The organism is Sporosarcina sp. ZBG7A, assembly GCF_000813425.1.
GTDB lineage: Bacteria > Bacillota > Bacilli > Bacillales_A > Planococcaceae > Sporosarcina.
The window spans coordinates 1-115,343 of record NZ_JWIB01000037.1 but is presented as its reverse complement, the minus strand read 5'-3'; the positions used below and the strand labels follow the sequence as shown (position 1 = coordinate 115,343).

At 41.7% G+C, this 115,343-nt stretch carries 105 protein-coding genes and 3 other annotated features (1 of these 108 running past the window's edge); of the genes, 23 read left to right on the top strand and 82 right to left on the bottom strand.

Going from position 1 to position 115,343, the window contains the following annotated elements:
• Both cydB and RL70_RS13865 read right to left on the bottom strand, forming a co-directional pair.
• Positions 1–739, bottom strand: the 5' portion of a protein-coding gene (gene cydB, locus RL70_RS13870) for a cytochrome d ubiquinol oxidase subunit II (RefSeq protein ID WP_039043990.1). It extends 278 nt beyond the left edge of the window; the window shows 739 of its 1,017 coding nt (coding positions 1–739); its start codon is at positions 737–739; the stop codon falls past the left edge of the window.
• Positions 726–2,129 (bottom strand): cytochrome ubiquinol oxidase subunit I, encoded by a 1,404-nt coding sequence (locus RL70_RS13865; protein ID WP_039043989.1) that lies wholly within the window; start codon positions 2,127–2,129, stop codon positions 726–728. The genes cydB and RL70_RS13865 overlap by 14 nt, the downstream gene beginning before the upstream one ends.
• A 316-nt stretch (positions 2,130–2,445) precedes the next feature.
• Here RL70_RS13865 and RL70_RS13860 point away from each other — a divergent pair, with 316 nt between their 5' ends.
• Positions 2,446–3,924: a catalase gene (locus RL70_RS13860; protein WP_039043988.1), complete on the top strand. Its 1,479-nt coding sequence runs from the start codon at positions 2,446–2,448 to the stop codon at positions 3,922–3,924.
• A 70-nt stretch (positions 3,925–3,994) separates the two neighbouring features.
• On the opposite strand, the gene RL70_RS13855 is transcribed toward RL70_RS13860, so the two are convergent.
• Positions 3,995–5,518 (bottom strand): polysaccharide deacetylase family protein, encoded by a 1,524-nt coding sequence (locus RL70_RS13855; protein WP_039043987.1) that lies wholly within the window; start codon positions 5,516–5,518, stop codon positions 3,995–3,997.
• 302 nt (positions 5,519–5,820) lie between these two features.
• Here RL70_RS13855 and RL70_RS13850 point away from each other — a divergent pair, with 302 nt between their 5' ends.
• A complete protein-coding gene (locus RL70_RS13850; RefSeq protein WP_039043986.1) occupies positions 5,821–6,795 on the top strand; it encodes a rhodanese-related sulfurtransferase in 975 nt (324 codons plus the stop codon).
• Between the two features lie 141 nt (positions 6,796–6,936).
• Entirely contained in the window at positions 6,937–7,761 is an 825-nt protein-coding gene (locus RL70_RS13845; protein WP_039043985.1) for an undecaprenyl phosphate translocase family protein, read from the top strand.
• 44 nt (positions 7,762–7,805) lie between these two features.
• Here the strand turns inward: RL70_RS13845 and RL70_RS13840 are convergent, their stop codons facing one another.
• The gene (locus RL70_RS13840) at positions 7,806–8,789 is read right to left on the bottom strand and encodes an NAD(P)/FAD-dependent oxidoreductase (RefSeq protein WP_039043984.1); all 984 of its coding nucleotides are present in this window, start codon (positions 8,787–8,789) and stop codon (positions 7,806–7,808) included.
• Positions 8,790–8,928: 139 nt separating this feature from the next.
• Complete coding sequence (locus tag RL70_RS13835) at positions 8,929–9,237, bottom strand: DUF6509 family protein (protein ID WP_039043983.1); 309 nt, start codon at positions 9,235–9,237, stop codon at positions 8,929–8,931.
• Positions 9,238–9,439: 202 nt separating this feature from the next.
• On the opposite strand from RL70_RS13835, the gene RL70_RS13830 reads away from it, so the two are divergent.
• A complete protein-coding gene (locus tag RL70_RS13830; protein ID WP_039043982.1) occupies positions 9,440–11,137 on the top strand; it encodes a M3 family oligoendopeptidase in 1,698 nt (565 codons plus the stop codon).
• A 94-nt stretch (positions 11,138–11,231) separates the two neighbouring features.
• On the opposite strand, the gene RL70_RS13825 is transcribed toward RL70_RS13830, so the two are convergent.
• The 21 genes from RL70_RS13825 to citZ all read right to left on the bottom strand — a co-directional run bounded on the left by RL70_RS13825 (position 11,232) and on the right by citZ (position 32,829).
• Positions 11,232–12,209 (bottom strand): zinc-binding dehydrogenase, encoded by a 978-nt coding sequence (locus RL70_RS13825; RefSeq protein WP_039043981.1) that lies wholly within the window; start codon positions 12,207–12,209, stop codon positions 11,232–11,234.
• A gap of 125 nt (positions 12,210–12,334) precedes the next feature.
• Positions 12,335–12,847 (bottom strand): helix-turn-helix domain-containing protein, encoded by a 513-nt coding sequence (locus tag RL70_RS17385; RefSeq protein WP_052245980.1) that lies wholly within the window; start codon positions 12,845–12,847, stop codon positions 12,335–12,337.
• A gap of 121 nt (positions 12,848–12,968) precedes the next feature.
• Complete coding sequence (locus tag RL70_RS13815; RefSeq protein ID WP_369795239.1) at positions 12,969–13,451, bottom strand: dUTP diphosphatase; 483 nt, start codon at positions 13,449–13,451, stop codon at positions 12,969–12,971.
• 41 nt (positions 13,452–13,492) lie between these two features.
• Entirely contained in the window at positions 13,493–13,786 is a 294-nt protein-coding gene (locus RL70_RS13810) for a DUF1294 domain-containing protein (RefSeq protein ID WP_039043979.1), read from the bottom strand.
• Between the two features lie 128 nt (positions 13,787–13,914).
• A complete protein-coding gene (gene rplT / locus RL70_RS13805) occupies positions 13,915–14,274 on the bottom strand; it encodes a 50S ribosomal protein L20 (RefSeq protein ID WP_025783744.1) in 360 nt (119 codons plus the stop codon).
• Between the two features lie 94 nt (positions 14,275–14,368).
• A complete protein-coding gene (rpmI, locus tag RL70_RS13800; RefSeq protein ID WP_039043978.1) occupies positions 14,369–14,569 on the bottom strand; it encodes a 50S ribosomal protein L35 in 201 nt (66 codons plus the stop codon).
• A 30-nt stretch (positions 14,570–14,599) separates the two neighbouring features.
• Positions 14,600–15,106 carry a translation initiation factor IF-3 gene (gene infC / locus RL70_RS13795; protein ID WP_039044004.1) on the bottom strand — a complete coding sequence of 169 codons (507 nt, stop codon included), beginning with the start codon at positions 15,104–15,106 and terminating at the stop codon, positions 14,600–14,602.
• Positions 15,107–15,641: 535 nt separating this feature from the next.
• A complete protein-coding gene (gene thrS / locus RL70_RS13790) occupies positions 15,642–17,573 on the bottom strand; it encodes a threonine--tRNA ligase (protein WP_039043977.1) in 1,932 nt (643 codons plus the stop codon).
• A gap of 50 nt (positions 17,574–17,623) precedes the next feature.
• Positions 17,624–17,866 (bottom strand) — a binding site (T-box leader).
• 63 nt (positions 17,867–17,929) lie between these two features.
• Complete coding sequence (gene dnaI / locus RL70_RS13785; RefSeq protein WP_039043976.1) at positions 17,930–18,883, bottom strand: primosomal protein DnaI; 954 nt, start codon at positions 18,881–18,883, stop codon at positions 17,930–17,932.
• Positions 18,884–20,254 (bottom strand): replication initiation and membrane attachment family protein, encoded by a 1,371-nt coding sequence (locus RL70_RS13780; RefSeq protein ID WP_052245979.1) that lies wholly within the window; start codon positions 20,252–20,254, stop codon positions 18,884–18,886.
• A gap of 15 nt (positions 20,255–20,269) precedes the next feature.
• Positions 20,270–20,764: a transcriptional regulator NrdR gene (gene nrdR, locus RL70_RS13775; RefSeq protein WP_039043974.1), complete on the bottom strand. Its 495-nt coding sequence runs from the start codon at positions 20,762–20,764 to the stop codon at positions 20,270–20,272.
• A 166-nt stretch (positions 20,765–20,930) separates the two neighbouring features.
• Positions 20,931–21,953 (bottom strand): glyceraldehyde-3-phosphate dehydrogenase, encoded by a 1,023-nt coding sequence (locus RL70_RS13770; protein WP_039043973.1) that lies wholly within the window; start codon positions 21,951–21,953, stop codon positions 20,931–20,933.
• Positions 21,954–22,079: 126 nt separating this feature from the next.
• Complete coding sequence (coaE, locus tag RL70_RS13765) at positions 22,080–22,670, bottom strand: dephospho-CoA kinase (RefSeq protein WP_039043972.1); 591 nt, start codon at positions 22,668–22,670, stop codon at positions 22,080–22,082.
• Between the two features lie 14 nt (positions 22,671–22,684).
• Positions 22,685–23,557: a bifunctional DNA-formamidopyrimidine glycosylase/DNA-(apurinic or apyrimidinic site) lyase gene (gene mutM / locus RL70_RS13760; protein WP_039044003.1), complete on the bottom strand. Its 873-nt coding sequence runs from the start codon at positions 23,555–23,557 to the stop codon at positions 22,685–22,687.
• Positions 23,558–23,567: 10 nt separating this feature from the next.
• Entirely contained in the window at positions 23,568–26,195 is a 2,628-nt protein-coding gene (gene polA / locus RL70_RS13755) for a DNA polymerase I (protein WP_039044002.1), read from the bottom strand.
• A gap of 97 nt (positions 26,196–26,292) precedes the next feature.
• Complete coding sequence (gene pnpS, locus RL70_RS13750; RefSeq protein ID WP_039043971.1) at positions 26,293–27,717, bottom strand: two-component system histidine kinase PnpS; 1,425 nt, start codon at positions 27,715–27,717, stop codon at positions 26,293–26,295.
• Positions 27,714–28,424, bottom strand: a complete 711-nt coding sequence (locus RL70_RS13745) for a response regulator transcription factor (RefSeq protein ID WP_039043970.1) — start codon at positions 28,422–28,424, stop codon at positions 27,714–27,716. The genes pnpS and RL70_RS13745 overlap by 4 nt, the downstream gene beginning before the upstream one ends.
• 13 nt (positions 28,425–28,437) lie before the next feature.
• On the bottom strand, positions 28,438–28,917 hold the full coding sequence (locus RL70_RS13740; RefSeq protein WP_039043969.1) for a MaoC/PaaZ C-terminal domain-containing protein: 480 nt from the start codon (positions 28,915–28,917) through the stop codon (positions 28,438–28,440).
• Between the two features lie 103 nt (positions 28,918–29,020).
• Positions 29,021–29,959 carry a malate dehydrogenase gene (mdh, locus tag RL70_RS13735; RefSeq protein WP_039043968.1) on the bottom strand — a complete coding sequence of 313 codons (939 nt, stop codon included), beginning with the start codon at positions 29,957–29,959 and terminating at the stop codon, positions 29,021–29,023.
• A 416-nt stretch (positions 29,960–30,375) separates the two neighbouring features.
• Positions 30,376–31,644, bottom strand: a complete 1,269-nt coding sequence (gene icd / locus RL70_RS13730) for an NADP-dependent isocitrate dehydrogenase (RefSeq protein ID WP_039043967.1) — start codon at positions 31,642–31,644, stop codon at positions 30,376–30,378.
• A 69-nt stretch (positions 31,645–31,713) separates the two neighbouring features.
• The gene (gene citZ, locus RL70_RS13725) at positions 31,714–32,829 is read right to left on the bottom strand and encodes a citrate synthase (RefSeq protein ID WP_039043966.1); all 1,116 of its coding nucleotides are present in this window, start codon (positions 32,827–32,829) and stop codon (positions 31,714–31,716) included.
• A gap of 189 nt (positions 32,830–33,018) precedes the next feature.
• Between citZ and RL70_RS13720 the strand changes: the two genes are divergently transcribed.
• On the top strand, positions 33,019–33,996 hold the full coding sequence (locus RL70_RS13720; RefSeq protein WP_082003422.1) for an AI-2E family transporter: 978 nt from the start codon (positions 33,019–33,021) through the stop codon (positions 33,994–33,996).
• On the opposite strand, the gene RL70_RS13715 is transcribed toward RL70_RS13720, so the two are convergent.
• The 8 genes from RL70_RS13715 to RL70_RS13680 all read right to left on the bottom strand — a co-directional run bounded on the left by RL70_RS13715 (position 33,986) and on the right by RL70_RS13680 (position 43,895).
• On the bottom strand, positions 33,986–34,369 hold the full coding sequence (locus RL70_RS13715) for an FxsA family protein (RefSeq protein WP_039043965.1): 384 nt from the start codon (positions 34,367–34,369) through the stop codon (positions 33,986–33,988). The two genes, RL70_RS13720 and RL70_RS13715, sit on opposite strands and share 11 nt — an antisense overlap.
• A gap of 58 nt (positions 34,370–34,427) precedes the next feature.
• Positions 34,428–36,188 (bottom strand): pyruvate kinase, encoded by a 1,761-nt coding sequence (gene pyk, locus RL70_RS13710; protein ID WP_039043964.1) that lies wholly within the window; start codon positions 36,186–36,188, stop codon positions 34,428–34,430.
• Positions 36,189–36,221: 33 nt separating this feature from the next.
• Entirely contained in the window at positions 36,222–37,181 is a 960-nt protein-coding gene (pfkA, locus tag RL70_RS13705) for a 6-phosphofructokinase (RefSeq protein ID WP_039043963.1), read from the bottom strand.
• 38 nt (positions 37,182–37,219) lie between these two features.
• Positions 37,220–38,173, bottom strand: a complete 954-nt coding sequence (locus tag RL70_RS13700; RefSeq protein ID WP_039043962.1) for an acetyl-CoA carboxylase carboxyltransferase subunit alpha — start codon at positions 38,171–38,173, stop codon at positions 37,220–37,222.
• Entirely contained in the window at positions 38,170–39,033 is an 864-nt protein-coding gene (accD, locus tag RL70_RS13695; protein WP_039043961.1) for an acetyl-CoA carboxylase, carboxyltransferase subunit beta, read from the bottom strand. Before accD ends, RL70_RS13700 begins: the two co-directional genes overlap by 4 nt.
• Positions 39,027–39,689, bottom strand: coding sequence for a FadR/GntR family transcriptional regulator (locus tag RL70_RS13690; RefSeq protein WP_039043960.1), 663 nt, complete (start codon positions 39,687–39,689; stop codon positions 39,027–39,029). The genes accD and RL70_RS13690 overlap by 7 nt, the downstream gene beginning before the upstream one ends.
• A gap of 165 nt (positions 39,690–39,854) precedes the next feature.
• Positions 39,855–42,935, bottom strand: coding sequence for a DNA polymerase III subunit alpha (locus RL70_RS13685; RefSeq protein ID WP_039043959.1), 3,081 nt, complete (start codon positions 42,933–42,935; stop codon positions 39,855–39,857).
• 18 nt (positions 42,936–42,953) lie between these two features.
• On the bottom strand, positions 42,954–43,895 hold the full coding sequence (locus tag RL70_RS13680) for a bifunctional oligoribonuclease/PAP phosphatase NrnA (protein ID WP_039043958.1): 942 nt from the start codon (positions 43,893–43,895) through the stop codon (positions 42,954–42,956).
• A 97-nt stretch (positions 43,896–43,992) separates the two neighbouring features.
• Between RL70_RS13680 and RL70_RS13675 the strand changes: the two genes are divergently transcribed.
• Positions 43,993–44,313, top strand: coding sequence for a YtpI family protein (locus RL70_RS13675; protein WP_039043957.1), 321 nt, complete (start codon positions 43,993–43,995; stop codon positions 44,311–44,313).
• A 22-nt stretch (positions 44,314–44,335) separates the two neighbouring features.
• Here RL70_RS13675 and RL70_RS13670 read toward each other — a convergent pair whose 3' ends face one another.
• Together RL70_RS13670 and RL70_RS13665 are read right to left on the bottom strand one after the other, a co-directional pair.
• Positions 44,336–45,643: a DRTGG domain-containing protein gene (locus RL70_RS13670; protein ID WP_039043956.1), complete on the bottom strand. Its 1,308-nt coding sequence runs from the start codon at positions 45,641–45,643 to the stop codon at positions 44,336–44,338.
• A gap of 99 nt (positions 45,644–45,742) precedes the next feature.
• A complete protein-coding gene (locus tag RL70_RS13665; protein WP_039043955.1) occupies positions 45,743–46,423 on the bottom strand; it encodes a metal-dependent hydrolase in 681 nt (226 codons plus the stop codon).
• Positions 46,424–46,532: 109 nt separating this feature from the next.
• Here RL70_RS13665 and RL70_RS13660 point away from each other — a divergent pair, with 109 nt between their 5' ends.
• Positions 46,533–47,627, top strand: coding sequence for a Xaa-Pro peptidase family protein (locus tag RL70_RS13660; protein WP_039043954.1), 1,095 nt, complete (start codon positions 46,533–46,535; stop codon positions 47,625–47,627).
• A 711-nt stretch (positions 47,628–48,338) separates the two neighbouring features.
• Here RL70_RS13660 and ald read toward each other — a convergent pair.
• Positions 48,339–49,457: an alanine dehydrogenase gene (gene ald / locus RL70_RS13655; RefSeq protein WP_039043953.1), complete on the bottom strand. Its 1,119-nt coding sequence runs from the start codon at positions 49,455–49,457 to the stop codon at positions 48,339–48,341.
• A 220-nt stretch (positions 49,458–49,677) separates the two neighbouring features.
• Here ald and RL70_RS13650 point away from each other — a divergent pair, with 220 nt between their 5' ends.
• Positions 49,678–50,127 carry a universal stress protein gene (locus RL70_RS13650; protein ID WP_039043952.1) on the top strand — a complete coding sequence of 150 codons (450 nt, stop codon included), beginning with the start codon at positions 49,678–49,680 and terminating at the stop codon, positions 50,125–50,127.
• Positions 50,128–50,173: 46 nt separating this feature from the next.
• On the opposite strand, the gene RL70_RS13645 is transcribed toward RL70_RS13650, so the two are convergent.
• From RL70_RS13645 to ezrA, 10 genes are all read right to left on the bottom strand, one after another.
• Positions 50,174–51,094, bottom strand: a complete 921-nt coding sequence (locus RL70_RS13645; protein WP_039043951.1) for a class I SAM-dependent methyltransferase — start codon at positions 51,092–51,094, stop codon at positions 50,174–50,176.
• Positions 51,095–51,204: 110 nt separating this feature from the next.
• A complete protein-coding gene (gene tpx / locus RL70_RS13640) occupies positions 51,205–51,711 on the bottom strand; it encodes a thiol peroxidase (RefSeq protein WP_039043950.1) in 507 nt (168 codons plus the stop codon).
• Positions 51,712–51,743: 32 nt separating this feature from the next.
• Positions 51,744–52,340 carry an RDD family protein gene (locus tag RL70_RS13635; protein ID WP_231567279.1) on the bottom strand — a complete coding sequence of 199 codons (597 nt, stop codon included), beginning with the start codon at positions 52,338–52,340 and terminating at the stop codon, positions 51,744–51,746.
• 17 nt (positions 52,341–52,357) lie between these two features.
• Positions 52,358–53,368, bottom strand: a complete 1,011-nt coding sequence (gene sppA, locus RL70_RS13630) for a signal peptide peptidase SppA (protein ID WP_039043949.1) — start codon at positions 53,366–53,368, stop codon at positions 52,358–52,360.
• A 63-nt stretch (positions 53,369–53,431) separates the two neighbouring features.
• Positions 53,432–54,370, bottom strand: a complete 939-nt coding sequence (gene rarD / locus RL70_RS13625) for an EamA family transporter RarD (RefSeq protein ID WP_231567278.1) — start codon at positions 54,368–54,370, stop codon at positions 53,432–53,434.
• Positions 54,371–54,496: 126 nt separating this feature from the next.
• Positions 54,497–56,068: an acyl-CoA synthetase MbcS gene (gene mbcS / locus RL70_RS13620; RefSeq protein WP_039043947.1), complete on the bottom strand. Its 1,572-nt coding sequence runs from the start codon at positions 56,066–56,068 to the stop codon at positions 54,497–54,499.
• Between the two features lie 141 nt (positions 56,069–56,209).
• Positions 56,210–56,419, bottom strand: coding sequence for an alpha/beta-type small acid-soluble spore protein (locus RL70_RS13615; protein ID WP_039043946.1), 210 nt, complete (start codon positions 56,417–56,419; stop codon positions 56,210–56,212).
• Between the two features lie 254 nt (positions 56,420–56,673).
• The gene (gene thiI, locus RL70_RS13610; RefSeq protein ID WP_039043945.1) at positions 56,674–57,876 is read right to left on the bottom strand and encodes a tRNA uracil 4-sulfurtransferase ThiI; all 1,203 of its coding nucleotides are present in this window, start codon (positions 57,874–57,876) and stop codon (positions 56,674–56,676) included.
• Complete coding sequence (locus RL70_RS13605; RefSeq protein WP_369795235.1) at positions 57,863–59,011, bottom strand: cysteine desulfurase family protein; 1,149 nt, start codon at positions 59,009–59,011, stop codon at positions 57,863–57,865. Before RL70_RS13605 ends, thiI begins: the two co-directional genes overlap by 14 nt.
• Positions 59,012–59,084: 73 nt before the next feature.
• A complete protein-coding gene (gene ezrA, locus RL70_RS13600) occupies positions 59,085–60,782 on the bottom strand; it encodes a septation ring formation regulator EzrA (RefSeq protein WP_039043943.1) in 1,698 nt (565 codons plus the stop codon).
• A 200-nt stretch (positions 60,783–60,982) separates the two neighbouring features.
• On the opposite strand from ezrA, the gene RL70_RS13595 reads away from it, so the two are divergent.
• A complete protein-coding gene (locus tag RL70_RS13595) occupies positions 60,983–61,462 on the top strand; it encodes a GAF domain-containing protein (protein ID WP_039043942.1) in 480 nt (159 codons plus the stop codon).
• A 69-nt stretch (positions 61,463–61,531) separates the two neighbouring features.
• Here RL70_RS13595 and megL read toward each other — a convergent pair whose 3' ends face one another.
• The gene (gene megL, locus RL70_RS13590; RefSeq protein ID WP_039043941.1) at positions 61,532–62,743 is read right to left on the bottom strand and encodes a methionine gamma-lyase; all 1,212 of its coding nucleotides are present in this window, start codon (positions 62,741–62,743) and stop codon (positions 61,532–61,534) included.
• Between the two features lie 93 nt (positions 62,744–62,836).
• Entirely contained in the window at positions 62,837–64,693 is a 1,857-nt protein-coding gene (locus RL70_RS13585; protein WP_039043940.1) for a sensor domain-containing diguanylate cyclase, read from the bottom strand.
• A 362-nt stretch (positions 64,694–65,055) separates the two neighbouring features.
• Here RL70_RS13585 and rpsD point away from each other — a divergent pair, with 362 nt between their 5' ends.
• Positions 65,056–65,658, top strand: a complete 603-nt coding sequence (gene rpsD, locus RL70_RS13580; RefSeq protein ID WP_039043939.1) for a 30S ribosomal protein S4 — start codon at positions 65,056–65,058, stop codon at positions 65,656–65,658.
• On the opposite strand, the gene RL70_RS13575 is transcribed toward rpsD, so the two are convergent.
• Positions 65,650–66,207 carry a hypothetical protein gene (locus tag RL70_RS13575; RefSeq protein WP_156137982.1) on the bottom strand — a complete coding sequence of 186 codons (558 nt, stop codon included), beginning with the start codon at positions 66,205–66,207 and terminating at the stop codon, positions 65,650–65,652. The two genes, rpsD and RL70_RS13575, sit on opposite strands and share 9 nt — an antisense overlap.
• Before the next feature lie 282 nt (positions 66,208–66,489).
• Positions 66,490–67,755: a tyrosine--tRNA ligase gene (gene tyrS, locus RL70_RS13570; protein ID WP_039043937.1), complete on the bottom strand. Its 1,266-nt coding sequence runs from the start codon at positions 67,753–67,755 to the stop codon at positions 66,490–66,492.
• A gap of 64 nt (positions 67,756–67,819) precedes the next feature.
• Positions 67,820–68,018: a binding site (T-box leader), on the bottom strand.
• Positions 68,019–68,121: 103 nt separating this feature from the next.
• Between tyrS and RL70_RS18340 the strand changes: the two genes are divergently transcribed.
• On the top strand, positions 68,122–71,127 hold the full coding sequence (locus RL70_RS18340) for a transglycosylase domain-containing protein (RefSeq protein ID WP_039043936.1): 3,006 nt from the start codon (positions 68,122–68,124) through the stop codon (positions 71,125–71,127).
• A gap of 93 nt (positions 71,128–71,220) precedes the next feature.
• Here RL70_RS18340 and acsA read toward each other — a convergent pair whose 3' ends face one another.
• Entirely contained in the window at positions 71,221–72,939 is a 1,719-nt protein-coding gene (gene acsA / locus RL70_RS13560) for an acetate--CoA ligase (RefSeq protein WP_039043935.1), read from the bottom strand.
• A 177-nt stretch (positions 72,940–73,116) separates the two neighbouring features.
• Here acsA and RL70_RS13555 point away from each other — a divergent pair, with 177 nt between their 5' ends.
• The 3 genes from RL70_RS13555 to RL70_RS13545 are packed head-to-tail and all read left to right on the top strand — an operon-like array spanning position 73,117 to position 75,578.
• Positions 73,117–73,749 (top strand): GNAT family N-acetyltransferase, encoded by a 633-nt coding sequence (locus tag RL70_RS13555; RefSeq protein ID WP_039043934.1) that lies wholly within the window; start codon positions 73,117–73,119, stop codon positions 73,747–73,749.
• 15 nt (positions 73,750–73,764) lie between these two features.
• Positions 73,765–74,415, top strand: coding sequence for an acetoin utilization AcuB family protein (locus tag RL70_RS13550; protein WP_039043933.1), 651 nt, complete (start codon positions 73,765–73,767; stop codon positions 74,413–74,415).
• Positions 74,412–75,578 carry an acetoin utilization protein AcuC gene (locus tag RL70_RS13545; RefSeq protein ID WP_039043932.1) on the top strand — a complete coding sequence of 389 codons (1,167 nt, stop codon included), beginning with the start codon at positions 74,412–74,414 and terminating at the stop codon, positions 75,576–75,578. Before RL70_RS13550 ends, RL70_RS13545 begins: the two co-directional genes overlap by 4 nt.
• A gap of 90 nt (positions 75,579–75,668) precedes the next feature.
• Here the strand turns inward: RL70_RS13545 and ccpA are convergent, their stop codons facing one another.
• Both ccpA and RL70_RS13535 read right to left on the bottom strand, forming a co-directional pair.
• Positions 75,669–76,673, bottom strand: a complete 1,005-nt coding sequence (ccpA, locus tag RL70_RS13540) for a catabolite control protein A (protein WP_039043931.1) — start codon at positions 76,671–76,673, stop codon at positions 75,669–75,671.
• Positions 76,674–76,755: 82 nt separating this feature from the next.
• On the bottom strand, positions 76,756–77,838 hold the full coding sequence (locus RL70_RS13535; RefSeq protein ID WP_039043930.1) for a bifunctional 3-deoxy-7-phosphoheptulonate synthase/chorismate mutase: 1,083 nt from the start codon (positions 77,836–77,838) through the stop codon (positions 76,756–76,758).
• A gap of 161 nt (positions 77,839–77,999) precedes the next feature.
• On the opposite strand from RL70_RS13535, the gene RL70_RS13530 reads away from it, so the two are divergent.
• Positions 78,000–80,132, top strand: coding sequence for a cell division protein FtsA (locus tag RL70_RS13530; RefSeq protein ID WP_039043929.1), 2,133 nt, complete (start codon positions 78,000–78,002; stop codon positions 80,130–80,132).
• Between the two features lie 39 nt (positions 80,133–80,171).
• Here the strand turns inward: RL70_RS13530 and RL70_RS17380 are convergent, their stop codons facing one another.
• The 7 genes from RL70_RS17380 to RL70_RS13495 form a co-directional block, all read right to left on the bottom strand.
• Positions 80,172–80,873 carry a YtxH domain-containing protein gene (locus tag RL70_RS17380; RefSeq protein WP_052245977.1) on the bottom strand — a complete coding sequence of 234 codons (702 nt, stop codon included), beginning with the start codon at positions 80,871–80,873 and terminating at the stop codon, positions 80,172–80,174.
• Between the two features lie 291 nt (positions 80,874–81,164).
• On the bottom strand, positions 81,165–82,478 hold the full coding sequence (gene murC / locus RL70_RS13520; RefSeq protein WP_039043928.1) for a UDP-N-acetylmuramate--L-alanine ligase: 1,314 nt from the start codon (positions 82,476–82,478) through the stop codon (positions 81,165–81,167).
• A 77-nt stretch (positions 82,479–82,555) separates the two neighbouring features.
• Positions 82,556–85,339 carry a DNA translocase FtsK gene (locus RL70_RS13515; RefSeq protein WP_052245976.1) on the bottom strand — a complete coding sequence of 928 codons (2,784 nt, stop codon included), beginning with the start codon at positions 85,337–85,339 and terminating at the stop codon, positions 82,556–82,558.
• A 203-nt stretch (positions 85,340–85,542) separates the two neighbouring features.
• Entirely contained in the window at positions 85,543–86,148 is a 606-nt protein-coding gene (gene ytpR, locus RL70_RS13510) for a YtpR family tRNA-binding protein (RefSeq protein ID WP_039043927.1), read from the bottom strand.
• The gene (locus RL70_RS13505) at positions 86,145–86,963 is read right to left on the bottom strand and encodes a DUF1444 domain-containing protein (protein ID WP_039043926.1); all 819 of its coding nucleotides are present in this window, start codon (positions 86,961–86,963) and stop codon (positions 86,145–86,147) included. Before RL70_RS13505 ends, ytpR begins: the two co-directional genes overlap by 4 nt.
• Before the next feature lie 30 nt (positions 86,964–86,993).
• On the bottom strand, positions 86,994–87,512 hold the full coding sequence (locus RL70_RS13500; protein ID WP_039043925.1) for a hypothetical protein: 519 nt from the start codon (positions 87,510–87,512) through the stop codon (positions 86,994–86,996).
• A 162-nt stretch (positions 87,513–87,674) separates the two neighbouring features.
• On the bottom strand, positions 87,675–88,748 hold the full coding sequence (locus RL70_RS13495; RefSeq protein ID WP_039043924.1) for a M42 family metallopeptidase: 1,074 nt from the start codon (positions 88,746–88,748) through the stop codon (positions 87,675–87,677).
• Positions 88,749–88,921: 173 nt separating this feature from the next.
• Between RL70_RS13495 and RL70_RS13490 the strand changes: the two genes are divergently transcribed.
• Positions 88,922–89,236, top strand: a complete 315-nt coding sequence (locus RL70_RS13490) for a PepSY domain-containing protein (protein ID WP_039043923.1) — start codon at positions 88,922–88,924, stop codon at positions 89,234–89,236.
• A gap of 304 nt (positions 89,237–89,540) precedes the next feature.
• Here the strand turns inward: RL70_RS13490 and RL70_RS13485 are convergent, their stop codons facing one another.
• Genes RL70_RS13485 through dat form a run of 4 tightly spaced genes read right to left on the bottom strand, consistent with a single transcriptional unit; the run spans position 89,541 to position 92,981 of the window.
• The gene (locus RL70_RS13485; protein ID WP_039043922.1) at positions 89,541–90,386 is read right to left on the bottom strand and encodes an MBL fold metallo-hydrolase; all 846 of its coding nucleotides are present in this window, start codon (positions 90,384–90,386) and stop codon (positions 89,541–89,543) included.
• Positions 90,387–90,409: 23 nt separating this feature from the next.
• Positions 90,410–91,060, bottom strand: coding sequence for a tRNA (guanosine(46)-N7)-methyltransferase TrmB (gene trmB, locus RL70_RS13480; protein WP_039043921.1), 651 nt, complete (start codon positions 91,058–91,060; stop codon positions 90,410–90,412).
• A gap of 32 nt (positions 91,061–91,092) precedes the next feature.
• Positions 91,093–92,097, bottom strand: coding sequence for a hypothetical protein (locus RL70_RS13475; RefSeq protein ID WP_039043920.1), 1,005 nt, complete (start codon positions 92,095–92,097; stop codon positions 91,093–91,095).
• A 26-nt stretch (positions 92,098–92,123) separates the two neighbouring features.
• Complete coding sequence (dat, locus tag RL70_RS13470) at positions 92,124–92,981, bottom strand: D-amino-acid transaminase (protein WP_039043919.1); 858 nt, start codon at positions 92,979–92,981, stop codon at positions 92,124–92,126.
• A 351-nt stretch (positions 92,982–93,332) separates the two neighbouring features.
• On the opposite strand from dat, the gene RL70_RS13465 reads away from it, so the two are divergent.
• On the top strand, positions 93,333–93,554 hold the full coding sequence (locus tag RL70_RS13465; RefSeq protein WP_039043918.1) for a DeoR family transcriptional regulator: 222 nt from the start codon (positions 93,333–93,335) through the stop codon (positions 93,552–93,554).
• Positions 93,555–93,608: 54 nt separating this feature from the next.
• Here RL70_RS13465 and RL70_RS13460 read toward each other — a convergent pair whose 3' ends face one another.
• Complete coding sequence (locus RL70_RS13460) at positions 93,609–94,328, bottom strand: pseudouridine synthase (RefSeq protein WP_039043917.1); 720 nt, start codon at positions 94,326–94,328, stop codon at positions 93,609–93,611.
• Complete coding sequence (locus tag RL70_RS13455) at positions 94,329–95,948, bottom strand: polysaccharide biosynthesis protein (protein ID WP_039043997.1); 1,620 nt, start codon at positions 95,946–95,948, stop codon at positions 94,329–94,331. It lies immediately after the preceding gene.
• A 195-nt stretch (positions 95,949–96,143) separates the two neighbouring features.
• Here RL70_RS13455 and RL70_RS13450 point away from each other — a divergent pair, with 195 nt between their 5' ends.
• Positions 96,144–97,418, top strand: a complete 1,275-nt coding sequence (locus RL70_RS13450; RefSeq protein WP_039043916.1) for an NAD(P)/FAD-dependent oxidoreductase — start codon at positions 96,144–96,146, stop codon at positions 97,416–97,418.
• Positions 97,419–97,931: 513 nt separating this feature from the next.
• Here RL70_RS13450 and leuS read toward each other — a convergent pair.
• The 4 genes from leuS to RL70_RS13430 form a co-directional block, all read right to left on the bottom strand.
• Positions 97,932–100,349 (bottom strand): leucine--tRNA ligase, encoded by a 2,418-nt coding sequence (gene leuS / locus RL70_RS13445; protein WP_039043915.1) that lies wholly within the window; start codon positions 100,347–100,349, stop codon positions 97,932–97,934.
• A 46-nt stretch (positions 100,350–100,395) separates the two neighbouring features.
• Positions 100,396–100,608, bottom strand: a binding site (T-box leader).
• Between the two features lie 59 nt (positions 100,609–100,667).
• Entirely contained in the window at positions 100,668–101,315 is a 648-nt protein-coding gene (locus tag RL70_RS13440; protein WP_039043914.1) for a 3-oxoacid CoA-transferase subunit B, read from the bottom strand.
• Positions 101,316–101,334: 19 nt separating this feature from the next.
• On the bottom strand, positions 101,335–102,021 hold the full coding sequence (locus RL70_RS13435; RefSeq protein WP_039043913.1) for a CoA transferase subunit A: 687 nt from the start codon (positions 102,019–102,021) through the stop codon (positions 101,335–101,337).
• Positions 102,022–102,127: 106 nt separating this feature from the next.
• Complete coding sequence (locus RL70_RS13430) at positions 102,128–103,312, bottom strand: MFS transporter (RefSeq protein WP_039043912.1); 1,185 nt, start codon at positions 103,310–103,312, stop codon at positions 102,128–102,130.
• Positions 103,313–103,456: 144 nt separating this feature from the next.
• Here RL70_RS13430 and RL70_RS13425 point away from each other — a divergent pair, with 144 nt between their 5' ends.
• Together RL70_RS13425 and RL70_RS13420 are read left to right on the top strand one after the other, a co-directional pair.
• Positions 103,457–104,416: a TIGR01212 family radical SAM protein gene (locus RL70_RS13425; protein WP_025786128.1), complete on the top strand. Its 960-nt coding sequence runs from the start codon at positions 103,457–103,459 to the stop codon at positions 104,414–104,416.
• A 17-nt stretch (positions 104,417–104,433) separates the two neighbouring features.
• Positions 104,434–104,997 (top strand): class I SAM-dependent methyltransferase, encoded by a 564-nt coding sequence (locus RL70_RS13420; RefSeq protein WP_039043996.1) that lies wholly within the window; start codon positions 104,434–104,436, stop codon positions 104,995–104,997.
• A gap of 201 nt (positions 104,998–105,198) precedes the next feature.
• Here the strand turns inward: RL70_RS13420 and RL70_RS13415 are convergent, their stop codons facing one another.
• From RL70_RS13415 to RL70_RS13405, 3 genes are all read right to left on the bottom strand, one after another.
• Positions 105,199–105,546 carry a hypothetical protein gene (locus RL70_RS13415; protein ID WP_052245974.1) on the bottom strand — a complete coding sequence of 116 codons (348 nt, stop codon included), beginning with the start codon at positions 105,544–105,546 and terminating at the stop codon, positions 105,199–105,201.
• A 199-nt stretch (positions 105,547–105,745) separates the two neighbouring features.
• Positions 105,746–105,904 carry a hypothetical protein gene (locus RL70_RS18060; protein ID WP_039043911.1) on the bottom strand — a complete coding sequence of 53 codons (159 nt, stop codon included), beginning with the start codon at positions 105,902–105,904 and terminating at the stop codon, positions 105,746–105,748.
• A 623-nt stretch (positions 105,905–106,527) separates the two neighbouring features.
• Entirely contained in the window at positions 106,528–107,124 is a 597-nt protein-coding gene (locus RL70_RS13405; RefSeq protein WP_039043910.1) for a hypothetical protein, read from the bottom strand.
• 486 nt (positions 107,125–107,610) lie between these two features.
• On the opposite strand from RL70_RS13405, the gene RL70_RS13400 reads away from it, so the two are divergent.
• Positions 107,611–108,039, top strand: a complete 429-nt coding sequence (locus RL70_RS13400; protein WP_039043909.1) for a HEAT repeat domain-containing protein — start codon at positions 107,611–107,613, stop codon at positions 108,037–108,039.
• A gap of 352 nt (positions 108,040–108,391) precedes the next feature.
• On the opposite strand, the gene RL70_RS13395 is transcribed toward RL70_RS13400, so the two are convergent.
• Together RL70_RS13395 and RL70_RS13390 are read right to left on the bottom strand one after the other, a co-directional pair.
• Positions 108,392–109,090: a polysaccharide deacetylase family protein gene (locus RL70_RS13395; protein ID WP_039043908.1), complete on the bottom strand. Its 699-nt coding sequence runs from the start codon at positions 109,088–109,090 to the stop codon at positions 108,392–108,394.
• A gap of 379 nt (positions 109,091–109,469) precedes the next feature.
• The gene (locus RL70_RS13390) at positions 109,470–109,829 is read right to left on the bottom strand and encodes a MerR family transcriptional regulator (protein WP_039043907.1); all 360 of its coding nucleotides are present in this window, start codon (positions 109,827–109,829) and stop codon (positions 109,470–109,472) included.
• A gap of 183 nt (positions 109,830–110,012) precedes the next feature.
• On the opposite strand from RL70_RS13390, the gene RL70_RS13385 reads away from it, so the two are divergent.
• Positions 110,013–110,804 carry an SDR family NAD(P)-dependent oxidoreductase gene (locus RL70_RS13385; RefSeq protein WP_082003420.1) on the top strand — a complete coding sequence of 264 codons (792 nt, stop codon included), beginning with the start codon at positions 110,013–110,015 and terminating at the stop codon, positions 110,802–110,804.
• A gap of 403 nt (positions 110,805–111,207) precedes the next feature.
• Here the strand turns inward: RL70_RS13385 and RL70_RS18055 are convergent, their stop codons facing one another.
• The 6 genes from RL70_RS18055 to RL70_RS13365 all read right to left on the bottom strand — a co-directional run bounded on the left by RL70_RS18055 (position 111,208) and on the right by RL70_RS13365 (position 114,258).
• Complete coding sequence (locus RL70_RS18055; RefSeq protein ID WP_197054127.1) at positions 111,208–111,372, bottom strand: DUF6440 family protein; 165 nt, start codon at positions 111,370–111,372, stop codon at positions 111,208–111,210.
• 209 nt (positions 111,373–111,581) lie between these two features.
• Positions 111,582–112,034, bottom strand: a complete 453-nt coding sequence (locus RL70_RS13380; RefSeq protein ID WP_039043906.1) for an NUDIX hydrolase — start codon at positions 112,032–112,034, stop codon at positions 111,582–111,584.
• A 120-nt stretch (positions 112,035–112,154) separates the two neighbouring features.
• On the bottom strand, positions 112,155–112,442 hold the full coding sequence (locus RL70_RS18415) for a lysostaphin resistance A-like protein (protein WP_369795238.1): 288 nt from the start codon (positions 112,440–112,442) through the stop codon (positions 112,155–112,157).
• A 487-nt stretch (positions 112,443–112,929) separates the two neighbouring features.
• Positions 112,930–113,346: a hypothetical protein gene (locus tag RL70_RS13370; protein ID WP_039043905.1), complete on the bottom strand. Its 417-nt coding sequence runs from the start codon at positions 113,344–113,346 to the stop codon at positions 112,930–112,932.
• 342 nt (positions 113,347–113,688) lie between these two features.
• The gene (locus RL70_RS17610) at positions 113,689–113,919 is read right to left on the bottom strand and encodes a DUF4190 domain-containing protein (RefSeq protein ID WP_369795237.1); all 231 of its coding nucleotides are present in this window, start codon (positions 113,917–113,919) and stop codon (positions 113,689–113,691) included.
• A gap of 114 nt (positions 113,920–114,033) precedes the next feature.
• On the bottom strand, positions 114,034–114,258 hold the full coding sequence (locus tag RL70_RS13365) for a DUF3953 domain-containing protein (RefSeq protein WP_039043904.1): 225 nt from the start codon (positions 114,256–114,258) through the stop codon (positions 114,034–114,036).
• A 278-nt stretch (positions 114,259–114,536) separates the two neighbouring features.
• On the opposite strand from RL70_RS13365, the gene RL70_RS13360 reads away from it, so the two are divergent.
• Positions 114,537–115,196, top strand: coding sequence for a hypothetical protein (locus RL70_RS13360; RefSeq protein WP_039043903.1), 660 nt, complete (start codon positions 114,537–114,539; stop codon positions 115,194–115,196).
• Positions 115,197–115,343 lie beyond the last annotated feature (147 nt).

Sequence of the window (115,343 nt, the reverse complement as noted above, 5' to 3'; positions counted from 1 at the left end):
CAATTAAACGATGAAGGAACGCATATAATACGAAGACTACTGCAAACAGTGGAATCAGGATCGGTCCTCTGTCCGCGAATGCTTCCGTGTATACAGCTGTTAACGCAACAAACGCAATCATCACGACGCCTGTTGCCCAATAAATCGTAAGTGCAGCTTCTTTTGCACGTGTACGAAGGGATCCTTCTGTTTTCAATGTCACAAATATCAATCCGTGTAAATAAGAGAGAAGCACAAATGCAACTCCGCCTATCACAGTGTAGACATTGACGAAATCAGTGAAACTTGCGTAGATGTTCATATCTGCATCTACAGGCATACCTTTCAGCATGCTTGAGAATAAGACACCTAATAGGAAAGGTGGTAGAATACTACCCGCAAAGATTGCCCAATCCCACGTTTTCACCCATTTGTCCGATTCGATTTTCTCTCTGAATTCAAACGCAACGCCACGGGCGATCAGTGCCATTAGCAACACGACAAACGGTAAGTAATACCCGCTGAAAACCGTTGCATACCAATGAGGAAACGCCGCAAACATTGCTCCACCCGCAGTGATCAGCCAAACTTCGTTAGCATCCCAGACAGGCCCAATCGTATGAATTAACATTTTTTTATCCGTTTCATTTTTAGCAAGGAACTTTATACTCATTCCCACACCGAAGTCAAATCCTTCTAGAAATATAAACCCTATGAACAATACAGCGATCAGCACAAACCATAACTCACTTAGAGCCATTAGACACGCCTCCTACATTAAACGGATCTGTAACGGATACGTCTTTTTGCTTACGCTCTTCAGGTCCGCGTTGAATGACCTTTACAAATAATATAACCATAATGATCCCGAGAATCGCATAGATTGTTGAGAATGAAATCAGTGAGAACAAAATCTGTCCCGCTGAAACGTTAGGTGACACTCCATCTGCAGTCTTCATGAGACCATTGACGACCCATGGTTGACGGCCGATTTCTGACATGATCCAACCGAACGAATTCCCGATGAACGGTAGGAAAATGACTGGAATCATCACTTTCAAATACCAAGTTGTTGAAGCGATTTTTTTGCGGAACAATAGGAACAAACCAAGAATACTCGTAACAACGAGTGCTCCACCTGTTCCCGCCATGATGCGGAAACTCCAGAATGTTGTTTTCACTGGAGGAATGTAATCTCCCTCACCATACTTCTCAATCATCTGCTTTTCTAGACTTTCCATACCTAATACTTTACCTGAGAACTCATTATAAGTGAGATAGCTTAGTAAATAAGGTATTTCGATTCGCCCAGTCGTTACACGATTTTCTGTATCGATATTACCGATAAGTGTCCAAGCTGCAGGATCTGCACTGTCTTGCCAAAGTCCTTCAGCAGCAGCCATTTTCATAGGCTGGGCATGCATCAAATACTGAGCCTGAGAGTGACCAGTGAACGCAAGACCTAATCCACCTACAAGACCAACGAGCAAACCGATTCCGATAGACTTCTTAAAGAAATCTACTTGACGCTTCTTAACAAGATAGAATGCGCTAACTCCGACAACGAAGAATGCACCCGTTGCAATACTTCCGAAAATCGTATGCGGGAATGCTACCCAAAGTTTTTCGTTTGTAAGAAGTGCGACAATGTCGTTCATTTCTGCACGGCCGTTCTGTAATACGTAGCCTACAGGATTTTGCATGAACGAGTTCGCTGCAAGAATCCAGAATGCAGACATAATTGTTCCAATAGAAACAAGCCATATAGAAGCTAGGTGAAGTTTCTTAGACAGCTTTTGAGCTCCAAAGATCCAAATCCCTATAAATGTAGACTCCAAGAAAAATGCTAGTAAAGCTTCAACAGCCAATGGAGCTCCAAAAATATCTCCTACGAATCTGGAATATGTCGACCAGTTCATCCCGAATTGGAATTCCTGGAAAATTCCTGTTACGACTCCAATTGCAAAGTTTATGAGGAAGAACACACTCCAAAACTTTGTCATTTTCATATAAATCTCTTTCTTTTTAACAACGTAGAGCGTTTGCATGATCGCTATGATCAGCGCCAATCCGATAGACAACGGGACAAATATAAAGTGAAATAATGTTGTCGATGCGAACTGGATTCGTGAAAGTAAAACCTCTTCCATCTCTACCTCTCCCCTCAATCTCAATCTGTCTCCATTATAAATTAAACGCCAAAATAGTTTGTGAGCAATTAGCGTATGATCTGTTACAAAGCTCAAAACTTCAGGGGGTTTTCAGGGTCTAATGTTGAAATGTTGTCACAAGGTACTGTTTTCGTAGAAATCATCACCCAAAAATAGAATTCTTGTAACTCTAACTATCTGTTAACAATAACTTTTACTTAACGATAATGATTCTAAACAAAATGCTAGCTATCTAAGAAACCCTCTGCTATAGTTAACTTACAGTTTCACACACCCTTACATAGGAGGAATACACATGAACAATAATGAGAATGGATCTAGAAATAAGTTAACAACTGCTGCAGGTGCTCCTGTAGTTGATAATCAGAATTCAATATCTGCAGGTCCAAGAGGTCCTCTACTGCTTCAAGATGTATGGCTCATTGAAAAGCTTGCTCACTTCGATCGGGAAGTCATTCCTGAACGCCGCATGCACGCAAAAGGATCAGGTGCATATGGTACCTTTACAGTGACGAATGACATTACGAAGTACACAAAAGCAAAAATCTTCTCCGAAGTGGGGAAGAAAACCGAAATGTTTGCACGTTTCTCAACGGTTGCAGGTGAACGTGGTGCAGCGGACGCAGAACGTGACATCCGCGGATTTTCATTGAAGTTCTACACAGAAGAAGGAAACTGGGATATGGTCGGAAATAACACGCCTGTCTTCTTCTTTAGAGATCCACTTCAATTTCCAGATTTGAATCACGCGGTTAAGCGGGATCCACGCACTAACTTAAGAAGCGCGACAAACAATTGGGATTTCTGGACATCACTACCGGAAGCACTTCATCAAATCACGATTTTGATGAGTGAACGTGGAATCCCACGCACATATCGTCATATGCACGGTTTTGGAAGCCATACCTATAGCTTCATTAGCCCAGACAACGAGCGTTACTATGTGAAATTCCATTTCCGCTCACAGCAAGGAATTGAAAGCCTAACAGATGAGGAAGCTAGCAAAACAATCGCAACAGATCGTGAAAGCCATCAGCGCGATTTACTTCTCAGTATCGACAATGGCGATTTCCCGAAATGGAAAATGTACGTTCAAGTGATGACTGAAGAAGAAGCAGCAAATATGCCTTACAATCCGTTTGACTTAACAAAAGTTTGGTACAAAGGCGACTTCCCTCTTATTGAAGTAGGTGAGTTTGAACTAAACAGAAATCCAGAGAACTACTTTGCAGAAGTCGAACAAGCAGCCTTCACTCCAGCTGCAGTCGTTCCAGGAATCAGCTTTTCACCAGACAAAATGTTGCAAGCGCGTCTTTTCTCTTATGGCGATGCACAGCGTTACCGTCTAGGTGTCAATCATCACCAAATTCCAGTGAATGCTCCAAAATGTCCGTTCCACAGTTTCCATCGTGACGGCCAAATGCGTGTAGACGGCAATCATGGTAGCAGAACTTCATACGAGCCGAACAGTGTAGGTGAGTGGCAAGAACAACCTGATTTCAGAGAACCTCCATTGAAATTGCACGGTGCTGCAGATCACTGGAATTTCCGTGAAGATGATGATGATTACTTCACACAACCAGGAAAACTCTTCAATCTTATGGATGATGAACAAAAACAACTGCTATTCAGTAATACAGCGGACAATATGGGCGATGCACCAAAAGAAATTAAAATCAGACACATCAAACACTGTCATTACGCGGATCCAGCTTATGGTGAAGGTGTTGCGAAAGCACTTGATATCTCTATGGAAGATGTGCTCGTCAACTAAGCGTTTGACTAAAATCATCATATAAAAAAAGAACGTACAGGGATTTAGAATTCCTCTGTACGTTCTTTTTTCATTTGTGTAATTCAGAAACAGGGACAAATTTATATCCCTGGCTTTGTAAATAAGCCATGACACTATCCAATCCGTCCGCTGTTGACTGATGGATGTCGTGCATTAAAACGGTGCTACCATCATTAGTCGTCTTTTTCACTTCTTCTAGCAGCTTATTAGCATCTCGATACTTCCAATCTAGCGTGTCCACATTCCATAATGTGATAGGTGGGATGGTTTGCTTGGTCAACTGCTCCGTATAAGCACCATATGGAGGTCGGAAAACAGTCGGCTTCTCCCCAGTCACTTTTTGGATGATGGCAGTGGTACGATTAATCTCCTCTAATGCCTTTGGTAATGGCATTTTACTTAAATCGGGGTGATTCCAAGAATGATTTCCGATTTCATGACCTGCTGCTTTCACAGCTTTAGCCGTCTCAGGATAATATTCTACGCGACTTCCCAGCATGAAAAACGTTGCTTTCGCATCATACTTTTTTAACGTATCCAGTATTTGAATTGTAGTTTTAGGATCTGGACCATCATCGAATGTAAGTGCGATTCTCTTTTCATGCGGTGCTTCTGATTGAGGTGGCGCAGTTTCTCCCCCTGCTTGCTGATCATCTTTCGTTCCATCATTTTTAGAGCTATTTTCCTTATCTTTTACATTCTCAGGATTCTCTTTACTAGAAGAACCAGGTTTGTCCACTTTATCGCTTCCAGTTTGTGGTGCTGCAGCTACTTGAAATTCCGGTTTTAACAAGTCATTCATTTCGTCGATGGGAATTTTTACAATCTGAGGTCCAGCCTTCCCATTTTTCAATGAGCCACGTTCGAAATAGAATACCATGGACTTTTCAGTAATCGCATAATTTTCATAGTTTTTCCATTCTGGTTCCGTACGGACTTGCATTTTGTCGCTAATCAATCCATCGTTTAATTTGTCTGTTTGCTGGATAGTATTTCTGACTCGCTCTGTCATTTTTTGCAACGTACTTGGGTCTTCCTTGAAAACAGTTTGTATATTAAGCTGCTCGCCTGTTTTTGAATTTAAGTGGAATGACTCAATTTCTGAAAGACGTTTACTTCCTTGAAGAGACTGGTTATTCATCAATACAAAGGAATAGTTCCCTTTCTTATCAACATGCGTTTCATAAGAAATGTTAAGTTCGCTTTTTCTTTTGTTATCTTCTATTTTCACATTACGGATCGCTTCGAAATAGCTTTTCTTCGCTTGTTTGATATACGTTAGCACATTATCATTAAAGTCTTCATTTTTACTTTGTGGATATTGAACTGCATATTTTCCTAATGGGTCATTTGAGGTTTCAGTAACGATTTTAATACCATCGTATTTGGAGTCTGACTTGTCCACAACAACCGCATCTTTGTCAGATGATGGACTTTGGGCAGATTTTAATTGATTGTCAGAACTTCCTTTTGAAAAAACTAGCAGAATGGCTGTCATTGCTAAAAATACTATAATTGTTGTCAGCAATACATCGATTAATTTAAATCTTCCGTTTCCGAACGTTTTCTTCATAACTGTAAAACCCCTTCATACGTATACTTCCAAATAATCTACGTCATCAAAATCAGCAGAATTTCATTTCCATGGAAAAATCTAGTTTCTATATCTATACTAAATACTAGTACAAAAGTTGATAGATTACAATTGTTTCTAGTCGAATTTTGTTCACTTTTTCAGATTCAGTTTTTGTGATATACTGTCATTGTCCCGGATCTTGCAAATGCGGGTTGCTTTTATGTGTAAAAAACTGTAATTGCACCGGGCCGACTGTTTTACCCTATTGCAAAGTGAAAAAACAGAAGGTGGTTAGGACCATGGAAAAAGAAAATTATCGAGTATTGTTGTTTTACAAGTACGTTCAAATTGAAGATCCCGAAACGTTTGCTGCGGAGCATCTGCAATTTTGTAAGGAAACCGGCTTAAAAGGCAGGATTTTAGTAGGTGAAGAAGGCATTAACGGAACATGTTCAGGTACCATCGCACAAACAGATGCGTATATGGACCATATGAAGAGTGATCCGCGTTTTGAAGACCTTTGGTTTAAAATAGATGATTCAGAAGGACACGCATTCAAAAAAATGCACGTGCGCCCACGTAAAGAAATCGTCAATTTAAGCTTGGAAGATGATGTGAATCCTTTAGAAACTACAGGAACTTATCTTTCTCCTGACGAATTTTTAGAACAAATGCAAGATGAAAACACAGTCGTCATTGACGCGCGTAATGACTACGAATACGATATAGGTCATTTCCGCGGTGCCATCCGACCAGACATCGAAAACTTCCGTGATTTACCTGATTGGGTTCGGGAAAACAAAGAACAGCTTGAAGGTAAGAAAGTTCTTGCCTATTGCACAGGTGGAATCCGCTGTGAAAAATTCACAGGGTGGTTGAAGCGTGAAGGATATGAGGACGTGGGACAATTACACGGCGGAATCGTCACGTACGGTAAAGACCCAGTTGCGAAAGGTCAATTATGGGACGGACAATGTTATGTATTTGATGAGCGGATTGCAGTGCCTGTAAACCAAGTCGAGCACGTAATTGTCGGCCGTGATCACTTTGACAGTTCACCTTGTGAGCGCTATGTAAACTGTGCGAATCCTGAATGTAATGCTAAAATCCTTTGCTCAGAAGAAAACGAACATATGTACATGCGTAGTTGTTCAGACGAATGCCGTACACATCCACGTAACCGGTATTTTGTTGAACACGACCTAACTAAAGAAGAGTTCAATAATCGGTTGGCAAAGATTGAAGCTCACCGTGCAGAAACACACGTATCATAATGAATGAAAATGGCGCATAGACGGCACCATCCGACTATGCGTTTTTCTATGCCTGAATCTCCCCTTATTTGTAGGTAGAATAGGAACATTTCCTTTCTAAGTTACGTCATAGATTCAAGCACTAAATTGGAGGATGTACAAATGGAATGGAGAAATATTTATAGAGGGTTCTTAATGGGTATAAGTGATTTAATACCCGGAGTAAGCGGAGGAACTATTGCTTTTATGTTAGGGATTTATGACCGTTTACTCACTTCAATCAGTGGCATTTTCAGTAAAGATTGGCGAAAACATATCGGCTTCCTATTACCACTTGCGATAGGAATGGGTATGACGTTATTACTGTTTAGCCGAGTAATCAAATTCTTATTAGCAAATTACAATGCTCCAACTCAGTTCTTTTTCATGGGGTTAATTATCGGAATTCTACCTTTCATGGCAAAGCAAGCAAAAATAAAATCAACGTTTAAAGCATGGCATTATGTTGTCTTACTGGTAGTTGGTGTTTTGTTAGCGATGACTGCATTTATAGCGCCGGCTGATACAACTATCATTACATCCTTGACACCTGCCACTACAGTCGTATTGTTTTTATCAGGCTGGGCTGCGAGCACAGCGATGCTATTGCCAGGTATTAGTGGTTCCTTTGTACTTCTATTGCTCGGTATGTATTCAACAGCAATTGGAGCATTATCTGACTTCAATATCCCTATCATCATTGTAATTGGATTAGGTGTTGTTTTAGGTTTTGTCATTAGCAGTAAAATCATCCATTACCTACTCAACCAACACGCAACATTGACCTTTGCAATTATTATTGGTCTCATCATCGGTTCTATTTTCGTCATTTACCCGGGTATTCCTGAAAGTGGTACTCCGTTTGTTATGAGCGCGGTTGCACTAATTATGGGACTACTTGTCTCAAATTTGTTTAGCCCACCTGAGGCAGATTCTAAAACGAAGTAAACAAAAGCCCCGAAGACATGTCTTCGGGGCTTTTGTTTGTTCAATTATGAAAATACGCTTGTACTATGCAATGGTTGTACTCGAGCTTTTGGATCAAGGTAAGCTTTCGCATTATTTACAGCGATCGGTGCTTCACCAAGTCCAACAGCAATCAGTTTCACTTTACCATCGTAATTGGTCACATCTCCTGCTGCGTAAATTCCTTCAATATTTGTTTCCATACGTGTATTTACAACGATAGAATTCTTCTCCATCTCAAGACCCCATTCTTTAATAGGTCCAAGAGATGAAATATTTCCATAGTTGACGATGACGTGGTCCATTGGAAGAATTTCTTCAGTACCATCTTTGTGAACGATTTGTACTTCATTCACCTTACCATCTTCCCCACGCAATGATTTAACCGAACGAGATGTCATGACATTCACTTTCGACTCCATTAATTGGTTAACACTTGTTTCGTGTGCCGTGAATCGTTCACGTCGATGTACGAGTGTTACGCTTTCTGCAATATCTTCAAGCATTAGTGCCCAGTCAACTGCCGAGTCACCGCCACCACATACGAGGACATTATGGTCTTTGAACATCGCTAAATCCTTGATGCCATAGTGCAGACTTGTATTTTCAAAATGGACTTCCTCTTCAATTCCGATTTTACGTGGTTGGAAAGCACCGATTCCAGCAGTCAACAAAATAGTTCTTGTTAAATGCTCCCCTTTGTCTGTCTTCAAAACAAAATGATCTCCATCGCGTGTCGCTGAAAGTGCTGCTTCACCTAGAAGAATTTCCGGTTTTGAATGATGTGCCTGCGTGACCAAGTTAGCAACAAGATCTTTCGCAAGGATTTTCGGAAATCCTCCGACATCATAAATGTATTTATCGGGATATAGCTCGATTAGTTGTCCTCCTAATTGAGGTAAGCTATCGATAATTTTCACTGACATTTCCCGCATACCGGCATAGAAAGAGGCAAAAAGACCTGTTGGCCCTCCGCCAATGATTGTAATATCGACGATTTCTCGATCCATTGTAAACACTCCATTACTGAAAAATTTTGTAGAAACTCCGGACGTTGTTGTTAACAAGACGTCCTACCATTCGGTTCTACGTTTATTATCCTCTATTTCAAATAGAATTTCACGTTATTTGAACGTATTAAATACTTTTTTACTGATTATTTGACGTTTCTTCTACTTTTTCTGCATTCTCTCTGCAAAATGCAAGGACTTCTTGGATTTCTTCCTCTTCTAACTCAAAATCCAATGCTTGCTCTGTACCTTTTTTAAAGAAGTAACTGGCCATAATCTTATCAACTTCACCATCAACGACATAGATTGTTCGGATCCCCGCTGCATCTTCTTCTAATAATTCGTCTTCTTCTTCAAACTCCAAAAATAAATGGAATTCATATCGCTTACCCGTGAGGATGCCTGTCGGGTCTCTCAATTCTGAAACTGTATACTGTGTAATATTCATAAGTAATTTGTATTCCCCTCTTCAATCAATTTAAGATTCGTTCATACGTACATGCTCTCATCATACCACGAGAACTCTGTCCGGGATACATTTACACTTCATCCGATAAAATTGCTCATTGGAGAGGTTACTTTTTGCATTTCCCAAGATTTTCAGGAACAATAGGGTAGAAGAAATATTACTACTAGAGTGGGGGAAAATTATGATTACGTTTGACGAATACCAGTACGCTCGTCCTGATATGGAAGAAATCAAAAATGAATTCACTGAACTTTTAAATGAATTCCACAAATCCGATTCCTATGAAACCCAAAACGCCGTGATTGAGAAAATCAATGCAATCGGAAATGACTATTCGACTCAATCGAATCTTGCCTACATCCGATCTTCCATCGACACAAATGATGAATACTACCAACAGGAGCGCGATTATTTTGACGAAGTCAGTCCTGAATTCCAAGGGCTCTCTACGGAATTTTACAAAGCGCTGATTACTTCTAAGTTCCGGGCTGAGCTAGAAGAAAAATGGGGCTCTCAGCTATTTGCTCTAGCAGAAAATTCCATAAAGGAGTTTTCACCTGAAGTGATGCCGCTGCTTCAGCAAGAAAACAAGCTGACATCAGAGTATGCAAAACTTGTAGCTTCTGCGCAAATCGAATTTGATGGGAAAGAGTTGACTCTCGCTCAACTAGGTCCCTATATGGAGTCTACTGATCGCTCTGTTCGTAAAGAAGCGATGAACGCTCAGTATTCGTTCTATGAGAAAAACGCTGAAAAGTTTGACGAAATTTATGATCGTCTCGTTAAACTCCGAGATGAGATTGCCAAGAAACTAGGATTTGATACGTTTACTGAACTAGGCTATGTACGAATGTCCCGTGTTGGATATGATGCTGAGATGGTAAAGAATTTCCGCGACCAAGTTCGTGACTACATCGTGCCAGTTGCAAACAAGTTATATGATCGTCAAGCTGCACGAATCGGTGTCGATAGTCTCAAGTTCTACGATCAGTCACTCGATTTCCTAACGGGTAATGCAGTTCCACAAGGATCTCCAGATTGGATTATTGAACAAGGTAAGGAAATGTATAAAGAACTGTCACATGAAACAGATGAGTTCTTTACGTATATGACTGAAAAGAATTTGCTCGATCTTGTTGCAAAAAAAGGCAAAGAAGCAGGTGGCTATTGTACGTTCATCGATAATTATGATTCTCCGTTCATCTTCTCGAACTTTAACGGAACGTCTGGCGATATCGATGTACTCACTCACGAAGCTGGACATGCATTCCAAGTCTATTCAAGTCGTAACATCGGCATTCCTGAATATGTGTGGCCAACGAGCGAAGGTGCGGAAGTTCACTCGATGAGTATGGAATTCTTTACATGGCCTTGGATGGAGCTGTTCTTCAATGAGCAAACTGATAAATATAAGTTCTCTCATTTAAGCAGTGGGCTCCTATTCTTACCTTATGGTGTGGCTGTAGATGAATTCCAACACGAAGTGTATAACAATCCTCAGATGACTCCAGCTGAGCGTAAAGCGGCTTGGAAGCGGATAGAGGGTATTTACTTACCGAAACGTGATTATGATGGCAACGAGTATTTAGAAAGCGGTGGCTTTTGGCAGCGCCAAGCTCACATTTACGAAATACCATTTTACTACATCGATTATACGTTAGCACAAATATGCGCATTCCAATTCTGGAAAAAAGACCGTGAAGATCATGAATCTGCATGGAATGATTACGTTCATCTATGTAAGCTTGGTGGTTCTAAGTCATTCACGGAATTGGTCAAAGAAGCGAACTTGATCTCTCCTTTTGAGGATGGTTGCGTTGAATCGGTTGTCGGCACTATCGAAGCGTGGTTGGATTCTGTGGATGATAAAGCTCTTTAAGAATAAATTAGAACCAAACTGATTTGCTCATTAACATTCCTAACTATACAAAACAGCTCGTTATCTCCTTATGGATGATAACGAGCTGTTTAGATTATACTGTGAACACAATTTTACCGAAATGAGTACTGTCTTCAAGCATACTGAATCCCTCTAGTGCATCTTCTAGAGGCATAGTGCGATCAATCACAGGTCGAATGTTATGCTCTTTTGAGAAAGCAAGCATTTCTCTCAACTCATCACGACTTCCCATCATCGAGCCGACAATTTCTTGTTGCTTATTGAAAAGTTCACGTAAATCCAAATCGATTACGTCTTCAGTTGTTGCACCAAACACGACTAATCGTCCACCCTTTTTCAAACATTTAAGAGAACGATTAAATGTGGCTTTTCCTACACTCTCAATGACAAGGTCTATTGTTTCGTCCTTCAACACTTCGTTCCAATCTGCATGTGTATCGATTGCGCGATCTGCTCCAAGTTTCAAAGCATGCTCTCTCTTTTCTTCACTTCTTGAAGTGACAATGACGCGGGCACCGATTGCTTTAGCAAATTGGATGATGAATGTAACAACACCACTACCCGCGCCTGGAACGAATACAGTGTCACCTTTCTTTACTTTTCCACGTGTCACAAGCGCACGAAATCCTGTCAGACCTGCTAATGCGATACTTGCTGATTCTTCCCATGACAAGTAGGCCGGCCGGGGTTCTAGTTGCTCCTGTGAGAGGACAATTTTTTCTGAAAAGGTTCCGTCATCTGGCATTCCCAGTGGACCAAACCCTTCAGGAGAACCATCACTTTTTTCAAACCAGTTAAGAGACGGGTTGACCAAAACTTCATCTCCTACTGACCACTTTGTAACCCCCTCTCCAACTGACTCGACCACCCCTGCCCCATCAGATCCTAGTATTAGATCATGTCCTTTGTTTTCTCTTCTAGCTGGTATGTATAAGTCTCTTCTATTTAGTCCGGCAGTTTTGATAGCCACCACGACTTCCCCGCTTTTCGCAATAGGTGTGGGCATTTCTCCTAATCTAAGTCCGTTGTCTCCATGAATAATCGCTTTCACTGTCAACATCCTCTCTACGATATAATTGTTTGAATCTTCCGGTTACCACCCCATCATATCGCACTTCAGAGAAAAGCCAAAATAAAAAACACAATAGCCATGAAGGTCTATTGTGTTTCGTTCCCTTATTTTGCTTCAGTTGTTTTTTGAAGACGGCACTTCAATTTTGCGAGTTCAAGTAATTCAAGTACGTCTTTTTTAGGTAGATCAGTTAGTAAATTAAGTAATTCACGTTCAGCAAGACGGCGTCCTTTACCGCTACGGTAGCGATTTTTGTTACTTGCGTCTAATTGAGTATAAAGGTTATCTGTTTCTTCGTCCTGTTCATCTGCAAACCCATCAACAGTGATTGTTTCGCGCAACCGTTCATATAATGACTCTGCACTTGCAGTATTCGCTTGTTTGAAAGCAGAAGACTTTTTTGAGTCACCAAGAATAAGCTCGTCCGTTGATATATTAAATCGCTCAGAGATTTTAGCAACCCATGCTGCTGATGGTGCATTTTTTCCTTTTTCCCAATCTTTAATACGGCTTGCCGATGTCCCGATAGCAGCACCGAAAGCCATCATGGATAAACCTCTTTGCTCTCTTAGTTCCTTTAACCTAATACCGAATCCTTCTTTACTCCAGTCGTTCACAAAAAATCCTCCTCTAATGTCTATTATTACTATTATTTTTCATTTCTAGGTATTTGTCAATCTTTTATTTATTAATAAAAAGGTAGTATCTTATAAGGCTTTCCCTAGGGAAACATCTATTTCAATAACCTGTTTTTTGTCTTTCATAATTTTTCTCATTCTTTTCAATGTACGCATCGTAGATTTCTTGCAACGAAAATCCAAGCTTTTCAGCAAGCGTTCCATACTGATTCCAAAGACCCGTATATGTAGCCATATCTGGATGTTGGCCGAATTCAAGTACTGCTTGATTGGTTTTAAGGAATGTTGTTGTTAGAGAATCGGATGAAGTGTCAAAACGCCACTCATTGAAATTCGTCAAATCCTTAACAATCCCTAACGATAAGAGAAAATGAATGGAATCTACATATTCTTCTAGCACAACAGAACGGGCAGAGGAACCCTTTAAGCTCCAAAACTTAAAGCATCTCGTTTCGTTTGCCAACTCAGAAAGTTCGACAAGCAATGCGAGGACTTTGTCTTCAAAAAGATTTCTCCCAGAAAGATCGTGTTGCGCCTGTATGTATGAATCGAGCTCTTGTTGCATGTGAAATAATTTGTTCATATCCAATGTGATTGCCCCTTATCGTATTATTTTGACCTTTGTTAAAAGAGTTTTGTTATAACCGGCATTTGAAGTCCCGCGAGATAGAGGATGATTACTACATCAATCAAGGCCAGCATTAGAAATCCTACCCGGAAATTAGTATGAAGCGTTTTATGACGAAATACTTGCATCCCAAAGTAAGCGCCTATTCCTCCACCGAATATCGCAAGTAGCCACAAATTCTTTTCAGATACACGACTTTTTTTCCGCTTAGCTTGTCGTTTGTCATAACCCATCGTAATAAATGCCCATATGGACAAAAATACGATCCACTCGAGTCCTAGTGTCTCCATAAAAAAACTCTCCTCACTCTTACTTGTCGGCTATATTCCAAAAACCTTTACAACAATTCTCGAAAGATTTCTAACAAAAAAACGTCACAATCCCATTCAAATCGGGACCGTGACGTTCAGGAAATCAATTATTTAGAAAGTGATTTCTTAGCTGTCTCAGCAAATTGAGCAAAAGCAGCTGCATCTGTTACTGCAAGATCAGCAAGCATTTTACGGTTAACGTCAATACCAGCAACTTTAAGACCGTGCATAAGTGTGCTGTAAGACATACCATTTACACGAGCTGCCGCGTTGATACGTGTGATCCAAAGTCTACGGAAGTCCCGCTTCTTCTGGCGACGGTCACGATAAGCATAGTTCAATGATTTCATGACTTGTTGGTTTGCTACTCGGTAGAGACGGTGTTTAGAACCAAAATACCCTTTTGCTAATTTCAATACTCGATTACGACGCTTGCGCGTCACTGTTCCACCTTTTACGCGTGGCATAGTTCATTACCTCCTGCTATTCCTGTAAGAATAATTTAGATTTGAATTCAATGGGTTTGCTATCAATAGTGATCAGCTAACCGGGCTGAAGCTATTACTTCATGTAAGTAAGCATCTGACGAATACGCTTGAAATCGCCAGAAGAAACTAGTGAAGATTTGCGCAAGTGACGTTTTGCTTTAGTCGACTTGTTAGCAAAAAGGTGGCTTGTTTTAGCGCGTCCGCGCTTCAACTTACCGCTTCCTGTTTTTTTGAAACGCTTCGCGGAACCGCGGTGTGTTTTCATTTTTGGCATGATCTGTTCCTCCTAAATCGTTTGTTCAGCTTACTTTTTCTCTGCTATTGGTGCAAGCATCAAGAACATGCTGCGTCCATCCATCTTAGGGCGGACCTCAACTGTTCCAACTTCTTTACAAGCTTCTGCAAACTTGTCAAGAACGCGCTGTCCAATTTCTTTGTGAGTAATCGCACGTCCGCGGAAACGGATGGATGCTTTTACTTTGTCGCCAGCTTCAAGGAATTTAATTCCGTTACGAAGCTTTGTTTGAAAATCGTGCTCATCGATTGTCGGGCTAAGCCGAACTTCTTTGACCTGGATAATCTTTTGGTTCTTTCGGACTTCCCGCTCTTTTTTCTGCTGCTCGAACTTAAACTTTCCATAGTCCATAACGCGGGCTACAGGCGGTTTAGCTGTTGGTGCTACGAGGACGACGTCCAAGTTGGCACGTGCAGCAATTTCAAGTGCTTCGTTGCGGGACTTAATGCCGAGCTGATCACCATTGTGGTCGATAAGTCGTAATTCACGGGCACGAATTCCTTCGTTCACATACATATCTTTGCTAATCGTAATCCACCTCCGAATAATATCTCGCGAATACACTGTTTGAGCAGTCTGCACCGTTCTGGCACAGCTTGCAAAACCATTCAGCATTCTGAGCCTTCAGGTAATGAGGCAATAAAAAAAGCAGACAAATGGATGATTTGTCTACCCGCAATCGCACACGTATTTACACACGTGGCTTCACTACTGTGCTAACCTCAACAACTACCAATTTGGCGTCGATCAGGTGAGAAGCGGGCAGCTCCTTCTTGTATCACAAACTGTATTCTTTAACCTTATCTACTTTATCATCCTTTAGAGAAAGTGTCAAGGGTTTTTCGTTGAAACAAAAATAAATTAGCCCGATTGATTTACGCTTCAGATGGACGCTTTCCGAGGGGCTTGGTTTCAGCCTCCTCGGTTCGCTTCGCTCCCTGCGGGGTCTTCAACCTGCGCTTATCCCTCCGGAGTCGCCATCTTCCGCTACAATCAATGGTGTCGTTTAAGTATTAGCAGGTCCTTAAAACCAATTGAAAACAAAATTAGCTTAGTGAGCTACGTCACTTTTCAAGAGTTCTAGGAATGCTTCAAAGCTCATGGATTCGGAGTTTTGTTCTCCGTATTTTCGGACGTTGACGTTGCCTGATTCGATTTCTTTGTCTCCTAGTACGAGCATGTATGGTACTTTTTGAACTTGGGCTTCACGGATTTTGTAGCCGATTTTTTCTTCGCGGCTGTCGAGGTCTACTCGGTATCCGGCAGCGACGAGTTGTTCGCGCACTTTGTCTGCGTAGTCGAAGTGTGCTTCAGGTGAGACTGGGATGACTTCGACTTGAATTGGTGCGAGCCAAGTTGGGAATGCTCCTTTGTATTCCTCGATTAAGAAGGCTACGAAGCGTTCCATTGTGGATACGACACCTCTGTGGATGACTACTGGACGGTGTTGTTTTCCGTCTTCGCCTACGTAAGTAAGGTCGAAGCGTTCTGGTAGCAAGAAGTCCAATTGAACAGTGGAGAGTGTTTCTTCCATGCCTATTGCCGTTTTCACTTGAACGTCGAGTTTCGGACCATAGAATGCCGCTTCGCCGTCTGCTTCAGTGTAGTCAAGACCCATGTCGTCCATCGCGTCTTTCAACATGTGTTGTGCGCGTTCCCACATTGCGTCGTCATCGAAATACTTCTCAGTGTCTGCAGGGTCACGGTATGAAAGACGGAACGAGTAGTCTGTAATGTTAAAGTCTTTATATACATCAATGATCAGCTGAACTGTACGCTGGAACTCGTCTTTAATTTGGTCTGGACGAACGAAGATGTGTGCATCGTTCAGAGTCATCCCACGAACCCGTTGAAGACCTGAAAGTGCTCCTGACATTTCGTAGCGGTGCATTGTACCAAGTTCCGCGATACGAATTGGTAGGTTCCGGTATGAATGGATGCCGTTTTTGTAGATCATCATGTGGTGCGGGCAGTTCATCGGACGGAGGACTAGGTCTTCGTTGTCCATGCTCATCACAGGGAACATTCCGTCTTGATAGTGATCCCAGTGACCAGATGTTTTGTACAACTCGACGCTACCTAGAACTGGTGTATACACATGGTCATAGCCAAGACGCTCTTCTTTGTCTACGATGTAGCGTTCGATTACTCGACGAATTGTTGCACCTTTTGGAAGCCAAAGCGGAAGTCCTTGACCCACCTTTTGAGAGTTCATGAACAAATCCAGTTCTTTACCGATTTTACGGTGATCGCGTTCTTTTGCTTCTTCAAGCATCTTCAAGTGCGCCTGAAGTTCTTCTTTTTTGAAGAAAGCTGTTCCGTAAATACGCTGTAGCATTTTGTTATCAGAATTACCGCGCCAGTATGCACCAGCGATACTTAGCAATTTGAATTCTTTGAGCTTTCCTGTATATGGCACGTGGACGCCACGGCATAAATCGAAAAACTCGCCTTGTTCATAGATCGAAACCTGCTCGTCTGCAGGAATAGCTTGGAGCAATTCTAATTTGTACTCGTCATCGATTTCTTTAAAGCGACGCTCCGCTTCTGAGCGTGAAACATCGTGTCGAACCACTTCCAAGTTCTCTCCGATAATGCGTTTCATTTCTTTTTCAAGTTCTGGTAAGTCATCTGCAGTAATTGGTGTTGGAGAATCGATATCATAGTAGAAACCATTATCGATTGTTGGACCTATTCCAAGTTTTGCATCCGGGAATTTGCGTTTTACTGCTTGAGCTAGTAAGTGGGCTGTACTGTGACGTAAGATTTCAAGTGCTTCCGGAGATTGTTGAGTAACGATCGCAATATCTCCATCGTGTTGGATTGGTGTTTTCAAGTCGATGAGCTGTTCACCGAGCTTACCTGCAAGTGCACTTTTACGAAGTCCTGGGCTGATCGATGCTGCTACATCTTCTGTTGTTGTGCCAGCAGGAAACTCCTTAACCGCGCCATCCGGAAATTTTAAATGAATTGAATTTGACATGTCAATGCACTCCTTTTATCTATTTTTGAACACAAAAAAGCCCCATCCCATAAAGGGACGAGACTTGTACTCGCGGTTCCACCCTTCTTCCTCCAATCCGGAACAAACCGGAAAGATGAAGCTTAAAGCGGCTAACGGGCCGGGGCCGTCAACAGGTATTAAAGAGCGTACTCAATGGTTCCCTGTTGCTGCTCAAAGGCGGTAGATTGGTGTCGTTTCCTGCAAGGTTCTCAGCAAACCCCTTGCTCTCTGTAGGTCGTTTCAACAATCGTTGTCCTTGTCAAAGCATTTTATCATTGTGTTGTGATTAGTATAGTGAATGTTATCAGGAATTGCAAGAGGATTACTGAAAACAATCAGTCTTTTCCAGGATTTCTACGGTTTTTCCCTGATAATAACATCGGATCACTCATTATTTTAATCCGTTCCATTATGCGTGCGGCTTTGATAGGTTCTTTCTCGCCACGCTGTGAAAAGGTGAGATGATGCTCTAGTTCAGACAACGTAAAGTTTGATGTAAAAAATGTAGGAAGCTGATCTGCCATGCGATACTGCAATATGGTTCCTAACACTTCATCGCGTGCCCAAGCCGTCATCGATTCTGCACCGATGTCGTCAATCATGAGAACAGTAGCCTTTTTAACAAACTCAATTTTTTCGTTCAGAGAATTATCCTGAATCGACTGTTTTATTTCACGTAAAAATTCAGGTAAGTAAACCACTACAGTACGTATTTTCCGATTAGCCAGTTCGTTAGCAAGAGCGCCTAAAATAAAGGACTTTCCAGTACCAAATTTGCCGTGGATATACAACCCTTTTTCAGGAAGAACACCGGTTTCTACGTATTGTGTAATAAATTCACTTGCCTTATCCACAATATCCAGACGGCTTGAATCGTAATACGTGTCAACGTCAATGAGCTGTGCTTTCATGACATCTTTGGGCATGTACAGGCTATTCAGCATCTTATTAACAGCCCGCTTCTCATCATCCCGTTCTTTCTGAGGACAACGAATATACGTCACATCGATTAGCCCCTGATTCAAGGTAAGCTTTGGTTCGAACCCCTTCATGACATTAATACATCCCTCGAGGTTTGGACACTTGTCGCATTGATGAGACGCAGTTATGAATTCGTAAAGCTTATTTAAACTCTTCTCCACAACTTGTTTGTCAATCTCATTTGCATGATCTTCTATGAATTGTTGGACTTCCTCATTTGCAAGAACTTCGTTTCTTAACTCGTCATACCGCGCAGCTAGTGTTGGCGCGTTAATCACTCTTTTCATAGCCTCTCCTATACGCTCCATTTAATTCACCCCGTTTCGCATTGATTCTAATTTGGCAAGTAATTCTTTCCGTTTCCTGTCATTCTCCAGTTCTTTCTCGGGATTGACTTCCTTTTGGGCAGCTGGCTCCTCGTCTTTGTTGAGGAACCATTCGGGCAATTTCTCTTCGCGTGTCGGCTTTTTACGTTGGCTATTCGTTTTGCCGCCTTCTTTCATCCATTGTGTATATTCGTCATGCTCTTTACGCGAATAGTCGATTGCCTTTTCGACAGTATCTACTTTGTTCATCGCCCATCGTGAAGCGATCCGTTCTGCAAATCCATTTGTAATTTTCCCATCATTGTGAAGCACAATATAATGCAAAAGAACATTGATAACCCCAAATGATAATTTGTGAACATTCATAAGTCGTTCTGCTATTTTCACATCTACAGAAAAAGGCTCAGCACCAATCAAATCAAACAAAAATTCTTTAGGTGAGGTGCTTTCAAAGTATGCGATAAGCTCTTGTTGCTTGGATTGTGGCTTTTGGGATTCAGAATTACCTTGTCCCGTATCAGGCACATAAAACTTGTTTAACTTCGGCGCAGCTTTTGAGATGTTCATTTTATAAAAGTCAGTAGCAGCTCTACGAAGTCGTTCTTCAGGAACTTCAAGATTCTCATCCAGTGCCATCATAATCACTTTTTGCATATCTATTGGCGAAAGTGAATACAAAAACGCTAATTTCCCAACTAATTCCCTAGAAACACCTGCAATTGCACGTCTAGGAACCATCTGTTCTGAAAGACCACTCATCATTAGGTCAAAGTCGAAAAAGCTATGATCGAACGGGATACCATTAGATTCATTTCGATCACTCAGCTGCTGTTCGTTAAGTAGCTCATGGGCATTTCCATTAACCGGTGTATAAACATCTAAAAAATTTCTTGAAACTTCTTTAAAGTTTTCCATATCCAATTGTTCTGTAACGAATCGAGAACGTAAATCCCTATAAGCTTGTTCTCCGATTTTGCTGAATAAGAATGTCGCAAGTAATGGATCGTGAAAGAAACTTTCCGCATCTAACGGTGGGAGCAACTCATAGACAAATGTCCTGTTTTCCTCATCTGAGTTCATATAAGAACGCAGTAAGCCAATAGCCTCCAATGAAATTCTAGCTTGAAAAACAGTTTTAAGGGGCATGCTTAAGTTATTCATGAGATGGTAATGGCTGAACTGACGTTTATCATCTGTCTCACCGTCTGCCCACATAGTTAAAAACAAACTTATCGGCTCAGGACCTATTAATGGTTGATAAAAGAGGGAGAGAAGCTGTCTGTCATAATCGGAAAATGGAGTAGAAAACTTTAACATATACGTATCAACAGGTTGCAGTTCTTGGTAAAGCATACTCATTTCCCCTCCTTACACTTCGGAAGGTCCCTCTGAACCGTTCTTTTCACGAAGGGGACCTTTTTGTAAATTCTTCAATTCTTCAATGAACATCGTGATGTTCTGGTAGTCACGATAGACCGATGAAAAGCGAACGTAAGCCACTTCATCGACATCTGCAAGGCGCTCCATGACCATCTCTCCGACATCGTGAGAAGCAATTTCAGAAACCCCACTGCTTTTTAGTTCTTTTTCGATGGATGCCACGATATTTTGTAAATCTTCCAAAGGGACGGGCCGTTTTTCACACGCTCTCACTAATCCCCTTAACAATTTTTCGCCCAAGAACTCTTCACGGGTTCCTTCTTTTTTCACAATAATGAGTGGAGCTTCTTCTACTTTTTCAAAAGTTGTAAACCGGTAGTTGCATTGCTCACATTCTCTGCGTCTGCGGATAGAGCTATTCTCTTCAGCTGGTCTCGAGTCGACAACACGCGTTCCGTTATATCGGCAAGCTGGACATTTCATAATTCGTTCCTCCGGTTTTCTGTAGTTCATCTAGTATAACAGAGAGAGCGTTTTCACAACACCCGTGATTACTTGAGTGGCGTTTAAGGTTGTTTTCCACCACAAAAAAGACTGCCGATTCTTTCGCTCTTTCAAGCAGCAAGAAGGACAGCCTTTCAATTGGGTATTACGCTTTTACGCTAGCGCGAAGTTCTTTCGCAACTTTTTTAGTTAAGTCAACCACGCGTGCTGAATAGCCCCATTCGTTGTCATACCAAGCTAAAACTTTCACTTTACGATCTCCGATGACCATTGTCGACAACCCGTCAATGATTGCTGAATCGGATGTGTTGTTGAAATCGATCGAAACGAGTGGTTCCATTGTTAAGCTTAGGACGCCTTTCATAGAACCTTCCATCGCTTTCTTGAACACTTCGTTTACTTGCTCTGCGGTAACATCTTTCTTCACGTCTACCACAAGATCCACTAGAGAAACGTTCGGAGTTGGAACACGAAGCGCCATTCCGTGAATTTTGCCTTCAAGTTCAGGAAGCACAAGCGATAGTGCTTTTGCTGCTCCAGTTGAAGTTGGGATGATGGATTGACCGCATGAACGCGCACGACGAAGGTCTTTGTGTGGATTGTCCAAGTTCTTTTGGTCATTTGTATACGCATGTACAGTCGTCATCAACCCATTTTCAATGCCGAATTCGTCATTAAGGATTTTAGCGACTGGTGCGAGACAATTCGTTGTACAACTTGCATTCGAAATGACGTCGTGCTTTTCAATGTCTAATTTTTCATCGTTGACACCCATGACAATCGTGATGTCTTCATTTTTACCTGGCGCTGACAAGATTACTTTCTTTGCACCCGCTTCTAAATGAAGGGCTGCTTTGTCACGCGCATTGAACACACCCGTTGCTTCAATGACGATATCTACGCCAAGCTGTTTCCAAGGGAGTTTGGATGGATCCCGTTCTGCGACAAGTTCTACACGCTTGCCATTGACAAGCAATGCATTCTCTTCAATTACTACATCGCCATCGAACGTTCCGTGGGTTGTGTCATACTTAATCAAGTGTGCTAATGTTTCTGGTGGGTAAAGGGCGTTAATCGCAATAGCAGTAACCTCATCCTCTACTATCAACTGCCGGAATACCATGCGGCCGATTCGACCAAAACCATTAATCGCTACTGATGTTGTCATGAAAAGTCCTCCCAATATGTATGATGTTATACTGTTTACTCAAATATCGTAATTAGTATAACACATTTTTACCACTTGGAAAGAGTTTGTGCAACATTGAACAATGTTTGATTTTTCAGAACTAGTTCAAACTTGCCATTTCCTCAAGACGTCTTCTACTTGTCTTTCGGTTTCAGCTAATGTTCCATTGTTATCAATCACAGCATCAGCGCCCTGTTCTTTGATCTCGATGGGTAGTTGCGAGGCAATTCTTGAATCTGCCTCTTGTTCAGAAAACTGATTACGACTCATCAGGCGTTCTTTTTGAACTTCAGGGGTGACAGAGACTACAAGGATTTTTTCTACATAATCATGTAGCTTGTTTTCAAAAAGTAACGGAATATCCAAAATAACGGTTTTCTCTCCTGCTGCCAGATGTGCTTCTTTTTGAGCAATGAGTTCTTTCCGAATCGCTGGGTGAATGATATTGTTCAGTTGCTCACGCTTCTTGTCATCGCCAAAAATCAGTTGCCCCATTACCGCACGATTCATAGAACCATCTTCTCGTATGACTTCATGTCCAAATACTATTTCAATTTCCTTTAACACAGGACTTCCAGGCTCCACAACTAACCGGGCAATCTGATCCGCATCGACTATCGGGTAACCTCGATCTTTCAAAAGGTTAGCGACTGTGCTTTTACCGCTCGCAATACTTCCTGTTAGACCAATAATCATACGTGTGCTCCTTTTTAATGCTGACATTTTTTACAGTAAGTTGATGTTCGATTTGCTATTTGAATCGAAGCAGTCTCGGCACCGCATTTAGGACATACTCTACGTCCATACATTTGCAGACGATTCTGCATGGAACCCGCGTCACCATTAATATTCCGATAGTCGGAAATCGAACTTCCTCCCGCTTGGATACTTTCATCCAATACAGTTACGATCTCACTGAATAACTGTTGTTTTCTGTGGCGACTAATCCTGCCAGCTGCTCGATTCGGATGAATCCCCATCCTGAAGAGCGCTTCTGTTGCGTAAATATTACCGCAGCCTGAAATAATTTGACCGTCCATAATCACTTCTTTAATCGGCTTTTTTGCGTATTTATCTTGATTCGTTTTTTCCATGAAAAACTCTTCTGCATCCGCCGCAAAAGGTTCTGGAGCCATTAACGTTAATGGTAAATGATCCTGCTCACACGTCAGTAAGCGGAGTTCTCCAAAACGCCTTATATCCGAATAGACGAGGAGCCCCCCATCTTCAAGCTGAAAAATTGTGTGAATGTGATTGCGAAACTTCTGCTCCCGGATTTCCTCGATAGCATTTACGACGAACCAGGCCCCCGTCATTCCTAAGTGGCTGACAAGGAGTCGGCATGTATCGTCTTTGACGAGATGAAAATAGATATATTTACTACGTCTCGTTACGGCTTCGATTTTGTATCCAGCAAGTTCTGCAGAAAATTGATCGACTGAATGACCTTTTATGATGGCTTCCTTCCCTGCAGCTTTCGAAGCAGATACCGTTTCAGAAACTTCCACAACGCATATTGTACGTCCACTCGCAACAGGAGCTAGCGAACGAACAACTCCTTCTACTTCAGGTAATTCCGGCATCGGGCTTCCCTCACTTCGTGTCGTACCAACTTGCACCATAAGCAGAATCCACTTTAAGGGGAACATCCAGTTCCAACGCAGACTCCATCACTTCAGGTACGATTTTCTTCAATTGTTCTAATTCTTCTTCAGGTGCTTCAAATATCAGTTCATCATGTACTTGCAACAGCATACGAGCTTGTAATCCTTCTGTTTCCAGACGTTTGTCCATATCGATCATCGCTTTTTTAATAATATCCGCGGCAGTCCCTTGAATTGGTGTATTCATCGCAGTACGCTCTGCAAAGCCGCGCAAGTTAAAGTTCGAACTTGTTATATCAGGAAGATAACGGCGACGGTTCAACATCGTAGAAACAAATCCACGTTGCTTCGCATCGACGATAATATCATCCATATACTGCTTTACTCCTGGGAAGCTCGCTAAATACGTGTCGATAAATTCAGCAGCTTCCTTACGAGGAATATCCAAACTCTGTGATAAACCATAATCACTAATCCCGTATACAATTCCAAAGTTTACAGCTTTAGCTGCCCGTCGCATGTTCGATGTTACTTCTTCTTTAGATACTCCGAATACGTCCATCGCAGTTTTCGTGTGGATGTCTTCCCCTGCACGGAATGCTTGGATCAGTTTTTCATCCTGTGAAATGTGTGCAAGCACACGCAGCTCGATTTGTGAATAATCCGCCGCAAACATGATCCAATTAGGTTCTGAAGGGACAAATGCAGCACGAATCTTCCGTCCTTCTTCCAAACGGATAGGTATGTTTTGTAAGTTCGGATTGATTGAGCTCAAACGACCTGTTTGCGTCAACGCTTGCTGGAAACGTGTATGAATTTTACCGTCTTCGTGGATTTCTTTCGACAATCCATCGATATACGTCGATTTCAACTTTCCAAGCTGACGATACAACAGAATATGTTCAATAATTTCATGCTCAGGTGCTAACTTTTCCAGCACATCCGCAGCCGTGGAATAGCCTGTTTTCGTTTTCTTAATTGGCGTTAAGCCAATCTTTTCGAAAAGAATCACTCCAAGCTGTTTTGGGGAGTTAATGTTAAACGGCTGTCCCGCCAACTCGTAAATTGTAGTTTCCAAATGTCCAAGTCGGCTCGTCAATTCCGTACCGATTGTTTGGAGTGTGTCCAAATCTGTTTTCACACCGGTGGATTCCATTTTCCCTAAAATTTTTGCTAGCGGCAATTCCAGATTATGATACAGCTCGTATTGCTCGTTTTGACGAAGTTTTTCAGAAACGGTCTCATACAAATTCCAAACTGCAACGGCTTTGGTGCCCGCATGCTGAGCGATTTCCTCAGTTGCTGGAACTGCTTTTTTAGCACCTTTTCCATATACCTTTTCGTCTTTCTGTATTCCATTCCAGCCGACTGATGCAGCCGCTTCTGATACATCGTCAAAAGACAAGGATGGATTCACAATATAGGCAGCGAGTGTTAAGTCGAAATCGATTCCTGAAACAGGAATGTCAATTGCCGCCAAAGCTGCAAAAAGGGCTTTCGCATCCGTCGTGAATTTCTTTGTCTCAGAATCAGCGAGCCACTTTTTCAACACTACATCCTGTTTCAAATCATTCATCGGCACATAAAAAACGTTTTCACCGTTTGTCATTGCAAGTCCAAATAGTTCCGATGTTAAATAGTTATCGTCCATCATTTCCAAGTGGACTGCCATCTGTTCGGAGAGATCCGCTTCTGTTAGTTTGTGTTTAGTTTCTACTTCAATAGCTTCGACAGGCTCTGTTTCAGCGCTTTCTACACCCATTTTTTCAAGGAGCGTTGTGAATTTAAGTTCTTTATACAAAGTTGTAAGTTGTTCTTCGTCCGGTCCACTATAGGATAAATCCTGAAGGCCAATTGTAATTGGAGCATTCACTTCAATCGTTGCCAGCTGCTTACTCATATACGCCTGTTCTTCGTTATTCGTTAAGTTCTCTTTCAACTTTTTACCACTTATCCCGTCAAGAGACTCGTATACGTGTTCCACAGATCCGTATTCTTTCAACAGTTTCAGCGCAGTCTTTTCACCAACACCTGGTACACCAGGAATGTTATCCGATGCATCTCCCATCAAGCCCTTCATATCGATGATTTGAAGAGGTTCGATCCCATACTTTTCTTCAATATGTGCAGGCGTATAGAGTTCCATATCGGTGATCCCTTTACGTGTGATGCATACAGTTGTTGAAGCCGTCGCAAGTTGCGTCAAGTCCTTGTCTCCAGAAATGACAACAGTTTTTGCCCCCTCTTCACTAGCAGTACGGCTTAGAGTTCCAATGATATCGTCTGCTTCAAAGTTCTCCAATTCATATTGTGGGATATTGAAAGCAGTCAATAATTTACGCAAGTATGGAAATTGTTCAGATAGCTCAGGTGGAGTTTTTTGTCTCCCTCCCTTGTATTCACTGAACGTACTATGCCGGAATGTGGTCTTCCCCGCATCCCAAGCAACGAGCACATGGGTCGGCTGCTCTTCCTTTAAAATATTTTGCAACATCATCGTGAATCCATAAACTGCATTTGTATGGATACCACTGTCATTTGTTAATAATGGCAATGCAAAAAATGCACGGTAAGCCAAGCTGTTTCCGTCAAGTAATACAATTTTTTTAGTCGTCACGTAGCTCGTCCACTCCTTCATAAAAAAACGTCGTCTCCCTCCATCTTACCACGTGGGTAGGATGAAATGAAAACGACGAGGTCCTTCTCTATTCCCCTTAATGCGGGTGCTGATGGATGGGTAATTTTATGAAAAACTCAGATCCTTCCCCAAGCTCACTCTCAACCCAAATACTTCCATGATGCGCTTCAAGTAAGTGCTTCACGATCGCGAGTCCAAGTCCTGTACCGCCTGAATCTCGACTTCTCGCTAAATCAGCACGGTAAAATCGTTCAAACACTCTTTGTAGCTTTTCCTTTTCAATACCAATGCCTTCGTCAGCAATTGAAATCAAAACAGAATTATGATCTTTCTTTCCAGATATACGAATCGTTGTCCCTGGCTTGGAATACGAGATTGCATTGCTCAACAAGTTAACAAGTATTTGCATAAGGCGGCCGCTATCCGCCTCCATCACTAAGTCACCCATCTCTTCAATCTCGATCGTCATTTGTTTTTCTGCAAGTTTGCCAGAGACTAGCTGAATAGCCTCCTGAATTGTAGTTGCAGCATTGACTTCCGATAAGTTTAGAGTGAACCCATGCTGCTCAATTCCTGACAATTCCAGTAGATCAGACACAAGAGAATGCAGACGCCCGCTCTCTTTTTCGATAATGGTGATGAAGTCCCGTGAAATTTCAGGGTCCGAAAGCGCTCCATCCAGCAGCGTCTCTGCAAATCCTTTTATCGACGTAACGGGTGTTCGTAATTCATGGGAAACGTTCGCGACGAAATCTTTTCGGACTTCTTCAAGTTTAATGATCTTGGAAATATCGTGGAATACCACAATAATTCCCAACCAATTCCCATGTCGCCCAATAACGGGAGCACCATAAACCGTCAAGTCGAGAGGGCCATATTCTTGCTGAATTCGAATTTGTTGCTCATGAACTTGTTCCGACAAAAAAACATCTTCGATTAATTTCTCAGCAGCTAACGGCAGACCAATCTCTTTATAGGATTTTCCGATTGCATCAGAAGAGGACGCGTGAAATGTCTGCGCAAAAACCCCGTTCATCAAATTAACGGTTCCTCCTCTGCCGAGCATCAGCAAACTGCTACCGATACTTTCAATAAGAGTTTTGAGCCGCTCTTTTTCCATCGACCTGACAATTTGAGTCTCCTGACCATTCCGTGCAATCTGGTTAATGGAAACAGCTAAATTCCCAAGATCCTTGAATTCACTCACGCTCGCACGGGTTTTGTAATCGCCACCCGCGAGTTTCCTTGCCACCAGTGTTAGTTCGTCAACTGGTTTTGTAAAATGATAGATAACTCGCGATACGGTAAACAAACTTAAGACTAAAAACAGAACAATAACCGCAGTTAAATAGAGTAAAAACTTTTTCTCCAACGATGAATCTACGTTAGTGTCCACTATATTGAAAAATTGACTAATGACAATCCACAAAACAATTGAAAAGACAACTAGTGTAGCACTAGTTGTTAGTAGAATCCTTGAGGAGTGACCTTCTTTTTTCATGAATATTCCTCGAATTTATAACCGATTCCCCGCACCGTTTTAATAGAACGTGGTTTTTTCGTATCTTCTTCAATTTTATCGCGAAGATGACTAATGTGAACATCGACAATTCGAGTATCTCCACTAAAGTCATAGTTCCATACTGCGGATAACAGCTGATCTCTTGATAAGACACGATTTTTGTGTTTCATAAGGTGCACTAGTAGCTCAAATTCCTTTGGTGTGAATTCTAGTAGTTCACCATTCAGTTCAGTCTGATAGCGCTCAAGATAAACCGTCAATCCGTTGATACTAATACTATCACTTGGCTGCTTCGGACCATTAGCACGCCGCAAAACCGCTTTTACACGCGCTGTCAGCTCACGCGGACTAAATGGCTTGGTCATGTAATCGTCAGCACCAATCTCCAATCCTAATACTTTGTCGGTCTCATCGCCTCGTGCTGTCAACATGATAATAGGAGTTTCCACATTACGTTGCCGTAAGTTCCGACAGACATCGATACCATCCATCCCTGGGAGCATGATATCCAACACAATTAGGTCAGGCTTATTCTTCGTAGCTGTTTCCAAGGCTTCTACACCGTTATTAACTACTATTGTACGATAACCATTCTGTTTAAGATTGTAGTCAAGAAGTGTACAAATCGACGGGTCGTCTTCTACGATTAATATCGTTTTCGTTGAAATCGCTTCTATAGTTTCCATATTTGTCTCCATATCAAAAATTATCCAGTGATTGTGAAGTTAATTGTTTTTCTTTCATTTCAGGTGCCGCAACGCTAACAGATCCGGTAATTATCTGATTCCCAGATTCATTTAAGGCACTGACAAAAATTTCAATTCTATTCTCAACGGTATGAACTTCCTGAACTTCCAATGTGATCGCTACAGTTTCATAATGATACACGGGGACGGGAAACTCCAAATGTTGAGCAAGAATATAGGAACCTGGACCTGGTAAGTATTTAGAAACTGCTGAAGTGATAATACCGGTCAGCATGAGTGTCGGTACAATCGGTTTTTTGACGTCAGTCTGTGAAGCGAAATCATGTTGAATATAGATGGGATTCGGATCGTTCGTTAACCCGAGATAAAGCAGGAGATCTCTATCTTCGATCTTTTCAGTCAATTTAAGTTTCTCTCCAACCTTAATATCGTTAATCCCTCTTCCGACTCGTCTCTTTTTACCAAGTATCAAAAAAAGTCCCCCTTATTAGGTACTATCCTTCTTCTTTAAAGTCTATCATAAAACAAAAATAAATCGAGTAGTGTCTACTGACACTACTCGATTTATTAGACTATCAGGCGAGCACTTGCATGACTGCTTTCACGGAGTCTGCGGATTTACTCAATGCCTGTTTTTCTTCATCTGTTAGCTCAAGCTCAATAATCTTTTCGATGCCATCTTTACCGAGAACTGTTGGAACCCCCAGGTAAATCCCGTCCATTCCAAATTCGCCTTCCAGATAAGCAATCGCAGGAATAATACGTTTCTGATCTTTAAGAATTGCTTCTGCCATTTCAACAAGTGATGCAGCTGGCGCATAATAAGCTGAGCCGTTGCCAAGCAAGTTGACAATCTCTGCCCCACCTTTACGTGTACGTTTTACGATTTCTTCAATTCGTTCTTCTGAAAGCAATGAAGCGATAGGAACACCACCAGCTGATGAATAACGGACGAGTGGTACCATGTCATCACCGTGACCACCTAGTACAAATCCAGATACATCCTTCACTGAAACGTTTAGTTCTTGTGAAACGAACGTGCGGAAGCGTGCTGTATCCAGAACCCCTGACTGTCCGATAACCCGCTCTTTCGGTAATCCTGATTCTTTGTAGACCGTATACGTCATCGCATCGACTGGGTTTGTTAAGACTAAAATGGTTGTATTAGGTGAGTACTTCACAATTTCAGCTGTCACAGCCTTCATGACCTTCTGATTTGTCTGCACAAGATCATCCCGACTCATTCCTGGTTTACGCGCAATGCCCGCTGTAATGATAACAATGTCCGAATACTTCGTGTCTGCATAGTCAGCTGTCCCCGTGATGGACGCATCGAACCCTTGCACCGGACTTGCCTCCTGCATATCCAGTGCCTTCCCCTTCGTCGAACTCTCCATATTCGGGATATCCACCAACACCACGTCACACAATTCTTTCTGAGCAAGCAAAAACGCAGTCGTAGCCCCCGTAAATCCAGAACCAATAACAGAAACCTTTTTACGAATCATAGACACACTAAAACTCCCTTTCAGAAATGAAATTTGTGAATCACTAAATTCAATGAGGTAACTTCCACCTAAAAACCCCGTTGATTGAAGCGGCAGGCGGCGACTCCTGCGGAATAAGCGAAGATCGAAGACCCCGCAGAAAAAGCTGTAACGAAGAACAGCTTTTGCGAGTAAAAGCGAAGCGTTAGGAGCACCTGTTAGGCTGCCTTAATTTCTGTAAAGTGCACAGAAATACGGCAAATCGAACTCTTCGTGGTTCGATTGGCTGAGATCGAGCCCGCGGAAAGCGTCCGCCTAGAGCGTAAATCAACACCGTCTAATTTCCGAATCTATTTTTATATAAACAAAAAGCAGAGGCTACAATTAAAGCTCTGCTTTTTGTCTCTTACTTATTGTGTACCTGTCGATTACGTATCGTAAACTTATAGGTTTTTGATTAACTCGTCAGCGAACTCAGAAGTCTTCACTTCAGTTGCGCCGTCCATCAAACGTGCGAAGTCATAAGTAACCACTTTAGAAGCGATTGTCTTTTCGATTGACTTCGTGATCATGTCTGCAGCTTCGTTCCAGCCAAGGTGCTCAAGCATCATAACGCCAGAAAGAATAACAGATGATGGGTTTACTTTGTCAAGACCTGCATACTTCGGTGCAGTACCGTGAGTTGCTTCGAAGATTGCGTGTCCTGTTAGGTAGTTAATGTTAGCGCCTGGTGCGATACCGATTCCGCCGACTTGCGCAGCAAGAGCGTCAGAAACGTAGTCACCATTCAGGTTCATCGTAGCAACAACGTCGAATTCTTTGGGACGTGTCAAGATCTGCTGAAGGAAGATATCAGCGATAGAATCTTTAACGATGATTTTGCCTGCAGCTTCAGCGTCAGATTGAGCTTTGTTTGCAGCGTCTGTACCTTTTTCGTCTTTAATGCGGTCGTATTCGTTCCATGTGAATACTTTGTCGCCGAATTCTTCTTCAGCCACTTCATATCCCCAGTTTTTGAATGCGCCTTCTGTGAATTTCATGATGTTTCCTTTGTGTACTAGTGTCAATGATTTACGGCCTTCTTTGATTGCATAGTTCAAAGCACCGCGAACTAGACGTTTTGTACCTTCTTCAGAAATCGGCTTAATGCCAAGTCCAGAAGTTTCAGGGAAACGAATATTTTTAACGTTAAACTCATCTTGTAGAAACTTGATAAGTTTTTTAACTTCGTCAGAACCTTCTTTGTACTCGATTCCTGCGTAAATATCTTCTGTGTTCTCACGGAAGATGACCATGTCACAGTCTTCAGGACGTTTTACTGGTGAAGGAACACCTTCGAAGTAACGTACTGGACGTAAGCATGTATAAAGATCAAGTTCTTGACGAAGAGCAACGTTCAATGAACGGAATCCGCCGCCAATCGGAGTAGTCAAAGGGCCTTTAATCGCAATTAGGTATTCTTCAATCGTATCGAGTGTAGCTTGTGGAAGCCATTCTCCAGTTTCGTTGAATGCTTTCTCTCCTGCCAACACTTCTTTCCAAACAAGTTTACGCTTACCGTTGTACGCTTTATCTACTGCACCTTCAAGTACGCGAGAAGCAGCATGCCAGATATCTGGACCTGTTCCATCACCAATGATGAATGGAACTGTTGCGTGATCGGGAACGTTTAATACACCGTTTGTTACTGTGATTTTACCTTCGTTAGCCATTATAATTCCTCCCAAAGTCATAAGTATAGGGCCGGTATGATGATATACCGCCCCAAAGATTTTTGCTAATTAGCGCTGATCGATTGGCACATATTTTTGCATATCAGGTCCGATGTACTCGGCACGAGGTCGGATCAGACGGTTGTTATCATACTGCTCTAGAATGTGCGCAATCCATCCAGAAATGCGGGAAACCGCAAAAATCGGAGTGAATAGATCATGATCAATCCCAAGTGAATGATAAACCGAAGCTGAATAAAAATCAACGTTTGGCGGTAATTTTTTCTCGCCTGTAACGATTTTCTCAATATGCTCGGACATACGGAAATATTTACCTTCTCCGCGAAGTTCAGTTAGCTTTTCAGACATTTCGCGAAGGTGCTTGGCACGTGGATCTCCTTTACGGTAGACACGGTGGCCGAAGCCCATGATCTTTTCTTTGTTCGCAAGCTTGTTGTGGATGTACTCGTCCACTTTGTCTTCGTCGCCAATTTCCATTAGCATTTTCATAACTTGTTCGTTAGCGCCACCGTGCAATGGACCTTTAAGTGCTCCAATTGCAGCTGTTACGCCAGAATACATATCAGAGAGAGTTGCAACACAAACACGTGCAGTAAATGTGGATGCGTTTAACTCATGGTCTGCATGCAAAACAAGTGCTTTGTCAAATGCTTCAATTTCAATTGCTGCTGGTTTTTTTCCATTCAGCATGTAAAGGAAGTTTGCAGCATATCCAAGTGTTGTATCAGGAGCTACTGGCTCTTGGCCTTTACGAATACGCGCAAATGCAGTTACAACTGTTGCAATTTTCGCTTGGAGTTTAATCGCCTTCAGATAGTTTTCTTCTTTGGACATATCTTCAGCTTTCGCGTCATATAACCCTAATAAGGAGATTGCTGTGCGCAATGCTGCCATCGGGTGGACGTCTTTGATTGGATACGTTTTGAAATGAGCGAGCACTTCTTCTGGTACGGACATGTTGTCTGCCAATTGCTGCTTCAATTCAGCTAGCTCATCTTCTTTCGGTAGACGCTGGTGCCAGAGAAGATAGACGACTTCCTCGAAACTTGCATTATTTGCAAGATCGTCAATGTCGTACCCGACGTATGTAAGGGTATCATCGATGATTGAGCTGATCGCGGATTGTGTCGCTACAATCCCTTCTAAACCTTTAGTAGATGTCATGAAACTCTCTCCTTCAGTCAGCAGCCTTCTAACCACCCGTTGGTTTTTTGTCTACCGGTTGGGGCAGTCGGCTGATCTGCTAATATTGTTTCCGCCTAAAAACGCTTACAAGACTCATTATAATCAACTTTGTCTGTTTTGTGAATGAAAATGCATGCGATTTCCAGGAAATCTATTAAATCGGAGTGAATTTCTATCAAAAAGTGGAATAATACAACCTTTTTTAAACAGTACATTGTCCCGTTCCTACCTGGAGTAATCGGTGGAATCTTTATATTTCTAGTTCCCCCAGCTGGTATCGCAATCATTCTAGCCTATTTCGCAGCTCCTGTTGTGAACTTCACCAATCAAGTCCTGCGTTTACCTAGGACACTTTCTACTTTGGTCGCCATGTCCGTTATCATCAGTTTGGTAGTAGGGATTTCAACCATGGCTATCCAAGGGTTAATCGACACATTACCGATTGCTGAGCGTCATTTGGAACCCTATACCGGAAATCAGGACTGGTCAGGTGTTGCAATTACATTTTTAAAAGAAAATGTACTTACAGCAGGTCACACTCTTGTTGAACACACATTCACATTTACAGGAGTTCTCTTTCAACAAGTGTTTACTCTCTTTATCTTTCTGGTCGCCTTTTTCTTTGCACTACGAGAAACAGGAAAAGACCGATTCTGGTTCCTGGTCTACTTCCCAGCATCGATGCGGCGTCAGGCACATCGATTATTTAAGAAGTCAGGAGAACTCATCGGTCATTTCATTTCCATTGAAGCTCGTTTAGTATGTCTAACATTTCTACTGTTGTGTATCGGTTTCTTTTTCCTATCGTTTTCATCACCTATCGGAACTGCCTTTGTAATATCCCTTGCCGACAGTCTGCCCTTCTTGGGAATCGGGTTGTTTCTCCTACCGATGATGCTTTTTTATTTTTATACAGGAAACTATGTATTCGGCTCAGCACTGCTTTTGCTCTACATCCTTACGCTTGTGACTCGCCAAATCGCAGAGTCCTATTTGTGGGCATCCACTTTCCGAGTAAAACCCGTCCATGCGTTCCTCATCACTGCCAGTTCGTTTTATTTGTTCGGATTGCCAGGAATTTTACTGACACCCTTCCTCTTGTTCACAGCGATGAAAATCAGACATCACCCGAAGTTTATCGAATGATGAGTGTCCCTTTTTTCATCTTCTTGTAAATTAGTTGAATGATAAAGGGACGAATCATTTTTCTCGGCCAACTGAAAAGTAATAGCAGACCAATCACATCTGTGATGAAACCTGGGACTAGCAACAGCAGACCTCCTGCAAAAATACACAACCCATCTATAATTGGCGGTCCAGGAGGATCTCCTGCAGCCATTCGTTCCCTAAATTCTACAATCGCTCTAAAACCTTGTCGCTTCGCCAAATAGGCGCCGCCAATTCCAGTAATGACAATTAAGGTGAGCGTCGGTATAACACCGAGATGGTTTCCAGCTACAAGTAGTAATGTGAGTTCACTTGCAGGGACGACTAAAAATAGAAGCAGTAACCATTTCATTTTCATGTCTCCTCTTTGAGAAAAACCGCTATCCTAAAATTAGGTAGCGGTTTTTTGTTTATAGAACTTTAGCATGGCCTTTATAAACAACGCCAGTTTCAGCGTCCATGGTGATTTCTTTGTCATGCTTGATAATTTCGGTTGCGTTTTTCACGCCGACAATTACCGGAATTCCTAAATTCAATCCGACGATTGCTCCGTGACTTGTAAGTCCGCCCTCTTCTGTAATGAGGCCAGCACATTTTTCAAGTACTGGTAGCATATCACGGTCTGTTGAATTCGTCACGAGGATTGCACCTTCTGCATCGAACGCTTCCGCTTCTGCTGCGGTACGCGCAACGATTGCTCGGCCATACGCTACAGATTTACCGATACCTTGTCCTTTTGCTAGCAGATCTCCGATAACATGGATCTTCATCAGATTCGTTGTACCTGCTTCGCCAACTGGTACTCCTGCCGTGATAATAACGACATCACCATGTGTGACATACTTATGTTTGACACTTTCTTCAACAGATTCTTCAAGAATCGAGTCAATCGAACTGACACGTCTTCCTGCAATTGGATACGCTCCCCAAACGAGTGTAAGACGACGTGCGACTTGTTCAGACGATGTTACAGCAATAATCGGGCATCCAGGACGATATTTAGAAATCATCCGAGCAGTCGTTCCGCTTTCAGTAGGAGCAATCACTGCATTCACATTTAAGTTAATCGCTGTGTAGGCAGCAGCTTGTCCAATAGCATCCGTCAAATTACCGTGCTTTTCTTTGCGACGTGTAGAGATGAAGGAACGATAATCGAAAGACTCTTCTATCTTGTTCGCAATCCGCACCATTGTTTCCACTGATTCTACAGGATACAAACCAGCCGCAGTTTCACCTGACAGCATAATTGCATCGGTTCCATCAAAGATTGCGTTCGCAACATCACTCGCTTCTGCACGAGTTGGGCGAGGATTCCGTTGCATGGAATCAAGCATCTGAGTTGCTGTGATAACAGGCTTACCTGCTTGATTACATTTTTTAATAAGTTGCTTTTGAATGACTGGAACCTCTTCTGGGGGAATTTCCACACCAAGATCTCCACGTGCAACCATTAGACCATCCGATACTTCGATGATGGCATCAATATTATCGACACCCTCTTGGTTTTCGATTTTAGGAATGATATGGATATTTGATCCACTGTTCTTTTCTAACAGTTCGCGTATTTCCAATACATCTTCCGCACGGCGGACAAATGATGCAGCGACAAAATCGACTTCTTGTTCAATCCCGAATAGGATATCTTCTTTGTCTTTTTCTGTGATTCCCGGAAGTTGAACTGAAACACCAGGAACGTTGACACCTTTTTTATTCTTCAGCTCTCCGGAGTTCATCACTTCAGTGTGGATCAGTCCTTCAGCTTTACTCTTACCTAGTACTTTCAACATGACAAGACCATCATCCAGAAGAATCGTATCGTCTTTATCCACATCGTCAATCAGTTGGTCATACGTAATTGAGAATCGCTCTTTCGTCCCAACTACTTCTTGCATAGATACGTCAATCTTTTGACCAGCTGTCAATTCGATTAGGCCGTTTTCCATCGAATGCGTTCGAATTTCCGGTCCTTTAGTATCTAGTAAAATTCCGACAGTCTTCTGTTTAGCAGCTGCTACTTTGCGAATAGCTTTTATGCGAAGAAGATGTTCGTCATGATCTCCGTGGGAGAAATTTAATCGTGCCACATTCATCCCCGCATCGATTAGCTGCTCAAGACGTTCTGGTGATTCACTTGCCGGACCGATTGTACAAACGATTTTAGTTTTTCTCATTGGTTCTGGCCACTTCCTTTTCACTGATTTCCATCAAATAGATAATTCTTTAGATAACGTATACATATCTTTCTCAAATTCAGAATCCCCATCAAATACACGTGTTAAATCATATTCGAGGACCTGATGATTTTTCATGCCAATCGCGACTGTTTTGCCACCGTTCTTCAGTGCTTCCACAGCGCGTGCACCAAATTGACTAGCAATAACTCGATCCCTAGCAGATGGAGAGCCACCGCGTTGAATATGGCCTAATACGGAAACGCGAGTATCAATGCCTTCTTCTGTACTTAATTTCTCAGCAAGCAAGGATGCAGACATTACACCTTCTGCGACAATTATGATACTGTGCTTTTTGCCACGATGCGTTCCCCGTCTCAGACGTTCAAGGATATCCGGTAAATCATACTTTTCTTCAGGGATGAGAATGGTCTCTGCTCCACCTGCAAGACCTGCCCAAAGAGCCAAGTCACCTGCGTTACGTCCCATCACTTCTACAATGAAGGTCCGCTCATGAGATGTTGCTGTATCTCGTATTTTGTCGATTGCATCAATGACTGTGTTCAATGCTGTGTCGAAACCGATTGTGAAGTCAGTTCCGTTAATATCATTATCAATAGTAGCTGGAACACACGCACAAGGTATACCGAGTTTCGATAGTTCTAATGCACCTCTAAACGAGCCGTCTCCTCCAATTACTACAATGCCTTCAATTCCATTCAATTTGCACTGTTTGAGCGCTTTTTCACGCCCTTCGATTGTAGTGAATTCCGGACAACGCGCTGATCGAAGCATTGTGCCCCCGCGTTGGATAATGTCACCTACGGATCCAAGTTGTAAAAGTTCAATTTTCCCGTCGATCAATCCTTGGTATCCATTGTAAACGCCTGCGACTTCGAGTCCTTCATAAATCGCTTTCCGGACGACAGCGCGTACAGCCGCATTCATACCTGGCGCGTCTCCTCCACTTGTTAATACAGCGATTTTCTTCATCCGTAACCCCTCCTTAAAACAAAGTAGAATCACACAAATTACTCAGAAAATACACCGATCTTCCTGAATTTATCATAACGGTCTTGAACAAGTCCATCAGCATCTAGCTTACTCAACTCGCTGAGAGCATTTGTTAAAACTGTTCGCATATTTTTCGCTTGTTGTTTCGGATCACGATGTCCTCCACCTAATACTTCAGGAATGATTTCATCAATAATATCCATCTTTAACAAATCCGGTGCAGTAATTTTCATCGCTTCTGCTGCTTCTTTAGAATACGCAGAGTCTTTCCAAAGAATCGAAGCTGCGCCTTCAGGGGAAATAACAGAATAGGTAGAGTGCTCAAGCATATAAATACGATTTGCTACGCCTAACGCTAGTGCGCCACCACTTCCTCCTTCTCCAATAACAATAGAAATAACAGGAACAGTGAGACTTGCCATCTCTACAAGATTGCGAGCAATTGCTTCACTTTGACCGCGCTCTTCAGCTGCGCGCCCTGGATAGGCACCTTTCGTATCAATCATACAAATGATTGGTCTGCCGAATTTTTCAGCTTGTTTCATCAAGCGCAATGCTTTTCGGTACCCTTCAGGATGCGGCATTCCGAATGTACGCTTTACATTTTCTTTTGTGTCTTTACCACGTTGATGACCGATAATTGTAACTGGTTCTCCATCAAACGAACCAATTCCTCCGACTATCGCAGCATCATCACCGAATGCACGATCGCCATGAAGTTCGATGAAATCTTCAAATAACTCACCAATGTAGTCATAGGTCGTTGGACGCTCAGGATGACGCGCCACTTGTACACGTTCCCATGTTTCCATGTTGCCATATATATCGTTTTCCAACTTGATCAAGCGATCGTTCAAGTTCCGAATTTCATCGGACAAGTCTACTTCGTTCGTCTCCGTGAACTCTTTTAGTTCCTGAATTTTTTCTCGTAATTTTATAATAGGCTCTTCAAATGACATGGTCTTTTTCATTGTGCTGCCTCCCCCTTCGTATGAAGTCGGATGATGCGAGAAAGCATATCCTGCAAGTCTACACGATGGACGACTGCATCCAACTGACCATGTGCAAGTAGAAATTCAGCCGTTTGGAAGTCTTCCGGTAACTTTTCACGAACAGTTTGCTCAATTACCCGGCGACCCGCAAATCCAATAAGCGCCTTTGGCTCTGCAAGATTAATGTCACCTACAGAAGCAAAACTTGCCGAAACCCCACCCGTAGTTGGATAGGTCATGATAGAGATATATAAAAGTCCATTTTCTGAGTGACGGTTTAATGCAACACTCGTTTTTGCCATTTGCATAAGGGACAGAACGCCTTCTTGCATGCGTGCACCACCACTCGCAGAAAAGATAAGCATTGGAATTCCGAGCTCTGTCGCTTTTTCGACCGCTCTCGTAATCTTTTCACCTACAACTGATCCCATGGAGCCCATACGGAAATGAGCGTCCATGACAGCGATTGCCACTTCGTTCCCGTCAATCTTTCCAGTACCTGTCAGCACAGCTTCGTTGAGTCCTGTTTTCTCCGCATCTTTTTTTACTTTCGCTGTGTATGCAGGAAACTCTAATGGATTTTCAGTTGCGAGATGATCATCCATGGACACAAACGTTCCTTCATCCATTAAGGAATCAATCCGTTCTTGTGCAGTCATTTTGAAATGGAAATCACATTTAGGACACACTTTAAGTAGCTTACCCAATTCTTTTGTCGGTTCAACATGCTTACATTCTGGACATTTCGTCATAATTCCTTCAGGTACATCGCTCTTAGACTTCGCATTCGGCATGATTGCCTGCTGTTTTTTCACATTTGTAAATAGGTCCCTTAGCATTCGTGTTCGCCCCTTCTTTCACCAATGACAATGTCAAGCCAGTCCGTATACCACATAATGGCTAGATGGCTATTACCGTTCATCATCTCTTTAAGTAAATTCGTTGCAATTTCTTTTTCGTCCTCCGCCATTGCTTCATGATACGGAACGCGGCTATATTGTTTCAATAAAAACCATATTTTCAACGACAAGCGATTTCCTGAAACCACTACGATCTCTTGCAACAACTCTTCCCTGATGATCAGGTCTATTCCTTTTAGTTTTCCTAAAAAGCTTTCCCATACAGGGAGTGTTCTTAGTTCAGGATCATTGGAAATACATTCAATGGCCGCTTTTTCATGAATTCGCCGTGTATCATCCACAGACTTTAATGATTGTGGATTTTGCATAATGAATGTAGAAAGAATTTCCACTAATTGATGCTTTTTATAGTCCGCGAGAAACGTTCCCTCTCCTCTTCTTGTTTCTATCAGTCCAAGAAGTTCAAGACTTCGGAGTGCTTCTCGAATTGTGGATCTACCAACTTGTAACCGATCTGCAAGCACACGTTCAGAAGGTAATTTATCCCCAATGACGGCACCTTCTTCTTTTATGATTGTACGCAGATCCGAAACAATATCCAGAAATCGTTTCGATGATGGACGAGAGTTTTCCATGTCCAAACTCCTTTTTATGCTACATTCTAAAGTGGTCAGACCACTATCCTTTATTAGTTTACAAAAAAGCACGCCTGTCGTAAAGTGATATCCGGAAATCCTTCTCAATCCAATATGGAGTTATCTACATCCCTATCCTTCAAAAGATTGCCTTCATAGACTCGTTTAGAAAGTAACAATCTCCTGAACAACTAGCTGTGGCTTGCCATTTCTCACTTCCACCGTACCTTGAAATACGAGTAATGACTGCTCTTTCAGCTCACTGCTACAGACCGCATATTGTTTAGGGAATAACGTACACGAAATCTCTCCAGTCTCATCTTGTAATTCGAGAAACGCCATCGCTTCTCCTTTTTTTGTTCGAATTCGCTTAACGTCCAAAACCATCCCAGCCAGTACCACCTTAGCTCCAGATGACTTTTCAAGGGCGTCTGCAATCGAATTCGATTGTGTAGTAAGTTGCTTTTTAAAAGAAGCAATCGGATGTTCAGATAAGTAGAATCCAAGTGTCTCTTTTTCATAGTCAAGTCGTTGCATATCAGACATCGTCCCACCTGGACTATATTTTGGACTGGCCATCCCTTTCATCATCCCTGCTAGCAAGTCTGTTTCATCAGAAGACGGTCTTACAAAGAGCGCATGTTTTCGTGCAGCTTCTATTGTTGCAAGCAGTACTTCACGTGTTTGACCGAATTCGTCCAACGCTCCTGACTTCACGAGAGGCGGAATTGTTTTTTCGGTGAAATTTTCAGCCTCGAGTACAACAGATAAGTCAAACAGGGTTTTCAGCGTCACTTCCTGCTGTCGCGCTCGTTTAAGAGTTGTATAAAACGGATAACTGATTCCTTTTACTGCGCTCAATCCAAGTCGGATAGATCCGTTTTCAGTTGTCGCTGACCAGTTACTTTTTGTAATCGACGGACCAAGAACAGGGATTCCCTTCGCTTTCACTTCCCGCATAATTTCCATCGTCTTCTCCGGAGAACCAGCTAACACAGATAGGCATCCTGCATAAAAGTATTCGGGTTTGTTCGCCTTCAAGTACGCGAGTTGGTAGGAAATCAACGAGTAGGCCACCGCATGACTCTTCGGGAATCCATAATCAGCAAATTTTACAATTAGCTCGTAAATATCACCTGCAATACTTTTAGGGAAACCGTTTCGCTGTGCGCTTTCTGTAAAATGGACGCGTTCTTGCATCAGCACATCTCGTTTCTTTTTACTGATTGCCCGTCGTAACAAATCCGCTTCCCCCAGAGTAAACCCTGCGATCTGAACGGCGATCTGCAAAATCTGTTCTTGGTAAACAATAATGCCATACGTCTCTTTCAAAATCGGTTCTAGCGCGGGATGCATGTAGTGAATCGGCTCCAGCCCTTTCTTCCTTCTACTATAAAGAGGGATGTTTTCCATAGGTCCAGGACGGTATAAGGCATTAATGGCATAGATATCTTCAAAAGCATCCGGTGAAATGTCACGGAGCGCTTTACGCATGCCAGGTGATTCGAACTGAAAAACACCTAACATGTCCCCTTTTCGGAACAACTCCAATGTCCGGTTATCATGAAGCGGGATTGTATCTAGTGATAGGTCCTCCCCTGTTTCAAATCGAATCATTTTACGTATCCTGTCAAGCAATGTCAGATTACGCAAGCCGAGAAAGTCCATTTTCAGAAGCCCTGCTTCTTCCGAGTCATTCATAGCCCACTGCGTTAAATAGATGGAATCTCCTCCACTTTGTAACGGAACAGTTTCAACAAGCGGAGTTGGCGAAAGTATGACCCCTGCAGCGTGTGTAGATGCATTTCTAGGTAACCCCTCTAAGGCGAGAGATACCGTATACCAACGAGTACGCACCTCATCTTGTTCAATCCATGTTTGCAGCTGTGATGATTGGCTCACTTTCTCTTGAAGAGTTTTCCCTGGAGCATCAGATAACATTTTAGAAAGGGACGTCATATCTTCGTTCGAAAATCCAAATACCCTCGCTGTATTGCGTGCAACGGATTTAGCAGATAACGTACCGAACGTTATAATTTGGGCGACATGCGCTTTCCCGTATTTTTGTGCAACATACTCTACAACTTCCATTCTCCGTGTATCAGCAAAATCGACGTCAATATCCGGCATCGTCACTCTGCTTTTATTTAAAAACCGTTCAAAGATCAGCCCATATTTCAAGGGGTCTACAGCAGTAATCCCAAGAGAAAATGCAACGAGTGATCCCGCAGAGGACCCTCGTCCTGGCCCAACTTCAATATCCTTTTGTTTTGCATAGGCAATGAAGTCTTCTACGATTAAGAAATAATCTTGATATCCCATTTCTACGATGACATCCAATTCGTACCGCAGTCGTTCCTCGTATGCACTGGAAATCTGATCAAACCGTTTTTGCAACCCTTTTCTACAATGGATTTCAAGCAGTTGTGCTGCCGTCATCTTCTCACCAACTGGAAATTCCGGCATGAGTAAATGCTTTTCTGGCAACTGGACATCGCAAGCTAATAGCATGTCTGCCGCCTTCTCAAGCCATTGCTCTTTACCTACAAACCATTGTTCCAACTCTTGTTGCTCAGGAACGTAAGCGTCTATGTATAGATTTTCAGGACGAGCTGGATCATTCAGTTTGTATCCATCTCGAATCGCTTGAGCTGTCTCGAAACTGAATGCATCTTCAGGATTAATAAATCTTGCTTCATGACTTGCAACGATGGCAAGTCCTTCTGAAGCCGCAAGTTGTTCAATCACTGGTTCTTCAGAATGTATCGCTCCAGCCGGTCGTGAAACCCCTATATAGATGTCTTCAGTCGAGCAGTGCATTTTCAATCGTTGAATCGTTTCTTCAGTTCGGATTTCGTTCCAAGAGGGGTCTGTAAGCGGGAAGATAACGGCGCAGTTCGCAGTATAGGATTTCAACCATTTTTCTGGTAAGTTTTCAGGATCTCGTGTTGCAGCAGCACTGCTAATCTTTAACAACTGACGAAAGCCTACTTCATTTTTGGCATAGATGTAACATATTGGCGTTTCTCCAGTCGACAGTTCAATCTTCACAGAAAGTCCGATGACTGGATGAATGCCATACTTTGTCATCACTTTCCAAAACGATCGGATACCTGAAAGAGTCGAATTCACAATAGCAGCCGAAACAGCCCCTCTTCTTTGCAGAAGAGGAGCCAATCTGTCAAGCTTTATAATGCCGTTAAGTAAATCGGCTCCCGTAATAATTTGCGGATAAACAAGCTTCATTGTCTATCCCTCCATTCACTAGTTACACGCACATAACTTTTGTACTTTCTGAATCACTTCATCGGCTTCTTCCCAAGTCCTTACAGAGGCACCTGCAGCAAGCGGATGTCCGCCACCCCCATATTCAGCAGCCAAACCATTGATCACAATTCCTTTAGAACGCAATCGAACACGAATCTGGTCCGCTTCTTCGACAAATATTAACCAGGCAGAGATGCCTTTTACATCACCAAGTGAACTTACGAGTGAAGAAGTTTCTTCTGCTTTCACATCAAATTCATCCAAGATTGTTTTTTTGAGTTTAATATAAGCTGCTCCATTTTCATCTATCGTGAAGTTTTGGTAGACGTACCCTTGCAAGTGAAGCAGATTTCGTTCTACCTCGTACATCCCTGCAAAGATTTGCTGACGGTCAAAGTTGTATTTGATCAATTCGCTAGCAATTTCAAACGTTTTACCTGTCGCACTTGGATACATGAATCTCCCTGTATCACCGACAATTCCAGCAAATAGGAGTCTAGCAGATTCATCTGGAAGCTGCCATCCTTTAACGTCTCTTCCTTCGGCAAATAATTCATAAATCATTTCCGAGCAAGAACTCGCATCTGTATCAATCCATAAAACATCTCCATATGGATCCACATTGGGATGATGGTCGATCTTCGCTAAAAAGCTCCCTTTTTTGTAGGCTTGTCCATCTACACGTTCTGTGTTTGCTGTATCTGTCACAATGACTAATGCACCTTCATACATGTCATCGGAAACAGGATCTTGTCCAGCCAGAAATGACAACTGGCCATCATCACTTCCTGTCGCGTAGACATTTTTGTCCGGATAATTTGCTTGTATTAGTTTCTTTAAACCTACCTGCGACCCAAATGCATCCGGATCGGGACGGACGTGCCTATGAATAATAATGGTGGAATACTGTTCAATTGTGTCAATGATTTGTCTTTTCATTTTTCAATTCCTCCGTTATTTAAAGAATTACGGTCGCATTTGAGTTGTAAAGCCGCTACAATAGAAGGAGTGCTGGATTCTTTTGGAGGGCTATGCTTTGAAGACTTTAAATTTTGTACTTGTATTCTTTATTATTGCTTCGGCAGTATTCTATTTTTACTTTAAAACTCGACAGTTCCGGACAAGCCAGGTATTCCCGATTCGAAAAAAGATGTTTTCATCGAAAGCAGGAATGTTTTTAGGACTCCTGCTAGTCTTTTTCGGAATTAATCAGCTGTTGCTATTTGGAGGGGTTACGACTTACGTGATCTCTGGAATCTTCATCGTACTTGGAGGCTATGTGTCCATCTTTAACTGGAAAGCTGTTCGGTATTACAACCAATTCGTTGACGAAGAAACAGAATTGAACAAGCGCTGATGCCCATGCATCAGCGTTTTTTTTATCGCTCCAACAACTGATAAGTGACCAGCGATTTGCCGATCATTTCACCTTCTGCATACAACGAAATTTCCATCTTCACGACCCGCCGACTCATATGCAAAATTTCGGGTTCAACCGTTACCTTACTCCCAAGCTGGACATGTCTCATAAAGTAGATCGATAAATTCTCAGGAACACTTTCCCCGCGCTTATAGAGCTTGATGGCACGGTTACCTGTTTCCGCTAGCAACGTAGTTAGTGCACCATAAGACAAGGAGCCAAGCTGATTGGTCATCTGTGGAACCACTTCAAAAATTACGTTTTGAGGATTTTCTGTATCAGAGTGCATTTGATTTTTCACAATATCATCGATGGTTTGACCTTGCTGTGGCTGCCGTTGCGCCAATTGAAAAGCTTTCAGAACATCTTGTCGGCTAATGACTCCATCCAACAGGCCTGTTTCCGTTACTACAGGGAGCAAATCGATTCCTTCCCAAACCATAATGTGGCCAGCTGAAGCAACGCTCATCTTTCCCGTCGCTGTAATCGGCGAGGCTGTCATGACCTTTCCAAGCGGTTCGGATTCCTGTTTTCCGACGACATCTTTAGACGTGACCATTCCTACTACTTTTCCATTCCGCTCAATGACCGGAAACGCAGAGTGGGAAGTTCTTTGGCTCAATTCGTTAAATTGACCAACCGTCTCTTGAATGAACAACGTAGAAGTATTTGAAAGTGGGTGCTGGATATCTTCTACGAGAAGGATATCCTTCTCAATCATCTGGTCAGATATCGCACGATTCAGCATGGTTGCAACGGTAAACGAGTCATAACTTGTCGTGATGACCGGCAAATCGAGTGAATTAGCAAGCTCTTTCACTTCTTCCGTCGTATCAAAACCACCTGTTACAAGAACCGCAGCCCCTTCGCTTATTGCTAATTGGTGTGCTTTTTGTCGATTTCCCACAATGAGCAAGCTTCCTGCGTCAATATAACGACGTATATCATCCAGTTGCATCGCACCAATCAGGAATTTAGTCAGAGTTTTATGCAAGCCTCCGCTACCACCTAGTACACTTCCATCCACAATATTCACAACTTCAGCAAACGTCAGTCGCTCAATATTCTCTTTTTTCTTCTTTTCGATGCGTACTGTACCGACACGCTCGATTGTATTAACAAGTTTGTTATTTTCCGCTTCCTTAATCGCTCGGTAAGCTGTTCCTTCACTTACTGTGAGCGCTCTTGCAATTTGCCGTACTGAAATTTTCTCACCAACAGCGAGCTCTTCAATGTGGCGCAAAATCTGTTCATGCTTTGTCGACATTGCATTCACCTTTTTCTATGTATGCCTTTCTTCAGTTTACCATAAATCCATAAAAAATAACCGAGCTGAAAGAGATTTATCTCTGCCAGCCCAGTTGACTCAAATCCGGGTCACATCTCCCGCTTCCATCACAAGAACTTCATAGTCTTTCACAAGTTTTTTAAAGTCTTCAGGATCTTGAACGATTGGTGGAAATGTATTGTAATGTACTGGCACGGTCAGCTTCGGTGAGAGAAGTTCAACCGCATATGCAGCATCTTCAGGTCCCATCGTAAAGTTATCACCTATTGGTAAAAATGCGATATCGATGTCATGACGCTTGCCAATTAGCTCCATATCTCCAAATAGAGATGTGTCCCCTGCGTGGTATATCGTTTTTCCTTCTGCCATAAACAGGATTCCTGCAGGCATTCCCATATAAATCAGCTGTTGGTCATCTGTTGTATAGGATGAGCTATGAAACGCTTTCGTAAACTTCACTGTTCCAAAATCGAATTCACAAGCTCCTCCGATATTCATGCCGTGGGTTTCTAGACCTTGCCACCCGAGCCATACCGCAAGTTCGTTCGGCGCTACAACTAATGCCCCACTCGCTTTTGCAATCTCAATCGTGTCGCCTACATGATCATTGTGTCCATGCGTCAACAAGATGACGTCTGGTTTTTCGTTCGCCACGACTAAATCCGTTAAATCATTTCCTGTAATATAAGGATCTATCAAAATTACCTTGTCGCCTGTTTTAATCTTAACAATTGAGTGTCCATGATATGAAACTTCCATTGAATTCGTCACCTCCACTTATTGTTCTATCCTTTTTATCAATTCGTGAAACCATATGTAAACCCTCTTTTTTTGGTATGATAGTTAAGTGAATTAAGGAGGAATAGTCATGACAAAACTTAAAACGATTCAACAGTATCTACAGGACAACAACGTAGAAGCGGCATTCGTAACGACACCTGATAACGTATTTTACGTATCAGGCTTTAGCAGCGACCCCCACGAAAGGCTTCTTGGTGTGATGATCTTTAAAGACGCAGAACCTTTCATCGTCTGCCCACTCATGGAAGTTCCTGATGTGAAGTCTGCAGGCTGGACTTTTGGCACGGTCGGTTACGAAGACACAGATGACGCTTGGGAGTTTGTACAAGCTGAAGTAAAACGCAAGGTGAGCGAACTTAATACGATTGCAATTGAGAAATCACATCTTACCGTCGAACGTTTGGAACGTATGGAAGAACTCTTCCCATCAGCTCAATTTTCCCGCTTGGATGAACAATTAAATACAATGCGGAGCCATAAGGACGCATCAGAACTCCAACTACTACGTGAAGCTGCAAAATTAGCAGACTACGCGATTGAAGTGGCGTGTGAGAATATTGCTGAAGGTGTCACTGAATTGGAACTTCAAACAGCAATTGAGTTTGCGTTGAAGAAAAAAGGCGTCCAGAAGATGTCGTTCGATACGACGGTTTTATCAGGTCCGAAAACCGCATCTCCACATGGTACTCCGGGAGAACGTAAAATCCAGCAAGGTGATTTTGTGTTAATGGATCTTGGAGTTGTTCATAAAGGGTATTGTTCAGATATTACTAGAACGGTTTCGTTTGGTGAACCGTCTGCTGAACAGTTGAGTATTTACGAAGCAGTACGTTTTGCGAATCAGGCAGCAATCGATCTAGTAAAACCAGGAGTTCGTGCAAGTGACCTTGATAAAGCTGCACGTGAAGTGATTACTAAAGCCGGGTATGGAGAGTACTTCACTCACCGTCTAGGACATGGCCTTGGTATTTCTGTTCACGAATTCCCTTCGATCCACGGCGCTAACGACTTCCAACTTGAAGAAGGAATGGTTTTCACAATTGAACCAGGCATCTACAACTCAGCAATTACTGGCGTTCGTATTGAAGATGACGTCGTCGTAACAGCAGATGGTATTGAAGTGTTAACGAAGTTCCCGAAAGAACTTAAGATTATTAAGTAAATAGAAGAAGCAGAGGCTTAACTTACTAGACTGCTGAAAAACTCATGGTTTTCTAGCTAACAACTTGTATGTCCTAACAAAAAGGCACCCTTTCGTTCAAACCTGAATGAATGGGTGCCTTTCCTCTAGTTTTTCTTACTTAACTTCCTTTTCAATGACAAAAATGACTTCTCGGCAAAAGTCTAGTTCACCCCACATCTTTTCAAAGATAATATTTGCAGGAACTTTTGTATCATCGATATGATAAACTGCTATTTATACACTTTTCGATTTCTCCGTTTGAAATACTATAGGTGACTTTTGTTGATAACATGATCATAGGTTGCCATCTAGGAACTGAGTTGTAAGGTTACTTGATAAGAAATGATTGAGATATCACCTTAATGTAATGCATTTATTATACAACAAGGTCAAAGAGCCCATCATCCGTTTCACGGATAATGAGCTCTTTATTTTTTAATATGAAATACTGACCCCACATTTATGGATGATTGACACACCCGTTGATTGGAGCGGAAGGCGGCGACTCCGGAGGGATCAGCGAAGATTGAAGACCCCGCAGAAGCAAAGCGACGAGGAGGCTGAAATCAAGCCCCTCGGAAAGCGTCCGCCTGGAGCGCAAATCAACAGTCTCCCACGAATAATCAAATATTAACGGACTTTTTCAGCGACCTCAAACTTACAGCCTCTGCTTCTTTGTTTATAGTATTCTTATCGACTCAACAGAGATTGAGCAGATACATATTCAATTGCCTGCGCATCTGAAACTGCTTGATACGTCAAGTAACCTTCTAGAGTGTTAACCCCTTTTAGCAACGCGTCGTTGTCCAAGCAAGCCTGCTTGTATCCTTTGTTAGCAATTTGTAGTGCGTAAGGAACCGTCACGTTTGTAAGTGCCATTGTAGATGTACGTGGGACTGCACCTGGCATATTTGCAACTGCGTAGTGTACCACACCAAATTTTTCATATGTCGGATCGTCGTGCGTTGTAATGCGATCGGAAGTTTCAAAGATTCCACCTTGGTCAATCGCAATATCCACAAGTACAGAACCTGGTGACATCGATTTAACCATCTCTTCGCTTACAAGTTTAGGCGCACGAGCTCCAGGAATAAGCACACAACCTATTACTAGATCAGCATCTTTAACAGACGTTGCAATATTAAATGGATTCGACACCAATGTTTGAACATCATTGCCAAACAACTCATCTAGCTGACGAAGTCGTTCTACTGAAAGATCAAGAACAGTGACACGAGCACCCATACCAATCGCAATGCGGGCTGCATTCGTTCCAGCTTGTCCTCCACCAATAACGGTCACGTTTCCACGTTGAACACCCGGAACGCCTGATAATAGAATTCCTTTACCGCCTTCCATCTTCTCCAAGTACTGAGCTCCTATTTGAGTTGCCATACGTCCAGCTACTTCACTCATCGGTGCGAGTAGTGGCAACGAACGATTTGGTAATTGAACCGTCTCGTATGCAATCCCGATCACTTTATTGTCGAGCAATGCCTTAGTTAACTCTACTTCGGAAGCAAGATGTAAATACGTGAACAAAATGAGACCTTCACGGAAGTAACCATACTCTGAAGAAACTGGCTCTTTTACCTTCATGACCATTTCTGCTGCCCACGCTTCAGCTGCAGTTGCAACAATTTCCGCTCCAGCTTCACGATATTCTTCATCAGTAAAATTAGAGCCAATTCCTGCTAGTGTTTCGATAAGCACCTCGTGTCCCGCTGATTTCAAGTTGAATACTCCAGCTGGTGTCATTGCGACACGATTTTCGTTGTTTTTTATCTCTTTAGGTACTCCAATACGCATAGTTAGTTCCTCCTCAATGAATGTGTCCGGCTGTCCAGTATGTACCGTTCAAACCTTTTCTCAATAAGTGTAGCAGATAGCACCCTATTTTGCCGTACTTTTTGCATCGATAAACAAATATTTTTAATTCCCCGATTTTTGATGATTAAGCAGGAATTATTAAGAGATATGTCGTATAGTACCTATAGAAGTATAATTTAAATGTAGGAGTGTGGTAACGATGTCATTAATTTATAACCAAATCATTGTCGCGGTAGATGGATCAAAAGAGTCGGAATGGGCGTTTAAAAAAGCAGTAGAAATTGCTAAACGTAACGACGCGAACCTGAACCTCGTCAACATAATCGACACACGTTCGTACTCCGCTGTAGAGGCGTATGACCGTTCAATTGCTGAGCGCGCTCAATCTTTTGCTGTAGAGTTGCTTGAAGGATACAAAGAGCAGGCAGCAGCTGCTGGATTGACTCACGTGAATGTTATTGTGGAATATGGTTCACCTAAAACAATGATCCCTAGAGAGATCCCTAAAAAAATCGAAGCGGATCTGATCATTTGTGGCGCGACAGGATTAAACCCAGTAGAACGCTTCCTAATCGGTAGTGTATCAGAGAACATTGTTCGTTCTGCAAAATGTGATGTACTCGTAGTCCGTACTTCCGAAGGCGAATAATCAAAAGAAAAAGCGTCCTTCTCATCATGAGAAGGACGCTTTTTACTTACTTCGTACTTTCTTTTGCCCAATCTTCCATCTTGTTGAAGAAAGAAATCATCGCTTGCTTGTCAGTCATATCTGGAACGGTAGCGAGTAATACATCTGGTGTTGGCATCGCTCGTTCTGATGGTTTTTGCAAAATCAGTAAACTTTTTGACTGAGCAGCATTTTTGAAAAGTGTTTGTGGCAATTGTAAAATCCCACGAATAATCGTGTGCTTTTTCAAATACGTGTGCAATTCACCCGCTTGAGCAGACTCGAATAACGAAGATGGAACAATGAATATGCCGTATCCTTCTGGCTTTAGATGATGAATCGTTTGTTCAATGAATAAATGATGAGCGTAAGCATGTCCATCAGCAGGCATCATTTCAAAATTCAATGCGTTTTCATCATCCGGATAATAACCGACGGGTAAATCACATACCGCTAAGTCAACTGGATCGACAAGTAATGGTCGCAGTGCATCTTGTACATAAATGCGAATGGTTTGTTCCATAAGATCAGCACCTGCTACGATCAATCTCGCTAATAACTCATCGATTTCCACAGCGACTGAAGAAGCTGGCACTTCCAGTGAGTTCATTACGGTTAGCAGTAAATTACCGGTACCCGCTGCTGGATCTAGCAATTGCACCATTTCTTTTTGCGGTAGTAGGAAACTCGATATACGCGCAATTAGCATCCCTATCGCATCTGGAGTCATCTGATGGTGAGCCTGCACGTTTTGTCTCATACCTTTTAAAATTGCAAGTTGCAATCCACGTCGGATTTCCTCTTTGGTGACATCCCCTTGCATTTCAGGACTAGCCGTCCCTTCTGTCCAATTTTGACAAGCTACGATGAGCTGCTCTAAGTAAAGCGACTCATCTTTACTAGCTGCCTCATCTAAATAAGTAAATATCTGTTCTGTATTTGTTTTCATCCTAATCCCTCTACTTCCTTCTTTTCGATCCATCAACCTACTCAACAGCCGCCATGAAAAACCCATCCGACAGCCGGATGGGTTTTCTGCAGGCTACAGCTACCTTACAATCACGCCTTCAATTTCTCAACAGCTTCCAAAGCCTCTTGGTAGTCCGGGTGATCGGTTACTTCACTCACGTATTCTGAGTAAGTAATTGTGTCATCTTTATCAATAACAAAAATCGAACGAGCAAGCAGACGAAGTTCTTGTATAGCCACTCCATATGCCTCTCCAAATGAAAGTTCTCGGTGATCCGATAGAATTTGGATATTCCCGATTTCTTCCGTAGAACGATAGCGTGCTTGAGCGAATGGAAGGTCAACGGAAATCGTCATTACTTCCACAGTGTCTCCAAACTTTCCAGCTTCTTCATTGAATCTATGTGTTTGTTTAGAACACACACCCGTATCAATTGAAGGAACAACGCTAATTAAACGAATCTTCCCTTTTGAATCATCAAGCGACACAGGTTGAAGATCATTCGCTAATACTGTGAAGTTTGGAGCTTTGTCGCCCGCTTTCAATTGTTTTCCGACCAATGTAACAGGATTATTCTTGAATGTAATTGAAGTCATTAAGATTCTCCTTTCAGTATCCATCTATCTTACTAGATAGACTGATCGCCTTGCAACTGGCGACTCTCATCTACGTGTACGGTTTTAGCTGTATTCAATTTCTCATAAATTTGCTCGTGAACGACTTCTGTATCCGCAAACAAGTCATGCAACGCTTCTTTACGGGGCATGAAGATAACAAGTAAATACGGAATCAGCAACGTTTTTGAAATATAACGGCCGATGACTTCACGGAACAGAAGTGTTCCCCAACCAAGCGGCTCTCCAGATTTTTTGACGACTCGGATTCCCATAATCATTTTCCCTGCTGTTTGACTGAAATACTTTGTCATGAGCAAGAAGTACGCAAGAAATAATACTAGTAAAATGAGTTTGTATGGGCTGTATAACAAAAAAATCGGATCCTTTATCGGGTAGTCGACAACCCGAAAGATTGGTTTTACTAACAAACCGCTGATTGCACCAACAATAATGATATCAATCAGATACGCCCAAAAACGAATCCAAAACCCCGCTGGTTTCTTTATGAATTCTTGTTTTTGCGTCACTAAGGATCGCTGTTCTATCGGTTCTTCTTGAACTTGAGTTTCTTTAACTTCCTCTACCGGCTGTTCCATTTGTTCAGACATTGTGTCAACACCTCCCCTTAACGTTCACCATACAAATACATCATGCGCGGTGCTTGATAGTCAGTCAGAAGTTTTTGGATCAACTCTGTTTCCGCATTTTTCTTAAACAATCCAGAGACACTCGTTCCGAATAAAGATGAAAAGCTATCTGCAGGAGTATATTCAAATACAGTAGGGTTTTTAAACCCTTTTTCTGTGATTAATGCATCTACGACATCCGGTAATTTCCCATAGTCATCTGCAAGACCTGACTCAATTGCTTGACGGCCATTCATAATTCTTCCATCTGCTACTTTTTTGACATCTGCAACTGACATATCGCGTCCATCTGCTACGATACCCACAAACCGCTCATAGGAATCGTTGATCATTTCTTGTAGCATATCCCGTTCTGCTTTTGTCATTTCACGGTTAGGACTCATCATATCTTTGTAGGGCCCTGTTTTGATCGTGTTGAAGTCAATACCGATTTTGTCAGCAAGCTCCGCATAATTCAAACTTTCCATAATCACACCAATTGAACCTGTAATAGTCTCTGGGTGAACAAAGATTTTATCAGCAGGGGCTGAAATGTAATAGCCTCCAGAAGCTGCCATTGACCCCATCGATACGTAGATTGGAATGTCTCGATTTTTCTGGATCGCGACGATTTCATCATAAATATCAGATGACTCCACTACTCCTCCACCTGGAGAGTCTACGTGCAAAACAATTCCTTTTATTGTCTGATCTTCCTGAATATCAGCTAACTGATTCAAGAGACTTTGGTGATTGTATCCTGCTGCAGCAAACGGCGATGCAGGTCCAGTGTCTTGAATCACTCCACTTACGTCTAATATCGCAATGCGTTCATTTGAATCACCTTGGTCTAGTACCGTTTCCTCGTATGTCGCTCCTGCCATTGCAAAGCTATCTTCAAAAAGAGCGTTAAAATCTCTAGTGAATATGTACGATAGCGAGTTAACTCCGATTGAAACAACGACTAAAGCTGCAGCCGAAATTAGTGCAATCCATCGTTTCGTTGACATTTCAAATTCCTCCTTTAGTTCATACTACGTGTACGTTCCACCATACAGAATGTTTCATCCAATTTAAGATTGGTGTGAAGATTCCTGTTTTTGCAGACGAATCAGCGCTCGTTTGTTTCTTACATAACGAAGTATTTCAGGTACTGTGAACACTAATAGTGCTATCCATATGAATGCAAAACTGAGCCATTCAAACTTACCAAACGATTCTCCGTAAATAGCAACTCCGATGATAAGCATCATCGTCGGAGCGATATATTGAAGGAAACCCGTGACGTAGAGCGGTATGGAAGGTACACCCTTCGCAAAAAATACTAACGGTAAAGCTGTTGCAATGCCTGTTATAATGAGCAAGACAACCGTCAACGGATCTGTATCCATTATAACAGCATCTCCACTTGAAAAAATCCAGCCATAAGCAAGAAGTGCAACAGGTACTGAGAATGCCGTTTCAATTGCAAGTCCTCTCGTTGCATCTAATTTAATATGTTTTTTAATAAGGCCGTACAAAGCGAATGTGAACGCCAGTACAAATGAAATCCACGGGAAAACACCATAATGGATAGTCAGAATCGTTACTCCCACTGCCGCCAGTACGAAAGCCGCCTTTTGGTTGCGATTCAACGCCTCTTTTAAGAATATAATTCCTAACAACACTGAAACTAACGGATTTATGTAATAACCAAGGCTCGCTTGCACGATAAAATCATGATTTACTGACCAAATATACGTAAACCAATTGATTGTAACGAGAAACGAAGCGGCACAAAGACTCCAAAATTGCTTTTGTGTCTTCCAAAGTGCTTGAAAGTCAACAATTAACTTTTTACCTTGGCCCATAATTAGGATTGCAAGAACGGTTAAGAGGAATGCCCAGATGATTCGGTTCACTAAAATTTCTCCGCTACTCACGTGGTGAAGACTTTTCCAGTAAATCGGCATGAATCCCCACAATACATATGCAGTGAACACCCAAAGTGCTCCCTGTTGTTGAGTTTGCAATTGTTTCACCCCTTTTGTCAGCATTTAGCTGCACGAAATATCTCTCAATTATACGGGGGCATGTTAGCAAGGTAAAGTCTTTAGCAAAGAAAAGGACTGAGATCACTAAAATCCCAGTCCTGATTATTACATTGTCTCTTGTTTTCGAAGCTGGACACGCATGATTTTCCCTGATGCAGTCTTCGGCAGTTCATCGACAAATTCAATTTTCCGGGGATACTTGTATGGTGCAGTAAGTTGTTTTACATGATCTTGCAGTTCCTTCACAAGTGCATTATCGTCTTTTTGAGAGGTATCCCTTAGGACGACGAAAGCTTTGACGACAGTTCCCCGAACCTCATCTGGACTTCCGATGACAGCACATTCCTTAACAGCAGGATGATTCGTAAGGGCATCCTCGACTTCAAATGGTCCTATTGTATAACCAGAACTAATAATAATGTCATCTCCGCGGCCTTCAAACCAGAAATATCCGTCCTCATCTTTCTTAGCCCGATCACCTGTAATGTAATAATCACCTCGGAACTGCATGGAGGTACGTTCTGGATCTAGTAGGTACTCTTTGAACAACGCGGGAGTAGAAACGTGAACAGCGATATCTCCAACTTCTCCCACTTGAGCAAGTTCACCATCATCATTAACGATTTCCACACGATTTCCTGGCGTCGGTTTCCCCATAGATCCTGGTCTTGCATCCATTCCTACCATGGTTCCTACTAATAATGTGTTTTCGGTTTGACCATAACCATCTCTCACTTGAAGAGAAAATACGTTTTCAAATATATCGATAACCTCTTTGTTCAACGGCTCCCCTGCAGATACGGCACTGCGCAATGAGGACAAATCATAACTGCTCAGGTCTTCTGCTTTCGCCATAAATCGGTATTCTGTAGGGGTACAACACAAAACACTCACTTGATGTTTCGTAATCATATCCATGTAAGTTTTCACGTCAAACTTCCCATTGTAAACGAGTCCTGTGGCACCACTTCCTAAAACAGCAAGAAAAGGTGTCCAAATCCACTTTTGCCAACCTGGCGCCGCTGTAGCCCACACCATATCTCCCTCTTGAATACCAAGCCAGTTTTCACCAGTCGTTCTAAGGTGAGCGTATCCCCATCCGTGTGTATGCACAACGCCTTTTGGCTTACCTGTTGTTCCAGATGTATAAGATAAGAAAGCCATATCACTGGCTTTTGTTGGTGCTGCCTCATATTGAGCTGATACATTTTTCATTTCTTCCGTTAAAGAAATGCCACCTTCTTTTGCTTTTCCTACTACAAACAAAGTGACGTCTTCGATGCCACGCACTTCACTCAATTGACTTGTAAAGGCTTCATACGCAACAATCGCTTTGGCTCCACTATGTTCTAGCCGATATTCAATGTCTGATGCGCGTAACATTTCTGATGAAGGAATGACCGCAATTCCTGCTTTTAAAGCTCCAATATAGGCAACATACGCTTCAATTAACCTTGGAACCATCACTAATAGGATGTCTCCCTTTTTCAACCCATTCGCTTCATAAACAGAAGCAGCACGATTTGCGTCTTCCATTAACTCGTCATATGTATAGTGTTTTTGATTTCCTTCAGAGTCAACGTAAATTAATGCTCTCTTATTTGTTCCATCTGCGTACTTTTCAATTTCAGATACGATGTTATAGCTCTCTGGTGCTAACAATTCTTCTCTCTTCATGAAGACTCCCCCTTTAAACAGTATAGTCAGTATACATCTAAAATTTATTCAATTCAAAAATAAATAAAGAGTAATGATAAAAAAGTTTCTTCACATACTAAAAAAACTGTCCCCACTTTTGGGGACAGTCCAATCAGTTACTTATTTTTGGTAACCGTTCATTTGTTGTTGAGCTTGACGTACCAATCGCTTTGTAATTTCTCCGCCTACGGAACCGTTGGCACGCGATGAAGCGTCTGCTCCAAGCTGAACTCCAAATTCTGATGCGATTTCGTTTTTCATTTGGTCAAGCGCTTGTTGTACACCTGGTACAAGAAGTTGGTTTGAATTGCCGCTGTTTGAGTTTGTCATGTTGATGTCACCTCCCTTGTGAACATAGAATGTACCGTTTGGGTAAATTCATGCACAGAAAGGAAATGGTAACTTTTTCATATTATGAAATGGTCTAATTGAAGGCGCTCTTAAGCGCTTCAAATCAGCACTTACAGTGTATGTTGCACCTTATATAAATCGAAAAACAGTTAATGAATTATGAATTGAGCCTGCCCATTCGCTACTATAAAAGCGCTTGTTAACTGCTCGGGCACACATTCAACCAATTTTTTTCACAACAGGTCACAGAACTCATCCGTCTTTTCTTCAAGGAAACAGTCGATGATTTTGCGATTTTGAATCGCTTCATTGATCATTGGTTCGAAGTCGATGAAGCTTTCGTAGTACTCTACTTTTTCTAAACGCGGTTTCGTTTTAGGGCTTGATGGCGTGAAAACAGTACAGCAATCTTCAAACGGTTGAATAGATGTTTCATACGTACCGATTTTTTTAGCCATTTCGATGATTTCCAATTTGTCCGTTGCGATAAGCGGACGTAATATTGGGGTCGAAGTAACTGCGTTAATTGCTGTAAAACTTTCGAGTGTTTGACTCGCCACTTGTCCTAAGCTTTCTCCAGTTACGATAGCAAGTGCATCAATTTCCTTACGTAGCTGATCTGCAATACGTAGCATAATTCTTCTTGTAGACGTGATGGATACGTTCTCAGGGACTTGTTTGACAATCGCCTGTTGAATTTCAGTGAATGGAATGACATGCAATTTTATCTTTCCGCCATACGCACTAATCTTACGTCCTAGCTCAACTACTTTTTCTTGCGCTTGCTCACTTGTGAATGGAGGGCTTGCGAAATGGATTGCTTCTATAGTGACGCCACGTTTCATCATTAAGTAACCAGCAACAGGACTGTCAATTCCACCAGACAACATAAGTAATGATTTTCCGTTGGAACCTACAGGCATGCCACCTGCACCTTTAAATACTTTAGAAGATAGGAATGAACCACCTTCTCTTATATCGATATGAAGTAAAATATCCGGTTTTTTTACGTTCACGCTTAGATTGGAATGGGCTTTTAAAACTGTGCCGCCTATTTCTCTTTGCAATTCGCCTGTTACTAACGGAAATGATTTGTCCGTTCTTCGTACTTCGACTTTGAATGTTTTCTCATCAGTATCTTCGGTTTCAAAAATCGCTAGTGCTGTTTGTTGAATCGCTTCAACAGTGGACTCACATTTTGCAATCGGGCTATAAGATTGAATGCCCGCAACGTCGGCTAACCGCTCTATCGCTTGTTCCAGGTCCTCAGTAGTTGCATATAAAAACATGCGATCGCGTTCAGCTTTTAGTTTAACCGATTGTAAATCATGGAGAACTTGCTTAATATTCGTGGTCAGCTTTTGTATAAATACTTTTCGATTTCGCCCTTTTAAGGACATTTCTCCGTACCTTATGAGAAGTTCATTCCATATCATGCTGTTTCATCCCTTTCTTGATCATCTTTAAAAATTCTTTAATCACTTGTACGAGCGTGTCGATATCTTCTTCTGTATTCATTTTACCGAAGCTAATTCGAATTACACCTTTACGGTAATCGTCCGGTACATGGATCGCTTGGATAACGTGGCTTACTTTGTTTATTTTTGAAGAACACGCACTGGAAGTGGAAACCATGATGCCATGTGCTTGAAAATAATTAACAGCAACTTCGCCAGTGATCCCTTTGAATGCAACTGTAAAAATATGTGGAGCACCCTCTTCAGGTGAACAGATCCTAACAAGTTTTTCAGCATCCAAAAGGTTCCGCAGCCGTTCACTCCATCGCTTATAGTTAGGTAGGTTATTTTGTTCGATCACTATTCTAACCGCTTTAGCAAATGCCACAGCTCCAGCTACATTGGCGGTCCCACTTCTAAAACCTAGCTCCTGACCACCTCCAAAAGTGATTGCTTCAGGCTCTTTAAATTTCTTTGTTATTAAGCAGCCAGTCCCTTTCAACCCATGGATCTTATGCGCAGATAGTGTCACCACATCCACCCATTTAGGATATGGTAATGGAAGTTTCCCTAGGCTCTGTACACAATCCGAATGGAATATTGCTCGGGAATGTTCACGGATTACTTTCGAACATGCTTCAATTGGTTGGATGGTCCCAATTTCATTATTTACGTGCATGATACTCACTAAAATGGTATCTTTCCTAATCTTCTGCTTCAGTTCTTCCGGAGATACTTCACCTGATTCATTGACAGTAAGGAAGTCAATTTCAAATCCTTCTTGTTGCAAATGGAGACATGCATTCCGAACTGAATCATGCTCGATCTCGGTTGTAATAATATGGTTTCCACGGTGCTTGAGGCTGTTTGCATATCCGACAACAGCCAAATTATTAGCTTCGGTACCGCCAGAAGTAAAAATCACAGTACTTTCAGAGTCTCCAGCAAGGGTGGCAATTTGCTTCCTGGCAGATTCTAAAAGCTGTTCCGCTTTGTTCCCAGCTTGATGAAGTGAAGCAGGGTTCGCATAATACGTGCGGTTCACTTGTGTAAATGCCTGAAGAACTTCCTCTTCTGGGATCGTTGTTGCACTATTATCCAGATAAATCATCATGAACTCGTCCTTTCATGCAACTTAAGCGGCACAAAGCCACCTGCACTCAATGTGCGGGTGGCTGATAGTACGCTTACTGTACGTGTTCTTGTATTAACTCTTCAATTCGCTTCATTGCACCAGGTTCCACTTCTTCAACAGCCGTAGCTGCTTCTTCCAGAGCTTTTGCATAACGGAATTGTCTGAAAGCCATTTCCGCCTCCAGCAATCGGGCATGCATGGCCGGATGAGATGCTCGATATCGGTTTCCATATTGAATGATTTGTTCAGTCAACAATGCATTTTCTAACATTTCATCAATTTTCAACACGACTTCATGAACTTCTTTTTCTGCGTTGTCTATATATCCTTCAACAAGTGCCATATTGAGTGGAACTTCTTCTAAACCATTTTTAACAATAAAGAGTTGTTCATCCGCTTCTTCCAACCGGACCTCGATATCATCTGGCACTCCAGGAATATTGGCTTTCAAAAGTTTTCGTTCAGCTTCTTGTAATGTCCTCGCGAGCTCTTCCAGGCGTGTTCTAACAGTTATTTCATCGGTACGTAGACTCTTAATACGTTCCTGGAAAGCAATTGTTTCCATTTCGACGCGCTCTAACGTTTCAGCGACTGTACGTAAGTCTAGTGCAAGTCCAGAGTAAGCTGACTCTCCATTCTCACCTTGACTAGTTAGCAGTTCAAACCGCTTAGTAGCTTCTGAGAGCTCAATGAGGAAGCCTTTAGGAATCGCCGCTTCTTTCTCATCTAATCGGTAACTTTGTTGCACAAATAATGCTTCATCTGCAATTTCCTTAGAAAACGACTTAACTGACACAAGCTTATTTGCAACTTCTGCATAATTCTGTTCCATATACTGTCGTTCTTTCACTTCTTCTTCGAGTGCATCATAGAAGGAGTCCAAGCTTTCATCAATTTCAGCTAAACGTTTTTGAACGGGTTCAACATCAAGAATCTCCACTTTACCAAGTAATTCTTCTGATTCACGCTCAATTGCTGATAACGATGATTTTAAACTTAAGTGTTCTAAGTAGTAACCGTCTTCTATCATTTCAGCTACACCATTTCGGAGTTCCCGAATCGAAGCTGGGAGTTTACTTTGCAACTCGCTAAGTACTGAAGGGATTTCTCGTATCAACGGGAACAACTCATTTGCTTTGGATGCAACTGCAATTACATTTTCCCTTGCTTGCAAGTAATTTCCGTTATCTGTTAAATCATCGTATTCTTCAAATGCAGGTTGGAAATATTCAAGTTCCTTTTCTAATGCTGGAACAGTTCTTCCATAAGAATGCTGATGGGCTAACACAGATTTCCGGGCTTCCCTGAATTCTTCTCTTAAGGATTCCATCTCTACTCTGTTTTTTTCTTCACTGCCAATCAGTTCATTCAATTCCTGTAAAATCGAACTTTTACGTTCTTCACACACAGTTAGTTGTTGTGAGATGTCTTTTTCAATTCCAGTTGCTTTTTTAAAGCGGAATCGATCGACCATTTCTTCGGTATCAAATAGTAAGGAATCAATTTTAGGAACGAGCACATCGACGACTTCTGTCCATTCGTTGCGCCAACGTTCAAATTTCTCCTCTGTTTGACCTGTCATATTCAGCTGTTTGACTTTTGTCATTTCCTCAAATATCGGTTCATGCTGGATTTGAAGCTTTTCATGCTCCAACTTGCTGATTTCCTGGATATGCTTTCGTCTCAACAAAAACATTGCAACAGCCAGCACAATCACTATGATGATTGGAATGATGAAGTAGTTCACCATTGTCCATCCCCCTATTCCGCAACGACTCTACAATTGATAATACCTTATATAGTAACACGTTTAAAGAATTTTCGTGTTGAAAAAGGGCGAATCTTCGTCGAAAATTTGTTTACTTGTGTGAAACACCTCGAAAAATGTATGATTCTATTAGATATCCTACTATTTTTAGGAACTAATTACACGGAAATGAGGGAGCTTTTATGTTCATGGGGATCGAGTATTCGAAGGATTCAACAGAAAGTTATCGCCAACTTGCTGACCAGCTTCAACTTTTGTTAGATGGGGAAAAGAATCGCATTGCAAATTTAAGTAACGCCTCTGCCTTACTAAGTAATTTCTTGGAGCGTACCAATTGGACTGGTTTTTATCTAATGGAAGAGGGAGAACTTGTCCTTGGACCGTTCCAAGGGCTTCCTGCTTGTATTCGAATTCCAATGGGAAGAGGTGTATGCGGAACTTCCGCAAAAAATAGAGAGACCCTAGTTGTAGAAGACGTACATTCATTCGAAGGACACATCGCATGTGACTCCGCTTCCCAATCTGAAATCGTGCTACCACTCGTGAAGAATGATGAGCTCATCGGAGTATTAGATATTGATAGTCCGGAAATCGGTCGTTTTTCTGAAGAGGATCGGATAGGCCTTGAACAGTTTGTAGAAGTTCTTTTACGACACATTTAAGTTTGACTCATCCAAACAAAAAGCAGCTGAGTGCATTCACTTCGCTGCTTTTTGTTTGCCTCAATATTCTTAATTAGAAAGGGTTTGCTGCTCTTTAGACACTTGCAGAAACGCTTGCTCTAAGTCTGCGATGAGGTCATCAGCGTACTCTAATCCTGCTGACAATCGCAGGAGTCCATCACTGATTCCCATCTTTTCACGATCCTCTGCTGGAACTCCTGAATGTGTCATTGTTGTAGGATGCTGGATCAGAGTTTCTGCGTCGCCCAAGCTAACCGCAATTTTGATCAGTTTCAGATGATTCATGAATGCTTGCGCTACAGGTTGACCTCCTTTTATCGTAAAGGAAACTAGGCCACCTCCTGCAGACATTTGGTTCTTTGCGATTTCGACTTGTGGATTGTTTTCATCAAACGGATAATAGACCGTTTCCACCAGGTCTTGAGCTTTCAAATACTCCATCAATCGGGTTGCATTTTCGCTATGCCTTTGCATTCGTACAGAAAGTGTTTTCAGCCCACGGATAAGTAACCAGGCATCGAACGGGGATATGATGCCCCCGTAATCTTTTTGTACACTTCCGCGGATGCTATCAATTTCCTCTTTGTCTTTACCCGTTAGCAAGCCAGCAATGACATCTCCATGCCCATTTATATATTTTGTGGCACTATGCAAGACAAAATCTGCTCCAAAATCAATCGGGTTTTGCAAATATGGGGATGCGAATGTATTATCAACGACGATTTTCAGCTTGTGTCGTTTCGCAACTGCTTCAACCGCTCGAAGATCAGCGAGTTCCATTGTAGGGTTAATCGGTGATTCGATGTAGATACATACAGTGTCAGGTGTAATAGCCGCTTCAATTTCTTCTTCTGTGCCCATTGGAGTCAGGCTATGGGTAATGTTGTATTTCTTTTCCATAATTCCAAGTAGACCAAAAGTACACCCGTAAATCCCACGTGAACAAACGATGTGATCTCCCGTTTTCGTCAGATGAGTCAGGATGGCACTAACAGCAGCCATTCCGGAACCGAATGCAAGGGACCCAGCCCCGTTTTCAAGCATGGTCATTCGTTCTTCCAACACTCGTACTGTTGGATTGCCTAATCTTGAATAGATACCACCTTCTTCTTCCCCTGCAAATCGCCTTGCCCCTTGTTCTGCTGTGTCAAAAGCATACGTTGATGTTTGATATAAAGGGACTGCTAAACTCCCATGATGCGAACTACTGTCATAGCCTGTGTGAACCGTTGCCGTATCTTTATGAATTTTTTCATTCACCCTGAATCATCCGCCTTCCACTCATGAAGTAAACGCTTACATTCATTGTATGCTTACCCGTTGTAAAACTCAAAGGAAATCGGTCCTTGCCCATTATTCTGCAAGTACCGATTCACTAACGATAATTCGATTTTTACCGCCCGATTTTGCTGAGTAAAGCGCTTCATCGGTGTTTTGAAATAATTGCTGGTAGGTTTCCTGGTTTGTCGAAGGTGCCCACACGCTCACTCCGATGGAAACGGTAACGGAAGGTTTCGTAAGTTGTGGCATTTTAAGCAGCAGTTGTTTTGCAAGCTGCTTTCCTTCTACAAGGGTTGCTCCCGGCAAATAAACCGCAAATTCTTCTCCACCCCACCGTCCCGCGATATCATGATCCGTAATGCTCGATTTCAGAAGGTCCGCGGTTTGTTTTAGTACAGAATCCCCGATGGCATGACCAAATTGATCGTTCACTTGTTTAAAATCATCCACGTCTAGTAGAAGAAAAGCACCGCCGATGCCTTTTTTAAACGCAGAGGACATATGTCGATCTAAGTACCCTCTCGCATATAAACCAGTCATCTGATTTTTGTTCGCAAGGTCTTGCAATTTTTCACGGAGCGCAGAATTGGATAGCGCTAGAGATGAATGGCTAATAATCGCCTTCACTAGTTTGAAGTCTTCAAAAGTAAAATGGTACTTCTCTGTGTGAATAAGCAATGTATACCCTGCAATTTTTTCAGAAATGACTATTGGAGCAATCATTAGTGAACGATAAGGAGTGAATCCTTCAATGTCATCGTTCTTCAAATCCGCAATAAAAACCGCTCCATTTTCTTTTCTCACACGGTTCTCGGCATAATCCAAATAGCGGCCTCCAGCCTGCGTTAGAAAGTACGAAGTCGTTTCTTTCGATAAAACAGGAGGTTCCTGATCCCTAAAATAGACAATTGCTACCTCTTCAGGTTCAAAGGTTTCTTTAAGTCGACTGTAAATATACGTAATCATTTCCTCGAACGTGAGTCGTTCCGTGAGCTTTTTAGAAACTTCATTCACCAATTGTAATTCATGGATCAACCGGTGGGATTGGTCGTACAAGCTCGTATTTTCGATTGCATGCCCTGCACTTTCTGAAATATTACGGACGAATTCTTTTTGCATAGGAGAAAATATATAATGACAAGGTGCAGAAAGCTGTAGAATCCCGTACGTACCTTGCATACCTTTTACCGGAGCACTTAGGATTTCAGCATCATGTTCAGCGTCTTTTCCAAGCGTCAATTCCCCAGAAAGAAAAGCTTCAACAGTTGATGGAAGTTCATTGGAATAATCGAATAACCTATAGGGGCAAGAAGAGGCCAGCTGTTCTTGGGAAAGTATGAGTTCCACTTGAATTGATTCGAATTTTTCAGAAACCGTAGATACAAGTTCTGACTGGATTACTCCTAATTCCATAGTAGAGTTAAACGTCTTAGTTGCTTCAAGTAGGCTTTGATAATTTTGAGAATGTTTGTAGAGTGATTGATATCCTTTAATAGTTTCAATTAGCCTACCAAGCAAAAGTTGGAACTTCTTGAAGAATTCAGATGATGCAAACGCATGCCATTCATCTGTCGACTTCACAAGTACCATTGCAACGGGTTCCCGTTTCTCATTTCTAATCATTAGGGTATCATCGGCAAAGTCTAACGGATCGTCTGTTTCTGAATAAGTTCCGGATTGCATAGGTGACGTTAAGGTTTCTACTACGCCAACACTGCTCCGGCTATTTTCTTTAACCAAGGATGCGGCAGGATAGAATTGGTTCTCTTCATATAGAAAGAACTCTATTTTCGTGACATTGAAATGGGTTGTGAACAACTCTTCAAAGAGGCGAATGAATTCACTTTCTTTTATGTTCTTCATCACACCTACCATTAAATCCAGTAAGTTACTCTTAATCGATTCATACATTTGCTCATTTGTTTTCATATAGACACCCTCTATCATTCAGTAAAAGCATCGATAACTTACTTTCATTTTATAGTATCAAGATTCAAAATGCAACTTTATGACTAGTACAATATATCCATTTCGAATGATTTATTCTAGAAGGACAGAAGTCTCTTTTGAAATCACTTGACGAGTTTGTCCATTATTGGTATGATAGTCGTTGTGTAAAATAATTGCAGCAGTTGTGTGTTCTCTATTGCTCAGTCTGTTCCTCAAATTGAGGTGTATCCTGTAACCCTTGGCTGCAGAGGTGAAGATACATGAAAACAGAATGTCGTAGGGATTGAACGCATCTGGTCTTATTTTACAACAAAATAAAACCAACAGAGGAGGAGTCATTCATGGCTCGTTATACAGGTCCATCTTGGAAACAATCTCGTCGTCTTGGTATCTCACTAAGCGGCACTGGTAAAGAAATCGAAAAGCGTCCTTACGCTCCGGGTCAACACGGTCCGAACCAGCGTAAAAAACTTTCTGAATACGGTCTTCAACAACAAGAGAAACAAAAACTTCGCTTCATGTACGGTGTGAATGAGCGTCAGTTCCGCACATTGTTCAACAAAGCAGGTAAAATGCAAGGTCTTCACGGCGCTAACTTCATGATCCTTCTTGAAACTCGCCTTGACAACATCGTTTACCGTCTTGGTCTTGCTCGCACTCGTCGTGCTGCACGCCAACTCGTTAACCACGGTCACATCCTTGTTGATGGTAAGCGCGTAGATATCCCATCTTACAGCGTGAAGCCAGGTCAAGAGATTTCTCTTCGTGAAAAATCACAAAACCTTGACATCGTTAACGAATCAATCGAAATCAACAGCTACGTACCTGAGTTCGTAACGTTCAACGCTGACACTAAAGTCGGTAGTTTCGTACGTCTTCCAGAGCGCAGCGAACTTTCTGCTGAAATCAACGAAGCTCTTATCGTTGAATTCTACTCACGTTAATAATGAGTACACTTCCCTTCCGGATTTTCCGGAAGGGTTTTTTGTTTTTCGGGGAGAAGGCATATTTCTTTCTTCCGCGCGTAAACATCGCTCCTTCGCGCACAATCCACTGCCTTCCGCTCTCATTTCGTTCTGCTCCGCGCGGAATTTCCCTTTCGTGCGTATCTCACGTTCTTCCGCGCGTAAACACCGCTCCTCCGCGCATATTCCTCTGCCTTTCGCTCGCATTTCGTTCTGCTCCTCGCCAAATTTCCCTTTCGCGCGTATCTCCAGTCCTTCCGCGCGTAAACATCGCTCTTCCGCGCACAATCTTCTCCCTTTCGTTCGCATTTCGTTCTTGCCAGCGCGCAATTTCCCTCTCGCGCGTATCTCCAGTCTTTCCGCGCATAAACATAACTCCTCCGCGCACAATCCTCTGCCTTCCGCGCGTATTTCGTTCTGCTCCGAGCGGAATTTCCCTTTCGCGCGTTTTTCTAGTTCTTCCGCGCGTAAACCAACTGCTCCGCGCGGAAATCCCCTTTCGCGCGCCTCTCCCGTTCTTCCGCGCATAAACATCGCTCCTCCGCGCACAACCCTCCACCTTCCGCGCGTATTTCGTTCTTCCGCGCGTAAACATAACTCCTCCGCGCACAATCCTCTGCCTTCCGCGGTATTTCGTTCTGCTCCGCGCGGAATTACCCTTTCGTGCGCTTCTCCCGTTCTTCCGAGCGTGAACATCGCTTCTCCGCGCACAAATCCCCGTTCACGCGCCTCCTAACGGCTCCACGCACAAATTCCATAAAAAAATCAGAGAGAAAGGTTTTAACCGTTCTCTCTGATTGATCGTTCATCCTATTTAAACATAACCATTGTATACTTCTTCTTACCACGACGGACAATCGTAAATGCATCTTCTAAACGGTCAGCCGCGTTAACATCATGCGCTGTATCCGTTACTTTGTCTCCGTTCAATGAGATTGCACCGTTTGTCACATCCTCACGAGCTTGACGTTTAGAAGGTGATATCCCAGCTTCCACTAGCAACTCAACGATATTGTGATCTTCTTTCGCCATCTCGAATGTAGGGACATCTTTGAAAGCGTCCTTCATTTCAGAAGTCGTCAATTTCTTCAAGTCTCCACTGAACAGTGCTGCAGAAATACGGATCGCTTGATCGAGTGACTCTTGACCGTGAATTAGGCGAGTCATTTCTTCTGCCAGTGTCTTCTGCGCTTTGCGCAAGTGAGGTTCATCCGCAACCGAACGCTCCAGTTCTTCAATTTCAGAACGATCCAAGAATGTAAATATCTTCAGGTAGTGTACAACATCTGCATCCGCTGCATTGATCCAAAATTGATAGAACTCATAAGGAGATGTCTTGGCAGCATCCAACCAGACAGCGCCACCAGCTGTTTTACCAAACTTTGTGCCATCGGATTTCGTAACAAGTGGAATCGTGATTCCGAATGCTTTAGCTTCTTCCTCGTGAGTCTTGCGAATAATTTCGAGTCCCGTTGTAATGTTCCCCCACTGGTCAGATCCTCCGATTTGCACGCGGCAACCGTAGTGATTATACAAGTGATTAAAGTCGATTCCTTGAATTAGCATGTATGTGAATTCTGTAAACGAAAGTCCTGTTTCTAAACGGGATGCCACGTTTTCTTTCCCTAACATGTAGTTAATATTCAACAATTTACCGTAGTCACGCAAGAATCCAATCGCACTCATCGGACCCATCCAGTCTTTATTGTTTACGAGACGCGCTCCATTTTCATCTGCAAAATCGAACAAACGCTCAAGTTGGACTTTCAATCCTTTTACATTTTCATCAACTTGTGCTTCCGTTTGAAGTTGTCGTTCATCCGCACGGAATGATGGATCTCCAATCATCCCAGTTGCTCCACCGATAAGTAGAATAGGGCGATGACCGTGTAGTTGGAATCGTCGAAGAGTTAGAAGCGGAACAATGTGTCCGATATGCATGCTATCTGCTGTCGGATCGACACCGCAATAGAGCGATACTTTTTGTTCGTCGAGCAGCTTCGCCATTCCTTCCTCATCCGTTTGTTGGTAAAGCAACCCTCTCCATTTTAAATCATCTAATAAATTCTCAGTCATATAACTTCCTCCTCCATTTTTGCTTCACAAACACAAAAAATCCCTACACGATCTAAAAAGATCATGCAGGGACGCTAATTGTACATGTAAGCGCGGTACCACCCAGCTTGAGATAATTATCTCCGCTTTATTAGCAATAACGCCGCTATCCGCGCAACACTCCAAAGCTGTAATTCGTGAACAAGGTACCGAGCAGCTTCCACCCACCGCTGCCTCTCTATACGGATCGCTTGCCACTACTGCGGCTTCTTCACTGTGAAGAGTAACTACATAATATTGTAGTCGAAAATGGAAATTTGTCAAACAAATTCAGTCCACTACTGTTAGAATATGCTATAATTAATAAGATTTTTAGGAGGGAACGAATTGACAAAACAGGACAAAAAACGTGTTGATGAACTTGAAGATAAATTCGAAGCGATGAAGAAAACCAAATGGGCAAAAAATACCCGGATTACCTCAGGCGTCATCTGGAATCTCTTTTTGCTTTTCTTAGTTATCGGTTTGACGTTAACGGTTTTCGGCGCTTCCGTAGGGGCAGGTTATTTCGCCTCGCTTGTTGAAAAAGAACCACTTCGTTCAAAACAGGAAATGCGCAGTGAAATCTTAAGTTATGAAGAAACATCCGAAATCTATACGAACGGAAAGTACTTAAGAAAAGTACGATCTGACATAGACCGGAAAGAAGTCAAACTCGAGGATGTCTCACCTTACGTCATCAATGCCGTTTACGCGACGGAAGATGAATACTTTAACACACATAACGGGATTGTCCCTAAAGCAGTTTTCCGTGGACTTTTCCAAGATGTCACTAATTCTGACAATCAAACTGGTGGATCTACTCTTACACAACAATTGATTAAAAACCAAATTTTAACGAACGAAGTCTCTTATGAGCGTAAAGCGAAAGAACTCTTGCTTGCAATGCGGTTAGAGCATTTCATGACCAAGGATGAAATTTTGGAATCCTATCTAAATATCATTCCATACGGACGTAATTCCAACGGTGGAAACATTGCTGGAATCGAAGCTGCAGCGGAAGGAATCTTCAATAAGACCGCGAAAGAGTTGAATCTCGCTCAATCTGCATACATCGCTGGTATTCCCCAAGCTCCTTTTGCGTATACACCGTTTTACAATGGCTCAAATGGATTGAAAGATGAAAAAGGATTGAAGCCCGGCATCAATCGTATGAAAACTGTATTATTCCGAATGAAAGAAACGGAGTATATTACCGAAAAGGAATACAATGAAGCGATTGCTTACGATATTACAAAAGACTTTAGAACTGCTGCAGATGCACCTAAAAGTAGAGATGAATACTTAACGGATGAAATACAGCGTAATACAATTGAAATTCTAGCAAACATGATTGCAGAAGAAGATGGAATTGACGCTGATCGATTAAAAGAAGATAAAAAGCTTAATGAGAAATATAGTATTTTAGCAGAACGTTCCATGAGAAATGACGGTTTCCGAATTCATTCGACTGTTGACTTAGCCTTGTATAATGCGATGAACGATGTTTCGGAAAACTTTTCACAATATGGATTCACATACGGAGAAAGCTCTACCAATAAAAAAAATGTTGAAAAGCAGCCAGTTCAAGTCGGTGCAACGTTATTGGACAATAAGACAGGGAAAATTTTAGCCTTTGTAGGCGGTCGTGATCATGAATTGGAAAAAACGAATCACGCGACACAAGCGACTCGCCAACCTGGTTCTAGTATCAAACCTTTGCTCGTCTACGCACCTGCGATTGAGTATGGAGTTATCGGTGCTGGTAGTCCTGTCGTTGATGTGAAATTCAGTCTTGGTGGCTGGAGCCCTAACAATTTTATACCAACGCAAGAATTAGGTATTATTTCAGCTCGCCAAGCTCTAATTACTTCACAAAACTTAGCTGCAGTCCGTTTATACAATCAGATTCAGGATCGTAGACCTGCTGACTTTTTGAAGAAAATGGGCTATTCTAGCTTGCAACCAGAAGACTATGAAAGCTCCTCTGCAGCACTAGGTGGATTACAACTCGGCGGAACAGTCCAAGAAACTACTAGTCTCTACTCCACACTTGCTAATGGCGGACAACATGTCGACCCATACATTATCGAAAAAATCGAAGATAGTAACGGCAACATCGTTTACCAACATAAAGTCGAACCTGAACAGGTGTTTAGTCCTCAAACCGCATACATTGTGACAGATATGCTTCGTGATGTCGCATCAAGTGGTACTGCAAAAGTGATGAAAAGCAAATTAAATTTCAACGTGGATATTGCAGCGAAAAGTGGTACAACAAACCAATTCAGAGACGCTTGGCTACTTGGTTACAATCCTAACGTTTCCCTTGGCGTATGGCTGGGTTATAAATACCAAACCAAATCTCTTGAAGGTCCAGGAAACGCCCAATATGGAACCGCAAGTTCACGTACGAACGCTTTATATGCAAAACTCATGAATGCCATCAACCAAGCACGACCTGAAACGGTTGGTCAAAATGTTCGTTTCCAACGACCTAATGGTGTTGTGAATCGCTCATTCTGTGGTATTTCGGGTCTTGCTCCGTCAGCTGCATGCTCAGCTGCAGGATTAGTCCGTTCAGATCTCTTTAATGCGAATGTCATGCTTCCTAACAAAGCGGATGACAGCATCATTTCATCATCTTCTGTATCTGTTAAAGGAAAGAGATATGCAGCATTGCCTTCGACCCCTTCTGAATTCATTACTGCTGGTGGCGTAGGTGTCAATGAGGAATTCATCAAACGGATGCTTGGTCCTTTAGGTGGAGATGCATCCAAGTTGTTCCCAGCACGATCATCCTTTGCGTCTCGCGTCGTATCCGGCGCAATCTTCCCTGCGGATGGCGTAGCGCCTGCAGGTGTGACGGCTTCGCAAAATGGCTCTGTATTGACATGGAGTGCGTCTCCATCAAACGATGTCATTGGCTATTATGTCTACAATGGCGGAACGCGTGTAGGGACAATCATAGATGGTCAGTCACTCTCTTTCCCTATAGGAAGTGGAAACTATACGGTTCGAGCTGTGGATATTACAGGATTAACTTCCGCCCCTTCCAATGCAGTTAAGACCGTGGCAGAAGCACCTGAATCGGAAACTCCTGACGACTCAACTAATGGATCAGGCGATAGTGGTGGCGATACGGGAACGACACCACCTGATTCAAACACTGATACAGGTACCAAACCTAAGCCTCCCGGTAATAGTGGTGGCGATGGAAAACCGAAACCTCCTGGTAATGGTGGGGAGGACGGGAAACCGAAACCTCCTGGTAATGGCGGGGAGGACGGGAAACCTAAGCCTCCTGCTAACGGTGGGGATGGAGAAGGAGATGGCGATTCAGACGGCGAATAATCATTGCCGTCCCTCTCCTTCATTTGAAAAACAACTTAAAGAAAAGGCTGGACAGTCCCCAATGCGGGTCACTGTCCAGCCTTCTTTTCTTTTTTAGTCTTCCATTGTCGACAGATCGCCCGTCGGTAAATCGAGTTCCCATGCTTTTAGCACACGTCTCATGATTTTACCGCTTCGTGTCTTCGGAAGTTTGTCCTTGAACTCAATTTCTCTAGGAGCTGCATGACCAGCAAGCTCTTTTTTTACAAACTGTCGTATCTCTTCTTTCAATTCATCCGTCGGTTCGTATCCATCATGTAAAGCGATGAACGCCTTAATGATTTCACCACGGACTGGATCAGGTTTTCCGATGACACCAGCTTCTACAATCGCTGGATGTTCAATTAATTTACTTTCAATTTCAAATGGACCAACGCGCTCTCCACTCGTCATGATGACATCATCTACACGACCTTGGAAGAAGAAATAACCGTCCTCGTCCATATAGGCAGAATCCCCTGATACGTACCATTCTCCATTCAAGAAGTAGGAATCGTACTTTTCCGGGTTATTCCAAACGGCTCTCATCATCGATGGCCATCCTTTTTTCAACGCTAGGTTCCCCATTCGATTTGGTGGTAATACATTCCCTTGGTCATCGACAATGGCTGCTTCAATTCCCGGAACCGGCTTCCCCATCGAACCCGGCTTCAGTGGAAGTGAGCCAAAGTTACAAATCATCTGGGCACCTGTTTCTGTCATCCACCACGTATCATGAATTCGCATGTTGAATGTCTCCATTCCCCAACGAACAACTTCAGGGTTTAACGGCTCACCAACTGACAAGATGTGACGGAGCGAAGAGAGATCATGCCCTTCCATAGCAGCGCTTCCTGCTCCCATCAGCATACGGAACGCAGTCGGTGCGCTGTACCAGACAGATACACCAAATTCTTCAATAGCACCATACCAGCTATCAGTTGAGAAACGTCCACCGACAATCAGATTTGTTGTTCCCGCCAATAACGGGCCAAAAATTCCATAAGCTGTGCCTGTTACCCAACCTGGATCAGCAGTACACCAAAATACGTCGTCTTCACGAAGATCCAGTACCCATTTTGAAGTTTGAAGTTGTTGAATCATCGCTTCCTGTACATGGAGAACACCTTTAGGTTTACCTGTAGAACCTGATGTATAGTGCAACAATGTAGGTGATTCACGTTCTAACCATTCCACATCAAAATCTTTGGATGCTTTCTCAAAATGTTTACTGAAACTGATTATTTTTCCTTCTTCTGTTACATCGTCCCCCACGACGAAGACAGTTTCAAGATTTGGCAAACGGTCAACAGGAATACGGTCAACCAGTTCTGGTGTTGTCACTATTGCTTTCGCATCGCTGTCATCCAATCGATCATATACCGCACCTTCCATGAACGCTTCGAATAGCGGTCCTACTATTGCACCGATTTTCAAAGCACCTAAGAGAGCAAAGTATAATTCTGGGGAACGCGGCATGAAGACAAAGATTCGGTCCCCTTTTTCTAAAGTTGAACAGTTTTTCAATACATTTGCAGCTTTGTTCGAATTTTTCTTCAAGTCTCCAAATGTATAAGTTTCGTTGCGTGAACCGTCTTTATAGTAGAGCGCAACCTTGTTTTTGCGGAATGAATCGGCATGTCGATCTACCGCTTCGTGCGCAATATTCACTTTTCCCGTTTCATACCAGCTAAAGGCTTTTTCAGCTTCTTTCCAGTCGAAAGTAGCCGCCAATTTGTCATAGTCTTGCATTTGATAATCAGACTGTTGAGCCGGAATTGTTTTTAAAACCATAACAGAACCCCCTTAAATATGTACCAACACTATTATTCTACCTGAATCCCTCTTGAATTAGCAAACAAATAATATTTTTCCGACAGTTCTTCATTTTGTAAGAAATTTCATCAAAACGCTCATAGCTTTCATGTATACTGTAAGCAGATGGATTATCAGCATAAGGCGGTGAAGTGGTTGGAACATGTTAAAACCTATAATGCGTTAGAATTGAAGCATAAAAATGGAGATCTTATTATTGAAGGACCTATTCGGACGTCTGATCTTGAAAGTTATGCTTTCCATGAAGGATTAGTGGCATTTAGAGCACCTGCACAGCAACACAAAGCACTCATCGGCATTTCAAAATTGCCTGAAGGGAGAATTATTGTTGCTAGAGAACGAGACCAAATCGTAGGGTACGTCACTTATTTATATCCCGACCCACTTGAACGATGGTCTGAGGGCAATATTGAAAACTTGATTGAATTAGGTGCGATTGAGGTCATTGCAAAATATCGGGGAGGCGGTGTCGGTAAGGCGCTACTGGAAGTCTCCATGATGGATGATGCGATGGAAGATTATATTGTCATTACAACCGAATACTATTGGCATTGGGACTTGAAAGAGACAAAGCTGAATGTATGGGAATATCGAAAAGTAATGGAAAAAATGATGCAACATGGAGGACTCGAGTATTTCGCAACGGACGATCCTGAAATTTGTTCGCATCCCGCTAATTGTTTAATGGCCAGAATAGGTAAACGCATCAAGCAAGAGGATGTCCAACGATTTGATAGCTTACGATTTAAAAACAGATTTCTGTACTAAGAAAGAAGGGATACTATGTTAATAGAAGAAATCATGAAAACTGAAGTCATTACATTAACACCCGATCATACGGTAAAAGAAGCTGCAGATTTAATGAGAACTCACCATATCCGACATCTCCCAATCGTGATTCAGGACAATCAACTCGTTGGTATCGTCACCGATCGCAACCTAAAAGAAATCTTACCTTACGGAGATCAGCAGACAGAGAATATTGCTTCTGTTTATGACATGCCACTTTCTGAATGCATGGTAAAGAAGCCGATTACAGGACACCCCATGGATTTCGTGGAGGAATCTGCTTTAGTGTTTTATCATAATCAGATTGGTTGTCTGCCCATCGTTTCCAATCAGCAGCTCATCGGAATTATTACAGAAACTGATTTATTGTATAAATACATTGAACTGACGGGGGCACATCAGCCTGGTTCGCAAATTGAAGTTCGTGTGCCTAATATTCCCGGAATTCTACATGAAGTGACTAAAGTGTTCAATGAATTTCAAACAAACGTTCAGAGTGTCCTAGTCTATCCAGACAAAGAAAATGAGGCTAATAAAATTCTAGTGATCCGTATCAAGACGATGAATCCCATTCCGATTATTGAAGGACTTAAAGGACGTGGATTTGACGTTCTTTGGCCGAACTTCCCTGGGACAGAAGTATGAAAAAGGACGCTGTATTCATTTTTTCGGAAGATCAGCTAGGATACTCATTTTCTGACACACATCCATTTAATCAAAAGAGAATTGTGTTAACACTGGATTTACTGAAAAAAACGCATGCGATTACGGATGAAGATATCATCGCACCACGTATAGCAACAGATGAAGAGTTATTGTTAGTCCATGAACCTAAGTTTGTCGAGATGGTAAAAAAGGCAGGAAAAGGTGAAGTGGGTCCTGAAATCGGTAATGTGTATGGGATAGGTACAGAGGATACACCAATTTTCCCGAATATGCATGAAGCAAGCGCCATGCTTGTAGGCGGTACACTGACAGCTGTCGATGAAGTGATGAATAACCGCGCCTGTTATGCGTTAAATCTTGGCGGCGGACTCCATCACGGATTCCAAGGGAAAGCTTCGGGATTTTGTGTCTACAATGATAGCTCTGTCGCCATTCGTTATTTACAGAAAAATTATGACGCACGAGTCCTTTATATCGATACAGATGCTCATCATGGCGATGGGGTCCAATGGACTTTCTACGATGACCCTGATGTATGTACCTTGTCCATCCACGAAACAGGACGTTATCTATTCCCCGGCACTGGGCACGTAACAGAACGCGGGAACGGTAAAGGCTACGGGACATCGTTCAACTTCCCCATCGATGCTTTCACAGAAGACGACTCTTTTCTAGAAGTCTATGAAACCGCTTTCCGCGAAGTTGTGGAATGGTTCAAACCAGACGTAATTCTGACTCAAAATGGTGCCGATGCTCACTTTTTTGACCCGTTAACACATTTGTATGGCACTATGGAGATTTATAAAGAAATTCCAAGGATCGCCCGTGAACTTGCAGATGAGTATTGCGAAGGACGATGGATCGCTGTAGGTGGTGGTGGTTATGATATATGGAGGGTCGTTCCTCGTGCTTGGTCACATATCTGGTATACGATGAAGAAACTCCCTGCACCGACTGGACCTCTCCCAGAAGAATGGCTTAGCCGTTGGCAACCAGAGTCCCCTGTTCCATTCATTGAAACATGGGAAGATCCAAATCCGTTATACAAACCGATTCCACGAAAAGCGGAAATTGAAGAAAAGAATGCACAAGTCATGGATCGTTCACTACACTACATACGAAGTGAGCAACAACCAAGGTAGTTTGGATAATTATTCGATTTATAAAGCACAAAAAAGCAGAGAGCTTACGCATCTCTGCTTTTTGCATTTGAAATTTAATTGTATTGAGGATTATTTGCCTCTTACAGAATCTCGATACTCCAATTGGTATGGAAGAATCACTTGTTGCTGATTAACTTCTTCTCCGTTCATCAACTTGGTTAAGAGCCTCATCGATACGGCTCCTAAATCATATAACGGCACTCGGATTGCCGTTAACTGAGGACGGACCGCACGAGCAAGAATCGAGTGTTGGAAACAAATCAGCTCCAAATCATCGGGAACGGTAAGACCTGCATCTCTTATTCCATTCAATAACCCGACAGCAATTTCATCATTGCCCGCGAATATAGCTGTAGGTGGTTCAGGCAGCTTTTTTAAACGGTTCCATACTTCATATGCATCATCGTATGTATTGTCCGTTTCCACGATATATCCATCAGGAATGGATAATCCTGCTTCTGACATCGCGTCTTCATAGCCTGTCTTTTTAGAAAGCCGATTGATATCCCTACTGAATGGTCCTGAAATGAATGCAATGTGCTTGTGATCGTTTTCGATCAACTCTTTCACTGCTGAATATGCTGCTTCTTTGTTTTCAATATTGACAGTCGGAAATTCTAGTTCGGAATCCAATGTTCCTGCCAACACAATGGGAATGTTTGCAGACTTCATTTCCTTACGAACATCATCTGAGATTGAATCGCTCATGAAAATTAGTCCATCCACTTGCTTCCCAAGATGATCTTCAATTAATTCCATTTCTCGAAGAGGACGTTTGTCTGAATTGGACAAGATGATGTTGTACTCATACATCGTCGCAACATCTGCAATCCCTCTAGAAAGTTCTGCGTAATAACTTTTGGAAATATCCGGCACGATCACACCTATTGTTGTCGTTTTTCTGCTGGCGAGGCCGCGTGCTACGGCATTGGGCCGATAGCCGAGCCGTTCAATGCATGCTGTTACCTTCTTACGCGTTGCTGGTTTCACGTTGGGGTTACCGTTGACCACCCGTGATACAGTAGCCATTGAGACGTTCGCTTCTCGAGCCACGTCATAAATTGTTACCGCCATACTGACCTCCCCTTTCTCTGTCTTTTTTTCTTTCTTTCCTAGTATACCAAAACGCCGGAGCAATGTAAGCTCCGGCGGGAAATTATACGATTTGATGTGTATTCATGAAACGTTGCATCTCTTCGTAAAATTCGTCAAATTGTTCGATGTTCATTTGTTGTGCCGAATCAGACAAAGCAACTGCTGGGTCTGGATGTACCTCAGCCATGACGCCATCTGCACCTACAGCAATCGCTGCTTTAGCAGTTGGAATCAGAAGATCCTTTCTACCTGTTGAGTGTGTAACGTCAACAAATACAGGAAGGTGGGTTTCTTGCTTTAAAATTGGAACAGCAGAAATATCTAGTGTATTTCGAGTGGCACGCTCATACGTCCGAATGCCTCGCTCACAAAGCATGATCTGCGTATTCCCTTTTGACATGATGTATTCTGCCGCGTGAATGAATTCATCGATCGTTGCAGCCAAGCCACGTTTTAACAACACTGGTTTGTTTGCTTTACCTGCTTCTTTTAGAAGCTCGAAGTTTTGCATATTACGCGCACCAATTTGAATGACATCTATATAGTCTAGCGCCTCTTCTAAGTGAGATGGTGTAATAATCTCTGTCACTATGGACAAGCCAGTCTCATCAGAAACACGCTTTAAAATCTTTAATCCTTCCAGTCCTAACCCTTGGAAGTCATAAGGTGATGTACGTGGCTTATATGCACCGCCTCGCATCATCGTCAGTCCTTTTGCCTTAATGGACTGGGCAACTGCCAACACTTGTTCATACGACTCAACTGCACATGGTCCGAAAACAAATGAAGGTGTTCCATCTCCTATTTTTTCGCCATTAATGTCGACGATTGTGTCCTCAGCTTTTCGTTTACGTGAAACAAGTAGTGCCTTCTTTTGTTCGTCTTCTTGAATTTCAAGCGCGGACATGAAAATTCCTTTAAACACTTGTTCAAGAATACCATTTGGAATGGGTCCCTTGTTCGCGTCTTTCAAGAAATCTAACATTTCTCTCTCTCGAACCGGATCAAAACGATTTACACCTTGTTTTTCTTTTACCTTACCGATTTCTTGCACTACAGCCGTACGATCGTTAATGAGTTCTAAAATCTTCACATTCAGTTCAGTTACCTGAGACCGAAGCTCTTCCAAATTATTTTGGCGCATAATCATTCTCCTCCCCATTCATAGCATTCCCTTTTCGCATCGGAGAATGTATGGTACATTTTATAATAATAGACCTAGTATAATGAACCTCAGTTGAAAAGTCACGCTATTTCGCTAAATCGTCATATATAATATATTGTAAAGACTTAGGAGGTACTAATGTGACGCCTTTATTTGCACTGGATATTGGAACACGTTCCGTTGTCGGAATTATATTGGAAGAAGTCAATTCAAGGTATCACGTAGTCGATCTTGAAGTAATCGAGCACAAAGAGCGCTCCATGTTAGATGGACAAATACATAACATCGTCAGTGTAGCTTCAGTGATTGGGGAAATGAAAACCTTACTTGAAGAACGCCACGGCCCTTTGAAGAAAGTAAGCGTAGCAGCTGCTGGACGAGCGTTAAAAACTGCCACTGGAAAAATGTCAGTGGACATCACAGAACACGCTTTGATCAATACAGAAGATATTAATCGTTTAGAACTCGGTGCAGTCCAAAAAGCCCAACAGGAGTTGCTATCTTCTGACTCTATTACTTCAGAGAACCCGTATTATTGTGTTGGTTACTCTGTACTTCACTACTTATTGGATGATGAAGAGATAGGGAGTCTTATAGACCAAACTGGCCGTTCTGCCAGTGTTGAAGTCATCTCCACTTTCTTGCCTCGGGTCGTTGTGGAGTCCCTGTTATCTGCACTTAAAAGAGCCGATCTTGAAATGGAAGCTCTCACCCTTGAGCCAATCGCTGCAATCAATGTCCTCATTCCACAATCGATGAGACGTTTAAATGTAGCTTTGGTGGATATTGGTGCCGGGACTTCAGATATTGCACTAACAAATAATAATACGGTTTCTGCCTTCGGTATGGTCCCTATCGCTGGCGATGAAATAACTGAAGCACTGAGTTCCAGCTATTTATTGGACTTCCCAGAAGCAGAACGCGTCAAACGAGCCCTTAACGGAGAAGAATCCGTTGTCTTCAAGGATATTCTGGGCTTTGAACAACAATTTCCTGCTCATGAAGTTGTGGAGACAATTTACTCATCCATTGCCCGCCTTGCAGACTCCATTGCAAGTGAGATTTTGCGTCTTAATAACACTTCTCCTCAAGCTGTCATGCTTGTTGGTGGCGGTAGTTTAACCCCTGCGTTAACGAGTAAACTCAGCGCTGCTCTGGAACTTCCTTTGCAACGGGTTGCTGTTCGTGGTCTCGATGCGCTGTCAGAGGTTACACTAGCCGAACATATCAGTTCTTCACCAGCGCTCGTTACACCAATTGGAATTGCAATTGCGGCCAAACGCGCACCAATACATTATATGTCCGTGACGGTGAATGAGAAAACTATCCGGCTCTTTGAACTGAAAGAAATGACTGTCGGAGATGCTCTCTTAGCAGCTGGTATTAAAGCCAAACATTTATATGGTAAACCAGGTCTCGCTTTACGATTTTCACTTAACGGTCAAGAAATCACGTTACCCGGAAGCCACGGTACTCCTTCTGCAATTTATAAAAATGGAGAAACAGTCAGTACGAAAGATCCAATTCGGAATGGAGATTCCATTCAACTCATATTAGGTGAAGATGGACGTTCAGCACAAGCTGTGATTGCAGATGTGACGGAACTGGATTCAGATTCTATTTCCGTGACCATCAACGAGCGTCGAGTTGTCTTGAAAACCGAAGTGATCGTGAATAACGAGCGCCAGGATATACAAACTACAATTCAAGATCGAGATGATATCAAAGTTCACCAAGCCAAGACATTACGAGATGCCTTTGCCGTACTGAATTCAGATAGTAGCAATCAGAGTTCACTACAGTCAGTTATTCTTAATGGAAAACGGGTTCATCTTAAACCCAAACCTATCGTCTACTCCCGGAACGGACTGCCGATTTCACTAACTTCACAGTTGGAGGATGGAGATCACATTACTAGTGAGCAAAATTCACTTACGACCGTTGCTGATGTTGCCAATGAATTAGGTGTTCAATTGACAGAGCAGCTAACCGTTTCATTCAACAGTATGCAAGTAACTATTACAAAACCTCGCTTCTTGGTCACGGTGAATAATAAATCCGTTGAACCCACTGCACAAGTTACAGAAGAAGACCAGTTGAAGGTTACACCTTTAACTGGACAGCCAATTACATTTAGTGATGTTTTCGCGTTTGTCGATTATCAGCTCCCAACCGGTTCAGCAACATCTTATAAACTACTGCGCAACCAACAGCCAATCCAATTTTACGATCAACTGTTCGGAGGAGACGAATTAGAAATTTTGATTACTTAAAAATAGCCATTCAGCCCAAAGGCTGAATGGCTATTTTAGTCAATTACTTTTAGGCTTTTCGTTAGAAACTGCATTTTGATTGATATTCTTATCTTTTCCGATGTTTTCTGAATTGTCATAGGCTACATCACTATTTTTAGTAGTCTGATTGCTAGCTTCTTTTTTCTCTTCAGACTTTTTGGAAGCACCTTTGTCCTCTTTGTTAACAATAGGCTCTTCACCTTCAGATGAAGCAGTACCATCATCCATTGGGGCAGTCTTTTTTGAAGTCATCGATTTTACTTTTCCAGTTTGGTCCTGGACATTTTTCTTAAGGTCTTCAGACTTTTCCTTTGCCACTGCAGAAATCTGTGTCGCTTTTTCTTTAGCAGTACTAGACAGATCAGCTGCCTTATCTTTGGCAGTTGCAGTTAGGTCAACTGCTTTATCTTTGGCTGTAGAGCTTAACTCAATACTCTTGTTTTTAAATTGTACGGCTTGAGTTGAAAAATCATCGCGCATTTCTTTACCTGTTTTCGGTGCTAGGAAAAGTGCTGCTGCGGCTCCTATGACTCCCCCTACTAGTGCTCCTACTAAAAAGCTTCCAGATCCAGAACTATCCTCTTCATAGAAACTGTCTGTATCCGTAGGGAAATAATTATAGTTCATCGGTAATTGAGATGGCTCTCCGTAAGAGTTTTCATACATATCATTCGAGGTAAATTCGTTAGTTTGGTTTGGTTTGTTATAGTTTTCGCTCATGCGATCTCCTCCTTAAAATGGTGTTCAGGTGTTGGTCTGTAATCCCTTGGCTTTTTTCGTCTGTCGATACGGTTGGTAACTTCGCTGAACACTAACTTTCAACGACTATCCGCTATGTACAACAGATGGAAGCAGTTCACTCCTCCCTGTCCACGTTCTTATGAGTACTTTTACCCTGTCACTCTACAGGCTAAACTTTGACCATCTTTCCACTTTCGACAACGAGTGATTATTTCCTTTAAAATAAATCAAGATTTCATCAAAAAAAAGAAAACAGCCTGATTAATTCAATCAGACTGTTTTCTGTTCAGCGATATGTTGCTGATAGGCGCTCAAATACTTTTGTACGTCCCCTGCCCCCATGAACAAAAAGACAGCATCTTCATGTCCATCAAGCGCTTCAATAGCATCTAGTGTTAAATGTGCGGAACCAGGAATTTTCTCGGCAAGATCATTCACCGTCAACGTACCTGATTTTTCACGAGCGGATCCAAATATATCACACAGATAAACTTGGTCAGCTTCAGAAAGGCTTTCTGCAAATTCATCCATTAGTGCCGCAGTTCTTGAAAATGTATGCGGTTGGAAAACCGCGACGATTTCACGCTCAGGATACTTCTGTCTTGCAGACTGAAGAGTTGCGCGGATTTCAGTTGGATGATGTGCATAATCATCGATTAGAATTGCACCATCAGATTGAACTTCAGTGAACCTCCGCTTTACCCCGTTAAAACTCTTAAGACGTTCTGCGACAACGGTTGGTTCCAATCCTTCATACTGACAAAGCGCAATAACTGCCAATGCGTTTTTAATCGCATGGTCGCCAGGCATCGGAATTGTAAACGAATGATAAAATTCGTTACGAACAAATACATCAAAAGAAGTACCTTCAGCGCTTTTTACGATATTAGAAGCACTAAAATCATTTCCTTCGCCAAGACCATAAAGTACGACTGGTACATTTGCTTGAATCGCTAAACAGTTCGGGTCATCCCCACATGCGATAATCGCTTTTTTAACATTCAAAGCCATATCACCAAATGCATTCAATACATCTTCCATGTCTTTAAAATAGTCAGGGTGATCGAAATCGATATTCGTGATAATTGCGTAATCAGGTTCGTACGCTAGGAAATGCCGCTTGTATTCGCATGACTCAAATACAAAAAAGTCACTGTCCTGAACTCCTTTTCCTGTACCATCTCCAATTAAGTATGAAATTGGTGCAAAGCCAGTAAGGACATGAGCAAGAAGACCCGTCGTCGATGTTTTTCCATGGGTACCTGTAATTGCTACAGAAACGGATTGTTTCATGTATTCCGCCAAAAAGTCATGATAGCGAATTACGTCCAGTCCTAGTTCTTTAGCTTTCACTAATTCTGGATGTGTATCCGGAAACGCATTACCTGCAATTATTGTAAGTCCTTCAGTAATGTTGTCTTCACTGAAAGGAAGTACGGTTATAGAACGTTCATGAAGTGGTTCCTCGGTGAAAAAGTGCTTTTCCACATCTGACCCTTGAACTTCGTTTGATGAATCGTGAAGGATTTGAGCGAGTGAACTCATTCCTGATCCTTTAATACCTGTAAAGTGAAATTTCGTCATTGTGCAACCTCCTGGGACCAACCTGTTCCCTAAAATCTCTCATTGATAATTCATAATGTAAGTTCATATTCTTAATCTTATGCTTCATGATCAGGATTCAGAAATGACTCCAAGTCTGCTTCTGTTAAATAGACATCCCGCGAACGACTTCCTCGTTGTTCTGATATGAAGCCATGTGCTTCCATGCGATCCATAATTTTCGCAGCTCGATTGTATCCAATACTAAAGTGGCGCTGCATAAGTGATGTCGATGCACTTCCCTGTTCAATGATGAATGCACAGGCTTGCGTGAACAACGGATCTGATTCCTCTTCTTCAACAACAGCAGCGAGTAAATCTTCCTGACCGAATAAGTATTCTGGTGAGGCTTCACTTTTAACGTGTTCAATTATGTCTTCAATTTCATCATCCGTTACAAATGTGCCCTGCAAGCGGATGGGTGAAGATTGTCCATTTCCGATATACAGCATATCTCCCCTACCGAGAAGTCGCTCTGCTCCAGCACCATCGAGAATCGTTCGAGAATCGATCTGAGAAGACACAGCAAATGCAATGCGTGTTGGAATATTAGCCTTAATGATGCCAGTAATAACATCGACTGATGGACGCTGCGTTGCAATAATCAGGTGAATACCACATGCTCTTGCTTTTTGAGCAATTCGACTGATCGATACTTCGACATCATTCGGCGCAACCATCATCAGATCCGCAAGCTCATCGATGACAATTAGTAAATACGGCATTTTTTGTGCAAATTGGCGATTCGCTTCTGCCATTTGGTTATATCGTTCAATATTCCGGGCACCTGCATGCGCAAATAGCTCATATCGTCGCTCCATCTCGTCGACTGCCCATTTTAAAGCGGCTGTCGCAGCCTTGACATCAGTGATGACAGGGCTAATAAGATGTGGAATTCCATTGAATGGCGCTAATTCCACCATTTTAGGGTCAATCAACATCATTTTTAGCTCTGTTGGCGAAGCTTTGTACAAAAGACTCACGAGAATCGAGTTAATGCAGACCGATTTCCCTGAACCCGTTGCACCTGCAATCATTCCATGTGGCATTTTACGCAAGTCGATTGTTACCGGTTCACCTGTTAAACTCAATCCAAGTACCGCTTCGAGTGGTGAATCAGAACTCGTGAACTTATCAGTATCAATGACTTCTGAAATTCGGACAGGTCGTGTTGTCCGATTCGGTATTTCAATCCCGATCGAGCTTGTACCAGGGATTGGAGCCTGAATACGGATATCTTCTGCCGCTAGAGCTAATTTCAGATCATCTGTTAAATTACGGACTTTGCTAACTTTAGTTCCAAATCCGACTGTCAACTCAAATCGCGTAACTGTAGGCCCTTGAACCGCTTCTAATATGTCTGCTTCCACAGAAAAATGAGAAAGTGCTTCGACTAGTTTCTCAGATTGTGAAGTTAGCCATTCGGTATCTTCTTGCTGTGCTTCAGCTGGTAGTAAATCTTCAATTGAAGGGAAAACATAATGAGGAAGCACTTCCTGCTCATCCTCTGATCCCTCTGATAACGTTGCTATACTCGTAAGTGGTGCTGATTGAACCGCTTCAACATGCTGACTGTTCTGCCTCATTCCAGGCTGATTCTGAGATTCCGGCTTTGCTGGTTGAATCTCCTTGTTAACAGCAGACAGTTGCTCGTTGTTCACAGGCAATGGCGCAGGTTCTTTGAATGTCGGAGCATTGGAAAGAGCAAGAGAACGTAACTGCTGCTTCTCTTTATCAGTTTTCAACATGACGACATTAAAAGGAACAATTTTTTCATTTTTGCTTCTATCTAGTTCAGGGGTAGTAGTGGATTCCTCAACAAATGGAACACTGTCGTCCCCTTCTTCCGTCTGTTCTACGTATAGTTCTTCAAAAACATCACTTACTGGCTCAGTAAACTCTTCAATATTCTCTTCTACGTACAGTTCTTCAGGTGCTTCATCTACTGGATCTTCCTGCACTGAACTCTCTTGACTAACCTCTTCAAGTTCAGGTTCTAAAACTGCAATCTGTACACTCTCTTGTACTGTTTCTACTTCTAGTTTCTCAGCAGAATACGATTCAGAGTCTGTCTGATCTGTAGACGAAGTCAACGGAATGATTTCTTCCGCCGTAACAAACTCCCGATCCGATTTTACTGATTCTGGCAAAGATGGTTCATGTGGTATATCTATTACTTCGTCAACTTCATTTTCGGACTCAGTGTACTGGTTCGTTTTCAGAGCCCCAATAGATGGTGCCCCAATTTTTCTGCCAGAAGGCAACACTTCTTTCGGCAAGAAGAGATTCGACGGTCGTTCCACTCTAGTAATTGGTTCATTCCCATTATTAGATGTGATCTCATGTTCAATTTTCACACTGGTTCGTTTTTGTTGTGAAAATCCATATACAGGTGAAGGCACTTCCGTTGGTGTAAACGGTTTGTTAGTGCGTTGTTTCACAATTTCCGTTTTACGTTTAACTGTTTTTTCCAATTCAGGTTTTACGGTTCTATTTTTTTCTGTAAGTTCTTTATATTTCGTTCTATTACCTGCTCTATGGATTTCTCCTATAGGTGGTTCTGCAGGCCATCTGTTATTCTTGTATAACGGTATCGATTCAGATGGGGCATCTTTTTCTACTAAAGGTGCTACTTGTTGCTTTATTTGTACAGGTTCATCGGGATCTTCATCCCATCCATAAATTTCAGCATCAGTAATCATAGGAAATCTAAATGCCGGCCGCTGCGGCGGGTTTGGTTCTTGCGGTTGTTCTAGCTCAGGTGATTCTGTGTTCAAGTCTTCAATTGTCTCATCAGATTGCGAGCCGAACATGCGACCCATAGTTTTTTTAATCCAACTCACTCTATCACTCTTTTCATTTCAATCAACCTATTTTAACAGAAAAACAAGGATAAAATCAAATAGTCGTGTGCTATGTGGGAAACAAAACGGTATCATAGGTCACTTCAACTATCTTTTTTTGATAAAAACAACACACAGGCTGATGAATTTTTCATCAAAAAAAACAGAGAACTCAACTAGCTTCTCTGTTAATAATACTATTTTCAGTTTGTAAACGCACTTCCAACTTCTGCATCTGCTGCTAATACAAGAATACCTTTTTCAGCTGGCGCATCCGGTAACGCTAATTCTTTTGCAGAACAAATCATTCCTGAAGATGGCACTCCACGTAGTTCTGCGTCGCGAATGATCAAACCAGATGGCATCACAGCTCCTACTTTTGCAACGACTACTTTTTGGTCACTTTCAACATTCGGTGCTCCACAGACGATTTGTAACGTCTCGTCTCCAACGTTCACCGTACAAATATTGAGCTTGTCCGCATTTGGGTGCTTCTCTTTTGAAACAACGTGCCCTACAACGAATTTCGGACTAAAATCTACATTTAGCTCAAGTGAGACACTGTTCTTTTCAAGTGCTTCTTGAATTTTCGCTACGAGTTCAGGTGTCAATTCTATAGAACCATCCGCATGCTCTCCAACGTATTGAGTTGCGTGAAATACGTTGAATGCTACCGGATTGCCGTCTTGTGAGGATTTAATAAGTGTAATATCACCTTTTGATTCAATTTCTGTTTGCTCAGGACGCTCAGTTGTCAGTTGTACCATCAACACGTCACCGACACCATGTTTGTTAATAAAGACGTTCATTTCTTTTTCTCTCCTTTTTCTGCGACACGATTTTTAGCCATGATGAAAATAGGTTCCAATTCCCCATCGTTATATAGGAACGACAAAGACGTAATCGGTACTGTCCCTACTGTAAAGAAGTGCATCGTCATTTGAGCAAGTACATCATATCCTGTATCATTTTGGATATCTCCAATGATCAATACATCTTGGTGGGGCACAGAGACCGTCATATGACCGTCAATGCGGGAAGCCATGTCCTTTAAAAATGCAGCATTTAAAATACGGCTTGCATCATACCCATCATTTATGTTGAGGAAATAATATTTATTGCCCGCTACTTCATCTACTTTAACACCTGTCGGCAGTTTTCGGGCATTAAATAATGCAGCTTCAGTAATTTCTTTCTCTGTCTTGCCAAGTGACGACAGCATACTTTCGTCAATCAAGCGATAAGTTTTCCCTTGGTCCAAAGCATAGTAGATCGCTGTTTCTGCCGTATGAGGTTTCACAAGGAATGGGCTACCCGCTTTAGATTCTTTCGGGAACGAAGTAGAACGGATCACAGGAAGAATGATGGCATTTTCATTGAATCCTTGTTGCTGTTCAGCCTCCATTGCATTAAATGTTTCTTGAATGGTGTAGACGACTTCTTCAATCGCTGCGTCTGATTTTAGTTCATATTTTGCAAGTATTTCAGGCAGGGAAATGTCCATCCCCCTATGAAGCCCTTTATGATCGAGACGTACTCGATCCGCTTTTTTATCAAACTTCCATTCAAAGTTTTGGGAAGAAAGGCGTTTTTTCAGTTCTTCCACTAGTTGTTCTGATTTCAATGTTTTCACCTCTCCTAAAATGTTACTGTTTTACGAATCTATTTGTACAGATCGAGCGATTTCCATCATACGCTTGATTGCTGCAACAAGATCTTCTTTTTGCACAATGGCAGTCACTTGAACGGGACCAGATCCCGTCACAACTTCAACCGAAGAATCTCCATGAGCGCTAATTGCCGCAAATCCAAATACCCCTGCATCCGAAAAGGTTTGTTGCTGGATGAATTCTTTACTCTTATCCGCCATTAACAACTCATAATACGCATGTGAGTCTTGCTTAGCATTCGGATCATACTGCGCTGTATAGGTTTGACTACCTTTTGAAATCACCATTGAGCGCTCTGCTTTCATCACATCCGCTGTCCAGCCAACCGGCATATAGAATTCTACTCCATCAATAGCTTCTGTAGGTTGTTTACGGTTCAACTCAAATGCATCACGTGCTGATTGCATTGCTTCATCTGTTCTTTCTTCAACAGATCGACCACATCCTGATAGGACAAGCACTAATAGTGCCGCTGTTAAGAAGTAGGTGTATTTCCTGATCACGTCTTCGCCTCCGTTTCAGTACAGTATGTTTAGTTTAGCTGTCAGTACTTATCCGCGCAACCATCAGAACCGCAAGTCACTAGAATACACATTAAAAAACAGTCGGTTACAGATTAATCTCTGTTACCGACTGCTTTTATATCGTTGCATCTCAATTGGAACTTAAACGTTTTGCTTAATTGTTTCAAGAGTTGTTTTGTCACATGTTGTCACTAATTTCACAAGAAGTTCTTTCGCAGCCGCATAATCATCCGTATGAATGATTGATGAGGATGTGTGAATGTAACGGGAACAGATACCGATTATAGCACTTGGTACACCATCGTTTGATATATGGACTTTACCTGCATCCGTTCCACCTTGGGAGACGAAATACTGGTAAGGAATGTTATTGGTTTCCGCCGTATCGAGGATGAATTCACGAAGCCCACGGTGAGTAATCATCGTTCTATCCAAAATACGCAGTAGTGTTCCTTTACCTAGCTGACCGAACTCGGTCTTGCTGCCGGACATATCATTTGCAGGACTAGCGTCAAGTCCGAAGAACAAATCAGGGTTGATCATATTTGCAGCAGTTTGAGCACCACGTAGTCCGACCTCTTCCATTACAGTCGCTCCAGAGAAAAGCTGGTTTGGAAGGTCTACGTCTTTTACTTCCTTCAGCAACTCTAGTGCAAGACCGCAACCATATCGGTTATCCCATGCTTTTGCCATAATCTTTTTTTCGTTTGCCATCGGAGTGAATGGGCAAACTGGCAAAGCCTGTTGACCGGGCCGAATTCCGATGCGCTTAGCATCTTCCAAATCATCAGCACCGATGTCAATCAGCATATTTTTCACGTCCATAGGCTTAGCGCGTTGTTCGTCTGTCAAAAGATGTGGAGGTATGGATCCGATAACGCCTGGAATTACACCTTTATCCGTAATAATTTCCACACGTTGTGCAAGCATGACTTGGTTCCACCAGCCACCTAATGTTTGGAAACGGAGCATTCCATTTTCCGTAATTCCTGAAATCATGAACCCGACTTCATCCATATGTCCAGCTACCATTATTTTAGGGCTATTCTCAGGTCCTTTACGAACACCAAAGATGCCTCCCAAGTTGTCTTGAATCATTTCATCCGAATATTTTTCAAGTTCGCCCCGTAAATATTTTCGTACGGCATGCTCATTTCCGGGTGCACCTGGTAATTCTGTAAGCGTTTTAAACATTGCAAGAGTTTCGTTATTCATAAAAGGATTACCTCCACTTTAAATTATGTACACTACGTATTGTAGAACAATTCAGTCGAAATTACCAATTGTCTAATTCGATACTCGAAAGAATAGAGTGAGTAGTCTCGCTTATTCAAATTGAAAGTGGTATGATACACTTATTAAAACGACTACTAAGGAGTGCTGTCCATATGAAGTTAAAAGAATTTGCTGCCGGAGTTCTTACCGGTGCAGCTGCAGGATTGGTCGTCAAAGAAGCCGTAGATCGTGCAAACTCTGCTGTTCCAGCTGAGCAAGTATTAAAGACTGTAAAAGATGCATTTAAAAAAGAAGGTCCGATTGACGGTTCATGGATTGTGATGAAAACTGAACCGTTTACAAATAACGTGATTTCCATGAACGTCTACAGAGGTGGCGTTTCTCGCATTAAAGATGGTGTGTTGGAACAATATGAATTCGCAGCAGACGCTAAAACAGGTACTGTTGTCGAGCTTGTTAAAAATTAATCACTAAAGTCCTATCCAACAATGAAAAAGGGACTGTCCCACGAGGTCATGTAAAATGACTACTTGGGTCAGTCCCTTTAAATTTGCTTAAAATAAATTAGAGCGTAAACAGTGTTGAATTTCGTTAAAGGCGGACGCTTTCCGAGGGGCTTGATTTCAGCCTCCTCAGACGTTTCGCTTCCTTGCGGGGTCTTCGATCTTCGCTTAGTCGCCACCTTTCACTACAATCAGCGAAGCATGATTTATATCCATGTCAATGCTCTTTCACCGAATCCTGCATCTGTTACGTCCATTCAACCGTCTATCAACGAGTTCTCTCGAGTGACTCAACGATTTTTTTACCAGTCTCGTCGAAACGAACGATTCGGTAAACGGCGTCGTGGTAGAAGAAGAAACGATGGCCTTCTTGGCGAGCTTCTTTCATGAGCTTTTCTTTAGCAAAGATGGAGTCCATTGGGTAGTCATCAAACGCTAGTACCCATAGCGGGTTGCTGTGTGCATGTGTAGGCATGATGTCAGCCATGTGGATCATCGTCTCTCCGTTTTGCTCGAGACGAATAATGCTATGACCATCACTGTGACCGCCCGTGTGAACCATTGTAACACCTTGCATAGGAGAAAACTCTTTCTCGAAAGGCTTCACCTGGTCTTGGATTGGCTCCCAGTTTTCTTTGAAATAAGTATTTCTTGAGCGGATGTTTGGGTTACGCATTTCATCCCATTCAATCTGAGAAACATAAATTTCAGCATTTGGAAAAACAGAAACAAGTTTGTCTCCTTGCCATTCTGTTAAGCCAGCCGCATGATCGTTATGCAAATGCGTCATGAGCACCATGTCGACGTCTTCAACAGTTAAGTTGAGCTCTGAAAGACTCTCTGCAACTCGCGTTTCCGCACGGATTCCCAAGTTACGTTTTTTCTTTTCATCCAACTTCCCTTTGCCAATGCCAGAATCTATTAGCATATTCTTCCCATTAAATTGAAGTAAGATTGGATCAGTTCGCAATTCAATCAAGTTGTTCTCATCAGGTGCATACTTTTTAGCCCACATTGCTTTCGGTACAACGCCAAACATCGTTCCCCCATCTAGATAGTTGACACCGCCGTCCAGCCAAGTAAGTTTCATATCGTGAAATTTGTATGTATCCATTCAAACATCCCCTTTTGTATGAATTATGCTTTGCTCATGAACCTTGCTTCTAGACGATAGATTGGTTGTCCTTTAGCTGAAAACTTCTCTTCATACTCTGTCATGACGTTATCTTCAGGCATTTGCGCATGCAAGTCCAGTGATACATCCAACAAACGCATTCCGTATTCAGACATCGCGACGAGAGAGTACTCGAATAATCCACGGTTATCGGTTTTGAAATGGATTTCTCCATCTTTCGGCATTACTGATTGATACAAACTTAAAAAATCACCATGAGTTAAACGACGCTTAGCATGTCTCGATTTCGGCCAAGGATCCGAGAAATTCAAATAAACACGTGCAACTTCTCCCTTTTCAAAAATATCGGTAAGCTCTTTACCATTTGCGCGAAGTAAACGTAAATTTGCAGGGATTCCTGAATCGACCACTTTTTCAACTGCAGATACGATGATACTATCAAAATGCTCGATTCCGATGTAGTTAATGTCGGGATTTGCAATTGCCATGCCAACAACAAACTGACCTTTCCCAGTACCTACTTCTATATGGACCGGGTTGTCATTTCCGAATATTGTGGACCATTTCCCACTTTTCGTTTCTGGTTCTTTTATGACAATTCCCGCATGCTCATCTAAATAATCTTTCGCCCAAGGTTTATGACGTAATCTCATTGTTCAACAACTCTCTTCTGAATTATTCTTATTTATTCCTGTTCGGTTTCTAATTGTTCGTCTTCTGCTTCAAACAATCGACTCGCTGCAGTAGTTTGACAAAGGTCTAGTAGTACTTGCGCAGCCTTAAACTGCTTAGATTTCATTGGAATACTAGACTTCTTCTCTTTTTCTAACCATTTAGGGTAATCTCTTCGATCAATGATTTGTATGTCATGTGCAACTCCTGGAAAGTCAATGTAGCTCTCTCTGGAAAGTAAGATCTTACGAATTGGAAAGTCCACTTCAGCAGACGTAAACAGACTGGACACAATTTTCCCCATCCGATTTAAGCCAATTGTTGGATTCAGTAATTTGGATTCTTTTTCACCCAGCTTTTTGGTCCAAAATCTTTCTCCACTTCCTACTAATACGGAACCTTCCTCTGCTTGTAGAATTGTCATACAAATACATTCAACGGGTGTCATGAGGACAACTTCCAATTCGACAGGTGCTTTTTTTACTTTCAAAACAGGATAATAGAAAAGTAAATAGCTATCTGGCAAACTCTCTAAAAAATCATGAAGCAGCTTGTCCCTCATGAATTTTCCGTCTATTCGAGATCTTTCTGTCAGCGTGGAACTCGCCCATTTTAACTGAAAGTGAAAAAGCTGATCGATATACAACTTGCGTAACTGTTGGAGCGATCGTGGGTCTTGGATAATATTTGGAGTGAACTGTAACTCTCCCTCTTCTATTGAAGGTTCTGCGCCAATAGTTTCCATTTGCTCTTCTTTTCGAAAAGGAAGGAAGCGAGATAAAGAGGCAAAACGTTTTTTCCCGACTTCCTCTTGAGAACCAATATCCTTCTCTACTTTCTTTTCTAACGTTTCCTCACCCGCAGCAATTTGCCAACTGGCTAAATCGACTCCGTTGTCCCATTGCCGTTTCATCCGTTCCCATTGAGATCTTTTCAAGCGGATGAACTGGTTCGTATAACGAGACAAGTCATGTTCATAACGCGAGACGTAATCGAGCATTTTGACAAGCTGGGCCATCTTTCGACTCACCTGCGCTTTCTAATTCAGTTAATTTCCATTTTTAGTTCGTGGATTGTTTCCTCAAACACTTGCTGTAATCGTTCCGTCACTCTACCTGGTGCACCTTCTCCGACAGAAATCCCGTCAATGGAAACAATCGGTGTGATTTCTGATGTTGTAGAAGTTAGGAAAAGTTCATCCATTTCGTAAAATTGCTCTAGTGTGAAAGGCTCTTCCATGACTCCGATACTATGCTTCGCACACAATTTCAGCACGACTCTACGTGTAATCCCATTTAAGATCAAATTAGTTGCAGGGTGTGTATAAAGGATCCCATCTTTCACACCAAACATATTTGAAGATGAACCTTCCGTAACGATTCCATCCCGAACAAATACTGCTTCTGCGCATCCAGATTCGTATGCTTCTTGCTTCGCCAATACATTTCCTAATAAATTCAAGCTCTTAATGTCACAGCGTAACCAACGGATATCATCTGTTGTTTTAACGGCAACCCCTTCTTTCATCTTAGAAAGCGGGCGTGGATTTTGAATGGCATACGCCGTAATCATGGGCTCGACATCTTCACCAGGGAAGTTATGCATCCGTGGAGCAGCACCACGAGTCGCTTGAATATAGACGTGTCCTTCTACTATACCATTATCAGTAGCTAATTTTTTTGCAATTTCCGTGAACTCCTCAATTGTATAAGGAAGGTCTAGGCGGATTTTTTTTGCACTTTGCAAAAACCGAGTAAAGTGTTCTTGTGCGGTATAAAGCTTTCCATCATATACTTTAACGACTTCATACACACCATCACCGAAATAGTAACCCCGATCATCAATTGATACCTTCGTCGTTTCTTTATCTGCGTATACCCCATTATTAAAGTAAATTGTCATTATTGTGCTCCTCTCAGTTCCAGTTGAATTGTGACTGTTTACATACAGTCTATGTGAGTTCAGTTAATTTGGCGAGCGTTTGTTTGCTGTCAAAACAGTTCTCTCCATTTTCCCACGTTCTTAAAAGAAAATAAAGAACTTTCCACTTGCTGTTGGAATGATAAAATCATAAGCGATTATAGCTTACTTTTTCGAAAATATACGTTATACTGATATTGTCAGAACAAACAGTCTGACTAAAATTTGCTGGAGAGGATGTGCGGGGCAAAGGCGATTTCGAAGAGCTAACGTAACATTTCCACGTCTCAAACCAAGTCGATTGGAAATTGATGATGAAGGAGTGGTTCACAGTTGAATCCTGCTACAGACCGAATGCTGACCCGTATTAAAGATGTCTATTTGTTCATCTATGGTAATGGTACTGTCACCACAGAGAATGTAGTCCAAGAATTTAGCATCACGGCGCGTACCGCACAACGGGATTTAAATGTCCTGGAGTATAATGACCTCATTACGAGTCCGGTTCGTGGCCAATGGACAACGACAGCAAGAAAAGTGAAATTGCCTTCTTAACGCTTATCTAAGGCCGCCCAGCCTCAAAAAAAGGGCTGAATTGCCTCAAGCAATTCAGCCCTTTTTTCGTGGATCTACTTCGTTCAATTCTTGTTGTGTCAGCTCACGATAATGTCCTAACGGAAGTGACTCATCCAGCAACAAATTTCCCATCGACAACCTCTTCAGATAGACCACTTTTTTATCGACCGCTTCAAACATCCGCTTTACTTGATGAAACTTCCCTTCCGTAATCGTCAGTTCAATTTCGGAGACGGAATCAGAAAGGATTATGTTCAAAATTCCTGGTTTCGTATGGAAACCATCTTCAAGCGTGACGCCTTTTGAAAAAGCAAGCGTATCCTCTTCCGTTACTCTTCCATCAATCTTCGCATAGTACGTTTTCGGAATGTCCTTTTTCGGTGACAACAGCTCGTGTGTAAGCTTACCATCATTTGTGATGAGCAGTAGTCCTTCTGTATCTTTATCAAGACGCCCAACAGGAAATGGCTCAAATCTTTGTTCGTTCTCAGAAAGTAAGTCTATTACAGTTTGGTCCCATTTGTCCTCAGTTGCAGAAATAACTCCAGGTGGTTTGTTCATCATGATATAGATGAATTCCTGGTGAATGACGGGCTCACCCAGCACATCCACCGAATCCTTCTCAGGATCCACATGGGCGCCAGGATCTTTCTCAGTCACCCCATTCACGCTTACTGTCCCTTTTCGAACAAGTTGTTTCACATCTTTCCGTGTACCAAATCCATTATTCCCAAGCAATTTATCGAGTCTCATTCATGATCTCCCCATGCCGAATTTCTTTGTAATTCTTGTAATTCGATCGCCAAGTAACTTTTGTGCAAGTCCACTTCTGAAAGATAAGAATCCGTAAACGACCACACCGACTCCACTACAAATCATCAGGTAGAGCAATGCTTGAAGTTTCCCTGTTGGTACATGGATTGCATATAGACCGAATCGCGTCAGTAATACAGCAGCCAGCATAATTACATTGAAGAACAGAATCAAGATCGTACGACGAACGACCAATTTTGATTGGTAATTCAATTCTTTCTTGATAACAAAAATATTCACACCGACAGCGATTGCATATCCGATAATAGTTGCAGCAATGGCACCATTCACTTCAAACATTTTGATAAGTGGTACATTCAAAATGAGTTTGAAAAGCAATCCAAGAAGTGATGTAAAGACAATCCACTTATGCTTATCGATTCCCTGCAAAATGGCAGCGGTTACTGTATACAAACCGAATAGGATTGCTGCAGGTGCATAACTTCTTAGCACATCAGCCCCGATCGCGTTTTGTTGATATAAGATTTGATACGTTTCACTGGATAACGCCATAATGCCTACTACCATAGGAATCGTTAAGAACAACATAATCTGGTAGGTTTGATCGAGCGACCGGGTTATTCCTTTTTGGTCACCCTTTGCATAATACGTCGTCATCACCGGAATCAGCGCCATGGAAAATCCAGTTGCCACCATTACAGGAATCATAACGATTTTGTGAGTCAAGAAATTGAGCATCGTTAAATACATATCCGTCACTTTAGCTAACCCGATAGAAGACATCGTGCCATTAAACGTAATCATATCTACAAATTGGTACAGCGGGTTGATAACACCTACTAATACAAATGGTAAAATATACGTAATGACTTCTTTGTAGATGGTTGAAACAGGAATTTCTCCAGCTGGAGGACTATTTTGAAGTAACCCATTCAATTCGGGTTTATACTTCTTCCAGTAAAGCATTAAAGTAGCCAAACTTGCGAGCGCGCCAATAAATGCAGCGAACACGGCAAATTTAACAGCTGTCTTAGGTGAACCACCAAGCACGTCAACTACGAGATATGCCCCAATTAAGACTACGGCTATTCGGACAATCTGCTCAACCAGTTGAGAGACCGACGTTGGTTCGAACTTCTGGTATCCCTGTAAAAACCCTCGAATCACACTCATTATCGGAACAGCCAATAACGCATAGCTGACCCAACGTATGACAGATGCAATATCTTGGACTGTGAACTGTTGCTCGTCATCTTTAATGACCATATGAGCAATCGGTTCCGCCATAAAGTAAAGTGCTAAAAAGGCTAGAACTCCCGTCAGCGCCATAACGCCAATACTCGACTTCATTAACTTCCTACCTGTAGCGTAGTCCCCTAACGCATTGTACTTGGAGACAAATTTAGAAACCGCAAGTGGAGCACCGGAGATTGCAATAGAGAGTGCAATATTATAGGGAATATATGCGTATTGATAAAGACCCACATTTTTCTCTCCGACGATGCTGTAAAAAGGAATTACATACAACAGCCCGAGTGCTTTCGATAAAAATAGGCCGATCGTTAAAATCGCAGTGCCTTTAACAAGATTAGATGCCATTAATTTATTCCTTCCCATCTTTCAATTACACCTAAGCGCTATTAAGTACAGACTTTTCAAAATCCATCACATTCGCTCTAGGCTTTTTCTAAGTTCAGTCAAACTACTTTACAGTTTACTCCGCAGGAACATATTTCACAATGTTTTATCGCCATTAGTGTTGTATACTGTAGAAAAACTGAAAGTGTGATTTATATGGTAGACGTAATTATTATTGGCGGGGGTCCTTCAGGATTGATGGCTTCAATAGCTGCTGCAGAATCCGGGAACCGCGTGCTCTTGCTCGATAAAGGAAAAAAACTTGGTAATAAGCTAGCCATTTCAGGTGGCGGTCGTTGCAACGTGACAAACCGTCTAACTGTTGAAGAAATTGTAAAACATATCCCCGGCAACGGACGATTTTTATACGGACCGTTTTCGGTATTTAATAACGAAGACATTATTTCATTTTTCGAAGGTCTTGGTGTGGCGTTAAAAGAAGAAGATCACGGTCGCATGTTCCCAGTTTCCAACAAGGCAAAAGACGTGGTCAATGCGTTGCTTAGCGAAATGGCAAGATTGGGCGTTGAAATCAGGACGGAAACGAAAGTGAAAAAGTTGCTCATGAATGAAGACGAAATTCTTGGAGTCCGTTTATTGGATGGTGAAGAAATCCTTGCGAAATCCGTCGTCGTCGCAGTTGGCGGAAAGGCCGTCCCTCATACAGGCAGCACTGGAGACGGCTATCCATGGGCTGAACAAGCGGGACATACCGTGACCACGTTATACCCAACTGAAGTTCCCTTATTATCCAATGAAAAATTCATTGTGGCAAAAGAACTTCAAGGACTCGCGCTTCGCGACGCAGCAGTATCTGTCTTGAACGCGAAAGGGAAAACTCTTGTGACACATCAGATGGACATGCTGTTCACCCATTTCGGACTCAGTGGTCCAGCTATTTTACGATGCAGTCAATACGTCGTGAAAGAGCGTATGAAAAACGGAGATCAGCCAGTTGTCATTAAAATCGATGTCTTGCCTGACGACAATGAAGAACAAGTTTTCCAGCAGCTAACAGCGACGTTGAAAGAAGATCCTAAAAAAGCATTGAAGAATGCATTGAAAGGAATCGCACCTGAGCGTTGGTTATTGTTCTTGTTCGAACAAGCCGACATGGATGCGAACGAACCTGCTAATACGTTCTCTTCCGAAAAGATTCGAAAACTCGCAAACCTGCTGAAGACTTTCCAGATGAAGGTGAACGGCACACAACCGATCGAAAAAGCATTCGTTACAGGCGGCGGTGTATCGGTGAAAGAAATCGAGCCTAAAACGATGGCTTCGCGTAAAAAAGATGGCTTGTATTTCTGCGGTGAGATTCTTGATATCCATGGCTATACAGGTGGTTATAATATCACTTCTGCGCTTGTTACTGGAAGGCTCGCTGGCATGAATGCGAGCTTGCGTGCTACTGAAAAAGTGAACGGCTAATTAGAATGAGACTATCCAAAACGTCATATTCATGACTGCTTTGGATAGTCCTTTTTTCATTTATAGTGGTTTCTTTCAACAAGCTGAGTGCTACCAATTATCTCCTTTAAGCACTTGAATTGTGTATCGATGCCGATTAATTCATCCTTCTTGCCGATCCTTTACACCCAAGTTCCGATTCATGCTTAGATGTTACCGATTCTCCACGCCATAATGCCGATAACACTCCACATCTTTCCGATTCCCTTTCGCCACATCACGCACCCATCTTTAAACAAGCGCAGCGCTACCAATTAATCCCTTTAAGCACTTGAATTGTGTCTCGTTGCCGATTAATTCATCCTTCTTGCCGATTCTTCTCACGAAAGTTCCGATTCAAGATTAGATGTTACCGATTCCCCACGCCATGATGCCGATAACACTCCACATCTTTCCGATTCTCCAAAAACTCACCCCAAAAATCCCACAAAAAAACACGGAAGAGAGATCAGCCCCTCTTCCGTGCCACATTTATTATCCAACCGCTACAATATTAACCAAGCGTCCTGGAATCGCGATGACTTTCTTCAACTCTTTGCCATCAATCCATTTTTGAACTTCTTCATTGGAAAGTGCTGCTTTTTCCAACTCTTCTTTTGTAATGTCTTTATCGACTTCTAACTTCGCACGAACTTTACCGTTAATTTGAACAGCGATTTCCACTGTATCATCTACTAACTTTTCCGCGTCATATGTTGGCCAAGGAACATAAGTGATCGACCCTTCATGACCCAACTTCTCCCAAAGCTCTTCAGCCAAGTGAGGAGTAATCGGTGACATAAGCAATACGAATCCTTTAGCATATTCAGTCGGCACGCGGTCTGCTTTATAGCATTCATTGATGAATACCATTAGCTGGGAAATCGCAGTGTTATTGTGCATGCTCTCGAAGTCTTCTGTAACCTTTTTAACCGTCTGGTTGTACACTTTGTCGAGTGTTCCATCGGATTCTCCACCAATTTTGCTTCCAAGAGTTCCGTCTTCATTGACGAACAAGCGCCAAATGCGATCGAGGAACTTCCGTGAACCATCTAATCCATTGGTAGACCATTCTTTAGAAGCTTCCAATGGCCCCATGAACATTTCATAAATACGCAAAGTATCTGCGCCATGAGAGTGAACGATATCATCCGGATTAATAACGTTGCCTAGTGATTTCGACATTTTCACGTTACCTTCACCTAGAATCATTCCTTGGTTGAACAACTTCTGGAATGGCTCTTTCGTTTTAACAACACCGATATCGTACAACACTTTGTGCCAGAAACGTGCATACAGCAAGTGAAGAACTGCGTGTTCTGCTCCACCTACATAGATATCTACCGGCAACCAACGTTCAGCTAATTCAGGATCAATCAGCATGTCATCATTTTTCGGATCGATATAGCGCAAGTAATACCAGCAGCTGCCTGCCCATTGTGGCATTGTATTCGTTTCGCGACGGCCTTTCATTCCCGTCTTCGGATCGACTACATTGACCCACTCAGTAATATTGGCAAGTGGAGATTCACCAGTTCCGCTTGGACGGATATCGCCCGTTACAGGAAGTTCAAGTGGCAATTCTGATTCGTCAACAGCAGTCATTGTGCCATCTTCCCAGTGGATAATTGGAATTGGCTCGCCCCAATAACGTTGGCGGGAGAACAACCAATCGCGCAAACGATACGTGATTTTCTTCTCGCCTTTTCCTTCTTCAACAAGCCATGCAATCGCCTTTTCAATTGCTTCATCTTTCCCTAGGCCATCTAGGAAACCTGAGTTCACATGAGTGCCTTCACCTGTATAAGCTTCACTCTCGATATCTCCACCAGCAACCACTTCTGTAATCGTCAAGCCGAATTCTTTCGCAAACTCGTAATCGCGCTCATCGTGAGCTGGAACTGCCATAATTGCGCCTGTTCCGTAAGAAACAAGAACATAGTCTGCGATCCAGATTGGCATTTTCTCGCCACTAGCTGGGTTCACTGCATATGCACCTGTGAATACACCTGTTTTCTCTTTCGCAAGGTCTGTGCGCTCGAGATCACTTTTTAACTTCACTTTATCCAAATACGCATCAACTGCGTCTTTTTGCTCGGGAGTCGTGATTTTATCTACCAATTTGTGCTCAGGTGCAAGTACGGCATATGTTGCGCCGAAAATTGTATCTGGACGTGTTGTAAAGACATCGAATGACTGCTCGCTACCATCAACAGCAAACGTCAATTGTGCGCCTTCAGAACGGCCGATCCAGTTACGCTGCATATCTTTCAGGCTTTCTGGCCAATCAAGATCATCCAAATCTTCAAGCAAGCGATCCGCATATTCCGTAATACGAAGCACCCATTGGCGCATCGGACGACGTTCTACAGGATGTCCGCCACGTTCTGATTTACCATCGATTACTTCTTCGTTCGCTAGTACTGTACCAAGTGCAGGACACCAGTTCACTGCCACTTCGTCCATATACGCAAGTCCGCGCTTATACAATTGGATAAAGATCCACTGTGTCCACTTGTAATACTTCGGATCTGTCGTATTCACTTCACGATCCCAGTCATATGAGAATCCAAGCTCATCCATTTGACGCTTGAATGTCGCAATGTTTTTCGCTGTGAATTCAGCAGGATCGTTTCCTGTATCAAGTGCGTATTGCTCAGCTGGAAGACCGAACGCATCCCACCCCATTGGATGCAATACATTGTAACCTTGCTTGCGCTTAAACTGACTCAAAATATCTGTAGCAATATAACCAAGTGGGTGACCGACGTGAAGTCCAGCACCCGACGGATACGGGAACATATCCAATGCGTAAAATTTCGGTTTTGACGGATCATCCGTCATTTTATAAGTTTGGTTTTCTTTCCAATAGTCACGCCATTTTTGTTCGATCTGAAGATGCTTGTAGCTCATAATTCAGTTCCTCCTATTCAAAATAAAAAACTCCCGTCCCCACTAAACAAGGGACGAGAGTGAAGACAGGTTCCCGCGGTACCACCCAAATTGACGGTATACACCGCCCAACTTGACTCCTTAACGCGGAAAAAACGGCACGATCATTCACGTGCAGACTCAGGAAGTTGAGTTCACCAGGACACCCTACTGACTCGCAGCCATCGTCAGCTCTCTGAAAAGGTCATTCCTGCCTACTACTCTCCGTCAACGTCAAACTCTATTGAAATTCATTTTACTGGAATGAATGGGTAATGACAAGCTTTTCATGAGGAGACCTCATGCTTTAACATCAATCTTCAAGTCCGCTCCTGTGGAATCTACGACCTCTTGGACAGTATAGCCTTCAAACACCTCTTTTAAAACCAGTCCGTCAGGTGTCACCTCAATTAGCCCACGCTCTGTAATTATCTTATTCACAACTTGTTTACCGGTCAACGGCAAATCACACTGTTTTTTTATTTTCGGCTCGCCTTTTTTAGACACGTGGTCCATAATCACGATGATTTTCTTCGCACCATGTACAAGGTCCATTGCTCCGCCCATCCCTTTAATCACCTTACCGGGGATCATCCAGTTCGCAAGGTCCCCTTTTTCAGAAACTTCCATGCCACCGAGAATGGCAACATCAATATGTCCACCACGAATCATCGCAAACGATTCCGCACTGTTAAAGTAAGCAGCACCAATGCTCGCAGTCACCGTCTCTTTACCCGCATTAATAAGATCCGGATCCACTTCGTCTTCTGTTGGAAAAGGTCCAATCCCAAGTAATCCATTCTCTGACTGCAACACGACAGTCTTGTCGGGGGATATGTAATTAGCAACTAGAGTCGGCATGCCGATTCCGAGATTGACATAGTCTCCATTTGCTATTTCCTTTTCTGCTCGTCGTGCAATTAGTTCTCTGGAATTCGCTGTTGTCATTGTCTTTCGTCCCCTTCCCTTATCGTGTCGTCAATCGTTCAATACGTTTTTCCTGTTCCGCTTGCAAAAGCCCTTGAACGTAAATGCTCGGTGTGTGGATGAACCCTGGGTCAAGCTGCCCAACTTCTACAATCTCTTCAGCTTCTGCAATCGTTACATTCCCTGCAGCTGCCATCATTGGGTTGAAGTTCATCGCCGTTTTGTTATAAACCAAGTTTCCGAATGTATCCGCTTTCAGCGCGCGTACAAGTGAAAAGTCCGCAGTTAAGGATTCTTCTAGTACGTATTCTTTACCGTTAAATATCCGGATTTCTTTTCCTTCAGCAATTTCAGTACCTACGCCAGCAGGAGTGAAGAATGCGGGAATACCTGCTCCACCTGTTCTGATTTTTTCAGCGAGTGTTCCTTGAGGAGTCAATTCCACTTCTAGTTCGCCAGACAGCGCTTGGCGTTCAAATTCTTTGTTCTCACCTACATACGAAGCAATCATTTTCTTAATCTGCTTCTCTTTTAATAGAAGACCGAGTCCCCATTCATCGATGCCGCAGTTGTTAGAAATAATCGTTAAGTCTTTGACGCCTTTTTCAACAAGCGCTAAAATGAGCTGTTCCGGAATCCCAACAAGACCGAATCCACCAACCATTAGTGTCATCCCATCTTGAATGGGTTCGACAGCTTCTTGTGCCGATTTATAAATCGTTTTCATCTGACAGACCTCCTGTACACACACAATTTTGCTACGAATCTCTCTCTTTATTTAATCAGACCATTTCGTATTTTGCAATTAAACTAACTAGAAAAACCGAAAAGCATCATCGGCTTTTCGGTTCATAACCACTGCGTTTCAGTGGGACGTCATATAGAAGTGTCGGGATGACTGCTAAACTCATCAGTCCTGTCAAAATCCAAAGCGCAATTTGCACACCATATAAGTCTGCAAGAATACCACCAGCAATTGGCCCAATCATTTTACCAACAGTCGCCGCGGAATTGACAATCCCTTGATAGAATCCTTCCTTCCCTCTCGGCGCAAGCTGATCTGCAAGCGTCGGGAATGCAGGCCATGCAATCATTTCACCAAACGTTAAAATAATCATCGCAATGATAAATACATTAAATGTGTTAGCGAAGCTGACTACGAAAAACGATACTAACAAAATAGAGAGTCCTAACAAGATTTGCGTCTTTACTTTGTTTTCGAGACGCGTGATGATTGGTTTAATGAACGGTTGTCCTACTACAATCAGTAATCCATTAATTGTCCATATGAAGCTATACTGCGTCAAAGTGACCCCGACAGATGTAGCATGAGTAGAAATTGTGGTTGCCCACTGAGAGTACACGAGCCATGTCAGCAAATAACCGATCATAACAATCAATAACGCAATGAACGGAGCCTTTTTCTTAATACCTGTATTTTCTTTTAAAATCGACGTATGAACTTCTGGATCTATACTCATCTGCTTATAGAAGAAAAACGCAATAAAGAAGAAAAGTACATAAAAAGCTAAGTTTGCAGTGAAGATAAAGTCGATATTGACTGAAGCGACAAATCCAGCAAGCGCAGGTCCAATTGCAACCCCGACATTTTGCGCCAAGTAAATCGAGTTAAATGCCCGTCTCCCGCCTTCCGGCCACACAGTTCCGACCATCGCATAAAAACTCGGGAAAATAATCCCACCACTGAATCCTAAAACGGTTAACAAAACGACATATGGTCCCCACGAATGGTCAATTACCAATCCGATTAGTGCAGCAATTGAAATGAGAATCCCCGCCATGATCGACTTATAACCGCCAATTTTGTCAAAGAAAAAACCGCCAAGTAAATTACCAACGACTCCTGCTCCCGCATTCGCCATCAATACTAAACCCGCAACGGACAAAGACTTTCCTAAATAATCGTGCATATAGATTGTATTTAACGGCCACAAAAATGAGTTACCGATTACATTTACAAACATCCCAATGATTAAAAGCCATACTTTCCTAGGCAAAGAATATTCGCCTCCTATCTTACAAGCTCAGTATGATTTTATGCCTATCTTTGCTAAATGACAAGATGAAAAATGATGTTCAATTATTCAGATGACGATTGTCCGTAAAAAGATGGTACACTATCACTTTAAGGAGTGGTTTCAATGGAAGAAAACAACTATCCGTTTCCGTCTGACGGGACACGCTATCATACATGGTCACGTCATCTAAAAGATCGATTCGGTTTCAAAGTATTTAAAGTCGCACTCGATGCAGGATTCGATTGTCCGAACCGTGATGGCACAGTCGCGTTCGGCGGTTGCACGTTTTGCAGCGCTGCTGGATCTGGTGATTTCGCAGGAGATCGCGTGGATCCGATTGATGTTCAATTTGCCGAAATCCGTGATCGTATGCATAAGAAATGGAAGAGCGGTAAGTATATGGCCTATTTCCAAGCCTACACGAATACACATGCACCTCTTGAAAAGTTAAAAGAGAAATTTGAAGCTGCCCTCGCACAAGAAGGCGTAGTTGCTTTGTCCATCGCAACCCGTCCAGATTGTTTACCTGACGATGTTGTTGAATATCTGGCAGAGCTAAATGAGCGTACGTATTTATGGGTCGAGCTTGGATTGCAAACGGTCCATGAGAAAACAGCAAAACTTGTCAATCGTGCCCATGACTTCGAACTTTATAAAGAAGGCGTCCAAAAGTTGCGCAACCATAACATCAACGTATGCACACACATTATTAACGGACTGCCTGGTGAAGATTTGGATATGATGAAAGAAACTGCGAGTGAAGTGGCTAAACTCGATGTACAAGGCATTAAGATACACTTGCTTCATTTATTAAAAGGCACACCGATGGTCAAACAGTATGAAAAAGGAATGCTCGAATTCCTGGACCAAGAGACTTATGTGAATTTGGTAGTGGATCAGCTTGAAATGCTGCCACCTGAAATGATTGTTCACCGCATTACTGGTGACGGTCCGATCGACTTGCTTATTGGTCCCATGTGGAGTGTCACGAAATGGGATGTATTGAACGACATCACACGTGAACTGGAACGTCGGGACAGCTGGCAAGGTAAGCATTACAAGAAAGCGGTCGCTCCTCTGTGAAGGGCGGCGGCTTCCGATTGCGGCGTATTTTGCCACACTCCAAACAGCTGCTGACGGAAGTGATTTCAGAAGGAGACATTGTGGTCGATGCCACAATGGGCAATGGCAATGATACGGTTTTTCTAGCACAAGCCGTCGGTCCAACTGGTAAAGTATACGCATTCGATATTCAACAACAAGCACTCGATGCTACAAAAGAACGTCTTGGCAATCTCTACACCCAGACCGAATTAATCCTAGACAGTCATTCAACTATTCATAAATACGTTCCTCAAGGAATAATGGCTGCTGTCTTCAACTTAGGGTTTTTACCTAACCAAAGAGACCACGCCGTTATTACTCATCCCGAAACTACTGTACAAGCGCTTAAAGAAACACTTACGTTGCTAAAGCCTGGGGGGATGATAACGATCGCGGTGTATGATGGTCATCCGGGCGGACCTGAAGAACGAGATGCTGTGGTAGGATTCGTTCAACAGCTAGATGCAAAAAGGTATCAGGTCGTTCGGCATGAAGTCGTCAACCAACAAAATCATCCTCCGTTTTTACTAATCATTGAGAAAACGAGCCGCAATGTGTAAATAAAAATTCACGAAAAAGACCATTCAACAATGAATGGTCTTTTTCGTAAATAAGAATCTCATTTTTTATCTATAAAGAACAAATCGGGTATCGAATACCATCTTCCCCATAAACATTCGAGGGACGAATTTTCCTAATAAAATAGTTTTACAATTCGATGCAAAATTTGTGCTGATCTATCTGTTTGCTTAATAACTTTTCTAAAAGGTATTTTCTATGCTTTTTAGCTTAGGTAAATTAAAGGTCAGAATAGTCGCTGGCAATATGATGACAGCTAAATATCCTAAAACCGTATACTCAAAGTTTATTAAGTTAAACGAATATATACTTACTGGAAACATTACAGCGCTTGTAATTAGGAAAGGAAATATCATCATAAAACGCAACCCTTGACCTTCTTTATATTTAAAAAGTCCTGTCCATTTTTCTTCATTCATATTTAAAGTCTTTTTCATGACTTTAAACAACAAAAGTAAGAATCCAACGTATAGCGCTGAACAAATCATACTCAACAAAATGTAAGATGCAACAAACAAGATAATTCCCATAAGCGATCACCTCTGTTTTCTAACAATGGCTATTATGTATAATACTGACGCCAGGTCTAATTAAAGAATAGTCTCCTAATTATAAGTCAGGACTTTCATCTTTTATTTCTCGTAATACCCAAACCGATAAAATCCCTACTATACTTATGCACAAAGTTAAAAATAACTTGAAAACAGCATGCTCACATATAATCTTTTTTCATTCAGACGATTTATCTGTTTGTTTTTGCTTTTTTTCCAAATACGCCGTACGAATTTTTTCAAGTTGCTGCTTTTTATCAAATTTGGCAGGCTTGAGTTTTTCGTGATACTTTGACACAGCTTGCATGCCTTTGTAATCCAATTGATATTTCCCCATGCTATTCGCCTCCTTTTCTTATCTTTAAAAGAGAATCTATTTGGCATGATTGTGATATTGAAGCAATGTGCCTAATTATGAAACACCTTTATAATAAATATATTCATTCTTAACGGTTTTTTTCAACATGTGTATTTTTAGTCTAACTATGATAAATTAAGAATACACCAAAAAATACCAGGTTCGCTAACACCTAGCTCAGACAGCTGCCATCCGCATGAAATGCGGTTGGCCAGTAAAAGACATCAGGTGTTACAAGAAGTAACCACTCCGCTTCCTAGCAATAGCGGAGTGGTTACTTTTTTCTGATGATAAAACGAGCAATCCTCGCAACGACGGCTGTTGCTACGAGGAAAAATCCAACTTAGTATAACATGATTATTGCATTGTATGTCACCATGAAATCACAATTTCACAGTAAGTGGGTCATGAAGTCGTTGCCGCAGGACGGCGGCGTTCTTAGTCTGCCTTACTTCTCAAGAGAGTTCCAAACTGCCAATCCGCTCACGTAACTGCTTATTTAATTATACCACCTTTGTAGATTGATAACAGCTAATACAAAAATATTGACTTCAACTCTGAATAACCAAATCTATCAGAATTGCCTCCGTTAGTTAAAATCATTATAAATGTATTACAAATTCGATACCTGTTGGCTCCTCCCTAAAGTGGTCACTATATTCTCTAACAACTAAATCCAGTCCTGAAAAATCGTCAGGTAGCGGTGGTGAAACAATGTAGTTGTACTTGAAATACCCTGTAGAACCCCCACCACCATCCTGCCGACAATCGTAATCATCTCCTATAAACAACCCAAAATCACAGTGTTCATGTAGGTGTGGCGAATCATTTGTACCATCCCAATCGACATTAAGATTTATAACGCTAGCATTTTCGTACTGTCGTATAAACGTGATCGAATATAAACGTTCATCTATTTCAACTGATTTTAAAACAGGTAAATGCTTTCTAAATCCAGTCGGTTCAACACGTGGTTTAAAAAAATCTTCCATTCTCAGTGTCTGGAAGAATGAACTTAAATAATCTTCATAAAGATCGTACTTTATAGCCCAGTTAGAGATCGCATCATCAGATGGAAAACCTGGATTGTTGTTTGACAAATCCTTACGTTTTTTTAATAAAGCACAAATCTGTTCATCAATAGGTAAAAGATGTTCTTCATAATGGTTAGTTGAACGTTCAAATGGCATTCGCTTCATTTTATGTCCTCCTCATTTTTTATTACTTATTTGAAATTTTAACTATTGCCATATCATGATATAGACAAGATAACTATTTATCGCAATTACCCCCATAACCGGGATAGTAGTAAAAGACCGTTGATTTCCGTTCCAAACGGACGCTTTCTGGAGGGTGGGCGTTGGACCAACCCGTTTACTTAGCTACAGTTGGTTGTTTCACCTGTCCCGGTGATCCTCCCAGAGTCGCCGTTTTGCACTCCAATCAACTGGGTGCCTACAAATAATTATTGTTCATCAAACGCCCGCGATTAGTTTAATAAGAAATGCAAATCTAATAAAGAATAGTTTATACTTGTGATACAGTTCACCTTAATGTAGTTAGTTTCCATTTTCTATATATATCCTTACCAGCGATTCATCGCTATTTTCATCCAGACAACGTATAATATGAGAAGCAGAAGAAGAATTTATTTTTCCTCTAGTTAAAAAAAGAGGTGCAATTACATGAAACAGTTTGGAACAGCATTACCTGAGCAGTATGAAACATTAAAAAAACAGGCCAATTATACGTCTAGCTGGCGAGATCGTTTAGACGCAGTCGAATTGTTATCGGCTTATCAACATGAAAAAATCATAGATTTATTAAAAAATCGTATGCAGCATGATACTGTCAACAAGGTCCAATTAGCAGCCTATGAAGCACTTACGGCGTTTGGCGAGGACGTAGAAAAGCCATCACCTGCACGTTTTGATATTATCAAAGGCACAGATAAAATTTTCCTGCGGGTGAAAAAGAGCTTGCCGAAGGACCATACAGTGGCAGACTTTGCGGATAAACTAAAACGTATGCGTTTAGATGTCTATGATGCGTATGAAGGCGACAAAGGCGTACAGTTTATGAACTGGTTAGAGGAACGTTGGGCAAAACTGTAATCTGTAGTTTTGCGATTTATGAAGGAAAGCCATTCTCTCCGCTTGTGGGGGGAATGGCTTCTTCTTATCTTACGGTGCGGTTCATCCAAACAAATATTAAATTGTATGACTTCTTTTTTTAATCATCTATCTTTATTGTTTAATGAAAAACAAACACCTTATTAAACTAACTTACCTCGTTAGTTCAATAAGAAAAAAGAGCTGCATTAGCAACTCGATGATTTTCAACAACTGCATCCATTACTTGAAGAAAGAAAAAGCGATACATACCTATAGAACAATCACCCTTGTTTCACCAACGGTATTCTCTCCAAACGAAAATACTAAAGAAAGTTCAATTTGATTGCTTAAATCATAAATCCTGAAGCTCATCCACAGTCACAAATTTATACCCTTGGTTCGTAAGTTCTCTTAAAATATCTTCAATCGCTTGGATTCCCTCACCTGTTTGATCGTACATTGAATGCAGCAAGATTATCGAGCCTGGTTTAATGTTATCCACTACATAATTAACTTTTTCATCAGCACTTGTGTAATATGTATCCGGTTCTAAAGACCACATAATAGTTTCTCTGTTATGCTTATTTAAATAATAAGGTAAACCGACAAATTTTTTCCCATAGGGAGGTCGAAAGTCAATTTCGCTCTTATATCCAGACTTTCTAATCAACTCATCGGTTTTTTCTATTTCCTCTTTAATAAAAGATGGAGATTTTAAAACCATTCTTTTGTGCGAATAGGTGTGATTTCCAATTTGATGCCCTGCTTCAACCAATTTTTTTGCTTCTTTAGGGTGTTTTTCAATATCATTTCCGATAAGAAAAAAAGTAGCTTTTGCCGTGTATTTATCTAATAAAGGCAGAATCTGATCCACGTTCTTTGTCGGACCGTCATCAAATGTTAAAGCAATGACCTTGTTTTCCATTTCAACTTGGTATGTTAACCCTCCAAATAATTGATAGGTTCTTAATTTAGTAACTTTAAACGTTCCTGCCAATAAAAGAGCCATTAATAAAAACCCAATTCCAAAAATTATTAATTTCTTTTTCATCTGTGATTCCTTTCTTTCAAAAGCTATTATATAACGGTTGTACTTTAGCATAATGCAACTTTATTTAGGTGATTGGCCGGATTGGAGCACAAACCTTATGCCGGAAATGCCCGATTGTTGAAGATCGTTATTAAAGTAAAGCCCTCGTTACTTTAATAACGATTATTCAAAATTCCAACACTTCATTACAAGAATGTGCCTTGAAATTAAAAGGATTCTTTTCTTTGTGAAAAACCCCCTTTGGCTTTAGTTTATTCCAAATAACCGATACTAGATTCATTCTAAGTAATAGTTAGTAGCTGAAATTTGTTTTTTCTTTCCATCTGAACCACCACAATAGCAAGTAGTGTGACTGGAATAATTATTGCCATATCATTTTTTAAGCTTTCTTCTTTAGCCATGTTCCATCAGCTAATTTTTCATCGATAAAATCCAAAACAGTCTGTAATTGAGCAATTTGACTTTTTACTTTTTCCTTCTGCTGGAGCATGCCTGATATCATTTCAGGAGTCATATTACTTGTTTCAGCAATATCAAGATATAATTTCACTTCTTCTAAACTAAGACTTGCCTTCTTCATACAGAGGATTAGTAGCAACCGTTCAATATCGGATGGTGAAAAGACCCGATGTCCATTCGGAAGCCGTTTAACATTTGGAAGCAATCCAGCTTTTTCATAATATCTGATTGTATCAATGCTTAACTTGGTAAGAGTGCTAGCCTGTTTGATGGTATACATACGTCTGCCTCCTTCTTATCGATAAATTATAAAACATGAAGTCAACTCCAGGTCAAGCTGATTCTTTTCTATTGACCTGAAGTTAGCTCCATGTTTTATACTTCAGTCATTCACTAATAGGAGGTAAATAAAATGTTAAAGTCAGAAAGAAAAACAGCACTTGTTACATGAGCGAACAGTGGAATAGGACTGGAACTTACGAAAAAATTAATCGAGAACGGGTGGGAGGTTGTTGCTTTAATTCGCTCTACATTTCCAGAGGAAGAGCTATCGCTCCAACAAAAAATCCGTCAAGGAGATATCCGTATTTATAATGCCGATTTATCTGATTTTACGCAACTTAAATCTACCTTGTTGCAAATAAAGGAGAAAGAAACAAAGTTGGATGCTCTCTTCAATAATGCTGGAGGCAGTTTCTCGAACCTACGTTTTTCACCACAAGGTCGTGAGCTGCATTATGAAATTCAGACAGTGGCTCCCTATATCATCACAATGGAACTGCTTGATCTTGTAAAAAGGGGAAATCCAGCTATCGTTATCCAAACTAGTTCAGATGCGTTTAATTTTAAGAGATCTTTCGTGCCGGAAGATTTGGCAAACCCTCCTAAATTCCAGAAACTGATTGGCCCATATGCATCGACGAAGTTGGCAATCACTTTGTGGACACATGCATTGGCACAAGAACTAAAGCGAGAGGATGTGACAATTATCAGCATTGATCCAGGCAATAACAATACAATGCGAAAGGGCAGAAATGGAGGTTTGCCATGGATCATGCAGCCGTTCATCCGTTTGTTTGGTCCGCATCCTAGTGTAGGGGCAAGCCGTTTGTTTAATGGGTTAGAGAAGTCCCCAAATGAAGCTGGATTGTATATCTCAAAAGGAAAGCCTGCTGAGTTCAAATTTAGGCAGCATGCACCCAAAGTTTTATTACAAGTACAAGCTGTATATGAAAAAGAATTTTTGCCACTATAATTGAGACAAGCAGGCTGACGAAACTTTCTCGACAACCTTTTTATTATAGTTCATTTCTTTTTAGATTAGAGAAAGCGAGCAGGAAGAGTTTAAACTTTCGTTAATGCCCGTTTGTTATAGGCCCGATCTCTTATTCTCCTACGAAGCCATCATTATCACGATCCTGCATATATTGGTACAACCAGTGCTATATTTAGGTTAAGTTAGTGAAACAGTTGAAATTTAAAGGACCACACATATTAGATATGTCTAAGATGTGTGGTCCAATTTTATTTCCTTCTTCAACTAAAGCCGCCGATCCGGGAATACTACTTTTGAATTAAACAACTTTGACGATAGGAATCATATATATTTTGCGATTATGTAGCCACGAGAATAATCCAAAGAAGTTTTTATCTAGATATTAATCAATCACTACTTTCCCATCTTTATCTAGTAACGGAGTCATTCCACTTAAGCCCAAACCACTTGTTATGAGATAATTTACACCTGTTTCAGTATCTGCTACAATCTTTATAATTCCCCCGCCTACGTTTTCTTTTAATTTAACTTCAAACCTTTTTCCCATTTTTGTATTTCCCTTCTGATATCATCAATAATACAAAATCCTTATAATAATCCGAACCTTGTTTAGATTAAAGGCAATTCCTTTTCCCAGAAATGCCCCCCCTATTGTGAAAGCATTGCCCTTTCAAGATATCTAAGCATTTATTTAAAACACGAATCAATTGAAATAATAAAAGCTTAGATACTAGTAAAAACTAAGTTGTTGAAAACTCAATCCACTTTATTTATGTACTCAATCTTTTCAAGTATTTTTCGGGTGGTATAATTTAAATTTGGTAAAGAATCTAAGGGGAAGTAAGTTAATTCTAAACTTTCATCATCCTTTTTCAATTCTCCCATAACATTTTCAGCTTTGAATATAACTGTAGCATTAAATATCTCGTCACCATGAGGAAATTTATAATAAAACTCTTTACCAGAAGCTAACCCTAATACTTCCAAACACTCTGTAACAAGACCTGTTTCTTCATATAATTCTTTTATAGCTGTCTCTTCAAAACTATCTCCTAACTCCATCCCACCTCCAGGTATTCCCCAATCTAACGTGTCGGATCGTAATTGTAACAATATTTTCCCCTCTTCATCTATGACAATTATTGCTGAACCAGGGGCAATAATCGGTTTTGTTCCAACAATAGTTCTGAGTGATTGAATGTAATTCATCAATTTCTCCTCTCTAGCCATTATGTAGCTCGGACGCAATTCCTGTTCTAGAATAGCCCCCTATTCAGGAATAAACCTTGTACTACTAATACTACTACGATCATTTCGATATTAAGAAAATTAAAAGAAGAGAATCAACTTTCCTGCATATAAGTTCCAAGTTGAGTGGGTAATCATTGCAGGTATTAAAGATCTGGTTTTATAAGTCATTATTGCCAGCAGTAGCCCCCATACGAAAATAATTACGAAATACAGAGGGTGGAAAAGGGAAAACACGATTGAAGAAATAGTAATTGCCCAGAACGGTTTCAAAAATTTTAAGAGTATGAACAATAAAACTCCTCTAAAAAAGGCTTCTTCCCATATGGGTGAAAATATTAAAATGTCAATATAATAGTATAAGTCCATTCCATTTGAGTTTAGTAACCCATTTTTATAAAGAAAAATAAAATCATTAGACAAGAAAAGTTCATATTTAATGAACAGTTTCATTAATGAATAAGGTACCAGCAATCCAAATAGAATATAGAGATAGGGATAAACTTTATAAAATGGCCATAAATTGTATAAAGGGAAAATTGCTTCTTTTACTGATTTAAAACATAAAGTTACAAGGGTAAAACTAAGTAACCAAATTAGTGAACCGAATCTGTAATCAGTTAGATTATTGAAAAAGTAACTAACAGTCATACCTATTACAGATACAAGAATGAAATAAAACAGAAAACTATACGAGCTACGTCTAATAATAACCAACTTTGCCACTCCATTCACTATTCATGTTCACTTACAAGATTAATTACTCATGCATACTTTGAAATCATCATTACATAAGAACCTCTATTTATTGAAGAATCGCCCCCAATAGTAGAAGATCGTTCATTTAAAAACTCTGTTATCTTAATGAAAAGTTGACTTTTTTTCCGAATTTAGAATTACCGATGATATAAAATATTGTAATGATGATAGCACTAATAATTGGATAACCGATATATACCGCCAGACTCGAATGTTCAACTAAACTAAATTCTCCCCATTCAAGCCATAAGCGCCAACCCATTCCAAGGCTGTTTAAAATTATACAAATCGTAAAAATAAACCATATTCTATTTTTATATAAGCCTACAAATACGTTAGCCGCAATGAAATACATTGATAATGTCAAAACCACATTAAACAAACTAAACCCTTTTAGTCCCGGAATTACAAAGGTAAATGATATTCCCGAAAAGAAAAGAATGGTTATAGTGGCAAATATCAAAAATGTATTTCGTGATTTCCCTACCCGTTCATAGAACTGTTCTGCTAACAAGGGCTTCCCTCCAATGCCTTCAATTCTATTTTTTGTAGTGAACAAGATGTTTGCAGTCTACTTCACAAACGCCCCCGATTGTTTTAATAAAACATTTTAAGTAAAGATTTAAAATCAAAGTGGGAAGGTATTCATTTTAAATTCACATTTCTTTTTTGCTTCTTTTTACTAAAGCAACTGTGAAAGTAACTACACCTATTAATAAACATACTGTTGAAGTGATAATAGCAGCTAGCAATAAATACACCTCCATCAACAAAATCGCCCAATTCTTGAACATTGTTGTACAGTTAAAGCACCCGTTTATAGCACATTTTACGAGATGGTATCTAAGTTCATTGACTAACCAACAGTAGTTAAGGAATTGAAAGCTATAAGACCCAACACACCAAATAATTGAATGACTATCCCTACCACACTACAAATTAAACCTGCAGTCGCTAAACCTTTACCATTCTCATTTGTTTTAACAATTTCCTTTGTAGCACTTCTTGAAAATACTAATCCTAGAACACCAAGAACTAAACCAATTAGCGGTACTAGGATTGAAAGGATACCAAGAGTTAGCGAAATAATTGATTTACTATTAGTCTCATTTTTCCCCCTCCTAGCCTAAACAAAATAGCCCTATTACTAAATAGGGGGCAGATCCCTTCTACAAGAATCGCTCCCATTTGTGGTGAAAAGTCAAAAAGTATAGATTGAAACGAAAAAAATAAATGTAGAAGCAAATATGATCATAATGGCATTCGTCTTTTGCTTTTTTTGGAACTCAGAAATCCCCAAACCAAGCATGAACAAACCCAATGCAATCATCATGTAAGGCATTAGCGAAAAGTCTTTAGTGATTAGGCTATAAGCCGATACAGTGATTACAACTATTGCTAGGCTAAAGTTAATAATTTTAAGCATGATAAACCTCCATTTCATCTTACGCCATGCAACAAAATGGTCCGATTCTAGAACACCGCTATGTTACAATTGAGCCCTTTTGTGGAATATGGAGAAAAGCAAAGGAGGCTAAAATGACTTCTCCGGAAATTTCACTAAAGCACCCGTTTTGCTTAAATAAGGGGTTTTATATTTTAATTATATCTGTAAATAATGACCATCTACAAACTCCATAATTTACACTATAATATTGAAGGCAATACCTTATTAAACAAATGGACAAGCTGGGGGCCGTATTTATGAAAGCGTTAAAATCAATCGTATTTGGGTTATTCGGTATAATTACTGTGCTAATTTTATTCCTAGCTATTATGGCATTTATTTCATTTCTCCAAGAAAAATTATTTGTTCTTGATAGTTCCCTTTTGTTGATTTTTAAATCTCCCGCATCAAAGTTTATTTTTATATATGAGCTTTACCTAATGTTTGCCCTTTTCCTTCTTCTTAATAAAGATTTAAGAAAATGGTTTTCTGGATTCTTAAAAAAACATCGAAGAATAGTATTTCCCATTTTCTGCATAGTTAACATTATGTTGTTTTATGCGATTGTCACGGATGTAGCGGTTGTTACTAAAAATAAAATTATTAACCATTCTTTCCTAGTACCTCAAGGAAAGCAATACAACTTCAATAGTATTACTAAAATTACCACAGGCATTTATGGAAAAAAACAATTCTTTGGTCCCTCGAAAGGTGACTTTTATTACATCATAGAATTAGATGGTAGTACAAAAATTGATTTGGGAGATAACGGAGTAAGCCCAATTATTTCAATGAAGATGATAATGATGAAGCAGACTTCCGGTTTATTCTTGCAAAGCTTGACCGGCAATGGGTTGAAATGGGGATTCCGAAAAAAGCCAGTATGTCCAATTTCAAATATACCTTTGATTCTTTAGACGGAACCTATTCAAATAAAATTCGCAGTATTTTAGAGAATAACAAATAAATGTACATTTTCCACAAATTGAACCTACTACTAGAAGAACCAGGCGGCTTTGCCCGGTTTTTCTTATTTTAGTTTAGTGAATGGCTTGTCAACACTA

What these genes read in the sequence shown, in the direction of transcription:
- RL70_RS13865 (WP_039043989.1), bottom strand. Translation starts at nt 2,129, where the DNA reads ATGGAAGAGGTTTTACTTTCACGAATCCAGTTCGCATCGACAACATTA.
- RL70_RS13860 (WP_039043988.1), top strand. Translation starts at nt 2,446, where the DNA reads ATGAACAATAATGAGAATGGATCTAGAAATAAGTTAACAACTGCTGCA.
- RL70_RS13855 (WP_039043987.1), bottom strand. Translation starts at nt 5,518, where the DNA reads ATGAAGAAAACGTTCGGAAACGGAAGATTTAAATTAATCGATGTATTG.
- RL70_RS13850 (WP_039043986.1), top strand. Translation starts at nt 5,821, where the DNA reads ATGGAAAAAGAAAATTATCGAGTATTGTTGTTTTACAAGTACGTTCAA.
- RL70_RS13845 (WP_039043985.1), top strand. Translation starts at nt 6,937, where the DNA reads ATGGAATGGAGAAATATTTATAGAGGGTTCTTAATGGGTATAAGTGAT.
- RL70_RS13840 (WP_039043984.1), bottom strand. Translation starts at nt 8,789, where the DNA reads ATGGATCGAGAAATCGTCGATATTACAATCATTGGCGGAGGGCCAACA.
- RL70_RS13835 (WP_039043983.1), bottom strand. Translation starts at nt 9,237, where the DNA reads ATGAATATTACACAGTATACAGTTTCAGAATTGAGAGACCCGACAGGC.
- RL70_RS13830 (WP_039043982.1), top strand. Translation starts at nt 9,440, where the DNA reads ATGATTACGTTTGACGAATACCAGTACGCTCGTCCTGATATGGAAGAA.
- RL70_RS13815 (WP_369795239.1), bottom strand. Translation starts at nt 13,451, where the DNA reads ATGAACAAATTATTTCACATGCAACAAGAGCTCGATTCATACATACAG.
- RL70_RS13810 (WP_039043979.1), bottom strand. Translation starts at nt 13,786, where the DNA reads ATGGAGACACTAGGACTCGAGTGGATCGTATTTTTGTCCATATGGGCA.
- rplT (WP_025783744.1), bottom strand. Translation starts at nt 14,274, where the DNA reads ATGCCACGCGTAAAAGGTGGAACAGTGACGCGCAAGCGTCGTAATCGA.
- rpmI (WP_039043978.1), bottom strand. Translation starts at nt 14,569, where the DNA reads ATGCCAAAAATGAAAACACACCGCGGTTCCGCGAAGCGTTTCAAAAAA.
- infC (WP_039044004.1), bottom strand. Translation starts at nt 15,106, where the DNA reads ATGTATGTGAACGAAGGAATTCGTGCCCGTGAATTACGACTTATCGAC.
- thrS (WP_039043977.1), bottom strand. Translation starts at nt 17,573, where the DNA reads ATGTCAAATTCAATTCATTTAAAATTTCCGGATGGCGCGGTTAAGGAG.
- dnaI (WP_039043976.1), bottom strand. Translation starts at nt 18,883, where the DNA reads ATGGAGCGTATAGGAGAGGCTATGAAAAGAGTGATTAACGCGCCAACA.
- RL70_RS13780 (WP_052245979.1), bottom strand. Translation starts at nt 20,254, where the DNA reads ATGCTTTACCAAGAACTGCAACCTGTTGATACGTATATGTTAAAGTTT.
- nrdR (WP_039043974.1), bottom strand. Translation starts at nt 20,764, where the DNA reads ATGAAATGTCCAGCTTGCCGATATAACGGAACGCGTGTTGTCGACTCG.
- RL70_RS13770 (WP_039043973.1), bottom strand. Translation starts at nt 21,953, where the DNA reads ATGACAACATCAGTAGCGATTAATGGTTTTGGTCGAATCGGCCGCATG.
- coaE (WP_039043972.1), bottom strand. Translation starts at nt 22,670, where the DNA reads ATGATTATTGGTCTAACAGGAAGTATTGCGAGCGGTAAAAGCACAGTC.
- mutM (WP_039044003.1), bottom strand. Translation starts at nt 23,557, where the DNA reads ATGCCGGAATTACCTGAAGTAGAAGGAGTTGTTCGTTCGCTAGCTCCT.
- pnpS (WP_039043971.1), bottom strand. Translation starts at nt 27,717, where the DNA reads ATGAAAAAAGAAGGTCACTCCTCAAGGATTCTACTAACAACTAGTGCT.
- RL70_RS13745 (WP_039043970.1), bottom strand. Translation starts at nt 28,424, where the DNA reads ATGGAAACTATAGAAGCGATTTCAACGAAAACGATATTAATCGTAGAA.
- icd (WP_039043967.1), bottom strand. Translation starts at nt 31,644, where the DNA reads ATGGCTAACGAAGGTAAAATCACAGTAACAAACGGTGTATTAAACGTT.
- citZ (WP_039043966.1), bottom strand. Translation starts at nt 32,829, where the DNA reads ATGACATCTACTAAAGGTTTAGAAGGGATTGTAGCGACACAATCCGCG.
- RL70_RS13715 (WP_039043965.1), bottom strand. Translation starts at nt 34,369, where the DNA reads ATGAAATGGTTACTGCTTCTATTTTTAGTCGTCCCTGCAAGTGAACTC.
- pyk (WP_039043964.1), bottom strand. Translation starts at nt 36,188, where the DNA reads ATGAGAAAAACTAAAATCGTTTGTACAATCGGTCCGGCAAGTGAATCA.
- pfkA (WP_039043963.1), bottom strand. Translation starts at nt 37,181, where the DNA reads ATGAAGAAAATCGCTGTATTAACAAGTGGAGGAGACGCGCCAGGTATG.
- RL70_RS13700 (WP_039043962.1), bottom strand. Translation starts at nt 38,173, where the DNA reads ATGAAAAAGACCATGTCATTTGAAGAGCCTATTATAAAATTACGAGAA.
- accD (WP_039043961.1), bottom strand. Translation starts at nt 39,033, where the DNA reads ATGCTAAGGGACCTATTTACAAATGTGAAAAAACAGCAGGCAATCATG.
- RL70_RS13690 (WP_039043960.1), bottom strand. Translation starts at nt 39,689, where the DNA reads ATGGAAAACTCTCGTCCATCATCGAAACGATTTCTGGATATTGTTTCG.
- RL70_RS13685 (WP_039043959.1), bottom strand. Translation starts at nt 42,935, where the DNA reads ATGAAGCTTGTTTATCCGCAAATTATTACGGGAGCCGATTTACTTAAC.
- RL70_RS13680 (WP_039043958.1), bottom strand. Translation starts at nt 43,895, where the DNA reads ATGAAAAGACAAATCATTGACACAATTGAACAGTATTCCACCATTATT.
- RL70_RS13670 (WP_039043956.1), bottom strand. Translation starts at nt 45,643, where the DNA reads ATGTCGACAAAGCATGAACAGATTTTGCGCCACATTGAAGAGCTCGCT.
- RL70_RS13665 (WP_039043955.1), bottom strand. Translation starts at nt 46,423, where the DNA reads ATGGAAGTTTCATATCATGGACACTCAATTGTTAAGATTAAAACAGGC.
- RL70_RS13660 (WP_039043954.1), top strand. Translation starts at nt 46,533, where the DNA reads ATGACAAAACTTAAAACGATTCAACAGTATCTACAGGACAACAACGTA.
- ald (WP_039043953.1), bottom strand. Translation starts at nt 49,457, where the DNA reads ATGCGTATTGGAGTACCTAAAGAGATAAAAAACAACGAAAATCGTGTC.
- RL70_RS13650 (WP_039043952.1), top strand. Translation starts at nt 49,678, where the DNA reads ATGTCATTAATTTATAACCAAATCATTGTCGCGGTAGATGGATCAAAA.
- RL70_RS13645 (WP_039043951.1), bottom strand. Translation starts at nt 51,094, where the DNA reads ATGAAAACAAATACAGAACAGATATTTACTTATTTAGATGAGGCAGCT.
- tpx (WP_039043950.1), bottom strand. Translation starts at nt 51,711, where the DNA reads ATGACTTCAATTACATTCAAGAATAATCCTGTTACATTGGTCGGAAAA.
- RL70_RS13635 (WP_231567279.1), bottom strand. Translation starts at nt 52,340, where the DNA reads ATGTCTGAACAAATGGAACAGCCGGTAGAGGAAGTTAAAGAAACTCAA.
- sppA (WP_039043949.1), bottom strand. Translation starts at nt 53,368, where the DNA reads ATGTCAACGAAACGATGGATTGCACTAATTTCGGCTGCAGCTTTAGTC.
- mbcS (WP_039043947.1), bottom strand. Translation starts at nt 56,068, where the DNA reads ATGAAGAGAGAAGAATTGTTAGCACCAGAGAGCTATAACATCGTATCT.
- RL70_RS13615 (WP_039043946.1), bottom strand. Translation starts at nt 56,419, where the DNA reads ATGACAAACTCAAACAGCGGCAATTCAAACCAACTTCTTGTACCAGGT.
- thiI (WP_039043945.1), bottom strand. Translation starts at nt 57,876, where the DNA reads ATGATATGGAATGAACTTCTCATAAGGTACGGAGAAATGTCCTTAAAA.
- RL70_RS13605 (WP_369795235.1), bottom strand. Translation starts at nt 59,011, where the DNA reads ATGATGATTTATCTGGATAATAGTGCAACAACGATCCCAGAAGAGGAA.
- ezrA (WP_039043943.1), bottom strand. Translation starts at nt 60,782, where the DNA reads ATGGTGAACTACTTCATCATTCCAATCATCATAGTGATTGTGCTGGCT.
- RL70_RS13595 (WP_039043942.1), top strand. Translation starts at nt 60,983, where the DNA reads ATGTTCATGGGGATCGAGTATTCGAAGGATTCAACAGAAAGTTATCGC.
- RL70_RS13585 (WP_039043940.1), bottom strand. Translation starts at nt 64,693, where the DNA reads ATGAAAACAAATGAGCAAATGTATGAATCGATTAAGAGTAACTTACTG.
- rpsD (WP_039043939.1), top strand. Translation starts at nt 65,056, where the DNA reads ATGGCTCGTTATACAGGTCCATCTTGGAAACAATCTCGTCGTCTTGGT.
- RL70_RS13575 (WP_156137982.1), bottom strand. Translation starts at nt 66,207, where the DNA reads ATGCGCGGAAGAACGGGAGAGGCGCGCGAAAGGGGATTTCCGCGCGGA.
- tyrS (WP_039043937.1), bottom strand. Translation starts at nt 67,755, where the DNA reads ATGACTGAGAATTTATTAGATGATTTAAAATGGAGAGGGTTGCTTTAC.
- acsA (WP_039043935.1), bottom strand. Translation starts at nt 72,939, where the DNA reads ATGGTTTTAAAAACAATTCCGGCTCAACAGTCTGATTATCAAATGCAA.
- RL70_RS13550 (WP_039043933.1), top strand. Translation starts at nt 73,765, where the DNA reads ATGTTAATAGAAGAAATCATGAAAACTGAAGTCATTACATTAACACCC.
- RL70_RS13545 (WP_039043932.1), top strand. Translation starts at nt 74,412, where the DNA reads ATGAAAAAGGACGCTGTATTCATTTTTTCGGAAGATCAGCTAGGATAC.
- ccpA (WP_039043931.1), bottom strand. Translation starts at nt 76,673, where the DNA reads ATGGCGGTAACAATTTATGACGTGGCTCGAGAAGCGAACGTCTCAATG.
- RL70_RS13535 (WP_039043930.1), bottom strand. Translation starts at nt 77,838, where the DNA reads ATGCGCCAAAATAATTTGGAAGAGCTTCGGTCTCAGGTAACTGAACTG.
- RL70_RS17380 (WP_052245977.1), bottom strand. Translation starts at nt 80,873, where the DNA reads ATGAGCGAAAACTATAACAAACCAAACCAAACTAACGAATTTACCTCG.
- murC (WP_039043928.1), bottom strand. Translation starts at nt 82,478, where the DNA reads ATGACGAAATTTCACTTTACAGGTATTAAAGGATCAGGAATGAGTTCA.
- ytpR (WP_039043927.1), bottom strand. Translation starts at nt 86,148, where the DNA reads ATGAACGTCTTTATTAACAAACATGGTGTCGGTGACGTGTTGATGGTA.
- RL70_RS13495 (WP_039043924.1), bottom strand. Translation starts at nt 88,748, where the DNA reads ATGAATAACGAAACTCTTGCAATGTTTAAAACGCTTACAGAATTACCA.
- RL70_RS13490 (WP_039043923.1), top strand. Translation starts at nt 88,922, where the DNA reads ATGAAGTTAAAAGAATTTGCTGCCGGAGTTCTTACCGGTGCAGCTGCA.
- RL70_RS13485 (WP_039043922.1), bottom strand. Translation starts at nt 90,386, where the DNA reads ATGGATACATACAAATTTCACGATATGAAACTTACTTGGCTGGACGGC.
- trmB (WP_039043921.1), bottom strand. Translation starts at nt 91,060, where the DNA reads ATGAGATTACGTCATAAACCTTGGGCGAAAGATTATTTAGATGAGCAT.
- RL70_RS13475 (WP_039043920.1), bottom strand. Translation starts at nt 92,097, where the DNA reads ATGGCCCAGCTTGTCAAAATGCTCGATTACGTCTCGCGTTATGAACAT.
- dat (WP_039043919.1), bottom strand. Translation starts at nt 92,981, where the DNA reads ATGACAATTTACTTTAATAATGGGGTATACGCAGATAAAGAAACGACG.
- RL70_RS13460 (WP_039043917.1), bottom strand. Translation starts at nt 94,328, where the DNA reads ATGAGACTCGATAAATTGCTTGGGAATAATGGATTTGGTACACGGAAA.
- RL70_RS13455 (WP_039043997.1), bottom strand. Translation starts at nt 95,948, where the DNA reads ATGGCATCTAATCTTGTTAAAGGCACTGCGATTTTAACGATCGGCCTA.
- RL70_RS13450 (WP_039043916.1), top strand. Translation starts at nt 96,144, where the DNA reads ATGGTAGACGTAATTATTATTGGCGGGGGTCCTTCAGGATTGATGGCT.
- leuS (WP_039043915.1), bottom strand. Translation starts at nt 100,349, where the DNA reads ATGAGCTACAAGCATCTTCAGATCGAACAAAAATGGCGTGACTATTGG.
- RL70_RS13440 (WP_039043914.1), bottom strand. Translation starts at nt 101,315, where the DNA reads ATGACAACAGCGAATTCCAGAGAACTAATTGCACGACGAGCAGAAAAG.
- RL70_RS13435 (WP_039043913.1), bottom strand. Translation starts at nt 102,021, where the DNA reads ATGAAAACGATTTATAAATCGGCACAAGAAGCTGTCGAACCCATTCAA.
- RL70_RS13425 (WP_025786128.1), top strand. Translation starts at nt 103,457, where the DNA reads ATGGAAGAAAACAACTATCCGTTTCCGTCTGACGGGACACGCTATCAT.
- RL70_RS13415 (WP_052245974.1), bottom strand. Translation starts at nt 105,546, where the DNA reads ATGGGAATTATCTTGTTTGTTGCATCTTACATTTTGTTGAGTATGATT.
- RL70_RS18060 (WP_039043911.1), bottom strand. Translation starts at nt 105,904, where the DNA reads ATGGGGAAATATCAATTGGATTACAAAGGCATGCAAGCTGTGTCAAAG.
- RL70_RS13405 (WP_039043910.1), bottom strand. Translation starts at nt 107,124, where the DNA reads ATGAAGCGAATGCCATTTGAACGTTCAACTAACCATTATGAAGAACAT.
- RL70_RS13400 (WP_039043909.1), top strand. Translation starts at nt 107,611, where the DNA reads ATGAAACAGTTTGGAACAGCATTACCTGAGCAGTATGAAACATTAAAA.
- RL70_RS13395 (WP_039043908.1), bottom strand. Translation starts at nt 109,090, where the DNA reads ATGAAAAAGAAATTAATAATTTTTGGAATTGGGTTTTTATTAATGGCT.
- RL70_RS13390 (WP_039043907.1), bottom strand. Translation starts at nt 109,829, where the DNA reads ATGTATACCATCAAACAGGCTAGCACTCTTACCAAGTTAAGCATTGAT.
- RL70_RS18055 (WP_197054127.1), bottom strand. Translation starts at nt 111,372, where the DNA reads ATGGGAAAAAGGTTTGAAGTTAAATTAAAAGAAAACGTAGGCGGGGGA.
- RL70_RS13380 (WP_039043906.1), bottom strand. Translation starts at nt 112,034, where the DNA reads ATGAATTACATTCAATCACTCAGAACTATTGTTGGAACAAAACCGATT.
- RL70_RS18415 (WP_369795238.1), bottom strand. Translation starts at nt 112,442, where the DNA reads ATGGACTTATACTATTATATTGACATTTTAATATTTTCACCCATATGG.
- RL70_RS13365 (WP_039043904.1), bottom strand. Translation starts at nt 114,258, where the DNA reads ATGCTTAAAATTATTAACTTTAGCCTAGCAATAGTTGTAATCACTGTA.
- RL70_RS13360 (WP_039043903.1), top strand. Translation starts at nt 114,537, where the DNA reads ATGAAAGCGTTAAAATCAATCGTATTTGGGTTATTCGGTATAATTACT.